At 66.6% G+C, this 111,186-nt stretch carries 112 protein-coding genes, 2 tRNA genes and 1 pseudogene (2 of these 115 running past the window's edge); 76 read left to right on the top strand and 39 right to left on the bottom strand.

Going from position 1 to position 111,186, the window contains the following annotated elements:
- Together F813_RS0104765 and F813_RS0104760 are read left to right on the top strand one after the other, a co-directional pair.
- Positions 1–967, top strand: partial view of an NAD+ synthase gene (locus tag F813_RS0104765; protein WP_017925766.1) — the 3' portion only. The gene continues 728 nt to the left of window position 1, outside the view; 967 of the gene's 1,695 nt are visible here — the last part of the coding sequence; its start codon lies off the left edge, out of view; the stop codon is at positions 965–967.
- A gap of 249 nt (positions 968–1,216) precedes the next feature.
- On the top strand, positions 1,217–1,555 hold the full coding sequence (locus tag F813_RS0104760; RefSeq protein WP_012983402.1) for a P-II family nitrogen regulator: 339 nt from the start codon (positions 1,217–1,219) through the stop codon (positions 1,553–1,555).
- Positions 1,556–1,701: 146 nt separating this feature from the next.
- On the opposite strand, the gene F813_RS0104755 is transcribed toward F813_RS0104760, so the two are convergent.
- Complete coding sequence (locus tag F813_RS0104755; protein WP_012983401.1) at positions 1,702–2,541, bottom strand: outer membrane protein assembly factor BamD; 840 nt, start codon at positions 2,539–2,541, stop codon at positions 1,702–1,704.
- A 106-nt stretch (positions 2,542–2,647) separates the two neighbouring features.
- Between F813_RS0104755 and rluD the strand changes: the two genes are divergently transcribed.
- From rluD to F813_RS0104720, 7 genes are all read left to right on the top strand, one after another.
- Positions 2,648–3,607 carry a 23S rRNA pseudouridine(1911/1915/1917) synthase RluD gene (gene rluD, locus F813_RS0104750; RefSeq protein WP_012983400.1) on the top strand — a complete coding sequence of 320 codons (960 nt, stop codon included), beginning with the start codon at positions 2,648–2,650 and terminating at the stop codon, positions 3,605–3,607.
- Entirely contained in the window at positions 3,597–4,415 is an 819-nt protein-coding gene (pgeF, locus tag F813_RS0104745; protein WP_017925765.1) for a peptidoglycan editing factor PgeF, read from the top strand. The genes rluD and pgeF overlap by 11 nt, the downstream gene beginning before the upstream one ends.
- Before the next feature lie 96 nt (positions 4,416–4,511).
- A complete protein-coding gene (gene clpB / locus F813_RS0104740) occupies positions 4,512–7,094 on the top strand; it encodes an ATP-dependent chaperone ClpB (RefSeq protein ID WP_017925764.1) in 2,583 nt (860 codons plus the stop codon).
- A 199-nt stretch (positions 7,095–7,293) separates the two neighbouring features.
- Positions 7,294–8,562 carry a triacylglycerol lipase gene (locus F813_RS0104735; protein WP_017925763.1) on the top strand — a complete coding sequence of 423 codons (1,269 nt, stop codon included), beginning with the start codon at positions 7,294–7,296 and terminating at the stop codon, positions 8,560–8,562.
- A 102-nt stretch (positions 8,563–8,664) separates the two neighbouring features.
- Positions 8,665–9,828, top strand: a complete 1,164-nt coding sequence (locus tag F813_RS0104730; RefSeq protein WP_017925762.1) for a putative zinc-binding metallopeptidase — start codon at positions 8,665–8,667, stop codon at positions 9,826–9,828.
- Positions 9,829–9,855: 27 nt separating this feature from the next.
- Positions 9,856–11,532, top strand: a complete 1,677-nt coding sequence (locus tag F813_RS0104725) for a BCCT family transporter (protein WP_017925761.1) — start codon at positions 9,856–9,858, stop codon at positions 11,530–11,532.
- Between the two features lie 112 nt (positions 11,533–11,644).
- Positions 11,645–11,932 carry a hypothetical protein gene (locus F813_RS0104720; protein WP_017925760.1) on the top strand — a complete coding sequence of 96 codons (288 nt, stop codon included), beginning with the start codon at positions 11,645–11,647 and terminating at the stop codon, positions 11,930–11,932.
- 50 nt (positions 11,933–11,982) lie between these two features.
- Here the strand turns inward: F813_RS0104720 and F813_RS0104715 are convergent, their stop codons facing one another.
- The 6 genes from F813_RS0104715 to F813_RS0104690 all read right to left on the bottom strand — a co-directional run bounded on the left by F813_RS0104715 (position 11,983) and on the right by F813_RS0104690 (position 15,376).
- Positions 11,983–12,561, bottom strand: a complete 579-nt coding sequence (locus tag F813_RS0104715) for a TM2 domain-containing protein (protein WP_017925759.1) — start codon at positions 12,559–12,561, stop codon at positions 11,983–11,985.
- Positions 12,562–12,644: 83 nt separating this feature from the next.
- Entirely contained in the window at positions 12,645–13,643 is a 999-nt protein-coding gene (locus tag F813_RS0104710) for an NAD(P)H-dependent glycerol-3-phosphate dehydrogenase (RefSeq protein ID WP_017925758.1), read from the bottom strand.
- Between the two features lie 16 nt (positions 13,644–13,659).
- The gene (gene secB, locus F813_RS0104705; protein WP_017925757.1) at positions 13,660–14,196 is read right to left on the bottom strand and encodes a protein-export chaperone SecB; all 537 of its coding nucleotides are present in this window, start codon (positions 14,194–14,196) and stop codon (positions 13,660–13,662) included.
- A gap of 109 nt (positions 14,197–14,305) precedes the next feature.
- Positions 14,306–14,584: a glutaredoxin domain-containing protein gene (locus F813_RS0104700; RefSeq protein WP_017925756.1), complete on the bottom strand. Its 279-nt coding sequence runs from the start codon at positions 14,582–14,584 to the stop codon at positions 14,306–14,308.
- Positions 14,584–15,012: a rhodanese-like domain-containing protein gene (locus F813_RS0104695; RefSeq protein ID WP_017925755.1), complete on the bottom strand. Its 429-nt coding sequence runs from the start codon at positions 15,010–15,012 to the stop codon at positions 14,584–14,586. Before F813_RS0104695 ends, F813_RS0104700 begins: the two co-directional genes overlap by 1 nt.
- A gap of 28 nt (positions 15,013–15,040) precedes the next feature.
- The gene (locus F813_RS0104690) at positions 15,041–15,376 is read right to left on the bottom strand and encodes a helix-turn-helix transcriptional regulator (RefSeq protein ID WP_017925754.1); all 336 of its coding nucleotides are present in this window, start codon (positions 15,374–15,376) and stop codon (positions 15,041–15,043) included.
- 77 nt (positions 15,377–15,453) lie between these two features.
- Here F813_RS0104690 and F813_RS0104685 point away from each other — a divergent pair, with 77 nt between their 5' ends.
- The 6 genes from F813_RS0104685 to ruvA all read left to right on the top strand — a co-directional run bounded on the left by F813_RS0104685 (position 15,454) and on the right by ruvA (position 20,687).
- On the top strand, positions 15,454–16,653 hold the full coding sequence (locus tag F813_RS0104685; protein WP_038059969.1) for a murein hydrolase activator EnvC: 1,200 nt from the start codon (positions 15,454–15,456) through the stop codon (positions 16,651–16,653).
- A 141-nt stretch (positions 16,654–16,794) separates the two neighbouring features.
- On the top strand, positions 16,795–18,081 hold the full coding sequence (locus tag F813_RS0104680) for a S41 family peptidase (protein WP_017925752.1): 1,287 nt from the start codon (positions 16,795–16,797) through the stop codon (positions 18,079–18,081).
- 14 nt (positions 18,082–18,095) lie between these two features.
- A complete protein-coding gene (locus F813_RS0104675) occupies positions 18,096–18,650 on the top strand; it encodes a DJ-1 family glyoxalase III (protein ID WP_017925751.1) in 555 nt (184 codons plus the stop codon).
- A gap of 160 nt (positions 18,651–18,810) precedes the next feature.
- Entirely contained in the window at positions 18,811–19,548 is a 738-nt protein-coding gene (locus F813_RS0104670) for a YebC/PmpR family DNA-binding transcriptional regulator (protein ID WP_012983384.1), read from the top strand.
- 21 nt (positions 19,549–19,569) lie between these two features.
- Positions 19,570–20,085, top strand: coding sequence for a crossover junction endodeoxyribonuclease RuvC (gene ruvC / locus F813_RS0104665; protein WP_017925750.1), 516 nt, complete (start codon positions 19,570–19,572; stop codon positions 20,083–20,085).
- Positions 20,082–20,687: a Holliday junction branch migration protein RuvA gene (ruvA, locus tag F813_RS0104660; RefSeq protein WP_017925749.1), complete on the top strand. Its 606-nt coding sequence runs from the start codon at positions 20,082–20,084 to the stop codon at positions 20,685–20,687. Before ruvC ends, ruvA begins: the two co-directional genes overlap by 4 nt.
- Positions 20,688–20,738: 51 nt before the next feature.
- Here the strand turns inward: ruvA and F813_RS0104655 are convergent, their stop codons facing one another.
- On the bottom strand, positions 20,739–21,179 hold the full coding sequence (locus tag F813_RS0104655) for a DUF3617 family protein (protein WP_012983381.1): 441 nt from the start codon (positions 21,177–21,179) through the stop codon (positions 20,739–20,741).
- 119 nt (positions 21,180–21,298) lie between these two features.
- Between F813_RS0104655 and F813_RS0104650 the strand changes: the two genes are divergently transcribed.
- Positions 21,299–22,258, top strand: coding sequence for a matrixin family metalloprotease (locus F813_RS0104650; RefSeq protein WP_017925748.1), 960 nt, complete (start codon positions 21,299–21,301; stop codon positions 22,256–22,258).
- Between the two features lie 34 nt (positions 22,259–22,292).
- Here the strand turns inward: F813_RS0104650 and F813_RS0104645 are convergent, their stop codons facing one another.
- The 9 genes and pseudogenes from F813_RS0104645 to rplU all read right to left on the bottom strand — a co-directional run bounded on the left by F813_RS0104645 (position 22,293) and on the right by rplU (position 29,737).
- The gene (locus F813_RS0104645) at positions 22,293–23,591 is read right to left on the bottom strand and encodes an OmpP1/FadL family transporter (protein WP_017925747.1); all 1,299 of its coding nucleotides are present in this window, start codon (positions 23,589–23,591) and stop codon (positions 22,293–22,295) included.
- A 165-nt stretch (positions 23,592–23,756) separates the two neighbouring features.
- A complete protein-coding gene (locus F813_RS0104640) occupies positions 23,757–23,945 on the bottom strand; it encodes a DUF3185 family protein (RefSeq protein ID WP_017925746.1) in 189 nt (62 codons plus the stop codon).
- A 24-nt stretch (positions 23,946–23,969) separates the two neighbouring features.
- Positions 23,970–24,227, bottom strand: coding sequence for a GlsB/YeaQ/YmgE family stress response membrane protein (locus F813_RS0104635; protein ID WP_012983377.1), 258 nt, complete (start codon positions 24,225–24,227; stop codon positions 23,970–23,972).
- Positions 24,228–24,290: 63 nt separating this feature from the next.
- Positions 24,291–26,366 (bottom strand): annotated as a pseudogene (gene recG, locus F813_RS0104630) (ATP-dependent DNA helicase RecG); the annotation flags it as partial.
- A 7-nt stretch (positions 26,367–26,373) separates the two neighbouring features.
- Positions 26,374–26,763 (bottom strand): RidA family protein, encoded by a 390-nt coding sequence (locus tag F813_RS0104625; protein ID WP_017925744.1) that lies wholly within the window; start codon positions 26,761–26,763, stop codon positions 26,374–26,376.
- 85 nt (positions 26,764–26,848) lie between these two features.
- On the bottom strand, positions 26,849–27,979 hold the full coding sequence (proB, locus tag F813_RS0104620) for a glutamate 5-kinase (protein WP_017925743.1): 1,131 nt from the start codon (positions 27,977–27,979) through the stop codon (positions 26,849–26,851).
- On the bottom strand, positions 27,976–29,043 hold the full coding sequence (cgtA, locus tag F813_RS0104615; RefSeq protein ID WP_017925742.1) for an Obg family GTPase CgtA: 1,068 nt from the start codon (positions 29,041–29,043) through the stop codon (positions 27,976–27,978). The genes proB and cgtA overlap by 4 nt, the downstream gene beginning before the upstream one ends.
- An 88-nt stretch (positions 29,044–29,131) precedes the next feature.
- The gene (gene rpmA, locus F813_RS0104610; protein WP_017925741.1) at positions 29,132–29,392 is read right to left on the bottom strand and encodes a 50S ribosomal protein L27; all 261 of its coding nucleotides are present in this window, start codon (positions 29,390–29,392) and stop codon (positions 29,132–29,134) included.
- A gap of 33 nt (positions 29,393–29,425) precedes the next feature.
- On the bottom strand, positions 29,426–29,737 hold the full coding sequence (gene rplU / locus F813_RS0104605; RefSeq protein WP_012983371.1) for a 50S ribosomal protein L21: 312 nt from the start codon (positions 29,735–29,737) through the stop codon (positions 29,426–29,428).
- Between the two features lie 202 nt (positions 29,738–29,939).
- Between rplU and ispB the strand changes: the two genes are divergently transcribed.
- The 5 genes from ispB to spoT all read left to right on the top strand — a co-directional run bounded on the left by ispB (position 29,940) and on the right by spoT (position 34,333).
- Entirely contained in the window at positions 29,940–30,908 is a 969-nt protein-coding gene (gene ispB / locus F813_RS0104600; protein ID WP_017925740.1) for an octaprenyl diphosphate synthase, read from the top strand.
- A 116-nt stretch (positions 30,909–31,024) separates the two neighbouring features.
- Positions 31,025–31,101: transfer RNA gene (locus F813_RS0104595), tRNA-Pro, on the top strand.
- 85 nt (positions 31,102–31,186) lie between these two features.
- Positions 31,187–31,837, top strand: coding sequence for a guanylate kinase (gmk, locus tag F813_RS0104590; RefSeq protein ID WP_017925739.1), 651 nt, complete (start codon positions 31,187–31,189; stop codon positions 31,835–31,837).
- Between the two features lie 34 nt (positions 31,838–31,871).
- The gene (rpoZ, locus tag F813_RS0104585) at positions 31,872–32,147 is read left to right on the top strand and encodes a DNA-directed RNA polymerase subunit omega (RefSeq protein ID WP_017925738.1); all 276 of its coding nucleotides are present in this window, start codon (positions 31,872–31,874) and stop codon (positions 32,145–32,147) included.
- A 14-nt stretch (positions 32,148–32,161) separates the two neighbouring features.
- Entirely contained in the window at positions 32,162–34,333 is a 2,172-nt protein-coding gene (gene spoT / locus F813_RS0104580) for a bifunctional GTP diphosphokinase/guanosine-3',5'-bis pyrophosphate 3'-pyrophosphohydrolase (RefSeq protein ID WP_017925737.1), read from the top strand.
- 353 nt (positions 34,334–34,686) lie between these two features.
- On the opposite strand, the gene mutM is transcribed toward spoT, so the two are convergent.
- The 3 genes from mutM to F813_RS0104565 are packed head-to-tail and all read right to left on the bottom strand — an operon-like array spanning position 34,687 to position 37,657.
- Positions 34,687–35,502 carry a bifunctional DNA-formamidopyrimidine glycosylase/DNA-(apurinic or apyrimidinic site) lyase gene (gene mutM, locus F813_RS0104575; RefSeq protein WP_017925736.1) on the bottom strand — a complete coding sequence of 272 codons (816 nt, stop codon included), beginning with the start codon at positions 35,500–35,502 and terminating at the stop codon, positions 34,687–34,689.
- A complete protein-coding gene (locus tag F813_RS0104570) occupies positions 35,495–36,439 on the bottom strand; it encodes a hypothetical protein (RefSeq protein ID WP_017925735.1) in 945 nt (314 codons plus the stop codon). The genes mutM and F813_RS0104570 overlap by 8 nt, the downstream gene beginning before the upstream one ends.
- A 3-nt stretch (positions 36,440–36,442) precedes the next feature.
- Positions 36,443–37,657, bottom strand: coding sequence for an EAL and HDOD domain-containing protein (locus tag F813_RS0104565; protein ID WP_017925734.1), 1,215 nt, complete (start codon positions 37,655–37,657; stop codon positions 36,443–36,445).
- 74 nt (positions 37,658–37,731) lie between these two features.
- On the opposite strand from F813_RS0104565, the gene F813_RS0104560 reads away from it, so the two are divergent.
- Complete coding sequence (locus tag F813_RS0104560; protein WP_026148143.1) at positions 37,732–37,941, top strand: hypothetical protein; 210 nt, start codon at positions 37,732–37,734, stop codon at positions 37,939–37,941.
- A gap of 117 nt (positions 37,942–38,058) precedes the next feature.
- Here F813_RS0104560 and rpmG read toward each other — a convergent pair whose 3' ends face one another.
- The 3 genes from rpmG to F813_RS0104545 all read right to left on the bottom strand — a co-directional run bounded on the left by rpmG (position 38,059) and on the right by F813_RS0104545 (position 40,287).
- Entirely contained in the window at positions 38,059–38,229 is a 171-nt protein-coding gene (gene rpmG, locus F813_RS0104555) for a 50S ribosomal protein L33 (RefSeq protein ID WP_012983362.1), read from the bottom strand.
- A 10-nt stretch (positions 38,230–38,239) separates the two neighbouring features.
- Positions 38,240–38,476: a 50S ribosomal protein L28 gene (rpmB, locus tag F813_RS0104550; RefSeq protein ID WP_012983361.1), complete on the bottom strand. Its 237-nt coding sequence runs from the start codon at positions 38,474–38,476 to the stop codon at positions 38,240–38,242.
- A 74-nt stretch (positions 38,477–38,550) separates the two neighbouring features.
- Positions 38,551–40,287: a bifunctional diguanylate cyclase/phosphodiesterase gene (locus tag F813_RS0104545; protein ID WP_017925731.1), complete on the bottom strand. Its 1,737-nt coding sequence runs from the start codon at positions 40,285–40,287 to the stop codon at positions 38,551–38,553.
- Positions 40,288–40,469: 182 nt separating this feature from the next.
- On the opposite strand from F813_RS0104545, the gene F813_RS0104540 reads away from it, so the two are divergent.
- The 10 genes from F813_RS0104540 to pmbA all read left to right on the top strand — a co-directional run bounded on the left by F813_RS0104540 (position 40,470) and on the right by pmbA (position 53,581).
- Positions 40,470–41,429 (top strand): LysR family transcriptional regulator, encoded by a 960-nt coding sequence (locus F813_RS0104540; protein ID WP_017925730.1) that lies wholly within the window; start codon positions 40,470–40,472, stop codon positions 41,427–41,429.
- The gene (locus tag F813_RS0104535) at positions 41,426–42,169 is read left to right on the top strand and encodes a type 1 glutamine amidotransferase (RefSeq protein ID WP_017925729.1); all 744 of its coding nucleotides are present in this window, start codon (positions 41,426–41,428) and stop codon (positions 42,167–42,169) included. The genes F813_RS0104540 and F813_RS0104535 overlap by 4 nt, the downstream gene beginning before the upstream one ends.
- Positions 42,170–42,183: 14 nt before the next feature.
- Entirely contained in the window at positions 42,184–42,660 is a 477-nt protein-coding gene (locus F813_RS0104530) for a hypothetical protein (protein WP_017925728.1), read from the top strand.
- Positions 42,657–43,775 carry an AI-2E family transporter gene (locus F813_RS0104525; RefSeq protein WP_012983356.1) on the top strand — a complete coding sequence of 373 codons (1,119 nt, stop codon included), beginning with the start codon at positions 42,657–42,659 and terminating at the stop codon, positions 43,773–43,775. Before F813_RS0104530 ends, F813_RS0104525 begins: the two co-directional genes overlap by 4 nt.
- 81 nt (positions 43,776–43,856) lie before the next feature.
- A complete protein-coding gene (gene rng / locus F813_RS0104520; RefSeq protein WP_017925727.1) occupies positions 43,857–45,383 on the top strand; it encodes a ribonuclease G in 1,527 nt (508 codons plus the stop codon).
- A 135-nt stretch (positions 45,384–45,518) separates the two neighbouring features.
- The gene (locus F813_RS0104515; RefSeq protein ID WP_017925726.1) at positions 45,519–49,418 is read left to right on the top strand and encodes a YhdP family protein; all 3,900 of its coding nucleotides are present in this window, start codon (positions 45,519–45,521) and stop codon (positions 49,416–49,418) included.
- A gap of 11 nt (positions 49,419–49,429) precedes the next feature.
- Positions 49,430–50,260, top strand: a complete 831-nt coding sequence (locus tag F813_RS0104510; protein ID WP_038038394.1) for a carbon-nitrogen hydrolase family protein — start codon at positions 49,430–49,432, stop codon at positions 50,258–50,260.
- A 108-nt stretch (positions 50,261–50,368) separates the two neighbouring features.
- The gene (gene tldD / locus F813_RS0104505; protein ID WP_017925724.1) at positions 50,369–51,811 is read left to right on the top strand and encodes a metalloprotease TldD; all 1,443 of its coding nucleotides are present in this window, start codon (positions 50,369–50,371) and stop codon (positions 51,809–51,811) included.
- A 46-nt stretch (positions 51,812–51,857) separates the two neighbouring features.
- A complete protein-coding gene (locus F813_RS0104500; RefSeq protein WP_012983351.1) occupies positions 51,858–52,121 on the top strand; it encodes a hypothetical protein in 264 nt (87 codons plus the stop codon).
- A gap of 86 nt (positions 52,122–52,207) precedes the next feature.
- Positions 52,208–53,581, top strand: coding sequence for a metalloprotease PmbA (gene pmbA / locus F813_RS0104495; protein ID WP_017925723.1), 1,374 nt, complete (start codon positions 52,208–52,210; stop codon positions 53,579–53,581).
- Positions 53,582–53,600: 19 nt separating this feature from the next.
- Here pmbA and F813_RS0104490 read toward each other — a convergent pair whose 3' ends face one another.
- Genes F813_RS0104490 through F813_RS0104455 form a run of 8 tightly spaced genes read right to left on the bottom strand, consistent with a single transcriptional unit; the run spans position 53,601 to position 62,036 of the window.
- Positions 53,601–54,428: a symmetrical bis(5'-nucleosyl)-tetraphosphatase gene (locus tag F813_RS0104490; protein WP_017925722.1), complete on the bottom strand. Its 828-nt coding sequence runs from the start codon at positions 54,426–54,428 to the stop codon at positions 53,601–53,603.
- Positions 54,429–54,438: 10 nt separating this feature from the next.
- Positions 54,439–54,831, bottom strand: coding sequence for a Co2+/Mg2+ efflux protein ApaG (apaG, locus tag F813_RS0104485; protein WP_012983348.1), 393 nt, complete (start codon positions 54,829–54,831; stop codon positions 54,439–54,441).
- Complete coding sequence (locus F813_RS0104480; protein WP_017925721.1) at positions 54,828–55,814, bottom strand: ROK family protein; 987 nt, start codon at positions 55,812–55,814, stop codon at positions 54,828–54,830. The genes apaG and F813_RS0104480 overlap by 4 nt, the downstream gene beginning before the upstream one ends.
- A 40-nt stretch (positions 55,815–55,854) precedes the next feature.
- Positions 55,855–56,646, bottom strand: a complete 792-nt coding sequence (gene rsmA, locus F813_RS0104475) for a 16S rRNA (adenine(1518)-N(6)/adenine(1519)-N(6))-dimethyltransferase RsmA (protein WP_017925720.1) — start codon at positions 56,644–56,646, stop codon at positions 55,855–55,857.
- A gap of 8 nt (positions 56,647–56,654) precedes the next feature.
- On the bottom strand, positions 56,655–57,719 hold the full coding sequence (gene pdxA / locus F813_RS0104470; RefSeq protein ID WP_017925719.1) for a 4-hydroxythreonine-4-phosphate dehydrogenase PdxA: 1,065 nt from the start codon (positions 57,717–57,719) through the stop codon (positions 56,655–56,657).
- Positions 57,685–59,112 carry a peptidylprolyl isomerase gene (locus tag F813_RS0104465; protein WP_017925718.1) on the bottom strand — a complete coding sequence of 476 codons (1,428 nt, stop codon included), beginning with the start codon at positions 59,110–59,112 and terminating at the stop codon, positions 57,685–57,687. The genes pdxA and F813_RS0104465 overlap by 35 nt, the downstream gene beginning before the upstream one ends.
- The gene (locus F813_RS0104460) at positions 59,096–61,351 is read right to left on the bottom strand and encodes an LPS-assembly protein LptD (protein WP_026148142.1); all 2,256 of its coding nucleotides are present in this window, start codon (positions 61,349–61,351) and stop codon (positions 59,096–59,098) included. Before F813_RS0104460 ends, F813_RS0104465 begins: the two co-directional genes overlap by 17 nt.
- Positions 61,352–61,388: 37 nt before the next feature.
- The gene (locus F813_RS0104455; protein ID WP_017925716.1) at positions 61,389–62,036 is read right to left on the bottom strand and encodes an adenylate kinase; all 648 of its coding nucleotides are present in this window, start codon (positions 62,034–62,036) and stop codon (positions 61,389–61,391) included.
- 262 nt (positions 62,037–62,298) lie between these two features.
- Between F813_RS0104455 and ppa the strand changes: the two genes are divergently transcribed.
- The 9 genes from ppa to lipB all read left to right on the top strand — a co-directional run bounded on the left by ppa (position 62,299) and on the right by lipB (position 71,140).
- Positions 62,299–62,835, top strand: coding sequence for an inorganic diphosphatase (gene ppa / locus F813_RS0104450; RefSeq protein ID WP_012983341.1), 537 nt, complete (start codon positions 62,299–62,301; stop codon positions 62,833–62,835).
- 104 nt (positions 62,836–62,939) lie between these two features.
- A complete protein-coding gene (mrdA, locus tag F813_RS0104445) occupies positions 62,940–64,820 on the top strand; it encodes a penicillin-binding protein 2 (RefSeq protein WP_017925715.1) in 1,881 nt (626 codons plus the stop codon).
- Positions 64,817–65,935 (top strand): rod shape-determining protein RodA, encoded by a 1,119-nt coding sequence (rodA, locus tag F813_RS0104440; protein ID WP_017925714.1) that lies wholly within the window; start codon positions 64,817–64,819, stop codon positions 65,933–65,935. The genes mrdA and rodA overlap by 4 nt, the downstream gene beginning before the upstream one ends.
- The gene (gene mltB / locus F813_RS0104435; protein WP_012983338.1) at positions 65,932–66,957 is read left to right on the top strand and encodes a lytic murein transglycosylase B; all 1,026 of its coding nucleotides are present in this window, start codon (positions 65,932–65,934) and stop codon (positions 66,955–66,957) included. Before rodA ends, mltB begins: the two co-directional genes overlap by 4 nt.
- A complete protein-coding gene (locus F813_RS0104430; RefSeq protein ID WP_168021578.1) occupies positions 66,914–67,918 on the top strand; it encodes a septal ring lytic transglycosylase RlpA family protein in 1,005 nt (334 codons plus the stop codon). The genes mltB and F813_RS0104430 overlap by 44 nt, the downstream gene beginning before the upstream one ends.
- 104 nt (positions 67,919–68,022) lie before the next feature.
- Entirely contained in the window at positions 68,023–69,270 is a 1,248-nt protein-coding gene (locus F813_RS0104425; RefSeq protein WP_017925712.1) for a D-alanyl-D-alanine carboxypeptidase family protein, read from the top strand.
- A 12-nt stretch (positions 69,271–69,282) separates the two neighbouring features.
- Entirely contained in the window at positions 69,283–70,167 is an 885-nt protein-coding gene (locus F813_RS0104420; protein WP_017925711.1) for a D-amino acid aminotransferase, read from the top strand.
- Positions 70,164–70,433 (top strand): YbeD family protein, encoded by a 270-nt coding sequence (locus tag F813_RS0104415; RefSeq protein WP_017925710.1) that lies wholly within the window; start codon positions 70,164–70,166, stop codon positions 70,431–70,433. Before F813_RS0104420 ends, F813_RS0104415 begins: the two co-directional genes overlap by 4 nt.
- Entirely contained in the window at positions 70,430–71,140 is a 711-nt protein-coding gene (gene lipB, locus F813_RS0104410; RefSeq protein WP_017925709.1) for a lipoyl(octanoyl) transferase LipB, read from the top strand. The genes F813_RS0104415 and lipB overlap by 4 nt, the downstream gene beginning before the upstream one ends.
- Before the next feature lie 892 nt (positions 71,141–72,032).
- Here lipB and lipA read toward each other — a convergent pair.
- From lipA to F813_RS0104380, 6 genes are all read right to left on the bottom strand, one after another.
- Entirely contained in the window at positions 72,033–72,989 is a 957-nt protein-coding gene (gene lipA, locus F813_RS0104405; RefSeq protein WP_012983332.1) for a lipoyl synthase, read from the bottom strand.
- A gap of 64 nt (positions 72,990–73,053) precedes the next feature.
- Positions 73,054–74,253 carry an HDOD domain-containing protein gene (locus F813_RS0104400; protein WP_017925708.1) on the bottom strand — a complete coding sequence of 400 codons (1,200 nt, stop codon included), beginning with the start codon at positions 74,251–74,253 and terminating at the stop codon, positions 73,054–73,056.
- Positions 74,254–74,261: 8 nt separating this feature from the next.
- Positions 74,262–75,473, bottom strand: a complete 1,212-nt coding sequence (locus tag F813_RS0104395; protein ID WP_026148140.1) for an HDOD domain-containing protein — start codon at positions 75,471–75,473, stop codon at positions 74,262–74,264.
- Positions 75,474–75,568: 95 nt separating this feature from the next.
- Entirely contained in the window at positions 75,569–76,153 is a 585-nt protein-coding gene (locus F813_RS0104390; protein WP_017925706.1) for a hypothetical protein, read from the bottom strand.
- Positions 76,150–76,554 carry a hypothetical protein gene (locus F813_RS0104385; protein WP_017925705.1) on the bottom strand — a complete coding sequence of 135 codons (405 nt, stop codon included), beginning with the start codon at positions 76,552–76,554 and terminating at the stop codon, positions 76,150–76,152. The genes F813_RS0104390 and F813_RS0104385 overlap by 4 nt, the downstream gene beginning before the upstream one ends.
- A 6-nt stretch (positions 76,555–76,560) precedes the next feature.
- Complete coding sequence (locus F813_RS0104380; RefSeq protein ID WP_017925704.1) at positions 76,561–76,800, bottom strand: BolA family protein; 240 nt, start codon at positions 76,798–76,800, stop codon at positions 76,561–76,563.
- Between the two features lie 232 nt (positions 76,801–77,032).
- Between F813_RS0104380 and F813_RS0104375 the strand changes: the two genes are divergently transcribed.
- From F813_RS0104375 to F813_RS0104365, 3 genes are all read left to right on the top strand, one after another.
- On the top strand, positions 77,033–77,785 hold the full coding sequence (locus F813_RS0104375) for an MBL fold metallo-hydrolase (protein WP_012983326.1): 753 nt from the start codon (positions 77,033–77,035) through the stop codon (positions 77,783–77,785).
- A gap of 96 nt (positions 77,786–77,881) precedes the next feature.
- A complete protein-coding gene (gene mazG, locus F813_RS0104370; RefSeq protein WP_012983325.1) occupies positions 77,882–78,709 on the top strand; it encodes a nucleoside triphosphate pyrophosphohydrolase in 828 nt (275 codons plus the stop codon).
- Positions 78,706–79,434, top strand: a complete 729-nt coding sequence (locus F813_RS0104365) for a ferredoxin--NADP reductase (protein ID WP_012983324.1) — start codon at positions 78,706–78,708, stop codon at positions 79,432–79,434. Before mazG ends, F813_RS0104365 begins: the two co-directional genes overlap by 4 nt.
- A gap of 142 nt (positions 79,435–79,576) precedes the next feature.
- On the opposite strand, the gene nadB is transcribed toward F813_RS0104365, so the two are convergent.
- On the bottom strand, positions 79,577–81,217 hold the full coding sequence (gene nadB / locus F813_RS0104360; RefSeq protein ID WP_017925701.1) for an L-aspartate oxidase: 1,641 nt from the start codon (positions 81,215–81,217) through the stop codon (positions 79,577–79,579).
- Between the two features lie 144 nt (positions 81,218–81,361).
- On the opposite strand from nadB, the gene rpoE reads away from it, so the two are divergent.
- The 18 genes from rpoE (at position 81,362) to F813_RS0104270 (ending at position 97,812) form a co-directional block, all read left to right on the top strand.
- Entirely contained in the window at positions 81,362–81,943 is a 582-nt protein-coding gene (rpoE, locus tag F813_RS0104355) for an RNA polymerase sigma factor RpoE (RefSeq protein ID WP_012983322.1), read from the top strand.
- 11 nt (positions 81,944–81,954) lie between these two features.
- Positions 81,955–82,524, top strand: coding sequence for a sigma-E factor negative regulatory protein (locus F813_RS0104350; RefSeq protein WP_017925700.1), 570 nt, complete (start codon positions 81,955–81,957; stop codon positions 82,522–82,524).
- 6 nt (positions 82,525–82,530) lie between these two features.
- The gene (locus F813_RS0104345) at positions 82,531–83,514 is read left to right on the top strand and encodes a MucB/RseB C-terminal domain-containing protein (protein WP_012983320.1); all 984 of its coding nucleotides are present in this window, start codon (positions 82,531–82,533) and stop codon (positions 83,512–83,514) included.
- A 5-nt stretch (positions 83,515–83,519) separates the two neighbouring features.
- The gene (locus F813_RS0104340) at positions 83,520–84,005 is read left to right on the top strand and encodes a SoxR reducing system RseC family protein (protein WP_017925699.1); all 486 of its coding nucleotides are present in this window, start codon (positions 83,520–83,522) and stop codon (positions 84,003–84,005) included.
- Positions 84,006–84,093: 88 nt separating this feature from the next.
- The gene (locus F813_RS0104335; protein WP_017925698.1) at positions 84,094–85,503 is read left to right on the top strand and encodes a DegQ family serine endoprotease; all 1,410 of its coding nucleotides are present in this window, start codon (positions 84,094–84,096) and stop codon (positions 85,501–85,503) included.
- Positions 85,504–85,552: 49 nt separating this feature from the next.
- Entirely contained in the window at positions 85,553–85,792 is a 240-nt protein-coding gene (locus F813_RS0104330) for a glutaredoxin family protein (RefSeq protein ID WP_026148139.1), read from the top strand.
- A complete protein-coding gene (gene lepA, locus F813_RS0104325) occupies positions 85,789–87,594 on the top strand; it encodes a translation elongation factor 4 (protein WP_012983316.1) in 1,806 nt (601 codons plus the stop codon). Before F813_RS0104330 ends, lepA begins: the two co-directional genes overlap by 4 nt.
- A gap of 51 nt (positions 87,595–87,645) precedes the next feature.
- Positions 87,646–88,416 carry a signal peptidase I gene (gene lepB / locus F813_RS0104320; protein WP_017925697.1) on the top strand — a complete coding sequence of 257 codons (771 nt, stop codon included), beginning with the start codon at positions 87,646–87,648 and terminating at the stop codon, positions 88,414–88,416.
- Between the two features lie 59 nt (positions 88,417–88,475).
- The gene (locus tag F813_RS0104315; protein WP_017925696.1) at positions 88,476–88,832 is read left to right on the top strand and encodes a DUF4845 domain-containing protein; all 357 of its coding nucleotides are present in this window, start codon (positions 88,476–88,478) and stop codon (positions 88,830–88,832) included.
- Positions 88,833–88,847: 15 nt separating this feature from the next.
- On the top strand, positions 88,848–89,552 hold the full coding sequence (gene rnc / locus F813_RS0104310; protein ID WP_017925695.1) for a ribonuclease III: 705 nt from the start codon (positions 88,848–88,850) through the stop codon (positions 89,550–89,552).
- A 5-nt stretch (positions 89,553–89,557) separates the two neighbouring features.
- Positions 89,558–90,469, top strand: coding sequence for a GTPase Era (era, locus tag F813_RS0104305; RefSeq protein WP_012983312.1), 912 nt, complete (start codon positions 89,558–89,560; stop codon positions 90,467–90,469).
- Positions 90,470–90,485: 16 nt separating this feature from the next.
- On the top strand, positions 90,486–91,145 hold the full coding sequence (locus F813_RS0104300) for a DNA repair protein RecO (RefSeq protein ID WP_017925694.1): 660 nt from the start codon (positions 90,486–90,488) through the stop codon (positions 91,143–91,145).
- 56 nt (positions 91,146–91,201) lie between these two features.
- Positions 91,202–91,969 carry a pyridoxine 5'-phosphate synthase gene (locus F813_RS0104295; protein WP_017925693.1) on the top strand — a complete coding sequence of 256 codons (768 nt, stop codon included), beginning with the start codon at positions 91,202–91,204 and terminating at the stop codon, positions 91,967–91,969.
- Positions 91,970–91,976: 7 nt separating this feature from the next.
- Complete coding sequence (gene acpS, locus F813_RS0104290; RefSeq protein WP_017925692.1) at positions 91,977–92,360, top strand: holo-ACP synthase; 384 nt, start codon at positions 91,977–91,979, stop codon at positions 92,358–92,360.
- Positions 92,361–92,781: 421 nt separating this feature from the next.
- The gene (gene hflK, locus F813_RS0104285; RefSeq protein ID WP_012983308.1) at positions 92,782–94,002 is read left to right on the top strand and encodes an FtsH protease activity modulator HflK; all 1,221 of its coding nucleotides are present in this window, start codon (positions 92,782–92,784) and stop codon (positions 94,000–94,002) included.
- Complete coding sequence (hflC, locus tag F813_RS0104280) at positions 94,002–94,886, top strand: protease modulator HflC (protein ID WP_012983307.1); 885 nt, start codon at positions 94,002–94,004, stop codon at positions 94,884–94,886. The genes hflK and hflC overlap by 1 nt, the downstream gene beginning before the upstream one ends.
- Positions 94,887–95,327: 441 nt before the next feature.
- Complete coding sequence (locus F813_RS0104275; RefSeq protein ID WP_012983306.1) at positions 95,328–96,512, top strand: ATP phosphoribosyltransferase regulatory subunit; 1,185 nt, start codon at positions 95,328–95,330, stop codon at positions 96,510–96,512.
- A gap of 4 nt (positions 96,513–96,516) precedes the next feature.
- The gene (locus F813_RS0104270; protein WP_012983305.1) at positions 96,517–97,812 is read left to right on the top strand and encodes an adenylosuccinate synthase; all 1,296 of its coding nucleotides are present in this window, start codon (positions 96,517–96,519) and stop codon (positions 97,810–97,812) included.
- 138 nt (positions 97,813–97,950) lie between these two features.
- On the opposite strand, the gene F813_RS0104265 is transcribed toward F813_RS0104270, so the two are convergent.
- A tRNA-Leu gene (locus F813_RS0104265) sits at positions 97,951–98,037 on the bottom strand.
- Positions 98,038–98,277: 240 nt separating this feature from the next.
- Between F813_RS0104265 and rnr the strand changes: the two genes are divergently transcribed.
- The 14 genes from rnr to F813_RS0104190 all read left to right on the top strand — a co-directional run.
- A complete protein-coding gene (gene rnr / locus F813_RS0104260) occupies positions 98,278–100,767 on the top strand; it encodes a ribonuclease R (RefSeq protein WP_017925690.1) in 2,490 nt (829 codons plus the stop codon).
- An 11-nt stretch (positions 100,768–100,778) separates the two neighbouring features.
- A complete protein-coding gene (gene rlmB / locus F813_RS0104255) occupies positions 100,779–101,534 on the top strand; it encodes a 23S rRNA (guanosine(2251)-2'-O)-methyltransferase RlmB (protein WP_017925689.1) in 756 nt (251 codons plus the stop codon).
- A 502-nt stretch (positions 101,535–102,036) separates the two neighbouring features.
- On the top strand, positions 102,037–102,477 hold the full coding sequence (locus F813_RS0104250) for a cytochrome c (protein ID WP_148216254.1): 441 nt from the start codon (positions 102,037–102,039) through the stop codon (positions 102,475–102,477).
- Positions 102,478–102,638: 161 nt separating this feature from the next.
- Positions 102,639–103,043, top strand: coding sequence for a 30S ribosomal protein S6 (gene rpsF, locus F813_RS0104245; protein ID WP_012983301.1), 405 nt, complete (start codon positions 102,639–102,641; stop codon positions 103,041–103,043).
- A gap of 42 nt (positions 103,044–103,085) precedes the next feature.
- Entirely contained in the window at positions 103,086–103,310 is a 225-nt protein-coding gene (rpsR, locus tag F813_RS0104240; protein ID WP_012983300.1) for a 30S ribosomal protein S18, read from the top strand.
- Between the two features lie 31 nt (positions 103,311–103,341).
- Complete coding sequence (locus F813_RS0104235) at positions 103,342–104,292, top strand: DUF2232 domain-containing protein (RefSeq protein ID WP_012983299.1); 951 nt, start codon at positions 103,342–103,344, stop codon at positions 104,290–104,292.
- Positions 104,293–104,360: 68 nt separating this feature from the next.
- On the top strand, positions 104,361–104,810 hold the full coding sequence (rplI, locus tag F813_RS0104230) for a 50S ribosomal protein L9 (RefSeq protein ID WP_012983298.1): 450 nt from the start codon (positions 104,361–104,363) through the stop codon (positions 104,808–104,810).
- Positions 104,811–104,898: 88 nt separating this feature from the next.
- Positions 104,899–106,257, top strand: coding sequence for a replicative DNA helicase (dnaB, locus tag F813_RS0104225; protein ID WP_017925687.1), 1,359 nt, complete (start codon positions 104,899–104,901; stop codon positions 106,255–106,257).
- 70 nt (positions 106,258–106,327) lie between these two features.
- Positions 106,328–107,437 (top strand): alanine racemase, encoded by a 1,110-nt coding sequence (gene alr / locus F813_RS0104220; RefSeq protein ID WP_017925686.1) that lies wholly within the window; start codon positions 106,328–106,330, stop codon positions 107,435–107,437.
- 52 nt (positions 107,438–107,489) lie between these two features.
- A complete protein-coding gene (locus F813_RS0104215) occupies positions 107,490–108,680 on the top strand; it encodes an O-succinylhomoserine sulfhydrylase (RefSeq protein WP_017925685.1) in 1,191 nt (396 codons plus the stop codon).
- Between the two features lie 30 nt (positions 108,681–108,710).
- On the top strand, positions 108,711–110,183 hold the full coding sequence (gene cls, locus F813_RS0104210) for a cardiolipin synthase (protein WP_017925684.1): 1,473 nt from the start codon (positions 108,711–108,713) through the stop codon (positions 110,181–110,183).
- Positions 110,184–110,274: 91 nt separating this feature from the next.
- Positions 110,275–110,631, top strand: coding sequence for a hypothetical protein (locus F813_RS14410; RefSeq protein ID WP_196793817.1), 357 nt, complete (start codon positions 110,275–110,277; stop codon positions 110,629–110,631).
- Between the two features lie 108 nt (positions 110,632–110,739).
- The gene (locus tag F813_RS14590) at positions 110,740–110,871 is read left to right on the top strand and encodes a hypothetical protein (protein ID WP_017925682.1); all 132 of its coding nucleotides are present in this window, start codon (positions 110,740–110,742) and stop codon (positions 110,869–110,871) included.
- A gap of 11 nt (positions 110,872–110,882) precedes the next feature.
- A protein-coding gene (locus F813_RS0104190) for a heavy metal translocating P-type ATPase (protein WP_017925681.1) crosses the window boundary here: on the top strand, positions 110,883–111,186 show its 5' portion. It continues 2,219 nt past the right edge of the window; the window shows 304 of its 2,523 coding nt (coding positions 1–304); its start codon is at positions 110,883–110,885; its stop codon lies off the right edge, out of view.

Below are 111,186 nucleotides of genomic sequence, written 5' to 3'. Positions count from 1 at the left end.
GGCTCGGCGCGGTCCGTCGGGGATCGAGCTGCGCCCACGGCCCGAGACCATGCATCTGTCCGCCTGCGGTATCCGCCCGACGCTCACCGACCCCGGCCCGGAGCCGGACGAGGCGGATGCCCGCGATCTCTACCAGGCGCTGATGATCGGTATCCGCGACTACGTCTCCAAGAACGGTTTTCCCGGCGTCCTGCTGGGTCTGTCCGGCGGGATCGACTCGGGACTGACCGCCGCGTTGGCGGTGGATGCCCTGGGGCCGGCCGCCGTGACCGCGGTGATGATGCCGTATCGCTACACCGCGTCCATGAGTATCGAGGATGCCGAGGCGCAGGCGCGGCTGCTGGGCATCGAGTACCACGAGATCGCGATCGAGCCGATGGTGCAAGGCTTCCTCGAGGGGCTGTCACCGGCGTTCGCCGATATGCCCGCCCACGCGGGGGACGTGACCGAGGAGAATCTGCAGTCGCGCGCTCGCGGGGTGCTGCTGATGGCGTTGTCGAACCGCAGCGGCAAGCTGCTCCTGGCGACCGGCAACAAGTCCGAGATGGCCGTGGGGTACTCCACGCTGTACGGCGACATGAACGGGGGGTTTGCCCCGCTCAAGGACGTCTCCAAGCAGTGGGTGTACCGCCTGGCCCGCTGGCGCAACACGCGCGGCGCGGCGATCCCCGAGCGCGTGATCGAGCGCCCGCCGAGTGCCGAGCTGGCCCCCGGCCAGCAGGATTCCGATTCGCTGCCGCCCTACGAGGTGCTTGATGCGATCCTCGAGGCATTCGTCGAACAGGAGCGCTCGGTGGAGGAGATCGTGGCCGATGGCTTTGATCATGCCACTGTGGAGCGCATCGCGCGGCTGGTTTTCCGGGCCGAGTACAAGCGACGTCAGGCCCCGCCCGGCGTGCGTGTCAGCCGGCGGGCCTTCGGCCGCGACCGGCGCTACCCGATCACCTCCGGCTACCGCCCGGACTGAGTGCTCCGCAGATCGCGGCGTCGGACCCGGTCATTGCGAGGAGCGTAGCAACGAAGCAATCGGGCCGGGCAAACGCAGCGCTGGATGCAAACGACGCGGGTTCAGGAAACCGATTGCCACGTCGCCTTCGGCTCCTCGCAATGACGGGATGGTGAATCGGCCCGCCATGACGGCGCCGTGGCGGCGGTTTGGTACACTTTCGGATGCAAGACGAGCGCCCGCGCGGCGGGCACAACCAAAGGGATTCGCATGAAGAAGATCGAGGCGATCATCAAGCCGTTCAAGCTGGAGGATGTCCGCGAGGCCCTGACCGAGATGGGTATTGCCGGCATGACCGCGACCGAGGTCCAGGGCTTTGGTCGGCAGAAGGGCCATACCGAGCTTTATCGGGGTGCGGAATACGTGGTCGACTTCCTGCCCAAGGTGAAGCTGGAACTGGTGGTGGACGACGACCGCGTGGACGCCTGCATCGACGCGATCGTGAAGGCCTCGCGCACCGGCAAAATCGGGGACGGCAAGATCTTTGTTTCCGATATGGCCCGCGTGGTGCGCATCCGTACTGGCGAAGAGGGCAGCGAGGCGCTGTAACTAACCCCAGGGGCTCGTCGCAGGCGGGCTGAGCAACGCACCCGCCGCGGACACTACGGGTTCAGGAAGCCGCGGTTGCCACGTCGCCTGCGGTTCCTCGCAATGACAGCTTTTTCGCGCGGCCGGGGAGCAGGCATGCTCCCCGGTCAGTTCGTGAAGAACGGCAGGCGGTCGAACACGCGCCACAGGCCGCCGCGCGGCTCGCGCATCTCGATCGGCTCGCCGGCGCGTACGGCGACAGCCGCGTCGGGGTAGTTCAGCTCCAGGACCTGCATGGTCGCGTCGGCATAGTCCTCGAGCCCCAGCTCGGTGTAGGCGCGCCACAGCACACCCAGGGCCTGCGGCTGGACCTCGGCACCGGGATAGGTGGCCAGCACGTGGCGCGCGCGCTCGGCGCCCGCCACCCAGGCGGTGCGCTCCATGTAGAACTCGGCCACGCGCAGTTCGTAGGCGGCCAGCGCGTTGCGGATGTAGACCATCCGCAGGTAGGAGTCCTGCGCGTAGCGACTGTCCGGGAACTCTCGAATCAGGCGGTCGAAATCCTGGAAGGCCTGCTCGAAGGGCTCGGGGTCCATCTCCGCCGGGTCACGCGGGAACAGGTTGGCAAGGAAGCCCTGCTGGCGGTTGAAATTGATCAGCCCGCGCAGGTAGTAGGCATAATCCAGATTCGGGTGGCGCGGGTTGAGCTGGATGAAGCGGTCCACCGCGGCGATGGCGGCCTCCGGCTCGCGGGCCTTGTAATAGGCATACGGGATTTCGATCTGCGCCTGCTGGGCGTAGCGGCCGAACGGATAGCGGGCCTCGAGTTTCTCGTAGTATTCAACGGCCTGGTCGTAATTGCCCTCGTTCAGCGCGTTCTTGGCCTCGCCGTAGAGCTGGCTGGCCGACCAGCCAAGAGTCGGGTCTTCGCGGCCGGCGCAACCGGCGATCATGAGCGCCAGGAGCAGTACGGCCAGCAGACGCAGCAGGTTCGGGGCAGAAATCACGATGGGGCCTCGCAGATGAACCAATGTTCGCGGATTCTACAACATCACACCTGATGGCGGTGCCTGGCCGTTCGCAGGTTCGGGACAATCGAGACGAGTATCGCCAATGAACGAACCGCGATCCGCGGAACTCCCCGAGGAAGAGGCCGGCCAGCGGCTGGATGCCGCGCTGGCGCGGCTGTTCCCGGAGTATTCGCGCAGCCAGCTGACCCAGTGGCTGAAGGAAGGGGCCTTGACCGTGAACGGTGGCCAGCCGAAACCGCGCACGCCGGTGCAGGGCGGCGAGCATGTCGTGCTGGAGCCCCCGGAGGCCCCGGTCCTGGAGGCCGAGCCCGAGCCCATTGCGCTGGATATCGTCCATGAGGACCCCGCCGTACTGGTGATCAACAAGCCGGCCGGGCTGGTGGTGCATCCGGCGGCGGGGCATCGTGCCGGCACCCTGGTGAATGCCTTGCTGCACCATGACCCGAACCTCTCGCAGCTGCCGCGCGCCGGCGTGGTGCACCGGCTGGACAAGGACACCACCGGGCTGATGGTGGTGGCGCGTACGCCGCAGGCGCAGACCGCGCTGGTGCGCCAGTTGCAGCAGCGTACGGTGCACCGCGAGTACCGGGCGCTGGTACAGGGTCGCGTGATCAGCGGTGCCACGATCGAAGAGCCGATCGGCCGCCATCCGGTGGATCGCAAGCGTCAGGCGGTCACGGGGGGTGGCAAGCCGGCGGTGACCCACTACCGGGTGGCGGAGCGTTTCCCGGCGCATACCCTGCTGAACGTGCGTCTGGAGACCGGGCGAACCCACCAGATCCGCGTGCACATGGCGCATATCCGGCACCCGATCGTGGGTGATCCCGCCTATGGGGGGCGCCCGCGCCCGGTGCGCGGCATGGGCGAGGCGGCGAAGGCGGCGCTCGCGGCTTTTCGCCGCCAGGCACTGCATGCGGCGCGGTTGGAATTCGAGCATCCTGACAGTGGCGAAGTGCTCGCCTTCGAGGCCCCCGTGCCCGAGGATTTCGAGGCCCTGCTCGCCGCCCTGCGTACCGACCGGGAGGCTGACCATGACCGCTGAACTGATCCCCACGCTCGCGCCGGATTTCGGCGACCTTCCGTCGGGTGTCTGGGCGGTACAGAGCACCCGCGAGGGGGGCGTGAGTACGGGCCCCTGGCACTCGCTGAATCTCGCCCTGCATACCGGCGATGACCCCGAACATGTCGCCGAGAACCGCTACCGCCTGGAACACAGCCTGGGGATCGCGGAGCCCGTTGCCTGGCCGCGGCAGGTCCACGGCACGCGCGTGATTCGGGCCGAGGACCTGCTGGAGGCCCGGGAGCAGGACGAGGTGCCCGAAGCCGATGCAGTGTTCACCGACGTCCCTGGTGTGGTCTGTGCCGTGCAGACGGCGGACTGCCTGCCCGTCGTGCTGGCGACCGACGATGGCGAGGCAGTGGCCGTCGCGCATGCTGGCTGGCGCGGGCTGGCCGACGGGGTGCTGGAGGCGGCCGTCGAGGCCTTGCGCATTACGCGTCCGGAGGCGGAGATCCGCGCCTGGATGGGCGCGGCGATCGGGCCGGAGGCCTTCGAGGTCGGGCCGGAGGTACGCGATACCTTCCTCGATCACGATGTCGAGGCCGCGCCCGCGTTCCGCCCCGGACCGAACGGGCATTTCCACGCGGACATCTACGCGCTGGCCCGGCACCGCCTGGAGCGGGTCGATGTCGTGCATGTGGCAGGCGGCGGGCGCTGCACCTATTCGGAGGCCGGGCGGTTCTACTCCTACCGCCGGGACGGCGAGACCGGGCGCATGGGCACGCTGGTCTGGATCGGCGAGCCGGACGATGACCGTGGCATGGCAGGAGAATCCTCGTTTCCCTGGTAGAACCGGTATTCGGCGTTGCCAGCTTGAAGCTGCGAGCATTGCCCCCATCGTTCGTGTCAGTTCACCAAGATTTGACCGAGGGGTTTCCCAATGCGAATGGATCGCCTGACCACCAAGTTCCAGTCCGCGATCGCCGATGCGCAGTCACTTGCCGTTGGCCGCGACCACCAGTTCATCGAACCGTCCCACCTGTTGCTGGCGTTGCTGGACCAGGATGGCGGTACCGTGCGCCATGTGCTCGACCGCGCGGGCGTCAACGTGCGCCAGCTGCGTTCGGCACTGGGCGAGGCGTTGGACCGCATGCCTCGCGTCGAGGGCGCGGCCGGCGAGGTCCATGTCTCCAATGACCTGGGCCGTCTGCTGAATGTCTGCGACAAGCTGGCCCAGCAGAACAAGGATCAGTACATCTCTAGCGAGCTGTTCCTGCTTGCCGCCGTCGACGAGAAGGGTGGCGTGGGCGAGATGCTGCGCCAGGCCGGCGCCAACAAGGACGCGCTGGACAAGGCCATACATGACATCCGCGGTGGCAACCAGGTGGACAACCCGGACGCAGAGGAGAGCCGCCAGGCGCTGGAGAAATACACCACCGACCTGACCGAGCGCGCCGAGCAGGGCAAGCTGGACCCGGTGATCGGGCGTGACGAGGAGATTCGCCGCTCGATCCAGGTGCTGCAGCGCCGCACCAAGAACAACCCGGTGCTGATCGGCGAGCCCGGCGTCGGCAAGACCGCGATCGTCGAGGGCCTGGCCCAGCGCATTATCAACGGCGAGGTGCCCGAGGGGCTCAAGGACAAGCGCGTGCTCGCGCTGGACCTGGGGGCGCTGCTGGCCGGGGCCAAATACCGCGGCGATTTCGAGGAACGGCTGAAGTCCGTGCTCAAGGAGCTCTCGCAGGAAGAGGGTCGCGTGATCCTGTTCATCGACGAGATCCACACCCTGGTGGGTGCCGGCAAGGCCGAGGGTGCGATGGATGCGGGCAACATGCTCAAGCCCGCGCTGGCACGGGGCGAGCTGCACTGCATCGGCGCGACCACGCTGGATGAATACCGCCAGAACATCGAAAAGGACGCCGCGCTGGAGCGCCGCTTTCAGAAGGTACTGGTGGATGAGCCTACCCTGGAGGACACGATCGCCATCCTGCGCGGGCTCAAGGAACGCTACGAGGTCCATCACGGGATCGAAATTACTGACCCGGCCATCGTGGCCGCCGCGCAGCTCTCGCAGCGCTACATTACCGACCGGCAACTGCCGGACAAGGCGATCGACCTGATCGACGAGGCGGCCAGCCGCATCAAGATGGAGATCGACTCCAAGCCCGAATCCATGGATCGCCTGGAACGCCGCCTGATCCAGCTGAAGATCGAGCGCGAGGCGCTGAAGAAGGAATCCGACGACGCCTCGAAAAAGCGCCTCGACACGCTGGAGGACGAGATCAAGCGCCTGGAGCGCGAGTACTCCGATCTGGAAGAGGTGTGGAAATCCGAGAAGGCCTCGGTCTCCGGCGCCGCGCAGCTGAAAGAAGAGCTTGAACGCGCGCGAATGGAGCTGGAGACGGCCCGCCGCGCCGGGGATCTCTCGCGCATGTCGGAGCTGCAGTATGGCCGTATTCCGGACCTGGAAAAGTCCCTGGCCATGGCCCACGAGATGGAGAGCCAGGAGACCAAGCTGCTGCGTACCAAGGTGACCGACGAAGAGGTCGCCGAGGTCGTCTCGCGCTGGACCGGCATCCCGGTCTCCAAGATGCTGGAGGGCGAAAAGGACAAGCTGCTGCGCATGGAGGAGGCGATCGGCGCCCGCGTGGTCGGCCAGTCCGAGGCGGTCAATGCGGTGGCCAATGCCATCCGCCGCTCGCGAGCGGGCCTGTCGGACCCGAATCGCCCGAACGGCTCGTTCCTGTTCCTCGGTCCGACCGGTGTGGGCAAGACCGAGCTGACCAAGGCGCTGGCCAGTTTCCTGTTCGATACGGAAGAGGCCATGGTGCGCATCGATATGTCGGAGTTCATGGAGAAACACTCCGTGGCGCGGCTGATCGGGGCGCCCCCGGGCTACATCGGCTACGAGGAAGGCGGCTACCTGACCGAGGCCGTGCGCCGCAAGCCGTACTCCGTAATCCTGCTGGACGAGGTCGAAAAGGCACACCCGGATGTCTTCAACGTGCTGCTGCAGGTTCTGGACGACGGCCGCTTGACCGATGGTCATGGCCGTACCGTGGACTTCCGCAACACGGTGATTGTGATGACCTCCAACCTTGGCTCGCAGCAGATCCAGGAGATGGCCGGCGAGGAGAACTACGACGCGATGAAGGCCGCGGTGATGGAGATCGTCGGGCAGCACTTCCGCCCCGAGTTCATCAACCGCGTGGACGACGTGGTCGTGTTCCACCCGCTGGAACGCGAGCAGATCCGCGCGATCGCCGACATCCAGTTGCAGTACCTGCGCAAGCGGTTGGAGGAGCGCGACCTGTCGATCACCATCACCGACGCCGCGCTGGATCACCTGGGCGCGGCCGGGTTCGACCCGGTGTACGGCGCGCGTCCGCTCAAGCGGGCGATCCAGACCCAGCTGGAAAACCCGCTGGCACAGTCGCTGCTGGCCGGCGAATTCGGCCCTGGCGACACCATCGAGGTGGACATGGCCGACGGGCATCTGGCCTTCACCCGCGCCGCGGCGGCCGCCTGACCCGGGCCGCTTCTGTCCATGATCGCAAGGCCCGCTGCGTGCGGGCCTTTTTTGTGGGAAGTCCGTGGCGTTCCGGTCACGGTGATACCGGGTGGCAGCAGGCGATCGGGCGCGTGCGCCGCTATCCTGAGAGGAACAGGTGGGCGGCGAGACGCACGAGCCGCTTGTTGGACTGATCCGGGTGGGCAGGAAGGCGGACATGGACGGAGCAAGGATTGCCGCGCTGGTGCTGGCGGCGGGGTGGCTGACGGGCTGCGGGTTGTGGGATGCGCGTGGACAAATGCAGATGATGGGCCAGGCCTGCACGATTTCCGGCACCGTAGTGGCGGATGACGCGGTCCCGGGGCCGTATGTGGTCGCGGTATTCCGCGCGCCGATGGAGGAGGGCGCGGTTCCGGAACCGGTGGACCATGTCGTGAGTGCCGGTGGCGGCGAGTGGTTCTTTGGCTTGGCGCCGGGGCGTTACCAGGTCCTGGCCTTTGCCGACCCCGAACGTGACGGCCAGCACGAGGCGGGGGCGCCGGTATACCTGGCGAACCAGGGCGGCATGCTGGACTGCCCTGCGGGCACGCGCTTGGGCAATATGGAGATCCAGATCGAGGGTGAAGGGGTCGCGGGGCATGCGATCGCGCTGCCCGTCATGCGCGGTGCCGGTCCGGATGGCAGTCCCATCAGCGTTGGGGGGGTCACGGCGTTCGGGGAAGTGACCACGCTGGATGATCCGCGTTTCGACGACGATGTCGCGCGCGGGAGCCAGTGGCGGCCGGTGGATTTCATGCTGGCTGGTTATGCCGGGATCTATTTCCTGGAGCCCTACGACCCCGACCGCATCCCGGTGCTGTTCGTGCATGGGATGAATGGCTCCCCGCGGGGGTTCGCCGAACTCATCGACCAACTCGATCGCGAGCGCTACCAGCCCTGGCTGTATTACTACCCGTCCGGGCTCCCCCTGCAGTCCATCGCCGCACACCTGGCCCAGACTCTGGAAGAAATCGAGTTGCGCTATGAAGTGGAGTCGCTGCCGGTCGTTGCGCACAGTATGGGCGGCCTGGTGGCAAAGGGCTTTCTGCATGAGCGCGCACGTCGCGCGTCGCCGGCCCATATCCCGCGAATGATTGCGCTGTCTACGCCCTGGCATGGGCATGCGGCTGCGCAGTCGGGGGTGGATCGCTCGCCGGTGGTGATCCCGGTCTGGCGCGACATGGTGCCTGGCAGCGAGTACCAGCGCCGGTTGTTCGAGTCGGAGCTGTCGGGTGAGACCGAGCTGCACTTGCTGTTCAGCTTTCGCCGTCCGGATAGCGGGGGGCGTGCGGGTACGGATGGCGTGGTCACCCTGGCGACCATGCTGTATCCCCCGATTCAGGAACTAGCGAGCAGCGTCTACGGCGTGGACACCACGCATGCGGGGATTCTCACGCATCCGATGGCGCTGGAGCGGGTGCAGATGCTGCTCGAGTCTGGCTCCTGACAGGGCCATCGGGGTGGGCATGTACGCGACGCATGCAGCGGTTTTGGCGTAGGCTGAAAGGCGCGCCGCGAATCGCGGTGGTGCGCTTTTCGGGAGGTCGCAATGCAGCTGTTCGAGTGTGAAAGCTGCGGTAGTGTCATTTACTTCGACAACACCTACTGCAATCGCTGTGGCTATCGCCTGGGCTTTCTGCCCGACCGTCTTGAGCTGTCGGCGCTGGAGATGGCCGGGGATGCGCTTTACTCCTCCGGGGAGCCGATCCCGGGCGGGCTGTGGCGTGTCGCGGGCGAACCTGATGGGCCGCTTTATCGCCAGTGCCGCCACTACGCGGTGGACGCGGTCTGTAACTGGATGGTGCGCCACGATGACCCGGAGGGCTATTGCCGCGCGTGCCGGCTGAACCGCACCATCCCGGACCTGAGCGTGCCCGGCAATGCGCGTCTGTGGGAGCGGCTGGAGACGGAAAAGCGACGCCTGGTCTATAGCCTGCTGCGTCTGGGGTTACCCGTTGTGTCCAAGCAGACGGACTCCGCCGGCGTGGCGTTCGATTTTCTTGCCGACCCGAACCCCGCGTTCTACGAGGGAGGCGGCGTGGTGACCGGGCATGCGAACGGCGTGATCACACTCAACATCGCGGAGGCGGACCCGGCCGTGCGCGAGAGCATGCGCGAGGCCATGGCCGAGCCCTACCGCACCATCCTCGGCCACTTTCGTCATGAATCGGCGCATTACTACTGGGATCGGCTGATCCGTGGTACGCGCTGGCACGAGTACTTCCGTGGCCGCTTCGGCGATGAACGCATCGACTACGACGAGGCGTTGCGACGCCATTACGAGGATGGGCCGCCCAGCGACTGGCAGAACCATTTCGTGTCCGCCTATGCGAGCTCCCATCCCTGGGAGGACTGGGCCGAGACCTGGGCGCATTACCTGCATATCGTCGACGCCCTCGATACGGCGGCGGCCTATGGCATGGATGTCGCGCCCAGTGTTGGAGAGGCGGCGAGGCTCGGGCCGCAGGGCGGGCAGTCGCATTTCGACGCCTACGCTACCGACGATCCGGATGCCCTGGTCGCGCACTGGCTGCCGCTGGCCGCAGCCCTGAACAGCCTGAACCGCAGTATGGGGCATGCCCATGTCTATCCATTCGTATTGACACCGGAGGCGATCTCGAAGCTGGGTTTCGTGCATCGGGTCATCCAGGATTTTCGTACCGGTAACCGTTCCGCAGGCGAGCGGGAACTGCTGCACACGCATCGCGTCTGAGGGCCGGACACTTCAGGGAGGAAGCGGATGTACAACGTCGCGACCCGAGGACCGTTCAAGGGGTTGAACCCGCGCGTGGCCCCGGTTGCATTGCTGCTGGTGGTGCTGATTGCACTGTTTGCGATCTACCGCACCGAACAGCTCGAACGGGTCGTCTTTGATGCCCGCGCCTTTCTGACACCCTTTCTCGAGTGGTACTACGTGGTTGCGATGGCCCTGTTCCTGGTCATCGTGATCTGGCTGGGGGTCGGGCGCTATAAAAACGTGCGCCTGGGGCGCGATGACGAGGTACCGGAATTCACTACGGTGTCGTGGCTGGCGATGCTGTTCGCCGCCGGCATGGGTGTGGGCCTCCTGTTCTGGGCGGTGGCCGAGCCGCTCAGCCACTACGGGGGCAACCCGTTCCTGCTGGACAATGGCGAGACGGCCGAGGCCGCCGACATGTCCATGGTGCTGACCTATTTTCACTGGGGCCTGAACGCCTGGGCGGTGTTCGCCCTGCTGGCGCTGATCCTCGCCTATTTCGGTTTTCGCAGGGGACAACCGCTGGCACTTCGTTCCGCGCTGCATCCCCTGATCGGGAAGTACAGCCATGGCTGGCCCGGCGACATTGTCGATCTGCTGGCCATCCTGGCCACGGTGTTCGGGATCGCGACCACCCTGGGTCTGGGTATTCAGCAACTGGACACCGGGCTGGTGCATACCCTGGGGATTTCCGGCGGCGAAAACGGGCAGCTGTTCCTGGCGGCACTGCTGACGGTGATCGCGATTGTTTCGGTCATTACCGGCGTCCAGGTCGGTGTGCAGCGGGTCTCGCAGGCCAATATGTGGTTGAGCGTGGCGCTGATGGGCCTGCTGCTGATCTGGGGGCCGACCCAGTATCTGCTGGCGCTGTTCGTGCAGTCTTCCGGCAGCTACCTGCAGAACCTGCTGGGGCTGTCGCTGTACACCCACGCCCATCAGGAGGACGCCTGGCACTCCGACTGGACGGTGTTCTACTGGGGCTGGTGGCTGGCCTGGGCCCCGTTTGTCGGGTTGTTCATTGCGCGCATCTCGCGCGGGCGCACGCTGCGTGAATTCGTCCTGGGCGTGTTGCTGGTGCCCACGGTGATTACCTTCTTCTGGCTGTCCATGCTGGGTGGTACCGCCCTGTACGCGGAGGTCAACGGGGTCGCGGATATTGCCGACAAGGTCTCCGAGGACCTGACCATGGCCACCTTTGCGACGATGGATACGCTGGAGCCCTGGCTGGTGGCCAAGGTCGGGGGCGGGCTGATCACCATCCTGATTGCGACCTACCTGCTGACCTCCGCCAACGCCGGGATCGTCGTGATCAATACCCTGCTGGCCCACGGTTCTACAGAGCACCGCAAGCGGCATCTGACCATCTGGGGTGCGCTGATCGGACTGATCACTGCGGTGCTGCTACTGGCGGGTGGACTCGAGGTCCTGCAAAGCGCGGTGATCCTGGCGGCCCTGCCGTTTTCGCTGGTGATCCTGATGATGATCGTCGGGCTGATCCGGGGGCTGGAGCAGGAGCGGTGGGCACCGCGTCCGGGCGAGAGGACGATTCTGCCCAGCGAGCCCTGGCAGGTGCCGGCAGATCGCATTAGTGAGGATTATGACACCGAGGACGATGCCCCCGAATCCGGCCCGGACGACGACAATCCGGAAGACCGGGAGCCACCGCAGCGGCCGTGGTGAGGATCGGGCGCTTCGCCGGTCGTGGCGGAAAGTCCCGCCGGCTTTGCGTTCACTTTTGGACGCGGCGGCCTTGCCTTAGCCTGTGCACACATTCGATAACCGAGAGAGCACCATGAGCGACGATACCCTGCAGCTGTCCGGCGACCTGATCCAGAAGATTCAGGATGTGCTGGTCGAGACCGATCCCAAGGCCCAGCAGCCCATCGTGGCCGTGCAGTATCTGAGCGCGATCACCGGTTTTCTGGTGGCGCAGATGCCGGAATCGGTGAACGAGCGCAAGGAGTATCTGAAACAGCTCTCGCAGTTCACCGAGTCGGTGTTCGTGGATATGGAGAGCCGCAAGCAGGCGGCCCCGCCGCCGCAGGAGGCCAGTGGCGTCTGGCGCCCGGGCGACAACTGAAGTCCGGTTGCCCGCCTGTGTGCGGGAATGAAGCGCCGGGCTGGCGGAGGTCAGTCGTCCCCGGCGTCGTCCTTCTTGCGTGAACGCATCTGGCGCAGCATCGCTTCCTGCTCATTGAAGCTCGGCATGCGCCGCTTGCCGCCCACGTCGCGGTCACGATCGTTCGCTCCGGCGGGGCCGGGGTGCCCGGCGCGCTCGCCTTCCTTGATCGACTGGTATTCGGTCAGTTCGCGCTGGGCATCCTCGTCGCTGGTGTAGCGGCCGCGATAGTCCTGCGGCGGCTTGTGGCCCTTGCGCAGGAACACCTGCTTGCGCAGTTCCTTGTTGTAGTCTGTCACGCGGCGGTCGATCCAGATCAGATCAAACGCCGCCCAAGCGGCCATGGCACCCGCCGGGATCAGCCACCACCAGCCAGCCATAAGCCAGGCCGTGATCAGAAGTGCCGCGCTCAGGCCGATGTAGCCCGCGCCCCCCAGGGGCTCACGCAAATAGAAGCGGTGCAGTCCCAGCGGAAACAGGACCCAGGCGATGTAGGCGGGCGGGCGCGTGCGCATCTCGGCCGCGAGTTTTGCGTTGATCGCCTGCAGGCCGCCGCCTTCGAGATCCAGTTCCTTCCACGCCTTGCGCATGGATGCCTCCCAGCTGTGAACAATCGTCCGTGCACCGTAACGGACCGTCCCGGCAGGTGCGATTGTTCGGGTTCGGCTCGGGGTTACCCGGCCGGGTTCTCGTGGGTGGGGTCGCGCTCCAGGAGGCGGCGCGCGGCCTCGCGTACCGGGCGGTCCTGGTAGAGCACCGCGTGGACCTCCGCGCAGATGGGCATGTCCACCGACAGCGTCCTGGCGCGGGCGTTGATCTGCCGCGCGGTCTCCACCCCCTCGACCGACTGGCCGATACGGGCGCGAGCCGTCTCCAGGTCGTAGCCCTGCCCCAGCAGGCGGCCCAGGCGGCGGTTGCGCGACTGGTCATCGGTACAGGTGAGGATCAGGTCACCAAGCCCGGACAGCCCGGTCAGGGTGCCCGGCTGGGCACCAACCGCCTCGCCCAGGCGCTGCATCTCGGCCAGGCCGCGGGTCATCAGTGCCGCACGAGCGTTGGCGCCGTAGCCGGCGCCGTCGGCGATCCCGGTCGCGACGGCCAGCACGTTTTTCAGTGCGCCACCGAGCTCCACGCCGATCACGTCGGGATTGCGATAGATGCGCAGGGCCTCGCCATGCAGGGCCCCGGCCAGCCGGTCCAGGCTGCGCTCGCTCTGCGAGGCCGCTGTCAACGCGGTGGGTTGGCCACGGGCCACCTCTGCGGCGAAGGAAGGCCCGGAGATCAGCGCGGGCGGGAAGACGGCGCCCAGTTCTTCCTCGGCGATCTCGTGCAGCCAGGCCCCGCTGGAGGTCTCGAGCCCCTTGGTGGCCCAGGCGACCGTCTGCCCTTCGCGCAGGCGCGGCTGCATCCAGCGCAGGGTCGCGCGAAAGGCTCCGGACGGCACCGCGATCAGCACCAGGTCTACATCGTGGATCACACCGGGGTCGGCGCTGATGGAGAGATTGTCCGGGAAGGGGATGCCGGGCAGGTAGCGGGCGTTCTCGCGCTCGCGACGCAGCCGCTCGGCGACCTCGTCCTTGCGGACCCAGAGCACGACGTCCTGGTGCAGACGCGCGGCATGGATCGCCAGCGCGGTGCCCCAGGAGCCGCCACCCAGGAGTGCGATGCGCACGGGTGCGAGTCTCGGGTCAGGCCTGGGAGGTCGACTCCGGCGCGGCCGCCTGCGAGTCGCCGGATGCCTTTTTCTGGTCTTCCAGGTGTTGCTGGTACAGCGCCTCGAAGTTGACCGGCTGCAGCAGCAACTGCGGGAAGCCGCCCTTGAGTACCAGGTCCGCGACCGTTTCGCGGGCGAACGGGAACAGCAGATTCGGGCAGTAGGAGCCCAGCAGCTGGTTGAGCTGGTCGCGGGGGAAGCCGCGGACGATGAAGACCCCGGCCTGGTTGATTTCGACCAGGTACGCGGTCTTGCCGTTGGACTCGGTCGTCACGGTCAGTTTCAGCTCGACCTCGAACACGCCTTCTTCTTCGCGGATCGGGCGGGCGTTGGTGTTCAGCTGAATGTTGGTGTCGCCCTTCCACTCGTTCAGAAAGATCTCGGGGGCATCCGGCGACTCGAACGAGATGTCCTTGATGAACACCTTCTGGATGGAGAAGCCGGGGTTGTCCTGGGAGTTGCCCTGCGCGCCCGCGCCGTTACCGCTGGTGTTGGAGGTTTCTTCAGCCATGATCTTGTTCCGAGTCGTGGGGAATGGGATTTGTGTGCGGGAATCGTAAAGGAATGTGGCGCCGGATAGGAGTCACGAGGCGGGTGAGTTTTCCCGTCGTCCTGGAGGTTCAGGCGTCGCTGGCGCGCGCAATGCCGACCGCTTCGGCCATGCGGTGCAGTTCACCGGAGCGATCCAGCGCCTGCAACTCGTCGTATCCGCCGATATGGGTGTCACCCAGGAAGATCTGCGGCACCGAGCTACGGCCGGCCCGTTGTTCCATCTCCGCGCGCGCCCCGGATTCGCGATCGACCGGGTGGTCGTCGAACGGGTAGCCGTGGTGGATCAGCAGCCGTCGGGCCAGCAGGCAGAACGGGCAGCGGACTGTGCCATAGACCTCGAAGCGCATTACTTCTTTTTGATTGGCATGCCCGCGGATTGCCAGGCCTGGATGCCGCCCTGGAGATTCACGACATCCTGGAAGCCAGCGGCGGTCAGCTGCGAGGCCGCCATCGCGGAGCGGTTACCGCTGCGGCAGTACACCACCACGGGCTTGTCCTTGTACTTGGCGATGTCGTCCATGCGCTTTTGCAGGCTGCCCACCGGGATGTGCTTGGCCCCACCAATGCGGCCGGAGGCGATCTCGTTATCCTCGCGCACGTCCAGCACCAGGCTGTCGTCCTGATTGATCACGCGCACAGCCTCGTTCGGCGAAAGGGTGCGGTACTTGCGGGTCAGGCGGCGGAACTCGGTGAACAGGATCATCCCGACAACCGCCAGCAGGGCCCCGGTCAGGATCGGGTGATTGGACAGAAATTCAGGGAGTCGTTCGAGCATTCAGGTCGCCGCGTCGGTCAGGGGGATGTCAGGAGCTGCAGAAAACGTCCTGCATCATACCGATCAGGCGCAGCGTGCGGGAGTCCCCCACTCGGTAGTAGACACGGTTCGCATCCTTGCGGGTCGCCAGGATGCCCTTGTCGCGCAGGATGCCCAGGTGTTGCGAAATGTTGCTCTGCGAGGTCCCGACCTGATCGACGATTTCCTGTACGCTGATCTCGCGATCGCCGAGAATGCAGAGGATCTTGAGCCGCAGGGGGTGGGACATCGCCTTGAGCGAGCGCGAGGCCCGTTCGATGTCCTCGTCCTGCGACATCAGTTCTTCTTCGACCATCTTTTCTTCTTCGACCGCTTCGTTGCTCACGGCATGCCTCTTTATTGTTTTGCGAAACAGCAAGCCCGTAACCGGGTGAGAATATAAGTACCTAAACGTACCCCGATATGCGAATTTGCGCAATCTTGACTTCCCGATACCCCTTACTGCTTGTTCTGGTGGCGTTTTTGCTGGCACCCGCGGGCAGCTTGTTGGCGTTTGAACCGGAGGCCGAGCTGGAGGAAACGCTGGAGGCGATCCGCGACCTGGAGCGCAGCCAGGAGGAGCGCCAGGCGGCGCTCGAACGCCTGGAGGATGAGCTCGAGCGCGCGGCGCGGGGCAGCAGCGAGTCGCGGCGCGAACTGCGTGAACTGGAGGCACGGCGCGAGCGACAGGCCGGGGTGATCGCCGAGCACGAGGCGCGCGTTGAACAGGAGGAGGAGCGGCTACGCGAGGAACGCGTGCAGGCGGGGCGCTTGCTGCGTGACCAGTGGCAGCGCGACCGGCATCCGGGGCGAGTGCCGGGCACCGGGGGGGAGGGTGAGCTGAGCCGGTTGCACCCGGAGATTGCCGCGCGGCTGCGTGAGGCGCGGGCCGAGGCGTTGTCGGCCCTGGGCGAACAACTGGCGGTGTTGCGGGCCGCCCGCGATGATCTGGAACGCGAGCAGGCGGTGCTGGCCGAGCAGGAGGCAGAGTTGCGCGAGGTCGTGGCGGATCTCGAACGCGAGGAGGAACGGCAGCGTCTGGCGATGGCCGAGCTGGAACGCGCGATCGAGGACGAGGCGCTGGAGCTGGCACGGTTGGAGCGCAATGCCGAGACCCTGGAGGACCTGATTCGCGAGGTGGAACGCGATGCGGCGGAACGCGAAGAGCGTGCCGCGCGGGGCGATCCTCCACCCGAGCGTGCGCCGGTTCGTTCCGACGTCGACTTTGCCGACCTCCAGGGCGAGTTGCCCAGGCCCGCGGACGGCTCGGTCGTCCGGCGTTTCAACGAGCCGCGCGGCAGTCGTCTGCAGTCACGCTGGCGCGGGACCGTGCTGGAGGTCGACAACGGCGAGTCGGTGCATGCCGTCCATTTTGGTCGTGTGGTCTACGCTGACTGGATGCAGGGCTACGGTTTTCTGGTCATCCTCGATCACGGGAACGGCTATCTGACCCTTTACAGCAACCTGGAGGAGATCCTGGTCGCCGAGGGTGAAGAGGTCGAGGGCGGCACGCGCATGGCCCTGGCCGGCGCCGGGCGCGAGGCCATCGCGCCGGGGCTCTATTTCGAGATCCGGCGAAATGGCGATCCGTTGAACCCTGAGGATTGGTGGCTATCTCAATGACGAGCATCACGAAAAAAACGTGACCGTGTTTGAAGGATTTGTCGGGCGAAAACAGCAGACGCAGTCGGGCGTTCAGGCATGGGTCAGATTCCCGGTGCTACCATCGACCCGGTAAATACCTCCGTTTCTAGAGGATCGGTAATGAAGAAGTCGTGTCGCACTGGGTACGCCCTGGTGGTGGGTTTGGTGGTCGGTGTCATGCTTAGCGTGTCGGTGGCGGTGTATGCCGATCGCGAGAATGGCGCACAGAATGCCTTGCCGGTGGAGGACCTGCAGCGGTTTACCGAGGTGTATATGCGCATCAAGCGCAATTACGTCACCGAGGTGGACGGCAAGGAGCTGCTGGATAACGCCATCCAGGGGATGCTCTCCGGGCTGGATCCGCATTCGGCCTACCTGGACGAACAGGACTTCGAGGACATGCAGGTCGGCACCTCCGGCGAGTTCGGCGGTCTGGGGATCGAGGTCGGTATGGAGGATGGCTTCGTCAAGGTCATTGCCCCGATCGATGGCACCCCGGCGAGCAAGGCCGGCATCCAGGCGGGTGACCTGATCATTCGCCTGGACGGTGAATCGGTGCAGGGCATGACGCTGTCCGATGCCGTCTCCAAGATGCGCGGCGAGAAGGGCTCCGACATTACTCTGACCATCGTCCGCGAGGGCGAGGACCAGCCGAAGGAGATCACGCTGACGCGCGACCGTATTCAGGTCCAGAGCGTGCGTTCCGAGATCCTCGAAGACGGGTATGGCTACCTGCGTATCAGCAACTTCCAGCAGCGCACCGCGCGTGACGTTGTGCGAGCCGTCGAAGAGCTGAAGGAAGAGGGCGATCTGCGCGGCCTGGTGCTGGATCTGCGCAACAATCCGGGCGGCATCCTGAATGGTGCGGTCGGTGTGTCCGATGCTTTCCTGGAGGAAGGGCTGATCGTTTATACCGAAGGTCGGTTGGAGGACTCTCAGTTCCGCTATCAGGCCTCGCCGGGTGATGTGCTCGGCGGTGCCCCGATGGTGGTACTGGTGAACCGGGGTTCGGCCTCGGCCTCCGAGATCGTGGCCGGCGCCCTGCAGGATCACAAGCGCGCGGTGGTCATGGGCCAGAACACCTTTGGCAAGGGTTCGGTGCAGACAATCCTGCCGCTGACCGAGAACACCGGTATCAAGCTGACCACGGCGCGTTACTTCACGCCGGATGGGCGCAACATCGAGGAAGAGGGAGTAGCACCCGACATCCGGCTGGAAAACCTGACGGTCACGCGTGCCGAAGGCGAGGATGAGCGTGACGCCCAGGCGCGTATGCAGCGCGAGCTGCAGGGCGAGGACGTGCCGGAAGACGATGACGACAATGGCGAGAGCCTGGCCGAGCGTGATTACGGTCTGAGCGAGGCCCTGAATCTGCTCAAAGGGCTGAACATCTACAGTCAGCGCTGATTGGGGGTGCGGCCATGACGGAGGAAACACCACGTGTCCTGGTGCCGCTGGCGGCCGGGGCCGAGGAGCTGGAGGCCGTCACCATCATCGACCTGTTGCGCCGCGCGCGCTTCGAGGTCACGGTCGCGGGGCTCGAACAGGGCCCCGTGCGCTGTTCCCGCGGGACGGTGATCCAGCCGGACACCACGCTGGATGCCATTCAGGACGATGCCTTCGACCTGATCGTGTTGCCCGGTGGTCTGCCGGGGGCCGATCACCTGCGCGACAACCCGCATGTACAGGCGATGCTGCGGGCACAGGCCGAGCGCGACGGCTGGCTGGGTGCGATCTGTGCCGGGCCCAAGGCGCTGGCACAGGCGGGGGTGCTGGAAGGTCGTCGGGTGACCTCGTTTACCGGGGCGCTGGACGAATCGGGCATCCCCTCTACCGGGGGACTGGTCGAGGTTGACGGGCGCATCATCACCGGCCGCGGTCCGGGCGCGGCGATGGACTTTGCCCTGACCCTGATCGAGCAACTGGCCGGGCGCGAGGCCCGCGAGGCCGTCGAGGGACCGTTGCTGCGTCCTTAGAAAGACAGACCTTTCCTGCTCCCGTGCAAGCCCTGCGCGGTTCCATCCAGCGTCACTTCGCATCCTGGCATGAACCCGACAGCCCCAGTCGATTAGACTGTGCGGGTCTCGCGGTCGCCTGGCCGCGCCCAACGAACCCAACCCAAGGAGTCGTGACCGAATGGCAGGCCACAGCAAGTGGGCGAACATCCAGCATCGCAAGAACGCCCAGGACGCCAAGCGCGGCAAACTCTTTACCAAGCTGATCCGCGAGATCACCGTCGCTGCCCGGCAGGGCGGGTCCGACCCCGAGACCAATCCGCGCCTGCGCCTGGCGATCGACAAGGCGCTCGGCGCCAACATGACGCGGGATACCATCGAGCGCGCGGCCAAGCGCGGCGCTGGCGAGACCGACGGGGCCGCGATGGAGGAGATCCGCTACGAGGGCTATGGCCCGGGCGGCGCGGCGATCCTGGTCGACTGCATGACCGACAATCGCAACCGGACCGTGGCCGAGGTGCGTCACGCCTTCTCCAAGATGGGTGGCAACCTGGGGACCGATGGCTCGGTGGCCTACCTGTTCCAGAACAAGGGCGTGATTCGTTTTGCGCCGGGGCTGGACGACGAGACGGTCATGGAGGCCGCGCTAGAGGGTGGGGCCGAGGACGTGCAGGTCGAGGACGACGGCGCGATCGAGGTGATTACCGAGCCCGATACCTATCAGGACGTGCGCCAGGCGCTGCTGGACCGAGGGCTGGAGCCGGAGAGCTCGGAGGTCACCTGGCGCCCGGAGACCCTGTCGCCACTGGATGCGGAGACCGCCGAATCCGTGCTGAAACTCCTGGAGATGCTGGACGACCTGGATGACGTGCAGAACGTCTTTACCAACGCCGACTTCCCGGAAGGCGTGGGGCAGTAGCGCGAGTTCCTGGACAAGCGAATGCGCATCCTTGGTATCGACCCCGGCTCGCGGATCACTGGCTTTGCGGTGATCGAGTACGCCAAGGGCCAGGGCCGTTCCCGCGGCCATGGCGTGATCCGGCCCAGATCCAAGGGGTTTCCCGAACGCCTGGGCGAGATCTTCACCGGCGTGGTCGAGGTGATCGGTGAACTCAAGCCCGACGTGCTGGCGATCGAAACGGTATTCGTCGCGCGCAATGCGCAGTCGGCGATCAAGCTGGGGCACGCCCGGGGGGCCGCCATCTGCGCGGCGACTCAGGCCGGGCTCCCGGTACATGAATATGCCCCGCGTGCGATCAAGATGGCCGTGGTCGGCGTGGGCAGCGCGGACAAGGAGCAGGTCCAGCACATGATGCAGCAATTGTTACGTCTGACCGAACCGGCCAGCAGCGATGCCGCCGATGCCCTGGCCGTCGCGCTGTGCCATGCCCATACCGCCCAGCACCAGGCGCGTCTGGCAGGCGCCGCCTCGGCCGTGATTGGGGGGCGCCCGTGATTGCCCGGCTGGAGGGGACGCTGATCAGCCGCGAGGTGAATGGCGTGGTGATCGATGCGGGGGGTGTGGGCTACGAGGTCGAGGTCCCGCTCTCCACGCTGGCGGCCCTGCCGGAGCCGGGCGAGACCGTGGTCCTGACCACGCACCTCGTGGTACGTGAGGATGCGCACCAGCTGTTCGGGTTCATGCACAAGCGCGACCGCGATCTGTTCCGGCGCCTGATCCGAGTCAACGGGATCGGGGCCAAACTCGCGCTCGCGATGCTCTCGACCTATGCAGGTGACGAACTCGCCGGCCTGATCAGCGGCGGTGACGTGACCGGGCTGGCCAAGGTCCCGGGGATCGGCAAGCGCACGGCTGAACGCGTGGTGCTGGAGCTGGGCGAGCGCCTGGCCGAGATGGGATTCGCGGCTGCGCCGGGGGGTGCCGACGCAGGGGCCGATATCCCGGGTGCCGCGATGGACGGCGAGGCCCTGGCAGCGCTCGAGTCATTGGGTTATCCACGCGCCAGCGCGGAGAAGATGGTCGCCGCCGTGCGCGATCAGGCCGACTCGGTGGAGTCGCTCGTGCGTCTCGCACTGCGTGCGACCGTAAGGCGTTGAGTACCCGGCCCGGTATTACCGGGGCCGGGCCGATATGGCAAAAAACAGCTCCTAGCAGTCGCCGATGCGCTGGCCTTCAACGGTGATGCGCACGGACATGGGGCCCATCGGCGAGTCGATCTCGCTGCGCATTTCACCCTCGGCGCGATCTCCCATGAATTGCATCGAGCCCTGCATGTCCATGCTGGTGCCGTCGGGATCGGTGCAGGTCATGGTGTAGTCCACGCCGTCCGCGCGCATGTCCATGCTGTCCACACTACAGCCCTCGGGCGCCTCGATCATCTCCTCGCCGCGCGCGAGGTCGTCCTCGGTCACGCACTCGGTGTAGGTCTCGGTCTGCTCCGGCATCTGGTGTGCGCCTTCCATGGTGGTGGTGTTGGTGTACTCCCACTCGCCCGGCTGAATGTTCGGTGTTTCGGCCTGGGCCACCAGTGGCAGGAACGCGAACGGGATGGCGGCCAGCAGGCCGTAAAGGCTGAAACGAGGCATCATGATGGGGCTCTCCCTGCGAAATGTGTGCGGTTCATGGTGCCTCGGCGTCTGCAGGGGAGCAAATTGGCGAATGCCGCAGATCGGTGGCATGTTGCGCTTGGGGATCTCGGAGGGGATGCATGGCCATACCGTTATGGGTGCTGGGCGGTGCGGGTGCCGTGGTGCTGGGCGGGGCCGTGTTGCTGGATGGCGATCCGCGCGATTTCCTGGCGGGCGGGGGGCATCCGGCCGCGCCCGGCTGTGCGATTCCGGTGGAGATGCATCTGGGCGAGATCGACCCGCGCTTCGAGCTGGAGCCCGACGAAGTGCGCCGCGCACTCGATGCCGCGGTGGCGATGTGGGAGACCCATACCGAAGAACGGCTGTTCACCGCGCGCGACGGCGAGGGAATGGCCGTGCGGCTGGTGTTCGACGAACGTCAGGCCGGCGCCATGGCACGGGAGCGCTCGCGCGCGCAGCTGGATCGGGCGCAAGAGGATATCGACGATGCCCGCGAGCGCCTGGAACGCCATCGCTCGGCGCTGAATGCCGACGTCGAGCTGTACGAACGCCGCGTGCGCGGGTTCGACGAGCGGCGCCGCGCGCATGAAGACCGGGTCGCCGACTGGAACGCGGGTCGGGTGGAGCACAGTGCACAGGCCCGCGAGCGTCTGGAGCAGGGGGCGCGAGAGCTGCGCGAGGAGCACGATCGACTGGAGGAACGCCGCCGCGGGCTGGAGGATCGCCGGGCGGATCTGAACGCGGCCGGGCGCGAGCTGGAACGCGAGATCGCCGCCTTCAATGAACAGGTCGACCAGTACAACCGGGCAGCGGCCATGGGCAGCGGTTTCGACATGGCGATCTACCAGCAACAGGGCAACCGTCGCAGCATCACGGTCTACAAGGCGAGCGACTTTGACGAGTTGCGCCTGACGCTGGCACACGAGCTCGGCCATGCCCTGGGGATCGGGCACGTCGATGATCCCGCCGCGGTCATGCACGCGGAGCTGGGCCCGGCGAACGCGGGTCGCGAGGACCTGGCCCCGGCGGATCGAGCGGCCCTAGTGGAGTCGTGCGGAGTAGAACTGGTGACGCCGTGAAGGGCCGGGGCGTGATCCCTCGCCCCGGGAGGCATCAGAAGCGGTAGCGCAACCCGGCCGACAGGACGTGCACATCGCCGCGCGTGCGCCCGCGAGTCTCGGTGCTCACCCCGACTTCCGCAAATTCCGATTCGAGCTCGATCGACTCGCTGCCGACGTCGATATAGGCATAGCCGAAGTCGAAGCTGAAGCGATCGCTGGCGCGGTAGCTGGCGCCGACCGTGTACCAGATGCGATCGCCATCCGGTGTGCGCGTGCTGCGAAAGCCGTCGCGGGTTGGCGTGCGGTCGTACTGAATGCCGGCGCGCAGCGTCCACTGCGGGTTGGCCTGATACTCGGCGCCCAGCGCGATGGCATAGCTGTCGCGATAGTTCTGCTCCACCGTCTGGATGGAACCACCAGCGCTGCGTACATCGATCTCGTCGAAGTTCGACCAGCGAAACCAGGTGTACTGAACAAGCCCGGTCCAGCGCGCATCGAACTCGTGCGACAGGGCGACGCTCGCGACATCCGGCAGTTTGAGCCGGGCCTGGGCGGACATCGTCGTACTCTCGCCCAGCCCCTGCGGTGGGGTAACCGTCGCCGTGCCACGCAGGGTCTGGCTGACCCCGTGGCGGTAGTGCAGGCCCAGCCGGGTCGCGTCGGTCAGGTCGGCCTGCAGGCCCAGGTTGAAACCGACATCCCAGCTGTCACCCTCGAGCTTGAATTCGCCATCGGTGTCCGGATCGGGGCCCGTGGGCGAGGGGACGGCGCTGCGCAGCGTCGCGTTCGCGTAATGGAGGTCCAGACCACCGCCGATGGAAACGCGTTCGCTCAACTCGAAGGCCATCGACGGGTGCAGGTTGATCACCTTCAGGTCGGTATCGGTGGAGTCGTAGCGCCCGAAGAAATCGTCGTCGTAGTCGTTGGCCAGGCCATAGGGTGCGGTCAGCCCCACGCCCAGCCACAGGCGCTCGCCGTAGCGCTCGGCCCAGTAGAGATTCGGGACGGGGGTCGGATCGTATGGGTTGCCGCCGTTACCACCGTCGGTGGCCTGCTCGCCGAAGGCGCCAGTGGCCGACGAGCCCCGGTCGCTCATGCGTGTGCGCGGCATCAGCAGGTGCACGTTGGCCTGAAACTCGCCGCTTTCCAGGCGCGTCATGCCGGCAGGGTTGAAGTAGATGGTGCTGGCATCATTGGCCGCGGCGGCCTCGCCGGCGTAGGCCCGGCCAAGGCCCGTGACGCCCTGTTCCTGGATGTAGAACCCCGCCGCGAGCAGGGTGGTCGGCGCGGCGAACATGGCGCCGGCGACGGCGACACAGAGCGCCAGTCGGCGCGTGGAATGGTGCGTCATGCGGTCCCCCTGGTCTTGTTATGGGCGGGGCAGGGCCTGCCCCCCCGTCCCGGGGTGACCGCCTGCTCCCGGATCGGACCCTACCGGGTCGTACGATATGCGCCAACCTTTTTGCCGTGTCCGAGCATGACAAGTGTCATGCTCGGAGGGGTGACTGCGGGGGGATCAGACCAGGAGCGCCAGCCCCACGACCGCGGCGGTGACGCCCCCGATCAGCAGGGCAAGCGTGCGCTGGGTGAAGCGGCCCAGGAACAGGCGCGCCGCCCGTTCACGCAGAGCAAAACTGTCCTGCAGGCCGACGATGGCCGCGATCAGGCCGCCGACCAGCAGGACAATGCCGAGGATCTGGATCATCGCGTCTCCCTCCATGCGGTTCGTTTACCACTTGCGTGGTGCGATCAGCCGCAGCAGCGCCAGCAGCAGGATGGCTCCAACCGTGGCGGCCACCAGGGTCCCGATCAGGCCGGCCGTCGGCACCCCAAGCTGGGTAAACAGCCAGCCGCCCAGCACTGCCCCGATCACCCCGATCACGATATTCAGCAGGATGCCCTGGCCTGCGCCGTGGACCAGCAACCCCGCGAGCCAGCCGGCGATGCCGCCGATCAGCAGCAGCAATAACAGTGATTCAACGGGCATTGAGTGCTCCTTTGCTCTCTTGTCTGATGGATGATGGGAGCGGGCGTTCCGTGCGGCCCTGATTCAGCCGACGGTGGCGTAGCGCGTGGCGCTGCCCAGCCAGCGTTCGATCAGGGCCGCCGCGCGTGGCGGGTCCTCGCGCATGCGCAGGGCCAGCTCTGTGGCCTCCTCCAGCAGGTCCTGATCGCGCGACCAGTCGGCCACACGGAAGCTGCGGTCGCCCGTCTGGCGCGTGCCCAGCAGCTCGCCGGGGCCGCGCAACCGGAGGTCCACCTCCGCGATCTCGAAGCCGTCGTCGGTCCGGCGCATCGCCTCCAGGCGCTCGCGGGCGGTTTCGCCCAGCGGCGGGCGGTAAAGCAGCACGCAGGCAGAGGCGGTGTTGCCGCGCCCGACACGGCCACGCAACTGGTGCAGCTGTGACAGCCCCATGCGTTCGGCGTTCTCGATGATCATCAGGCTCGCATTGGGGACATCCACGCCGACCTCGATTACCGTGGTCGCGACCAGCAGATCGAGCGCGCCGGCACGAAAGCGTTCCATCACCGTATCGCGCTCGGGCCCCTTCATGCGCCCGTGGGCCAGCCCGATACTCAGCTCCGGCAGCGCCTCGCGAAGGCGCTCGGCGGTCGCCTCCGCGGACTCCGCCTCCAGTTGTTCCGATTCCTCCACCAGCGGGCAGACCCAGTAGGCCTGGGTGCCGGAGCCGCAGGCGGCACGGATGCGCTCGATCACTTCGTCACGACGCTCGTGGCTGATCAGTGCGGTGCGCACGGGTGTGCGCCCCGGCGGACGCTCGTCGATGACCGAGCTGTCCAGGTCGGCGTACAGGGCCATGGCCAGCGTGCGCGGGATCGGGGTCGCGGTCATGATCAACTGATGCGGCATCTGGCCATTGCCCTTGTCGCGCAGGGCCATGCGCTGATGCACGCCAAAGCGGTGCTGCTCGTCGATGATCGCCAGTCCCAGGCGGTGGAAGCGGACCTCTTCCTGGAACAAGGCGTGGGTGCCGATCGCGACCTGGCGATGGCCACTGGCCAGTTCCGAAAGCAACTGACCCCGCTCGCTGGCGCCCTGGCGTCCGCCCAGCCATGCCACCGAAACGCCCAGCGGTTCCAGCCACTGGGCGAGATTGCGCCCGTGCTGCCGGGCGAGCAGCTCGGTGGGGGCCATGAATGCGACCTGATGGCCGGCCTCCACTGCCGCGAGGGCGGCCGCAACCGCGACCAGGGTCTTGCCGGAGCCGACGTCGCCCTGCACCAGCCGGTTCATCGGGGTCGGGCGGGCCAGGTCCTCGCGCACCTCGTGGATCACGCGGTCCTGTGCGCTGGTGGGTGCGAACGGGAGCTGGTCGCGCAGTTGTCGCCACAGCGCGCCCTCGGGACGGATGACCGGCGCGCGGCGCGTATCCTGCGGGGTGCGGTTTTGTTCCATGCGGGCGAGCTGGTGGGCGGTCAGCTCCTCCAGTGCCAGGCGGGTGCGCGCGGGCCCGCGCTGCTCGGCGGTGTCCAGTGCATCCAGGACCTCGGCCCGTGCCGGGGGGTGGTGCAGCTGCTGCAGGGCCGTGTGCAGCCCGGGTAGCTGGCGCTGGTTCAGTTCCGGGAGCAGGTCGGGCAGCTGTTCGGTGGTCGGCAGGGCCTCGGTGATCAGCTGACGCAGGAGCTTCTGCGAGATGCCCTCGGTCGTCGGATAGATCGGGGTGAGGTGGGTTTCCAGCACGGGTGGTTTCGTGCCTACCACCTGGAGTTCCGGGTGCACGCACTCCATCGCGCCGGGCATGCCGCGCGGTTCGCCGAAGGCGCGAATGCGCGTACCCGGGCTCAGGCGGCGCTGCTGGCCGCTGCCGAAATGGAAGAACCGCAGCAGGATGGACGCGCCGTCCTCTTCCAGCGTGACCACCAGCATGCGGCGGCGGCGATGGACGACCTCGGCGTGGGTGACCCGGCCCTCGAACAGGGCGGACAGTCCCGGGCGCAGGGCGCGGATCGGGGTCAGCCGGGTACGGTCCTCGAAACGCAGTGGCAGGTGCAGGAGGAGGTCCCGGGCCTGTTCCAGGCCCAGACGGGCCAGGCGCTCGGCCACCGCGGGGCCGACACCCTTGAACCCCGTCAGCGGCGTCTGCAGGTCCACCGCGGTCGCCGCGCGCGGATCAGCCGCGCGGGCACCAGGCGATGGCGTCCATCTCCACCTGCGCGCCCTTGGGCAGGGCGGCCGCGCCGATCGCGGCGCGGGCCGGATACGGCTCGGCGAAGACCTCGCTCATGATCTTGTTGACCAGCGGGAAGTGGGTCAGGTCGATCAGGAAGATGTTCAGCTTGGCGATGTCGGAGAAATCCGCATTGGCGGCCTCCAGCACGGCCTTCAGGTTGTCGAACACACGGCGAATCTGGTCTTCGATGCCGCCGTCGACCAGTTCCATCGTGGCCGGGTCCAGAGGGATCTGGCCGGACAGGTACAGGGTGTCGCCGGCGCGCACGGCCTGGGAGTAGGGGCCGATCGCGGCCGGGGCGTTTTCGGTCTGGATGATTTCGCGCGACATGCGGGCTCCTTGGCTCGGGTCGGTGATTCGGGATGCGGGCACCTTACCGCATTCGTTGAGCGGTGGGATCGCCGGGACAATGCATCTACAGGAGAACGAGATTGTCGCGGTGAATGAGCTCGGGTTCCAGAAGGTAGCCGAGCTCCGCCTCGATATGGTCCGCGCGCAGGCCGCGGATGCGTTCCACCTCGCTGGAGGCGTAGTTGGTCAGTCCGCGTGCGAACGGGCGGCCGTCCGGGTCGACGCAGGTCACGACCTCGCCGCGCCGAAAGTCGCCGCGCAGGCCCACCACGCCCACCGGCAGCAGGCTGCGGCCCGACTCGCGCAACACGCGTGCGGCGCCGGCATCCAGCAGGAGCTCGCCGCGCGAATGCAGCTGGTCGGCCAGCCAGCGCTTGCGCGCGGCCAGCGGCTCGCGGTCGGGCTTGAGCCAGGTGCCCAGGCGCTCGTTCTTCAGTACGCGGCCGATCACCTGGGCCTCGCGCCCGGAGGCGATCACGGTATGCGTGCCGGAGCGTGCGGCGCGCTCCGCGGCCTTGAGCTTGGTGGCCATGCCGCCGCGCCCCAGGCGTCCGAAATCGGCGGCCACGAAGCGGTGCAGTTCGGTATCCGTGGCGCGGCCCTCGTGGATCAGCTGCGCGTCGGCGTGCTGGCGCGGATCGCGGTCGAACAGGCCGTCCTGGTCGGTCAGGATCAGTAGCAGGTCGGCGACCACGAGGTTGGCAACCAGGGCCGCCAGGGTGTCGTTGTCCCCCAGCCGGATCTCCTCGTAGGCGACCGTGTCGTTCTCGTTCACCACGGGGATGGTCCCCATCTCCAGCAGGGCCTGCATGGTCGAGCGGGCGTTCAGGTAGCGCGAGCGATCGGCGAGGTCGTCATGCGTCAGCAGGACCTGTGCCGCGTGCAGGCCGTGGCTTGCGAACTCCCGCTCGTAGGCCTGCACCAGACCCATCTGCCCCACGGCCGCGGCGGCCTGCAGGCGATGCAGCTGGTGCGGGCGCTCGCTCATCCCGAGTCGGCGCATGCCCTCGGCCACGGCGCCACTGGAGACCAGGATGACCTCCAGCCCTTTGCGCCGCAGCGCGGCGATCTGGTGCGCCCAGGATTCCAGCGCCGGACGGTCCAGGCCCGCGCCATCGGCGGTGATCAGCGCCGAGCCGATCTTGACCACCACGCGGCGGATGGCCGGGAGCTGGCGCAGGGCGCGGGTGTTCACGCGTGGTCCTCCCCGGCCCCGCCGGTCACCGTGGGGGTTGTCTCGGGCTTCTGGTTCGCCGCTTCGACGTGGCGCATGACGGCCTGCATCAGTGCGTCGACCCCGTCGCCGGTGGCGGCGGAGATGGTGAACACCGGGCGCTCGTTGCCCGCCACGTCGCGCACCCGCGCAATCAGGGCCTCGAGGGCCTCGGCGTCCAGCAGCTCTTTCTTGTTCAGCACGATCCAGCGCGGGCGACCGGCCAGTTCATCGCTGTGGCGTTCGAGCTCGCCGAGCGCGGTCTGCATGTCCGCGACCGGGTCGGCCTCGGGGTCGGGTGGGGCCACATCGACCACATGCAGCAGCAGGCGCGTGCGCGCCAGGTGCTTGAGAAAGCGGGTACCCAGCCCGGCGCCCTCGGCCGCGCCCTCGATCAGGCCGGGTATGTCGGCCATCACGAAGCTCTGGTTCGGTCCGATGCGCACCACACCCAGTTGCGGGATCAGGGTGGTGAACGGGTAATCCGCGATCTTCGGGCGCGCGGCCGAGGCGCGCGCGAGCAGGGTGGACTTGCCGGCATTCGGCAGGCCCAGGAGTCCCACGTCGGCCAGTACCATCAGTTCCAGCGCCAGCTTTCGCAGCTCGCCCGGCGTGCCGGGCTTGCTCTGGCGTGGCGCCTGGTTGGTGGAGGACTTGTAGCGGGTATTGCCGAGCCCGTGGAAGCCGCCCTGGGCGACCAGCAGGCGCTCGCCGTCGCGGGTGATATCGCCCAGGACCTCGTCGGTATCGGCGTCACGGACCTGGGTGCCGACCGGGACGGGAATCTCCAGATCCTCGCCGGAGGCACCGGTGCGCTGGCGCCCCATGCCGTTCTCGCCACGCTGGGCGTCGAAGCGGCGCTGGTAGCGGAAGTCGGCCAGGGTGTTGAGCCCCTCGTCGCCGACCAGCCACACAGAGCCGCCATCGCCCCCGTCACCGCCGTCCGGCCCACCGAACGGGATGAACTTCTCGCGGCGAAAGCTCACGCAGCCGTTCCCGCCGTCGCCGGCCTTCACGGTAATGGTTGCCTCGTCGATGAACTTCATGCCGCTTCTTCCTGGTACCCGTCTTTGATTTGCGCAATAAAAAAGCCCCGTGGAACGGGGCTTTTGGCGCTACCGGTGGCGTGTCCGCTTACTGCTGCGGCTGCACGCTCACAAAGCGCCGGTTGTTCGGGCCACCGACCTTGAACACGACTTCGCCGTCGACCTTCGCGAACAGCGTGTGGTCCTTGCCACAACCCACGTTCTCGCCGGGATGATACTGCGTCCCGCGCTGACGGACGAGGATGTTGCCGGCGCGCACGACCTGGCCGCCAAAGCGCTTTACGCCCAGGCGTTTGCTCTCGGAATCGCGCCCGTTGCGGGTACTCCCGCCTGCCTTTTTATGTGCCATGGATTCGTTCTCCTGAAAAAGTGCGCCTGCGCGTCAGCCGGCGATGCCGGTGATGCGCACGGTGGTGTAGTGCTGGCGGTGCCCCATCTGCTTTTGCGAATGCTTGCGGCGCCGGAATTTCATGATGTGGACCTTCTTGGCGCGGCCGTGGTCCTCGACCTTGGCGGTCACCTTGCCACCGTCGACCAGCGGGGCCCCGACGCGAACATCGTCGCCCGAACCGACCATCAGCACCTGGTCGAACTCGACCTCGGAGCCGGCTTCGGCCTCAAGCTTTTCGATGCGGATCACGTCACCTTCGGCGACGCGGTACTGTTTACCACCTGTTGCGATGATCGCGTACATTTCCCTGGGACTCCGTTGCGATACCTGTGTGGACCGGCCTGTAAAGTCTGGAACCAAAGACCGGTCTCGCGAAAGGGCGGAAATGCTAGCAGCGAGTCGCCTTCGGGTCAATGCCCGACGGTGGTGCGCGCTTGACACCCCACCGGGGCCTTCCTAGCATGCCAGCGCCTACCAACTTCCTCATACTGGCGCGCCTACCCGCATGTCCATCAACGCAATCCGAGAGCTGGCTGCAGACGACATGCAGGCGGTCGACCAGTGCATCCGTGACCGGCTCAGTTCGCCGGTGGTGCTGATCAACCAGCTGGGCCACTACATTATCCACTCTGGGGGCAAGCGCCTGCGGCCCTTGCTGGCGACCCTGTCGGCGCGCGCCTGCGCGGTCGAGGGCGAGGAGCCGGTGGTGCTGGCCGCGGTGGTGGAGTTTATCCACACCGCGACCCTGCTGCATGACGATGTGGTCGATGCCTCCGAGATGCGCCGGGGCAACGAGACCGCGAACCACATCTTCGGTAACGAAGCCGCGGTGCTGGTCGGCGATTTTCTCTACTCGCGCGCGTTCGAGATGATGGTCGAGGTGGGCTCGATGCGGGTGATGGAGATCCTGGCTCATGCGACCAACGTGATCGCCGAGGGCGAGGTGATGCAGTTGATGAACTGCCATGACGCCGACGTCGACGAGGCACGCTACATGAACGTGATCCAGTCGAAGACGGCCAAGCTTTTCGAGGCCGCCTGCCAGCTGGGCGCCATCCTTGGCGAGCGTCCGCGGGCCGAGGAAGAGTCGCTCGCCCACTATGGCATGCATCTGGGTACTGCCTTCCAGCTGATCGACGATGTGCTCGACTATTCCTCCGACGATGCCGTGACCGGCAAGCGCATGGGCGATGACCTCGCCGAGGGCAAGCCGACCCTGCCGCTGATCCAGGCGATCCGGGTCGGTACGCCGGAGCAGCAGACCGTGGTGCGTCAGGCGATCGAGGACGGCGGGCGTGAGCAGGTGGAGGCGGTCCTCGACATCGTCCACGCCACCGGGGCCCTGGACTACGCCCGCGAACGCGCGGCCGCAGAGACCGAGGCGGCGATTGCCGCGGTGTCCGTGCTCCCCGAGTCGCCACACCGCCAGGCCCTGATCGACCTCGCGCGTTTCGCCGTCGGCCGCGATCACTGACCCGTTCACATCGGCGGTTTGGGGCCATTTGCCGGTGACGTCGATGGGATCGAAGGTTCGGCTGGCACAGGGCATGGACACGCCCGTAGTGGCTCGGCATAATAGCGGGCTCGGTTCGGAGTGTAGCTCAGCTTGGTAGAGCACTGCCTTCGGGAGGCAGGGGTCGAAGGTTCGAATCCTTTCACTCCGACCAACTCTATTTCCCTGGTGTGCCGGGTCGTTTCTGGCCGGCAGCCAGCCGATGATTCCATTCCTGTTCTGCTCCTGCGGACGCGTTCATGACCGCCACTTCCCAGGCCGTTCGCGGCACCCTCTATATCGTTTCCGCGCCATCGGGCGCAGGCAAGACCAGCCTGGTTGCCGCTTTGTTGGAGCGGGTGGAACAGGTCGAGGTCTCGGTCTCGCATACGACGCGCAAGCCGCGCGCCGGCGAGGTGAACGGCGAGCACTATCACTTCGTCTCGGCCGAGGAGTTCCTCGGCATGATCGAGGATGGCCAACTGCTGGAACACGCGAAGGTGTTCGACAACTTCTACGGTACCGCGCGCGCCAGCGTTGAGGAACGCCTGGATGCCGGCATGGACGTGATCCTGGAGATTGACTGGCAGGGCGCGCGCCAGGTGCGCGCGGCCGTGCCGGATGCACATTCGATCTTCATCCTGCCGCCGTCGCGCGACGAGCTGGAACGGCGCCTGCGCGGACGCGGGCAGGACAGTGAAGAGGTGATCCAGCGCCGCCTGCGCGACGCGGAGTCCGATTGCACGCATTTCCGCGAATATGACTACACGGTCGTCAACTCGGATTTCGAGCGGGCGGTCAATGACCTGGCCAGCATCTTCCGCTCCAACCGTCTGCGCACGGTGGAGCAGGAGATTCGTTCCGCATCGACGATACGGAATCTGTTGGCGAGTACGCCGGGCACGGCGTAACATGCAGTATTAACGACTCATAACCGGAGTACCCATGGCACGCGTCACCGTCGAGGACTGCCTCGAAAAAGTGGACAATCGCTTCGAACTGGTGCTGATGGCGGCCCGCCGGGCCCGTCACATCGCCCACGGCAAGGAGCCCCGTGTATCCGAGGACAACGACAAGCCCACGGTCATCGCCCTGCGCGAGATCGCCGAAGGGCTGGTCGGCACCGAGGTGTTCGACGAGCACGATGAACGGCCCCAGAACCAGATGCTGGACTTCAGCACGATCCGCCATCTGGAGCAGCTGGAAGCCGACGAACGCTAGGGAAACACTGACTCATGGCCGCTGGGCAGCCAGCCGTGCCCGGGGCCGCATCGCCGGTTCCCGGTGACTCGACCCGATTCCTGATCAGCGATCTGTGTTCCGAGCTCGAGTCTTACCTCGAGCCGGACGAAGTCGAGGAGGTCTATCGCGCCTATCTGCTGGGCGCGGAGGCCCACGAAGGTCAGACCCGCAAGACCGGCGAGCCGTACATCTACCACCCCCTGGCCGTGGCCCGGACCATGGCCGAGATGCGGATGGACCACAAGGCCATCTGTGCCGCGATCCTCCATGACGTCATGGAGGATACCGCCACCAGCAAGGATCGCATCCACGCCGAGTTCGGCGAGGAAGTGGCCGAGCTGGTCGATGGCGTCTCCAAGCTCACCCACCTGCAGTTCCAGTCCAAGGCCGAGGCGCAGGCGGAGAATTTCCGCAAGATGATGCTGGCGATCACCCGCGATATCCGGGTGATCCTGATCAAGCTGGCCGACCGCCTGCACAACATGCGCACCCTGGGCGTGATGCGCCCGGACAAGCGCCGCCGCATCGCCAAGGAAACCCTGGAGATCTACGCGCCGATCGCCCAGCGCCTGGGGATGAACGCGATCCGCCGCGAGCTGGAGCAGCTCGGCTTTTCCGCCAAGCACCCCTGGCGGGCCGCGGTTCTGGAACGCGCCGTGCAGCGGGCCGGGGGCAACCGGCGTGAGCCGATGAAGAACATCGAGCAGGCGATCTGCTCGCGCATGGAGGCGGCCGGGATTGTCGGGCGTATTTCCGGTCGCGAAAAGAGCCTGTACAGCATCTATCGCAAGATGCGCGACAAGCACCACTCGTTCGAGGAGGTGTTCGACGTCTTCGCGATCCGCATCATCGTCGACGATGTCGACACCTGCTATCGCTCGCTGGGTGTGGTGCACAACCTCTACAAGCCGGTGCCGGGGCGCTTCAAGGACTACATCGCGATCCCCAAGTCGAACGGCTACCAGTCGCTGCATACCATCCTGTTCGGCCCGCAGGCCATCCCGATCGAGGTGCAGATCCGCTCCACCGAGATGGATCGCGTGGCCGAGAGCGGGATCGCCGCGCACTGGCAGTACAAGGCCGGGGGCGAGTCCGCGCGCACCGCGCAGAGCCGGGCCCGCGAGTGGCTGAAGGATGTACTGGAGATCCAGAACAGCGTCGGCAACTCCATCGAGTTCCTGGAAAACGTAAAGGTCGATCTGTTCCCGGACGAGGTCTACACCTTCACCCCCGAGGGCGACATCCTGGTTCTACCGCGCGATGCGACACCGATCGATTTTGCCTACGCGGTGCACTCCGACGTCGGCAACCGCTGCGTGGCGGCGAAGATCGATCGCCAGCTGGCACCGCTTTCGGTGCGCCTGCAAAGCGGACAGACGGTGGAGATCGTCACCGCCCCCGGCGCGCGCCCCAACCCGGCCTGGCTGTCCTTCGTTGTCACTGGCAAGGCCCGGTCCGGCATCCGGCATTGCCTGAAGTCGATGCAGTCGGACGAGGCCCGTGCCCTTGGCGAACGCCTGCTGGAGAAGGCCCTGAGCGCGCTGGACACCTCCCTCAAGCAGATCTCGCCGGCGCGCCTGGATCAGCTGCTCGACGCGATGCAGCTACAGGACCTGGACAGCCTGCTGGTGGATATCGGGCTGGGCAACCGCATGGCCTCGCTGGTCGCACGCCAGATGGTGGGCAAGGAGAGCGCGGAGGCCGACAACACCACCCAGACCACGCTGGCGGTCAAGGGTACCGAGGGTCTGGTGCTGAACTATGCCCGCTGTTGCCACCCGATCCCCGGCGACCCGATTATCGGCCAGCTGAGCGCGGGTCGTGGCCTTGTGGTGCACCGGGAGAGCTGTCGTAACGTGCTGCACGAGAGCCGCGACCGGGCGGACAAGACAATCGCGCTCGAATGGTCACACGAGCCGGAACTGCAGTTCACCGCGGCGGTGCGCACCCGCACCGCCAACCGGCGCGGTGCACTGGCGGACATGGCGGCCGTGATCGCCGATCACGGCTCGAATATCGAGCACATCTCGTTCAACGAGCAGGACGGCCACTCCACCGCGATGACTTTCCTGCTGACCGTCAGCGATCGCCAGCACCTGGCCCAGATCATGCGCGGCCTGCGGCGCCTGCCGGATGTGCTGCGTATCGCGCGTCAGCGCGGCTAGCTAGGGAGACGCTGATTGAATCGCGCGTCCGCGCTCGAGTCGCTTTTGCGTGCGAACAAGGCGCGGTGACTGTCGTGCAGTCATTCTGCACAAAGGAGCCGCAACGTCGTTCCCACGCCCGTTTCTGATAACAACGGGCGGCCGAGCCCCTGCTTTGAATGGCTTGTGGGGTTGGTGCCCCCTGTTCCCCGATCCTGCGTTGCGCCCCGAATCAATCAAGAACGGGCGGGTAGAACCACGACCCGCTGCACGACGCGCCTTGTCTCGGAAAACAGGGGGCACCAACGCGGACGTGCGATTCAATCAGCGTCTCCCTAGCGTTTCCCGGGCGTTGTCCGTACGTGCGCGGCTCGCTACCGCTGGCAGGTCGGGCAGTACGCCGAGGCGCGCTGCCCGATGCGTCGATTGCGCAGCGGTGTCGCACACTCCAGGCACGGCTCTCCGGCGCGTCCGTAGACCCGCAGTGACTGGCGAAAATACCCGTGGGTCCCGTCCTCGCGCAGGAAGTCGCGCAGGGTCGTGCCGCCTTGTTCGATCGCCGCGCCCAGCACGGTGCGGATGAATCCGGCCAGTCGTTCGTATTCCGCCCGGGTCACGCGCCCGGCGGCCCGCCCCGGACGGATTCCGGCCAGGAACAGCGCCTCGGTCGCATAGATGTTGCCCACGCCGACCACGATATCCTGATCCATGATGAAGGCCTTGACCGGGCCGCGTCGCCCGCGACTGCGGCGGAACAGGTAGTCGCCGTCAAATATGGCATCCAGGGGTTCCGGCCCCAGGGCGGCCAGCAGGGAGTGTGTCTCGCCGGTCTCCGGCAGCGGCAGGCAGCACCCGAAGCGGCGCGGATCATGAAAGCGCACCTGCGAGCGATTCGTCAGATGCAGGATCAGGTGGTCGTGTGTGCGCAGCGGGACATCAGGTGTGCAGTGGCGTAGCGAGCCGGACATCCCGAGATGAAGGAGCGCACCACCACGATCTGTGGTCAGCAGCAGGTATTTGGCGCGGCGCGTCAATGCGGTAATACGGGCCCCGGCCAGACGCTCGGGCAGATATTCCGGTACCGGCCAGCGCAGGCGTCCGTTGCGTACCTCGAGCCGGTTGATGGTCTGGCCCTCTAACAAGGGCGCCAAGCCTCGCCGGGTGGTCTCGACCTCGGGGAGCTCAGGCATGTACGCCCTCGATCTCGAGCAGCAGTTCTGGCCGGCAGATGTCGCCTCGGGCCCACTGGATGACGGGGCCCGGCTTCATCGCCTTGTAGTGCTCGGCGATCACCCCCGCGACGGCGGCGCGATCTTTGGGGCGCCGCAGGTAGACCCGCAACCACGAAGGGCCGGGGAGTTCGCGCCCCGCCGTGTCATGCAGGGCCTGGAGGTTGGTCACCGTCTCGCGCGCCTGGGCCACCACATCGTCGGGATGGCGGCTTTCATGACCGACGATACTGGCCGTGCCGGAGACCATCAGCATGGGTCCGGTCGCGGTCAGCAGCAGCGTGGCGCGGGCAAAGGCCGGGCTTCTCGGGCTGTAGCGTTCCGGGTAGTGGTAGGCACTAACCTGGCGCGGATTCTCGATCGCACGGGTAGGGGCGCGTGTGGCGATCAGGTAGACCAACAGGCCCGGTTGCCGGGTGCCGATCGCGGTGGCCGCGGGCATGCTGCCCAGCGGGACCTCGAGCGTCTCCAGCGCCTCGGCGCGCCCGATACAGAAGGCCTGGTAGCGTTCCTGGCCCTGTTCGTCACCGTGGATGTCGGAGAAATAGTTCCAGATGCGTGCTGGGTGTTCGAAGCCGTGTTGCCGGCAGGCGTTCAGGAGTTGACGGTAGGCCTGCTCGGTTTGTTCGCGCAGGGGACGGTCCGGGCCCTGCCAGGCGGCGAACAGGACGTCGTCGAACTCGAGCAGATACAGGGGGCCGGCGCTGGTGGCGCGCGCCGGGCCGTCTCCCCACCAATGCTCAATATAGAGATCCGGAGGCAGCGCCTCAAGGCCCGGGACGACCTCAATCCAACCGCCCCCGGCATGGACGCCCGCGCTTGCGTCCAGCCGCACGTGGAGGCCGTCCGGGAGCGTCGTCCCGGGCGAGACGAGCCGGTTGTGCAGGTGGGGTGCCATCAGTCAGGTCCTGGACAGCGCGTCGAATATGTCCTCGGTCCAGCGTACCGATTCCAGGTAGAGCCGGCTGGCAACCTGTGGCGCCACCGGGGATTCTCCGACGGGGGGCGGGTTTGCCGGCCCCTCGAACGCCTCGATGGTCTCCAGCCAGGGGGCGAGCGGGCCTTTGTGCTCGATCAGCGCCTCTTCCACCTCCGGCGCCAGGTGCAGTTCGTTCAGGATGCGCCGCAGCGGGATGCCCAGTACGCGGTCCAGTCCGGAGAGCATCCCCAGAGAGAAGTGGCACTCGCACTCCGGGGCTGTCAGGTTGCACGCCCGGGCGAGCAGCATCCCCATGCGGGCGCGGATCATGACCTGTTCGACCGCGGCCGAGGGTCCGGCCGCATTGTGGAGTACCAGCAACATCCCGATGCGGCGGATTCGCCCCTGCCCCAGACGATCGAGCGCCGAAGCCAGATCGTCCGTGGGCTGTTCGGCGCGGTACGCGGGGCTGTTGGCGATGCGCAGGATCTGGCTAGCCAGATCGGGTTCGGCGCCAATGAGGCGTTCCAGTTCCGATGGTTCAGGGTGGGGATCGTGCAGGGTCTTCAGCAGCTTCAGCAGGGCGACTTCCAGGCTCTCCAGACGCTGGCCTTCGATTACGTGGGGGTGCGACAGGTGGTAGCCCTGGAAGTAGCGAAAACCCAGTTGCTGGCAGTGGTGGTAGCACTCGGCGGTTTCGACCTTCTCTGCCAGCAGCTCCACGCCGAACGTGCGCAGCGTCTCGACCTCGCGTGCCAGCGCCTCGGTGGAAAGCGCCAGTACATCGAGTTTGACGATGTCCGCCAGCGCCACCAACGGCGAGTGGTGGACCTGAAACTGGTAGTCATCCAGGGCGATGCGAAAACCGCGCTGCTTCAGCCTTTGCACCGCGGCGACGACCTCGGAATCGATCTCGATATCCTCGAGGATCTCCAGGACCACCTGATCGGGGGGCAGGCCGGTGATGATGTCGTCGTCGAGAAAGGACCGTGTCAGATTGACGAAGGCCAGGTGCGGACCGACCAGATGGGGCAGGCCGATATCCACGAACGCGCTTCGCAGCAGGTCCGAGGTGGCTTCGTCGCCATTGGTCACCGAGGCTTCGCTACGGTGTCCGGCGCGAAAGAGGAGTTCGAAACCGACCAGGCGCTCGTGCGCATCGAAGATGGGTTGCCGGCCGACAAAAATAGGGTGCATGCTTGCGCTTTGCCAGTTGATGAAAGAGGCGGCCCGATCTGCGTGTGGCCGGCCCGGGAGAGAGCGTACACATCATGGAGTCCATTGATGCGCCGTTTGGTGAGGTCGTGGAGTTGCGGCAGATCCTGCACGACTCGGGGATCCCTCTCCTGAGGGTCATTATCCGCGATGGCGGCCGCTACACCAAGATAGAACTGGACCCGTCTACTGCCCATCAGTGGGGCCGCATGATGGTGCGCTGGGCCGAGACGGCGACACAACAGGGGACTGCCGGGGAAGGATAGGGCTCCGAGTGAGTGGTGTCCGTGATGGTGCGCCCACTCAAGGCTGCTGGCAATAAAAAAGCCCGGCCAGGCCGGGCTTTTAGATCTGCCACCAGACGCTCTGGCGCCGGGCAATGACTACTTGATCTTGGCTTCCTTGTACATCACGTGCTTGCGGATGACCGGATCAAACTTCTTGATCTCCATCTTTTCGGGCATGTTCCGCTTGTTCTTCGACGTGGTGTAGAAGTGGCCGGTGCCGGCGGAGGACACCAGGCGGATCTTGTCGCGTGCGCTTTTCGCTGCCATGGAGAGCTCCTTACACCTTTTCGCCGCGGGCGCGGCAGTCCGCGAGCACCGCATCGATGCCCAGCTTGTCGATGATCCGCATGCCCTTGCTGCTCACGCGCAGCCGCACGAAGCGGTTCTCGCTCTCCACCCAGAAGCGGTGGGTGTGCAGATTGGGCAGGAAACGCCGCCGCGTCTTGCGGTGGGCGTGGGATACGTTGTTACCGGTCGCCGGTCGTTTGCCGGTCACCTGACATACTCGAGCCATCTCGGGGACTCCGGAAATTGGGTCTAGCAAAAGACGGCGGATCTTAGCCCAACCGGCGGCCGGGCGCAAGATCATCACGGAGCGTCCTGCTCCAGTGCGCACTCGCGTCGCAACGAGGGCTCGACCGTCTGATGGCGTGCCCATTGCAATGTCTCGCTGAAGGGCATGGGGCGGGCGACCCCGAAGCCCTGGACGGCGTCGCAGCACAGTTCGCGCAGCATGTCGAGGGTCTGGCTGTCTTCCGCGCCTTCGGCGACCACCTTCAGGCCAAGGTCGTGCGCGAGGCCCACGGCCGCGCGGGTGATCTGCTCGTCCACTCGCTGCGTGGCCATGTGGGACACGAAGGTTTGATCGACCTTGAGGGTCGTGATCGGGAGCCGCCTCAGGTAGGCAAGAGAGGAATATCCAGTGCCGAAGTCGTCGATGGAGAGCGCGAGCCCGCGCTCCGTCAGACGCCGCAGGGCCTCGATGACTTGATCGGGATCGGCCATCAGGGCCGTTTCGGTGAATTCGAGCTCCAGTGCGCAGGCCGGGAGGCCGGCGGCTTCGATACGTTCGATAATGGTTTGTGCAAAGTCGGGATCGAGGAAATTGCGCGCCGAGACATTGATGCTGACCGGGGCCTGGATGCCTTGTTCGCGCAGCACCAGGAGGTCGGCGATCGCCAGGTCCAGTACCTTGAGTGTCAGGGCATGAATGAGCCCCGTTCGTTCGGCTTGTGCAATGAACCGATCCGGCGGTACCTGTCCCCGGTGCGGGTGTTGCCAGCGCAACAGGGCCTCGAAGCCGCACAGTTCGCCACGCTGCAGGGTCACCTTGGGCTGGTAGTGCAACTGGATTTGGTCGCCCTCCAGGGCGCTTTGCAGCTCGCCCAGCAGCTCCACGGTCTGGCGGCCGGCGTCGTTGCTGCGCCGGTCGTAGGTGCGGTAGCGCCGGCCCGACTGACTGGCCTCGTGCATCGCCATCCAGGCCTTGGTCAGTAGGCTTTGCGGGTCGTCCTGTTCGTGGAACGGAAACGAGGACACCCCGGCATGGGCCCCGACGTAGACCGGCAGCCCGAGTACCTCGAACGGCGCCTGCAACTCCTCCACGGCCTCCTGTGTGGTGGCCAGGCACTCCTGGCGGCTGCGGTGAGGCAGCAGCAAGGCGAAGTGATCGTCGTGGATATGGTAGACGAGGGTGTCCGGGCTCCCGGCGACGGCCTGCAGGCGTTCGGCAATCCCCATCAACAGAGGTCTCTCCGCGGCGAAGCCCAGGGCGCTGATCGTGTCCGCATAGTTATCCATTTGCAGGCTGATCACGAATACCCGGGTCGCGGGCTGCTCCGAGCCCTCCGCCTGGGCCATCAAATGGCGGATATGCTGTTCCAATGACTCGCGGTTGGGCAGGCCGGTCACAGGGTTGTGGTAGGCCTGATCGAGCAGCCGCGCCGCGTGCTGGCGCAGCTGGGAGAACAGCCAGCCGCTGAATCCCCCCAACACCAGATAGATCCCGGCACGGGTCACCCAGTTGAGGGTCGGCTGGGCGATCCCCTCGTCCACGTTCAGGGGCATGAACGGCCCCAGCAGTAGCCCGGCCAGCAGGCCGAAGGCCAGCCCGCCCCACAGTCCCATCAGGGCGGCGCCCAGCAGTACCGGGATCAGGATGAAGTTGAGATAGGCGGTGCTGGTGCCGCCGGTCTGATAGACCAGTAGTGTAACGCCGGCCATCAGGATCAGGACCAGTCCCACGCCGGTCAGGCGCCAGGCGCCGGTCACACCCAGCCAGGATTCTGGACGCCAGGGTCGGTCAAACTCCGAAAGCCGCTCCATGCGCGTTCCTTGGTGGAATGAGTTTTGTCAGCTTGTCCCTCTTTATAGATCGATTCCCGCGAGACTGGTGAGTTCATTCCCCGGTCACTGGCTGGTGCCAGTCGTTCATGGGTGTGCCTCTGGCTGTCCCCCTTGCGAGTGGCTTGGTAGCATGCCGAATCGTACGGGTTGCGGAGTGGGGCATGGCCGATCGACGCTTGCAGGTCTTTCTTACGGTGGCGCGCCTTTTGTCCTTCACCAGGGCGGCCGAGGTCCTGCACATGACCCAGCCGGCGGTGACCTTCCAGGTGCGCCAGCTGGAGGAGCAGCTGGAGACGCGGCTGTTCGACCGTAATCACAATCGGGTGACCCTGACCGAGGCCGGGCGTCTGGTGCAGCGCTATGCCGAGCGCATCTTCGATACCTATGGCGAACTCGAGGCCGCGCTGCGCGAGCTGAAGGGGGCCGACGGCGGGGCGATCGTGATCGGTGCGAGCATGACGGTGGCCGAGTACATGCTGCCGGCCTTGCTCGGGGCCTTCCGGCGGGCACACCCGGATATCGGTATCCGGCTGCGTGTTGGCAACACCGAAAATGTCGTCGCGATGGTTGAAGAGGGTAGTGTCGATCTGGGGATCGTCGAGGCGCCGGTGAACCATCGCACCCTGCTGGTGCAGCCCTGCACGGTGGACCAGTTGCGCCTGATCGTGCCGCCGGAACACGAACTGGCCAGCCGCAAGAGTGTGCGGGTCGCGGAGTTTGTCGAGCAGCCATTCATATGCCGCGAGGAGGGTTCCGGGACCCGCGAGGTCATCATGGAGTACCTTGGGCGGTCCGGTTACGACCGCAATACCCTGCGCGGGTGTATGGAACTCGGCAGCCCGGAGGCCATCAAGGGCGCCGTGGCGGCAGGCATGGGCGTGTCGGTACTGTCCGAGGCCGTGGTCGCCAAGGAACTGACGCTGGGCGAGCTGGCGGCGATCCCGCTGGACCCGCCGCTGGAACGCCCGATCTCGCTGGTGCATGCGCGCCAGCAGTTCCGCGTGCCGACGCTGGAGGTGCTGATGCAGTTCCTGCGCGGCTACTGCACGGGCCTGGGGCCCGGCGCGGCCGAGGGTGACCCCGCGAATACAGAATCCAATCGAATAGAAGACGCGACATGAAGAATTACTGCGTAGTGCAGCATAGTTATTCCGAGTTTCTCGGCCTGATCGAGTCGCAGCTCGAGAAGCGCGATATCGGCTTTTCCTATTACCGGCCGTTTGTCGGGCAGGACCTCCCCGGGTCGGCGGCCCAGTTCGATGGTCTGTGGCTGTTGGGGGGCGCCTGGCCGACCGCCGACCATGAAGAAAACCCGCAGGTCCCCGACGAGCTGGCCCTGATCGATATCTTCCGCCGGTCGCAGCGCCCGGTGGTCGGGCTGGGCATGGGCGGGCTGCTGGTGGCCGAACAGGCCGGTGGCACCGCGCATGAGGACCCGATGTACCGGGCCCGTTTCGTGACCGCGCACAAGACCGCGGCCGGCGAGGGGGACGATCTGGCCGAGGCCCTGGACGGGCGCCGCGTACTGCAGCTGGTCAACGGCCGCGTGGATCTGCCGGAGGGGCTGGAGCCAGTCCTGGTGGACGACGACGGTGACTGGCTGGCGATCCGGCCGGACAAGTTGACCTACGGGCTTTTGTTCCGGCCGGAAATGAAGCCGGGCATGCTCGAAGACATCATCATGGAGGCCAAGCACAATCCGCCGCCGAACATGGGCGAGTTGCTGGGCGAGGCGCGCATGGAGTGGGGTGACATGCAGAAGGTCACCGAGGACGTGATCGTTGCCCTGGTCAAGGAGCTCGGCCTGATGCAGGAGCGGCGCAAGATGCCCGTGTTCAGCCTGAAGATCGAGAACGAATAGGCATGCTCCCTCCGATGGGCAGTCCGGGCGGACTGGGCGGGGGCGACGTCGCCTCCGCCCTGGCCCGTGGCAAGAAGAAAAAGGACGATCCGGCGCGCGAGCTGGCCGAGATCGCGTCACGCCTGTCGCCCGAGGATCAGGCCAGCCTGCTGAAGTTCGCGCGTTTCCTCGAGCAGGAGTCGCCGGCCCCGGCACCGGAACCGGTGCCCGAGCCGGAGCCGATCCCGCGCCCGGAGCAGGAGTCGGTGGTCAAGGCGATGCGCCGGCTGTCGGCGACCTATCACATGCTGGATCGCTCCAAGCTGCTCAACGAGACCTCGGCGCTGATGGCTCAGCATGTCATGCAGGGGCGTCCGGCGGTGGAGGTGATCGACGAGCTGGAGGTCGTGTTCCAGACCCACTACGAAAAGGTGGTGGCCGAGGACCCGACGCGTCAGGACACGGACGCCCGGGCGAAGGGTGACTCGACGAAAGGGGACGCGACGCGATGATCGACGTCCTGCGCGAGTGGTACCGACGGCATTTCACTGATCCCCAGGTGGTGATCCTGGCGTTCCTGCTGCTGGCGGGATTCCTGATCATCGTATTCGCCGGGCGCATTCTCGCCCCGCTGCTCGCCTCGCTGATCATTGCCTATCTGCTGGAGGGAGCAGTGCAGAAGCTGATACGTCTGCATGTTCCGCGCCTGCTGGCGGTGACGATCGTGCTGCTCGTCTTCCTGGCGCTTACAGTCGCCGCGCTGTTTAGTGTCGTGCCGCTGATGTCCGCTCAGGTCACACAACTGGTCCGCGAACTGCCGGGCATGATCCGCGAGGGGCAGGCCTTGCTCCTGCAGCTTCCCGAGCGCTACCCGCAGCTGATCACCGACGAGCAGGTGCGCGAGTTGATGGGCGCCATCCAGGCCGAGGCCACCATGCTCGGACAGCGGGTGGTTTCGTTCTCGCTGGCTGGCGCCCGGCACCTGGTGGACGTCGTGATCTACCTGATCGTGGTGCCGCTGATGGTCTTCTTCATGCTGAAGGACCGCGACCTGATCCTCGACTGGGTGCGCAGCTTCATGCCGCGCGACTCGCACCTGGCCAGCGAGGTGTGGCGCGAGGTCAACGTGAAGATCGCCAGCTACGTGCGCGGCAAGTTCATCGAGATCCTGATCGTCTGGGCGGTGAGCTTCCTGACCTTCAACTGGTTCGGGCTGGAGTATGCCGTGCTGCTGTCGTTCATGGTCGGCATTTCGGTGATCATCCCGTATATCGGGGCCGCTGTGGTGACGATCCCGGTGGCCGCGGTGGCCTACTTCCAGTTCGGGTTGTCCAGCGAGTTTGCGTGGCTGCTGATCGCCTACGGGGTGATCCAGTTCCTGGACGGCAATGTGCTCGTTCCGCTGCTGTTTTCCGAGGTCGTCAATCTGCACCCGGTCGCGATCATCGCGGCGGTATTCGTGTTCGGTGGCATCTGGGGGCTGTGGGGGGTGTTCTTTGCGATCCCGCTGGCGACCCTGGTGCATGCGGTGATCAAGTCCTGGCCGCGCACCGACAAGCTCGAGGCCAGGCGCGAGGCGGAGCAGCAGGCCGCAACGCCCGAGCCCGCCGAAGCCGACTCCAAGTAGCCCCGCCGGGCCGGCGTCCCGCGTCCGCGCGGGAGATCGGCGTGGCCTGCACATTCACAACAACAAGAAGAAAAACCCAGCATGACCGGTACCGAAATCCTGATGAACGTCACTCCCCAGGAAAGCCGCGTGGCCCTGGTCGACAACGGCGTTCTGACCGAACTGCATCTGGAACGAACCCGTCGGCGCGGCATCGTCGGCAATATCTACAAGGGTCGTGTCGTGCGCGTGCTCCCGGGCATGGATGCGGCCTTCGTGGACATCGGCCTGGATCGGACGGCCTTCCTGCATGCCTCCGACGTGGCACCGGTGGAGCGTGAAGAGCTTAATGGCCCAGGGTCGAGCAATGGGTCGGGCAATGGGTCGGGAAACGGCGGCGGCAATGGTTCCGGCCGTGCCGAGACCATCCGCGAGTTGCTGCGCGAAGGCCAGGATGTGCTGGTGCAGGTGATCAAGGACCCGCTGGGCTCCAAGGGTGCCCGGCTGACGACTTACATCACCGTGCCGTCCCGCCATCTGGTACTGATGCCGAATCAGAGCAATGTCGGCGTATCCACGCGCATCGAGGACGAGGGCTCGCGCAGCCGTCTGCGCGAGAAGGTGGAGGCCCTGCGCGACGAGATCGCCCCGCAGCATGGTTTCATTGTGCGCACCGCGGCGGAGCTGGTGGACGACGAGGCCCTGGAAAACGACACGGCCTTCCTTAAAAAGGTCTGGGACAGCATCCAGATCGCCGCTGCCGAGGCCAGCGCGGGGGAGGAGGTCTACGCCGACCTGCCGCTGGTGCTGCGCATCCTGCGTGACATGGTCGGGGTCGAGATCGAGCGCATCCGCATCGATTCGCGCGAGACCTATCAGAAGGTCTGCGAGTTCGTCGCACAGTACCTCCCGGAGCTGGTGGGGCGGATCGAGCATTACCCCGGCGAGCGCCCGATCTTCGATCTGTTCAATGTCGAGGAGGAGATCCAGCGGGCGCTGGAGCGCAAGGTCGAGCTGAAGTCCGGGGGCTACCTGATCTTCGACCAGACCGAGGCGATGACCACGGTGGATATCAACACCGGCGGCTTCGTCGGGCATCGCAAGCTGGAAGAGACAATCTTCAAGACCAATCTCGAGGCGGCCCAGGCGATCGGGCGCCAGCTGCGCCTGCGCAATCTCGGCGGAATCATCATCATCGATTTCATCGACATGCAGGACGACGAGCACAAGCGCCAGGTGATCCGCGCGCTGGAGAAGGCGCTCGAGCGCGATCACGTGAAGACGCAGATCTGCGATGTCTCGCCACTGGGGCTGGTGGAGATGACGCGCAAGCGCACGCGCGAGAGTCTGGAACACCAGCTCTGCGAACCGTGTCCAACCTGTGCGGGGCGCGGCTATCTGAAGTCGGCCGAGACCGTTTGCTACGAGCTGTTTCGCGAGATCCTGCGCGAAGTACGACAGTACGACGCGCGCGAACTGCGTGTGCTCGCCTCGCAGAACGTGATCGACCTGCTGCTGGATGAGGAATCGGCCAGCCTGGCGGAGCTGCAGAGCTTTGTCGGTATCCCGATCCGTTTCCAGGTGGAGACGCTATATACCCAGGAGCAATTCGACGTGGTTTTCGTCTAGGGACACGCAGGGGAGACGAGCCCCCCGGCCAGCAACGGAGGAGGAAACGGACGGCGTGACAGCGATGCACGGGCCCAGACTGCGCGCGGGTCCCGGCACACCGGGCCGGCGGTGTTGCGGCCGGGCGGGACTGAAATGAGAGCCCTGTCACACTCCGTTCGTATCGTTGTTGGCGTCCTCCTGCTGCTGATTGCGGTGACCGCGGTTGCCTTGCTCGCCCTGCGCCTGACGGTAGCCCACTGGGACGGGCTGGACGAGTGGGTGGAGACCACTGCCAGCGCGCAGCTGGGCTATCCCGTTCGCACGGACGAGATCGATCTGGGCTGGTCCGGCTGGTCGCCGGCGCTGGTTGCCCGGGGCGTGAGTGTTGATTTGTCTGGCGAGGAACCGCTGCATCTCGAACGTCTTCGCCTGTCACTCAGCGCCGGTGCGACGCTGCGAAGTCGTTTTCCGTCGATGCAGGTCGAAGTGTTCGGCACCGAGGTCCGGGTTGTCCGCGAGGCCGATGGCGCGATTCATGTGCACGGCTACGACGTGGGGCTGGGCGATGGCGCCTTGCTGGAGGTCCCGGTGGAGCGCTGGCCGGATCTCGAAGCGAGTGAGGTGCGCATTACCTGGGAGGACCGCGGGGCGGGGCTGGAGTCGGTCCTGGATGTGCGCCGACTGGCCGTGCGGACGGATGCCCGGAGCCGGCTGCGCGTTTTTCTCGATGGCGCCATGCAGGGGGCGGCCGACGGTGATTTCGTCCTGGGGGTGGAGGTGCCGGATGCGACCGCCCGCGATGCACGTTTCTTCCTCGATACCCAACCGGTGGCACTGGGCGCCTGGTCTCCCTGGCTGGTGCGCCTGGGCTGGGAGCCGCCTCCCGGCACGACCGCCCTGCGTCTTTGGGGCGAGATCGACGATGGCCGCGTGGTCGCGCTGCGCGGCGAGCACGACACCCAGCTGGACGGAGCCGGGGGCGAGCCGGGGGGCGCCTTTGGTCATCGCTTCGACTGGCGGGTGCGCGGTGCCGCCCATGAATCCAACTGGACCGCGACGCGCCCGGGGTCAGGCGATCTGCGCCTGCGCTATACGCTCGGGGGGGAACCCGAGGCGGTGATTGTCGAGGCGCTGGAACTCGCGGCGCGGGACCTGGAGGTGGAACCCTATGCACCTCTGCTGTTCCTGGTGGAGCAGCGCGCGCCCGAGCTCGCCGACCCCCTGCGCGAGGTGCGCCCGCGCGGACGGCTCGGCGATGCCTGGGTGCGGGCACGGCATGACGGGGAACGTCTGGAGCCGGTAGAGGGGCTGGCGCAATTGCGCGATCTGCAATGGCATGCGGGCGATTACGGGCCGGGCGTGCAGGGGGTCGACGGGGAGGTCTCCTGGCGCGAGGGCGGGCTGGAGCTCGACCTCGACAGCCGCAATGTGCGCTTCGAGATGCCCACCCTGTTTGACGACCCCCTGTGGATCGAGACGGTGCGCGGGCGGCTGCGGGCCGAGCGCAACGAGGCCGGTGACTGGCGCATCGCCGGGGAGGGGCTCGATGTCGCGAACGAGCACGCGGCCGCCCGTGGCCGTATGCGGCTGTTGTTCGACGGGCACGAGTCGGGCCCGCGCGTGGACCTGGCGCTGGATATCCTGCGCGCCGACGGCGACTACACCCAGCGTTATCTGCCCATTCATTTGTTGCCGTCCAATACTTACCAGTGGCTAGCGGAGAGCATCCAGACGGGGGTCTCCGACGGGGGCGGTATGGTCTATCGCGGCCGTGGCCGCGACTTCCCGTTTACGAATCAGTCGGGTGTGTTCGACCTGTGGGCGGATATCGAGGAAGGTCTGCTCGATTACGAGCCCGGCTGGCCGGTAGCGGAGGACCTGCGCGGGCGGTTGTTGTTCCACAACGCGAGTTTCCGCGCGACCGATGTCTCGGGGCGCATCCTCGATACGGCGGTCCACGGCACCGAGGTATGGATCGACGACATGATGGACACCCCGGTCCTGGAGATCGAAGGGACGGCCGATGGCACCGCACAGGACCTGATGCTGTATCTGCGTCAGGCCGGGTTGCTGGAAGATGCCGCCGAGATTCGCGATGCGGCAACACTGGAGGGTTCCACGCGTCTGGCCCTGGGCATTACCCTGCCGCTCGACGAGGACCGCCTGCAGGATGTCCGTGTGCAGGGACGGCTGGATCTGCTGCATACCCGGGCCGAGGTCGCGGGCTGGCCCACCGGATTCGAGTCCGTGGAAGGGGCGGTGCATTTTGATACCCACGACCGGATATGGGCCGATGACGTGCAGGCACGGGTCCATGGGGAGTGGATCAATGTCAGCGCCGACTGGCCGCTGAACGGCGAAGAGGCCACGATTCGCGCCCATGGTCCCCAGCCGCTGGAACCGTGGCTGGAGGAGATACCCGCCCTGCAGCCGTATCTGGAGGGGCGCGCGACCTGGGATGCAACCCTGAGGCTGGGGGATGCCATCGATGGCGTACGTCTCGACCTGAGCTCGGATCTGGTCGGCGTCGGGATCGACTGGCCCAGCCCGATTGGCAAGGATCCCGATGAGCGGCGCCCACTGGAGGTAACGCTCCCGTTCGGGCACAGCCGTGCGGGCATCGGGCATGTGCAGCTGGGCGAGACGTTGCGGGCCCACCTGCGCCTGAGTCCAAGTCAGGCACCGGACGACCCGGCTGCACGCGGAGTGGATCCACAGACCGCTGCGGCCGGAACGGACGTACAGGCCATGGCGCTGGAGATTGGCATTCCGGCCGCAACCCTGCTCTCGCTTCCTGGCGAGGGCCTCTCGGTACGGGCACGCTTGCCGGAACTGGACGTCCAGCCCTGGCTGGAGGCGCTGGCCGAGGCGCCCTGGGCGCGGGATGTGGACCTGGGCGATGTGGAAGCCGCCGATGGCAGTGGCGGCCTGAGTCTGCAGCGGATCGAGCTGGACGTGCGCGATCGTATCCGTTGGGGCGAGCTGGAGATTCCAGGTACGCGTCTGCAGGGGCAGCGGCGCGAGGATGGCTGGGACCTGGAGGCCCAGTCGGCCTGGTTGTCGGGAAACGCCACCTGGCGTGCGTCCGGCGATGGGCGCGACCGCTGGCAGGCGCGCCTGCGTCATTTGATCCTTGAGGACATGGAATTTGATGGCGAGCCGGACAGCGATACGACCGTTCGGGCTGTCGAGGGAGGAGGGCCGGAGGACCCGCGGGAGTGGCCGGGGGTGGACCTGATCCTCGACCGGTTGCAAGTGGGCGAGTATCGCCTGGCCGATGTGCACCTGGCGCTGGGTCCGGTGAATCAGGGGCTGCGGGTGGACAGCCTGCGGGCTCGCGGACCGGACGGTGATCTGCAGGTCCACGGGAGCGGCCATTGGCATGTCCTCGCCGACGGGCGGCCCGATACCCGTCTGGACATCCGCCTCTCGGGGGATGACTGGGGAGGGGCCCTGTCATCGGCACGGCTCTCCCGCGCACTGGTGGGGGGCGAGGGCGAGGGTCGACTGGACCTGTCCTGGCCTGGTCCGCTGTATGCACCGCGCCTGGCGCTGCTCGCCGGGACGATGGAGCTGGAACTCGAAGATGGCCGCTTGGCGGATGTCGAGCCGGGCGCGGGGCGCCTGCTGGGGCTGGTGAGTCTGGATGTGTTGCCGCGACGTCTGCGGCTCGATTTCCGCGACGTGTTCACGGAAGGACTGTCGTTCGATCGGCTGGAGGCGACGGCGACGCTGCAAGATGGCAATCTGCACGTCCCCGATCTGGAGATGCGGGGCCCGTCCGCTCGCGTACGCCTGAGTGGCCGCACCGGCCTGGTCGCGCGCGATTACGATCACCACATTGTGGTGGTACCGAGTCTGCGTACCGCGCTGCCGATCGTCGGGGCCCTGGTCGGCGGTCCGGTAACCGGGGTGGTGGTACTGTTGGCGGAACGAGTGCTGGGGATTGGGGATCAAATCGAAGAGGCTGCTCGCGTGGAATATCGCGTGACCGGTCCGTGGGACGACCCGGCGGTGCAGACCCTGGTTCAGCCCGCCACAGACAACGACTAGCGGATGTATCGATGACACAGGTAGCGGCAATACAGATGGCCTCCGGGCCTCAGCCCCAGGCAAACCTGCTGGAGGCCAAGCGCCTGCTGCAGGAGGCCGCGGACAAGGGGGCCCGCCTGGCGGTGCTCCCGGAGAACTTCGCGTTCATGGGGATGCAGGAGTCCGACATCCTGGGCATCGCCGAGGTCGCCGACGGGGCGGGGCCGCTGCAGGCCTTCCTGGCCGAGCAGGCCCGCCGCCTGGGGTTGTGGATTGTCGGTGGCACCGTGCCGCTACAGACCGAGGACGGGGGACGCGTGCGCTCCGCCTGCCTGGTGTTCGACGACCAGGGCCAGCAGGTCGCACGTTACGACAAGATTCACCTGTTCGACGTACAGCTACCGGACAGCAGCGAGGCCTACACCGAATCGAAAGTATTCGAACGGGGCGACGAGGTGGTGGTCGTGGATACCCCGGTGGGACGCATGGGGCTCGCGATCTGCTATGACCTGCGCTTCCCGGAGCTGTTTCGGGCCCTGCTGGATCAGGGTGCCGACTGGGTCGCGCTGCCGGCGGCGTTCACCGCACAGACCGGTCAGGCTCACTGGGATGTCCTGCTGCGCGCAAGAGCGATCGAGAACCAGTGCTATATGCTCTCGTCGGCCCAGGGCGGATTCCACGTGAATGGTCGCGAGACCCATGGGCACAGCGCCCTGGTTGACCCCTGGGGCCGGGTCGTGAATCAGCTGCAGCGCAACCCGGGCGTGCTGCTGGCCGATCTGGATCATGCTCAGGTCGAGCGCATCCGCACGGTGTTCCCCACCATCGAACATCGGCGTCTGGCCTGTCCGGGGACGGTCTAGTCCGAACGTCGGCGGCAGGCATAACCGCGTGGCGCACGGGCTTGAAAGCCCGGCGCGGGCCCCAAGCTCCATACTGGATATAACGTATTCTTGAACCCCGAGGATTCCATGATCGACAGCCTTGCCCAACAAACCCTGCTCGACCCGGCCGGCCTGGGCGACCATGAGCTGACCACCCTGCTGGGCACAACCTTTGGCCGCGGCGTGGACGGGGGCGACTGCTACTTCCAGTTTGCCTGCCAGGAGGGCTGGTCGCTGGAGGACGGCATCGTCAAGTCGGCCAGCTTCAATATCGAGCGCGGGGTGGGCATACGCGTGGTGCGCGGCGAACAGACCGGGTTTGCCTATTCCGACGACATCGCGATGCCGGCACTCCTGGATGCGGCCCGGACCGCCCGCAGCATCGCCGATGCGGGCCAGAGCGGGCGGGTCGCGGTCGCGAGTCGCATGCCCACGCGTCCGGCGCTGTATGCCCCCGAGAATCCGATGGACTCGCTGGACGAGCAGTCCAAGATCGACCTGCTCAAGGAAGTGGACGCCGCGGCTCGTGCCGCCGACCCGCGCGTGACCCAGGTGATGTGCTCCCTCGCCGGGGTACACGAGGTGGTCCTCGTGCTGAACGCCCGTGGCGAGCTGACCACGGATGTGCGCCCGCTGGTCCGCCTGAGTGTTCAGGTGATCGCCCAGCAGGGCGATCGTCGCGAATCCGGCACCTCCGGGGGCGGTGGCCGCTTCGGTTATCGCTACTTCCTCGAGAACGATCGCGCGGCCGGCTACGCCCGCGAGGCGGTGCGCCAGGCCCTGGTGAACCTGGAGGCGCGCGATGCGCCGGCCGGTACGATGAAGGTCGTGCTGGGGCCCGGCTGGCCCGGTGTGCTGCTGCACGAGGCGATTGGCCACGGCCTGGAGGGCGATTTCAACCGCAAGGGGACCTCGGCCTTCTCCGGGCGTATCGGCGAGCGGGTGGCCGCAAAGGGCATCACCATCGTTGACGACGGCACGCTGGAAGGGCGTCGCGGTTCGCTGAATGTGGACGACGAGGGCACTGCGACGCAGCAGACCGTGCTGATCGAGGACGGCATCCTGCGCGGCTACATGCAGGACGAGATGAACGCCCGGCTGACGGGCGTCCAGTCGACCGGCAACGGCCGGCGCGAGTCCTACGCCCATCTGCCGATGCCGCGCATGACCAATACCTACATGCTGGCGGGCGAGGCCGACCCGGAGGAGATCCTCGCCTCGGTGGAGGACGGCCTGTATGCGGTCAACTTCGGCGGCGGGCAGGTGGACATCACGTCCGGCAAGTTTGTCTTCTCCGCCTCCGAGGCCTATCGCGTCGAAAAGGGCAAGGTGACCTATCCGGTCAAGGGCGCGACCCTGATCGGCAACGGCCCGGACGTGCTGAACCGCGTCTCGATGGTGGGCAATGACATGCGCCTGGACCCCGGCGTGGGGACCTGTGGCAAGGAAGGGCAAGGCGTGCCGGTAGGCGTGGGGCAGCCCACCCTGCGTATCGACGGCATGACCGTGGGGGGCACCCAGGCGGCCTGACGCCGGCCCGGAGTGCCCGCGGACGAGCAGCGACAAGGAGGCTTAGATGAAGCTGGATTTTCTGGATCAGGAACACTCCCTGCCGGAGGGTCATGGCCACGACAAGATCGTGCAGTGGCATGTCTTCCGCGACCGCGAACGGGCCGAGCATTTCGCCGATCACGTCGAGCTGGGCGAGGGCCAGGAACTGGTCGGTGGCTGGACCCGTGACAGCGTCGGCAAGCTCTACTGGGTCGGCGTGCACGTCGAGGACCTGGAGCGCTGGGGCAACGTTGGCGCCGTGCACAAGCACACGGGACGCCCCTCCTGAAGTCTCGCGGGGCATTACGCACCAAGGCGGGCCGGAATGAACCCGGCCCGCCGATCCTGTTGATCTGAACGCAAACGGACGTCTGTATGAGCACATCCCCCGAACGCATGGCGCCGGATCTCGAGATCCAGGCCCTGTCCCATTCCGCCGACTCCCTGCAGGATCGCGTCCAGCGGACCCTGGACGCGGCCCGTGCGCAGGGGGCTTCGGATGTGCAGGCGGTGGTCAGCCACAGCGTCGGGCTGGAACTCTCCGTGCGCAAGGGCGAGATCGAGACGCTGGAATACGAGCGCGACCAGAGTCTGTCGCTGATTGCCTATTTCGGCCAGTCGAAGGGGGCCGCCTCGACCACCGATTTCGGCGAGCAGGCCCTGCTGGATACGGTCGAAGCCGCCTGCCGCATCGCACGCTACACCGAGCCGGACCCCCATGCCGGGATGCCCGATCCCGCGCTCAAGGCCGGGGAGTGGGATGACCTGGACCTGGATCACCCCTGGGACTGCGATGCAGAACAGGCGACCGAACTCGCGCGTGCGATCGAGGCCGCGGGCTTTGCCGCCGATTCGCGGATCGAGAATTCCGAAGGCGCGAGCGTCAGCACCCGCCGTGCGATCGCTTTTCTCGGCGACTCGCAGGGCTTCATGGGCGGGTATCGCAGCACGCGTCACTCGATGTCCTGTGCCCTGGTGGCGCGCGACGATGCCGGCATGCAGCGTGATTATGCCTACACCGTGGCCCGCCACGCGGCGGACCTCGACGCCTGTGAGGCCATCGGGCGTCAGGCCGCCGAGCGCACCGTGCGGCGACTGGGCGGGCGCAAACTCTCCACGCGCAGCTGCCCGGTGCTGTTTGCCCCGGAGATGGCGCGCACGCTGATCGGAAGCTTTACCCGCGCGATCTCCGGCCCCGCACAGTATCGCCACAGCTCGTTCCTGCTGAATGCGGTCGGGGAGTCCGTGTTCCCCGACTGGATGCAGATCGAGGAACGCCCGCTGACACCGCGCGCGCTCGGCAGTGCCCCGTTCGACGGCGAGGGCGTGCGCACGCGCAACCGGCCCCTGGTGGCTGACGGCGTACTGCAAAGCTACACCCTGGACAGCTATGCCGCCCGGCGCCTGGGGCTGGAGAGCACCGGCAACGCAGGCGGCGCGCGCAACGTGACCGTGAAGCCGGGCGAGCGGGACTTTGCCGCCCTGCTGGCCGAGATGGGCACGGGCTTTCTGGTGACCGAACTGATCGGCCAGGGCGTGAATGCGGTCACCGGCGACTACTCGCGGGGGGCCGCCGGCTTCTGGGTGGAGAATGGCGAGATCCAGTACCCCGTGGAAGAGATCACCATCGCCGGCAATCTCAAGGATATCTACCGGCGCATCGTCGCGGTGGGGACCGACGTGGACCGCCGGGGCAATATCCACACCGGCTCGATCCTGGTCGAATCGATGACCGTCGCCGGCGAATGAGCTCCTGGGAGCCTTCTTCCTAGCCGCACGCTGCCCGCCAGGTGCGTATCTGATAGGGGTCGCGGGTCTCGTCGAGGCGCGCGATCGTCATCTCTCGGCCCCAGACACAGCCGCTGTCCAGTGACAGCCAGTCGGGTCCTCGGCGGTGTCCGAGGGCGGCCCAGTGACCGAATACCAGGGACAAGCCTCTGCTCGGGCGGCCCGGCCAGGCAAACCACGGCGTCAGGGTGTCCGGGGCGTCTTCCGGTGGCCCGTTTCCCGCGAATTCCAGACCGCCATCGGGCATCAGGTAGCGCATGCGGGTAAAGGCGTTGATCGTGTAGCGCAGGCGATCATACCCGGCCAGCTCCGGGTCCCAGTGGGTGGGCTCGTCGCCGTACATCACCTCGAACAGGGCATGGCGTCGCGCGGGGTCGCGCAGCTCGGCCTCCACCCGCCGGGCTTCGGTCTGCGCGGTTTCGAGATCCCAGTCGGGCGGGATGCCGGCATGCACCAGGGTCCAGCCTGCCGCGGGATCGGTGTGCAACAGGGGGCGCTGTGCCAGCCACTCCAGCAGCTCGGCGGCATCCGGGGCGTCCAGCACGGGGCGCAGGGTGTCCTTGTTGCCGGGGGTGCGTACACCCTCGGCGGTGGCCAGCAGATGCAGGTCGTGATTGCCGAGCACGGTAGTCGCGGCATCGCCCAGGGCGCGTACGTAGCGCAGGCAGCCAAGCGAGGCCGGCCCGCGGTTGACCAGGTCGCCCACCAGCCACAGGTGGTCCGTGGTGGGGTCGAAACGGACCTGCTCCAGCAGGTGTTTTAGCGGATCCAGGCAGCCCTGGAGGTCGCCGACGGCGTAAAGGGCCATAGCGACTGGCCTAGTGCAGCGTGCGGGGTACGGACAGGGTGAAGGGCGGGATCGGCGCCTCGAAGGTGTTGCCGCGTTCGTCCTGCATGCCGTAGCTGCCCTCCATGGTGCCGACCGGCGTCTCGATCACCGTCCCGCTGGTGTACTCGAAGCTGTCGCCGGGCTCGATACGCGGCTGCTCGCCCACTACACCTTCGCCGCGCACCTCCTGCGTCTGGTCGCGGCCATCGCGGATGATCCAGTGGCGGTTCAGCAGTTGCACGGTCAGCGCACCGGAGTTGCGGATCGTGATGTGGTAGGCGAACACGTAGCGGTCGTCATCGGGCTCCGACTGGTCCTCGACATAGGCCGTGGCGACTTCGATCTCGATGGCGTGTTCTTCGGTTTCGCGGGGCGAATTCATTCGGTTGCAGCTCCTGTCTGGAACCAGGCGCTGACGGCAGCGCCCAGCAGGCCGGGTTCAGGGTGCATGATAAGGGACACGGGCAGTCGCTCAAGCAAGTGGGTCATCGGTGGGCGATTATGCAGGGCCCGCAGAAATGCCGTGTCCTGGAAGTAATCGGCCCAGCGCGGGGCGATCCCGCCGGCCAGGTACAGCCCGCCGGTGGGCAGGGCGGTCAGGGCCATGTCGGCCAGTTGTCCCGCATAGATCGTCACGAAACGCTGGACCACCGCGAGGGCTACCGCGTGCCCGGCATCGGCCAGGTCACTGATGGCGGCGGCCGGATCGGCAGCGGCCAGGGCCCGCGCTAGCGCGGCATCGTCCCGGCGTGTCAGCTCGAAGCGTGCGATGCGCGCAATGCCGCGACCGCTGAGCAGGTGCTCGCGGGTACAAAGCCCTTCCTCGGCGCTGACGAACGCCGCGAGCGCCGCCTCGTCTGCATCGGCAGGGGAAAAACGTGCATGCCCCCCTTCGCCGGGATGGATGGCGGGTTGGTGGGGCGGGCCGACCAGGCAGGTCCCGAGCCCGGTCCCGGCCCCGACCACCAGGCGCAAACCCTCCGGATCGGCCGCTCCGTCCTGCAGGGTGATCCGGTCTCCGGGTTCCAGGGCATCGAGACAGGCACCGACAGCGGCGAAATCGTTGATCAGGGCGACCGGGATGCCCAGTGTCTGCTCGAGTGCGCGCGCATCCAGTTCGGGCCAGTCGAGATTGGTCGCGCGGGCCCGACCGCCCTGAACGGGGCCAGCCAGGGCCAGACCGGCAGCCGCCAGCGGCTCGGCCGGCCCGACCTCTTTGCGCCAGCCCCCGAGGATGTGGTCCAGGTCCGGAAAGTCGCGGCTGGGGTAGCGGCGGATGTCGTGCAGTGACCAGTGACCGCCACTGCGGCGGGCCCGTGCGACCCGGGTACGGGTCCCTCCGATGTCGGCCACGATGAAGTCCATGGGGTCATGATAGCGGATCGCTGGCCGTTGGCGGGGCCGGTCAGCTTGACGCGACCAGTCGCGCCAGGGCCGCGAATCCGTGAACATCCACGGTCTCCGGGCGGGCGCCGGGGTCGAGTTGCGCGGCCTCGATTCGGGCGGCATCCACCAGTCCGGAAAGCCCCCGCCGCAGCGTCTTGCGGCGGCTGGAGAAGGCTTGGTTCACAACCTTTGCAAACACCGGATACAGCGCGCTGTCCACCAGCGGCGCCTCCAGTGGCGTGATGCGCACGACCGCGGAGTGGACCTTGGGCGGCGGGTGGAAGGCACCGGGGGGGACCCCGAACAGCGACTGGGCCCGGGCGCGCGCCGCGAGCATGACCGTCAGCCGGCCATAGGTCTTGCTGCCGGGGACGGCGGTCATGCGCTCGACCACCTCGCGCTGCAGGAGGAAATGCATGTCGCGGACGGCCTCCATCTGGTCGAGCAGGTGGAACAGCAGGGGGGTCGAGATGTTGTAGGGCAGGTTGCCCACGACCCGCCAGCCACCCTCCGGTGGCGGGCCAAGGCTGGCCAGGTCCAGATCCAGGGCGTCGCCCACATGGAGCTCCAGTCGCTCCGGGGCAAAGGCGGCGCGCAGGCCGGCCACCAGGTCACGGTCGATCTCCACCGCGACCAGACGATTCAGGCGTTCCAGCAGGGCGCCGGTCAGGGCCCCCCGGCCGGGGCCGATCTCCAGCACCGGGTCGTCGGGGCGCGGGGCGATCGCGCCGACGATGCGTGCGAGCAAGGCCTGATCATGCAGGAAGTTCTGGCCGAACCGCTTGCGGATCGGCGGCAGCGCGCTACCCATTTGCGGCGTCACCCATGGACGTGCGCGGCCTGTGCCTGAAGGCGATGGCGGGCCAGTTCCCGGGCCAGGCCCTCGGCTGCGAGGAAGCTGCCGACCTCCGCGCGACCACTGCCGGCCAGGTCGAGGGCCGTGCCGTGGTCGACCGAGGTGCGCACGAAGGGCAGCCCCAGGGTCACATTGACCGCATGTCCGAATCCCGCGTGCTTGAGCACCGGGAGTCCCTGGTCGTGATACATCGCCAGTACCGCGTCGAACTCGGCGAGTGCGCGCGGGGTGAATGCGGTATCCGCGGGCAGCGGCCCGCGCAGGTCCAGGCCCTCGGCGCGCAGGCGGTCGAGCGTCGGGGTGATGACCTCGATCTCCTCGAGCCCCAGCACGCCGTCTTCGCCGGCGTGCGGGTTCAGCCCGCACACGCCGATGCGCGGGCGTTCGATCCCGAAGTCCTCGGCGAGGTCGTGGTGCAGTACGCGGGTGACCGCCTCGATGCGCTCCGGTGTGATTGCGTCGGGGACGTCGCGCAGGGACAGGTGCGTAGTCACCAGTGCGACCCGCAGGGATTCGGTCGCCAGCATCATCACGGGCATGGGCGCGCCGGCGCGTTCGGCCAGCCACTCGGTATGACCACTGAAGGGGATGCCGGCACGGTTGATCACGCCCTTGTGCACCGGGCCGGTGACCATCGCGTCGAAGGTGCCATCGAGACAGCCATCGGCGGCGGCGGCGAGCATCGCCAGCACGCCTTCGGCGTGCCGGGCGTCGAGGGTGCCCGTTTGCACGGGGCCGCCGGCTGGGACCGCGATGATCTCCAGGGTCCCGCGCGGTGTAGCGGTGCGCGGTCGTGCGGGGTCGAAGGGGATCAGGTGGATCGACTGGCCCAGTTGCCGCGCCCGTTGCTCGATGACATCCGGATCGCCGATGGCGACGCGCTGGGCGCCACCGCCAGGCTCGTGGGCCAGGGCAATCAGCAGATCCGGCCCGATCCCGGCCGGCTCGCCAGCGGTCAGTGCCAGACGCGGGATTGCACCCGGCGTCCGGGCGTCAGGAGCCGAAGCCGTCAACGCGGTACTCGACATAGGCCTCGTCGCGCAGACGCCGCATCCACAGCTCGATCTCTTCTTCGCGCTTGCGGTTTTGCAGGATCTCGCGGGCACGGGCTCGGATCTGCTCGCGCGAGGTGTCGACCTCGCGGTGGTCGAGGACCTCGATGATGTGCCAGCCAAACTGGCTCTCCACCGGCTCGCTGATCTCGCCCGGCTGCAGGGCGTTCATCGCCTCTTCGAACTCCGGCACCAGCTCGCCGGGGCTGATCCAGCCGAGCTGGCCGCCCTGGGCGGCGGAGCCGGGGTCGTCGGAGTTCGCGCGTGCCAGGGCCTCGAAGTCGCTGCCCTCGCGGATGCGGTTATACAGGGACTCGGCCTGGCGGCGGGCCTCTTCGTCGCTGCGGACCTGGTCGGGGCTGATCAGGATGTGGCGTACCTGCGTCTGCCGGACTCGGGTCTGGTCGCCCCCTTCGCGGTCCACGAGCTTCATGATGTGGAAGCCGTTCGGCGAGCGCAGCACGTCACTGATCTCGCCGGTGCGCATCAGCACAGCCTCGCGGGCGAATACGGAGGGGATCTCGCCGGCGGTGCGCCAGCCGAGATCGCCGCCCTCCAGGGCATCCGGGGCGTCGGATTCGGAGATTGCCACGCTGGCAAAGTCCTCGCCCTCGCGCACCCGCTGGCGCAGTTCGCGGGCCTTCTCGCGGGCGGTGGCGATCTGGCCGGAGTCCGCGCCGCGCGGCAGGGAGACCTGGATATGCGAGATACGATAGCGCACGCCGCGGTCAATGGCGCCGCTCTCGGAGGCGATCAGGTCCGCGATCTCCTGGTCGCTGACGCGAATCTGATTGTCGACCTGGCGGCGCTGCAACTGGTTGACGGTCAGTTCGTTGCGGATCTGCTCGCGGAAGGCGTTGAAGTCGACACCGTCCTGCAGCAGGGCCTGACGCAGCTGCGGCAGGGTCATCCGGTTCTCGCGGGCGATGTTCTCCATTGCCCGGTTCAGGGTCATCTCGTCGATGTTGATGCCGACCCGCTGGGCCTCCTGCAGCTGAACGCGCTCGACGATCAGGCGTTCCATGACCTGTCGTGCAAGGGTGTCGCGATCCGGCGGGCGAGTGCCGCGTTCCATCATCTGCTGGGCGACCAGGTTCATGCGCTCGACCAGTTCGCGCTGGGTCACCACGTCGTCGCCGACCACGACCAGGATGCGGTCGGTGAACTGATCGCCCTCCGGCGGCGTGATGGGCGCGGCAGGGGCGCCGGCCTCGGAGGCGGCGCCCGGGGTCACCGGGGCCTCGACGGCGTCCTCGGGTTGTTCGCTGCCGGGGACCTGGGCCTGCGCGGACAGGCCGAGGCTCAAGAGCACGGCGCCCAGTAGCGGGAGCCAGAAGGCCCGGCGGTGGTGGTCAGGGGAGTGCGTCATATCCGGCTATACCCTCGCTCAAAAGCGAATCCACGCCGGAGTCGAAGCGTCCGAGCCCGTCCAGCGTGAGTTGGAAATAAATCGAGTTGTCGTAGGTCTCGTCGAAGTCGTAGGCGCGGCGGGCGACCACTCGGATGCCATAGCAGCAACTACGATACTGAAGGCCGGCCAGAAGTTCGAGATCACGTTCCTCCTGCAGGCTGTAATTCCAGCGCCCGATCGCATCAATGCGCGGGGTCACCGGCCACAGCACGGAGACATCGGTCTGGTCGATGGAGCGGGCGCCCGCCTCGCGTTGACGATAGCCGACATTGATGCGGGCCCGCGCGCCCGGGCTGTAGCTGACCGACAGCGCTGTGAGGGTGGTCTCGCCTTCGTCCTGGTTGTACAGGATGGAGCCGCGACCGCTCCAGGCATCGCCGATGCGCACGCGACCCTCCAGGGCGAGATCCGAACGCGATTCGGTCAGCGGGTCGCCTTGCGGGTCGCGGCGGACCTCGCGGTCCTCGAAGTAGCGGATCTGGCCCGCCGACAGGCTCATCCGCTCCTGGCCGGTCTGCTCGTCGAAGATGCGCGTGGTCAGCGCGGTGGTCAGCTGGTGGGTGTCGCCGACGCGGTCGGCGCCGACGAAACGATCCAGGCTGAACAGGTTGTCGAAGCTGAAGTCCGCCTCGCCGGTGTCGAAGATCGGGATATCGGTCTGGTCGACGAACGGGACATAGCCGTAGAAGATCCGGGGTTCCAGCGTCTGCAGACGACGCCCGTCCTGGATCGGGCGCTCGAAGACCAGCCCGGTGTCGACCGAGGCGCGCGGCACGGTGCGGCTGATCGACTCGGGGCCCGGGCGACCGCGGCGGTCCAGCTCGTAGTGGGTGTAGCGCACTCCGGCGCTGGGCTCGAAGAAGAAGCCGCCGGTATCGTAGCGCCACGAGGCCGTGGGGTTGAGGTCGAAGCGCGTGCCCAGGGGTTCCAGCGAGTCGCTCTCGCTACGCTCGAAGCGCACCAGTTCCGTGTCCAGGTCCCACGCCAGCCCGCGACCCAGGTATTCGCCGGCCTCCAGGGTGATCTGCGGCAGGCGCTGGTAGGGCTCGCGCTGGGCGCGCAGCTCGGGGTCGATGACCTGGTAGTCCTCGATCCGGGTGCGCAGGCGGTAGGCCGGCTGGTTGTAGGTCAGATCCGCCTGTCGACGCAGATAGGGCGTGCTGCCGGAGTAGCGGTCCGCGCCACCGAAGTCGCGGAAATACTCGCTGTCGGAGGCATCGGCGGCGTCCAGGCGAAAGCGCAGGTCCGAGGTCAGGCGGCTCTGGTGAAACCACTGCACGTAGTGCCGGTCGTCGCCGAATACGCGATCGCTCGGCAGGTAGCGGATATCGGCCACGCCCTCGTGGCGGGGCTGCAGATAACGGAACTCGGTGCCGAGCTTGACCCCGCGGTCCGACATGACGCGCGGGGTGAAAGTCGCGTCGTAATTCGGCGCGATGTTCCAGTACCAGGGCGTGCTGATATCGACCCCGTGTCGTGAGCTGACCCCGGCACTGGGCAGCAGGAAGCCGCTCTGGCGCCGGTCGTCCAGCGGGAAGTGGATATACGGCGTGTAGGCGATGGGCACGCCCTTGAAGTCGATGCGGGCGTTGCGGGCAACGCCGATCCCGCGCTCGCGGTCCAGCTCCAGATCGCGCGTGCGCAGCCACCAGCTGTCGTTGTTGATCGGACAGGTGGTGTACTCGGCGTCCTCGAATTCGTGCAGGTGAGGCGCGAGCTGGATGCCCACCCCGGCGCTTCCGCGGGCCGGCACGGACTGCACCAGGTAGTCGATGCGCCGGAACTCCCCGGTCTCCTCGTCCAGACGGTATTCGCCGCCGTCGGTGTGCAGCAGAAGGTCGCCGTCGAACAATCGGGTGTCGCCCTCGGTGCGTGCGAGGCCCGTGGCCCGGTCGTATTCAAGAAACTCGGTGTCCAGGCGGCGCCCTTGTTCGAAGAGCTGGACGTTGCCGCGGGCGCTGATCATCTCCCCCTCGCGGCGTACGTAATCGGCGTCGATATCGGTGATCTCGGCCGCGAGCTCGCGCATCTCGGGCCACTCCATGCCGGGGGCGAATTCGCAGCCCGGGGGGCGCTCCAGCCGCTCGAGTTCGGCCTGCGCCGTCGTGGCGGCGACGCCGAGCACGCAGGCAATGATGGCTCGCACTGTGGCCCGTCGGTGCAGTGGGCGTGCGTGGCCGGCTGGCGAGGGCGTCATGCGGGATTCAGCTTGAGGAAACACGGATCATGCTGGATCAGTGTTTCCCTAGCAGCTGGCGGATTTCGTCGAAGATCAAGGCGATGTCGCGGGTGCCATTCACGTGCTTGAGCAGGTCGCGGCGGGCGTAGTATTCGATCAGCGGCTGGGTCTGTTCCTCGTAGACCTTCAGGCGATTGATGACTGTTTTTTCGGTGTCATCGGCGCGGTGGACGAGTTCGCCGCCGCACAGATCACAAACCCCTTCCCGCTGAGGCGGGAAGGTATGGGAGTTGAATACCGCGCCGCAGTCGCCGCAGGAGACGCGCCCGGTCAGTCGCTGTTTCAGCTCCTCGAACGGCACATCGATCTGGATCGCCTGATCCAGTGGTGCCCCGAGTTCCTCGAGCATGGTGTCCAGGGTCTCGGCCTGGGCGACGTTGCGTGGAAAGCCGTCGAGGATAAAGCCCTTTTGTGCGTCCGGCTCCTGCAGCCGGTCGCGGATCAGTCCCAGGACCAGGTCGTCCGGTACGAGCTGGCCTGCGTTCATCGCGCTTTCGACCTGCTTCCCCAGGTCGGTCTGGGCGGCCATTGCGGCGCGCAGCAGGTCGCCGGTGGAGATCTGCGGGATGCCGAAGGTGGCGACCATCTTCTTGGCCTGGGTGCCCTTGCCGGACCCCGGGGCGCCCATCAGGACGATACGCATGGCTGACTCCTGCTGCCGGGTGCGGCGCCGAACCGCAGCACAAGCCGGGTACGAGGCGGCACGGTAAATGGCCATCGTGAAAGGGTTGCGGCGGTGCGGCGCAAACCGTTTCCCGAGCGCGGTCTTATACCGCCTGAGGGTGATCGGCCGCAACCGCTCACTACAGCCCGTGGCTCCCTGGCCTGACGGTGACGGGTGCCATTGCGGGGGCTCTCCCCTGTATAATCCCCCGCTCTTCAAAACAATCGGAATATAACCAAGCATGGACCTCAACCAGATCGAAGCCGGCAAGGATCTCCCCAACGACATCAACGTGGTAATCGAGATCCCCACCCAGGGCCAGCCCGTCAAGTACGAGATGGACAAGGACAGCGGGGCTCTGGTGGTCGATCGCTTTATGGCGGTCGCGATGTTCTATCCGTGCAACTACGGATTCATCCCGAATACGGAGTCGGAAGACAATGACCCGGTGGACGTGCTGGTGATCACCCCGGTGCCGCTGCTGCCGGGTTCGGTCGTGCGCTCGCGCCCGATTGGTATGCTGAAGATGACCGACGAGGCCGGTGTGGATGCGAAGATCCTCGCGGTTCCGGTGAGCAAACTGTGCACGCAGTCCGGGCGGTTCCAGGGGCCGGAAGATGTGCCGAAGGAGCTCCTGGATTCGATCAAGCACTTCTTCGAGCGCTACAAGGAGCTGGAGAAGGGCAAGTGGGTCAAGGTCGAAGGCTGGGTCGGCGCCGAAGAGGCCAAGGCGGAGATTGTTGCCAGCTACAAGCGTTACCAGAAGAGCAAGATCTGAGCCGGTAGCGGCCCGGCGTCAGCACGTGGCGTGGATCGTCCCCGCATCCCCGGGGCCGGGGTTCGCCGCGTGCGCGGCGTTCGTTGTTGTGGCGGTCCGCTGAAATGGCCGGGCGCGATGACTACGGACAGGAACAACAGGACCAGCAGCGGTTCGTCGTCCGTATTCTGCTGGCGCTGCTCCTGCTTGCCGCCGTTCTGCTCCTGATTGGCTGGCGCCTGTCGGGCCTTCAGGTCGGCGCGCATACCCATTTCACCACGCTGTCGGAGAATAATCGGCTGCGGGTGGAGCCGATTGCGCCCAGTCGCGGCGTGATCCGGGATCGCAATGGCCAGTTGCTGGCGGGCAACCGTGCCTCCTACCAGCTGGAGGTGACAGTCGAGCAGGCCGGCAATCTGGACGACCTCCTGGAGCGGCTGCACGACTTTGTCGATCTCTCCGACGCGGATATCGAACGTTTCCGCCGCGGCGTGCGTCAGCGCCGACCCTTCCAGCCGGTGCTGCTCAAGGCGGGCCTGGACGACACCACGGTGGCCAGGATCGCGGTCTCGCGGCACGAGTTGCCGGGCGTGGAGATCGAGGCCCGGCCGATGCGCTTCTATCCGCTCGGCGACAAGTTCTCGCATGTGGTCGGGTACGTGGGCCGGATCAACGAGCAGGACCTGGCGCGGGTGGACCGGCGTGCCTATGCCGGCAGCTCGCATATTGGCAAGATCGGCATTGAGCGCTACTACGAGGATTTGCTGCATGGCCGCCCGGGTTACCGCCAGGTAGAGGTCAATGCCCAGGGGCGGGTGATTCGCGAGCTGTCGGTAACGCCACCGGAGGCCGGTACCGACATTACCCTCACCATTGACGCGGACCTGCAGCGTGCCGCTTACCGGTCGCTGGCGGGCCGGCGGGGGGCGATTGTCGCGCTGGATCCGAACAACGGCGAGGTGCTGGCGCTGGTCAGTGCCCCGGGATTCGACCCCGAGATGTTCGTGCACGGCATCTCCCAGGCCGCCTTTTCCGATCTGCAATCCGACCCCGCGCGGCCGTTGTTCAATCGCGCCCTGACCGGACAGTATCCGCCGGGTTCCACGGTCAAGCCCCTGGTAGGGCTGGCCGCGCTGGACGAGGGGATTACCACTGCGGATCGACGGATGTTCGCCCGTGGCTATTTTCAGATCCCCGGCCATGAGCGCCGCTATCGTGACTGGCGCCGGGAAGGGCATGGCTGGGTCGACATGTCGCGCGCCATCGCCGTGTCTTCCGACGTCTATTTCTACGACATTGCCCATACGATGGGGATCGACCGCATGGTACCGATGCTGGGGGCATTCGGGCTTGGGCAGCGCGTCGGTATCGATGCCACGGGCGAGCGCGCGGGCATCCTCCCCAGCCGCGACTGGAAGCGGGCCACACATGATCAGGTCTGGTTCCCCGGCGAGACCCTGATCACCGCGATTGGCCAGGGCTACATGCTGTCAACGCCGTTGCAGATGGCCGACTTCACGGCGACCCTGGCCGGGCGCGGGCAGCGTATCCAGCCTCGTCTGCTGCAATCGATGGATAATGGCAACGGCGAACTCGAACGGTTGCTGCCGCAGCCTCGCGAGCCGGTGCAGGCGGCCCCGGAGCACTGGGACACGATTCACGAGTCGCTGATCGAGGCCGTGCATGCGCGCCACGGCACCGCCTGGGGGTCGATTGGCAGCCGCCCGCCGACGAATTACCGCATCGCGGGCAAGACCGGCACTTCGCAGGTCTTCGGGCTGGGCCAGGACGAGGAGTACGACGAGGACGAGTTGCCCCGGCATCTGTGGGATCACGCCCTGTTTGTCGGCTATGCACCCGCGGATGACCCACAGATCGCGGTGGCGGTGCTGGTCGAGCACGGCGGCTCGGGCGGTCGCGTGGCGGCCCCGGTGGCCCGCGAGGTGATGGACGCCTTCCTGAAAGGTGACGCCGGAATGACACTTGACGTGCCGGAGGACGAATGATCAGCGTGACGGGTCGCGAGATGCCGCTAGGGCAGTGGGTGCTGGGGCGCCTGCGTCTGGATGGCGTGCTGCTGGTGTTGATCGGCATCCTGCTGCTGGTGGGTCTGGCGGTCCTGTTCAGTGCCTCCGGCGAGAGCATGATTGCCCTTGAGCGGCAGACCATGCGCATCGGACTCGGCGTGGCCGCGATGGTGCTGGTCGCGCAGATCCCGGTGCGTACCCTGCGGTCCCTGGCACCATGGCTGTTTGTGGCCGGTGTCGCGCTACTGTTGGCGGTCATGGTTGCCGGCGAGGTGGGCAAGGGGGCGCGGCGCTGGCTGGATCTCGGCTTCATGCGCTTCCAGCCCTCCGAGATCATGAAGCTGGCGGTGCCGATGATGGTCGCCTGGTACCTGTCCACTCGCAACGACCGCCCGCATTTCCGCGACCTGCTGGTGACGGTGCCACTGATCCTGGTTCCAGTGTTTCTGATCATGCGCCAGCCGGACTTGGGGACTGCGATGCTGGTGGGTGCGGCCGGTTTCCTGGTGATCTTCCTGGCGGGGCTGAGCTGGCGCTGGTTTGTCGGGCTGGGGCTGGCCGCGGCCGCTGCGATCCCGGCATTATGGCTGCAGATGCATGACTACCAGCGCCAGCGGGTGCTGACCCTGTTCAATCCGGAGTCGGACCCGCTGGGGACCGGTTATCACATCATTCAGTCCAAGATTGCGATCGGCTCCGGCGGGCTGTACGGCAAGGGCTGGCTGAACGGCACGCAGTCGCAGCTCGACTTTCTGCCCGAGCGTTCCACGGATTTCATTTTTGCGGTATACGCCGAGGAATTCGGGTTTATCGGTGTCGCACTCCTGTTGTTGCTGTATTTTGCGATCGTGGCGCGCGGGCTGTGGATCTCGGCCCTGGCCCAGGATCGTTTCGCCCGTTTGCTGGGCGGCAGCCTGGCGCTGACTTTCGCCGTCTACATGGTGGTCAATATCGCCATGGTGACAGGGCTTCTGCCCGTGGTCGGTGTGCCGCTTCCGCTGGTGAGCTACGGCGGTACATCATTGGTGACGCTTATGGTCGCCTTCGGTATTCTCATGAGCATCGCGTCGCAAAAGCGCCTGGTGAATCGATGACCCTGAATCTGCGCCCTCTGGGCACCCTTCGTTCCCTCCTCCTGCAGGCCGGGTTGATCCTGTCACTGGGGGCCTGCTCTCTGTCGAACGTCTCGGGGTCCGAGTTTCGCGCTGGCGACCCGCCCTACCTGGAGCGCGAGGAGGTGCAGGCCTTTATCGACGAACAGGTCGAGGCGGGTATGGATCGTGACGAACTGGAGGGCCTGTTCGCCGAGGCCGACCCCCAGCAGCGGATCCTCGACCTGATCTCGGCGCCCGCCGAGGCGCGTCCCTGGAAGGACTATCGCCCGATTTTCGTGAACGAGCTGCGCATCGAGCGTGGCGAGCGCTTCATGGAAGAGCAGGCCGAGACGCTGGCCCGTGCCGAGGAAACCTTTGGCGTCGAACAGGAAATGATTACCGCCATCATCGGTGTGGAGACCAACTACGGGCGCAACACCGGGGGCTTCCGCGTGTTCGATGCGCTGGTCACGCTGGGCTTTGACTACCCGCCGCGTGCGGATTTCTTCCGCAGTGAACTGGGCCAGTTCCTGACCCTGGTGCAGGAGGAGGGCCTGGATGTCCGCGAGACTCGGGGCTCCTACGCCGGGGCCATGGGACGCGGACAGTTTATCTCCTCGAGCTATCGCCACTATGCAGTGGACTTCGACGGCGATGGCCGCCGCGATCTGCTCAATTCGTGGCCGGATGCCATCGGCAGTGTGGCCAACTACTTCCGCGAGCACGGCTGGCAGACCGGCGAGCCGGTGGTGGCGCGGGCGCGGGTCGAGGGCGATGCCCACGAGGAACTGATCAGCCGCAATTTCCAGGCGCGCTTTGACCTCGACGAGCTTGCCGAGCACGGTATTTATCCCGACGAGTCCGTGGCCGAGGACGGGAAGTACTCGTTTATTCGTCTCGAGGGCGAGGACGGCTACGAGTACTATCTTGGTTACCCCAATTTCTATGTGATCACCCGTTATAACCGGAGCCCGCTGTATGCGATGGCCGTCCACCAGCTGGCCGAGGCCTTTGCCCAGTAACCGGTGCCGCCCTGGCGCGGTCGTCGCCGCGCCGGCGGTGTTGTTCGCGCTGGCGCTGGCGGGGTGCTCGTCGACCCCCGACCGCGAGGCAGACCCGGACCGCCCGCTGGGCGATGCGGCCTATGACGCCTACCCGGACCCGGAGGATGTCCCGCAGGATCTGGCCCTGATCCCCGACGCGGTGCCGACCGACGAGCCCCCGAGTCGCTACGGGAACCCGCCCGAGTACGAGGTCTTCGGGCAGCGTTACCGTACCCTGCGCACCAGCACCGGGTTCGAGGAAGAGGGCCTGGCCTCCTGGTACGGAACCAAGTTCCACGGCCGGCGCACCTCCAGCGGGGAACCCTACGACATGTATGCGATGACGGCAGCCCACAAGACACTGCCGCTGCCGACCTATGTCGAGGTCGTGAACCTGGAGAACGACCGCCGCGTGATTGTGAGGGTCAACGATCGCGGGCCCTTTGTGGACGAGCGCATCATCGACCTCTCCTATGCCGCGGCGCATCGGTTGGACATGACCGACGCCGGTGTGGCCCCGGTGCGCATTCGTGCCGTGGGGCCGGAAGACGTCGATTCGCCGCGTGTGGCCGAATCGCGCCCGCCAGTGCCGGAACCCATCGAGCTGGCCGAGGCCAGACAGGGGGGCGGCAGCAGCCCCGTTGCGGCATCCTCTGATGACGCGCGCGCTGCTACCGCAGCGAATGCCCCAGAGGCCGCCGCGAACAATGGCCGCTGGGTGCAGGTCGGGGCGTTTTCCGAACGCCGAACGGCGGAGGAGATCCAGCGCGATCTGGAGGCCCTCGGATTCGAGTCGGTCGAGATCTCGACGCTGGAACGCGACGAGCAGGCGGATCTGCATCGGGTGCGCATCGGCCCGCTGGAAGAGGTCGAGCTGCAGGAGGCGACCGAGCGCCTGCAGGAGGCCGCCCATGTCGACTACCGCATCGTCGACGACTGACGCCCACTATCGCTCAGTTTTTGGTCCGACGGGCCCGTTTGCATTCATGTGCGCGGGCCCGGTCTGCTATCGTTAGCCATCTCTACAGGAGGCCTCGAATCACCATGATCCCCCCGCTTCATTCTGTCGCCCGCCGCGCCCTGATGACCCTCTCCCTGGCGGTGTGCGTTGCCGCCATGCCGGCGATGGCGGACGAACCCCTGCCGGTTCCGGGCAGTGGTGGGGCGATGCCGAGCGGGATCCCCAGCCCGCCCTCTGACGTGACGGCGAAAAGCTATGCGTTGATGGACTTCGATTCCGGTCTGATGCTGGCCTCGCGCGAGGCGGATGTTGACCGCGAGCCGGCCAGCCTGACCAAGTTGATGACGGCCTACGTCGTGTTTGGCGAAATCCGCGACGGGCGGCTGGGGCTCGAGGATACGGTCACGATCAGCGAGCGGGCCTGGCGCACGGGCATGCGGGGCGCGTCGCGCATGTTCATCGAGGTTGGCGACGAGGTGAAGGTCGAGGACCTGCTGCGCGGGATGATCATCCAGTCCGGGAACGATGCCTCCACCGCGCTGGCCGAGGCCGTGGCCGGTTCCGAAGGGGCGTTCGTCGACATGATGAACAGCCAGGCGCGTGAACTCGGGATGATGAACTCGTATTTCACCAACTCGCACGGGCTGCCGTCCGACGAGCCGCAGTCGACCTCCGCTCAGGATATGGCGCTGCTGGCGCGGGCGCTGATTCGGGAGTTCCCCGACCTTTACGGCTATTACAGCGAGCGCTCGTTCGAGTTCAACGATATCTCGCAGAGCAATCGGAACATGCTCCTGTGGCGTGACGCCGGTTTCGATGGCCTGAAGACCGGCTGGACCTCATCGGCGGGATACAACCTGGTCTCGTCGGCGAAGCGCAGCGACCGCCGGCTGATCGCCGTGGTGCTGGGGATCGAGGCCTCCAATCACCAGGAGGGCGGCACGCGCCGGGCTAACGAGTCTCAGGCCCTGGTCAACTGGGGCATGCGCTTTACCGAGCCGCAGCGCCTGTTCGAGGCCGGTACGCAACTGGGCAGCCCGCGCGTCTATCGTGGTGCGGATAGCGAGGTGTCCGTCGGGCTTGCCGAGGACTTCTGGGTGATCGTGCCCCCGGGTCGTGGTGACAACATCGAGGCCACAATGGAGCTGAACCAGCCGCTGGAAGCGCCCCTGGCCGCAGGGGCCGCGGTGGGCGAGGTGCAGGCTCGCCTGAATGGCGAGTTGATCGGGCAGCAGCCGGTCGTCGCCCTTGAAGAGGTGGAGGAGGGCGGACTGATGCGGCGCCTGTGGGATGGTGCTGCCCTGTCGTTGCGCTCGGTCTGGCCGTTCTGATTCGGAGCGAGTGTGAGCGTTGCGTATTTCAATGGTGAGTTCATGCCGCTCGAATCCGTGCGGATCTCCCCGCTGGATCGCGGGTTTCTGTTCGGGGACTCGGTCTACGAGGTGATTCCCAGCTACGCCGGCCAGTTGTTTCTGCTGACGGAACACCTGGAGCGACTGCAGCGCTCGCTGGACGCCATCCGCCTCGAATCGCCGCTGTCGCTCGACCAGTGGCGGGCTATGCTGGAAGAGCTCGTCCGGCGCAACGAGGGGGATGAGCCCATCGATCTCGGCCTGTACCTGCAGGTCACGCGCGGGGTTGCCCCGCGCGACCACGCCTTTCCCGCCGTCGGACCGCCCACGGTCTTTGCGATGGCGAATCCGATCGCGCCCCTGCCGGACACGACCCGCCAGGCCGGGGTCGCGGCAGTGACGGGGCCCGATACGCGCTGGTCGCGCTGCGACATCAAGGCCACTACGTTGCTGGCCAACGTGCTCGCGCGTCAGGAGGCGCGTGAACAGGATGCGGTCGAGGCCATCCTGCTGCGGGACGGACAGGTGACGGAGGGTGCGGCCAGCAATGTGTTCGCTCTGGTGGACGGCACGCTGGTGACACCACCGCTGGCAGCATCGCTGCTCCCGGGGGTAACAAGGGACCTGGTCCTGCGCCTGGCTGCTCAGTGTGGTCTCGATGTCGTGGAGCGCGATCTGTCCGAGTCCGAGTTGCGTGCGGCCGACGAGATCTGGCTGACCAGTTCCACCAAGGAGGCCCTGCCGGTTTGTCGGCTCGACGGCCATCCGGTCGGAGCCGGGGTCCCGGGGCCGGCCTGGAAGGCCATTCATGCCGCGTATCAGCAGGCAAAGTGCGACACTCACCCGTCCCGGACGGCGGTCGAGGGGTGCGCATGACAGACGAACGCGAAAGTCTGATCGAGTTTCCCTGTCGTTTTCCGATCAAGGTCATGGGGGACTCGCACCCGGAACTCCTGGAGGCCGTGGAGGCTTGCGTGGCCGAGCATGTGCCGGACCCGGACGATGCCGTGATCCAGCAGCGCGCGTCCAGCGGCGGGCGCTTCGTCGGCATTACCATCACCTTCACCGCGACCAGTCAGGCCCAGCTCGACGACCTCTACCGGGCCCTGGGACGCTGCGACCGGGTCCGCATGATCCTGTGATTGCCCCGATCGTACCCGGGCCCGCGGTCCGTTTTCTGGGTACACAGCCCTATGTGCCTGTCTGGCAGGCCATGCAGCTTCAGGCCCGGGAGCGGAATGCGGCCCGGGCAGACGAGTTCTGGTGCGTCGAACATCCCCCTGTTTTTACCCAGGGACGTAATGGCCGCGCCGAGCATCTTCTGGATCCCGGTGCGACGCCGGTTGTGGCGATCGATCGCGGCGGGCAGGTGACCTGGCACGGCCCCGGGCAGTTGGTCGTCTACACGCTGGTGGATCTGCCGCGCCTGGGCATCGGGGTTCGGCGCCTGGTCGAGGGCCTGGAGCAGGCGGTGATGGATACGCTCGCGCAATGGGGCATCCGCGCGCAGCGGCGGGAGAAGGCGCCGGGGGTGTATGTCGACGGGGCCAAGATTGCGGCGCTGGGTCTGCGCATCCGGCACGGGCGCAGCATCCACGGGCTGGCGCTGAACATCGCCCCAGACCTGGCGCCGTTTCAGCGCATGAACCCTTGCGGCTATTCAGGCCTCGCTGCGACCTCCATGCAGCATCTTCTCGGCTCGTTGGATGCCACCCGCGTCCGCGAGCAGCTGCTCGCCCACCTGACCGCGCAGTTGTTTCCCGCCGAGGTGGCGAGCATCCGGCATGAACCCTCTTTGCCGCCTGAGCTCGTCCGTATTCTGGCGCTGGGGCGTTGTCCCACGTCCTGAGGCTGGGCCTGGTTCGTCCTCTGGAGTTTACGGTGGCTTCGGCCGACTGCCTGCCTGCGCTGTCTCGCCAGCGCGCCGCGCCCGTTGTTGATCAACAACTGGCTTTCTTGCTTGCCCAAGAAAGTACCCGTCGAGGCGCACCCGGATTCCGCCCGGGGACCTTGCTCCAGGGTCCTCGGGCCGGCGGCGCTGAAACTCGCTGCGCCTTTGGCTCCGCTCAGACAGTCAGCGCCCCCGTTTCTATTTTGAATCGTCCGTCCCGAGGACCCTTCCGCAAGGGGCTTCATACGGGGGGGATGAAGGTCAAAACAAAAGTATCCCCATGCCTGCAGCCAACTCCAACGCCGTAGGGTGCGGTTGAGCGCAGCGAAACGCACCGTTCCGACGTCGGGGCAACCCTGATGCGATTCGCTACGCTCATCGGCATCCTACCCACCCCTTGGCGCCCGCTCGCGGGCGCGGCACGCCATGGCCGAAGGCCGAGCGTGCCTAAAATGTCGGAAGATCCAGCCTCCATCCATGTGCTACGTCGCTGGGACAGCCGTTGTTTGGACCTTCACCCCCGTTGTCGTCGCGCCGAGTGGAGAGGGTTTTCGCGGGAAGAGAGGCGCTGACTGTCTGAGCGGAGCCGAAGGCGTAGCGAGTTTCAGCGCCGCCCGCGAAAACCCTCGGAGCGAGGGAAACCCCGGCCCGCATAGCGGGCCGGGGTCGCGGCAGTCGGGCGTGTTTCTTGGTTACTTCTTTGCACGAGCAAAGAAGTAACTCGGGGCGCGCTGCCGAGACAGCGCTTGGCAGGCGGCCGGACGAAGCCACCGCAAACACCGGATGCCGAATCAGGCCTAACTCTCAGGACGTGGGACGACGCCCCAGTGGCAGAGTACGGCAGGGCGGGTCAGGCGGTTTCGAGGCCCTGGGCCTGGAGGTCGGCGTGGTAGGACGAGCGGACCATGGGCCCGCTGGCCACCTGCTTGAAGCCCATTTCGCGCGCGGCTTCGCCAAGATCGTCGAACTCCTCCGGGGCCAGGAAACGCGTGACCGGCAGGTGGTGGCGCGAGGGCTGCAGGTACTGGCCCAGGGTCAGCATGTCGCAGCCGTGTTCACGAAGGTCCGCCAGGACCTCCAGCAGTTCCTCGCGGGTCTCGCCCAGCCCGAGCATCAGGCCGGACTTGGTCGGCACCCCGGGGTGCTGTTCGCGGAAGCGCTTCAGTAGTTCCAGTGACCACTGATAGTCGGCGCCGGGACGCGCCTCGCGGTAAAGCCGCGGGATCGTCTCGAGGTTGTGGTTGAAGACGTCCGGCGGGGCCTGGTGCATGATCTCCAGCGCCCGGTCCATGCGGCCGCGGAAGTCGGGCACCAGGATCTCGATCTTCGTGGTCGGATTCAGGGTGCGGACCTCGCGGATGCAGTCCACGAAGTGGCCGGCGCCACCGTCACGCAGGTCGTCGCGATCCACCGAGGTGATGACCACGTACTTCAGGCCCAGCGCCTGGATGGTCTCCGCCAGGTGGCGAGGCTCGTCCGGGTCCAGGGCCTCGGGGCGGCCATGCGCGACGTCGCAGAACGGGCAGCGGCGGGTGCAGATGTCACCCATGATCATGAAGGTGGCGGTGCCGTGGGCGAAGCATTCGCCGAGGTTCGGGCAGCTCGCCTCTTCGCAGACGGTGTGTAGCTTCTGGTCGCGCAGGATGCGCTTGATGCGCTGCACCTCGGGCCGGGCCTGGCTCTGGGCACGGATCCACTTCGGTTTGCGCTGCGGCTGCTCGGTCGGGCGGATCTTGACCGGGATGCGCGCGACCTTGTCGGCGGCGCGTTGTTTTTCGCCAGGTTGGGGGCGGGTTCGAGTATCCATATGTCTTCCCTGAGTGGGTTGCGGTCGCCCCGCCAGTGCCGGGGCGATAGCAGCGCGATCGGGGTCAGGCGACCTCGCGGATCAGCGCATCGATTTCGCGGCGGGCCGTGTCGATTGCAGGCAGCTGCCCGTCGTTGTCGAGCACGAAGCCGAATCGGGTCACGGCGTTTAACTCGGCGAGTGGCGTGCGGTCCACCAGGGCATCGTCGCCGTCGCGCGTGCAGGCGCTGCGAGCGATGCGCACGATGTCCGTCAGCGGTGCTGCCGTGGCCGTTTCCGGACCGCCGGATTCGCGAATGGCCTCCATGATATCGGATGCCAGACCCCATTGTTGGGCAACCAGTTCGCCGATCAGGCCTTCCAGGCGATAGAGGATGCGTTCGATGTCCTCGGCACTGCGGTCGGGGTGGCTGCGGGCGACCTCGCCGATGATGGGCAATGCGCCGACGCGATGCAGCAGGCCGGCCAGCAGGGCCTTTTGGGGATCGACTGCCTCGCTCTGGTCAGCCAGCACGCAGCTGATGGCCGCGATTCGGGCCGAACGGCGCCACAGGCGTTCCAGCAGGCCGTGGTAAGGGCTGCCGCGCTGGATGAAGACCTGGTGCGCGGCGAGCGCCATCACCAGTTGGCGGGTCCGTTCCAGGCCGAGGCGGGAGACCGCATCGGCCAGCCGCGAGACCTCGCGCTGACTCCCCATTGCCGGGCTGTTGGCCACCGACAGCAGGCGCGCGGCGACACTGGGGTCTTCCTCGATGATGCGGGTGACCCGCTCGATATCGACGTCCGGGTCTTTCAGCGCCGCCTGCAGGTGCAGCGCCACTTCCGGCAACTGCGGCAGTTGCAGTTCGCCGGAGAAGGCGCGGGTGTAGATGCCGGTGAACAGCTCCCCTTCGAGGTCGGACAGCTCGATCTCGCTGACTTCCACGCCTTCGCGTGCACCGTCGATCAGGTTCTCGTAAACCTTTCGGTCGAACAGGGCGATACGCCCGCTACTCGCCGCGATCGCGTGGCTGTGGTAGTCGCGTTCATTGAACAGCGGGTTCAGGGATTCCGGGCTGCCGCCCTTGAGGATGACCGACTGGCCGTCGTCAGACAGGATTACCCGGCCTTCAAGTAGAAAGATCAGATGGCGCCATTCGTCACGCGCATGCAGTTTCAGACCGGGCTTGATATCCAGGGTGCTGGCGTGCTGGAGGAGTTTGTGGTGCGCGCGCTCGCCGAGGTCGGCGAACGGGACCAGTTGTGGAAGACGTTCCTCGAGCACCAGCGCCTCTACATATCAAAGAGTTTTTGCAATTCCGCCAGGTCGGCGGATCGGGCCTCCAGGAATGCGATCGGTTCCCCGGGGGCGGGGGCATCGATGCCCAGGAGTTCGAAAGCCTTGACCTCGGACGGGGGCGGCAGTTCTTTGCCCTCGGCCTGCAGCGCGGCGTACTGGGCGACCAGCGCGATACTGGCATAGTCGGGCTCCGCCGGCCGGTAGCTCCAGTCGCTGCTGTGTTCTGCGACGTTGACCAGGTCTCCGCCCAGGTCCCAGTAGTTGATAACCAGCACGCCGGCCAGATTGCGCAGGCGGCGAACCAGACGGGCGACACGCTCGGGCTCCGGGTGATCCTCGCGGACCTCGATGAACTGGATGATCGGGACGGCCCCGATGCCGGCCACCAGGCCGGCGAGCAACGCGCGCTCACGGTCCAGCAGCTTCAGGGAGTCGGCCACCAGATAGGCATAGGCCGATTGCAGTACCCCGTGTTGCCAGACCGCCTCCATGGCTTCGCGCGTGGTGGCGTGGCGCGCCTTGAAGGCCTGCCGCATGGCCATGTTCATGGCCAGCATGCGGGTATTGCGAAAGCCCAGACGCGTCACCGCGTCACGTACCGACTGGATCTGTTGCGCGCCGCGGAACAGGGGGCTGTTCGTGGCGTGCAACAGGGCCCCGGCGATGGTCCCGTCGCGCTGAATGACATCGGTCAGCTTGTCGATGTCCGCGTCTGGATCCTTGGTCAGCTCCTGGATGCGCAGGGCGACCTCGGGCATGGTTGGCAGCTCCAGACGATTGCTGGTGATCAGGTCGTACAGCTCGCCGAAAAAGGCACCTTCCGTATCATCCAGCTCGGTGTCGTGCATCACCAGCGAGGCACTGTGGGCCTGCTCCAGCGCCCCTGTGGGCACCTCCAGCATGCGGCAGGCCTTTTCGGTGATGATGAAATCGTGCTGGCCGGCCCCGCCGTCGAACATCTGCAGCGGCGGCTCGCCGTCGCCATCGCCCATGGTGATGCGCGAAGGGGTGCCGCCGCTGACGCGTACCAGTTGCCCGCTCAGCAGGAACAGGTGCCGGTCCGCGACGTCCTGCGGACGCAGGCGCTTGCCGGCGGGCAGCTCCGGGCTGGCGCATGCCTGGGCCAGTTCCGCACGGGCGGACTCCGACAGGTGCGCGGTGAGGTCCATTTCCTGGAGCAGACTGTCGATGGTCGTCGTGTCCATGAGCGATTCCGTTGCCTGTGTTTCGATCATTCCCTGGTCCGGGCGGGGCGCCAGTGGGTTCGTGTCTCCCCGGGTCGCTGTGCCCGGCCGCGCAATCACCGCAGTGGATCTTGCCGGGTATTTTGCGGGGGAGTCGCGTCTTGTGACGTGGATCTCAGTGTAGCATCCCGTGCTGGTTCAAGGCCCCCGCGACAGGCGAAGGAGGGGCGTTCGTGCGAGTCGACCAGGCCTTCGGCACGCAGGAAGGCCCGCGCATCGTCGGCGTCCTCGTCAAACCAGCGTGCGGTCGATCCCAGGCGGAAGCTGTAGCCCCAGGCGTCCATGTCCCGCATCAGGCGCTCGCGACCCACTCCGGGCAGGGCATCGGCGAGCAGGATCTGCAGATAGCACACCCCGCATTCCTCCAGATCATCGCCGCCGGCATTGGTGTGCAGAGTCGCGCGGCGCTCGGGTTCCATGCAGATCAGGTGTGCGGCCTCGTGCAGAGCCGAGTGCAGCGGGGTGTCCGGGCGCACATGCACGGCCAGCCCGATGATCCCGGCCTCGGGCTCGCCCCACCAGGTCCCGGGCAGCGTGGCACCGGGCGGATGCATCACCAGTTCCAGCCCGTAGCGTTCGAGCAGCTCCCGCAGCGGGGTCTCGATGGCGGGATCGCCGCATTCAAGAACGCTTGGGCTCATGGGTCAGAGTTGCCGGGCAGGGCCTGGGTGTGGGCGCGGCTGCGGCGCGGGCATTCCTCCGGGTGCTCGCGGCACCAGGCATCCACCCGTTCGGCAAGGTCGTCCTGAAAGCACAGGAGGTAGAAGCGGGCCTGCTCGCGGTTGGCGATGGCCGGTCGCCCGAGGGCGTCGACCACGCCGGTGCGCAATGCGGCGATGATTGCGTTGGCGGCCTTTTTCTGCGGCCAGGCGGTGATTTGTTCCCACGCCGCGGGGCTGAAATACAGCCGGAGCAGGTCCGGGCGCGTGGTCAGCAGCATGCGCGTTACATTACGCAGGGTCGTCTCGGCCTCGCCCCAGTCGTGAACCAGGCCGCCCTCCAGCAGGCGTTCAATCTCCTCGCGGCCCTTGGGCGAGAGCATTGCGTGCTAGGCGCCCGCGGCTTCTTCCGGCGTCAGGGCGCGGATGGACAGCGCATGGACCTCGCCGGAGTCGATCTGGTCGCGCACCGTCGCGTAGACGGTCTGGTGCTTCTTGACCTTGTTCATCCCGGCGAACTGCGGGCTGACGACCAGGGCCTCGAACTTGCCCTCGCCCCCGGTCACTTCGACCTTCTCGGCCTCCGGCAGGCCGGCGCGGATGAGTTCGGCCACTTGATTGGCTTCCATGGTGAGTCCTTGATGTCGATGTGTATGTCGGCAGAGGCCGCATGATAGCCAGTGGCGTGTCACGACAGAAGGGCGGGGCGGGCCGGGCGCGGGAACTCGTGGTCGCCGTGAGGTTCCGAATCGGAACAATGGCGCACGCCGCATGTGCCCGGTTGGTGCGTGAACCGGCCGCCGGTTAGCATCGAGCCATGTACCCCAATGGACCGGCCCTTGTGGCCACGGAGGACACCGCATGATTTTCAAGCAGCTGTTCGAGGATGAATCGTCCACCTACACCTATCTGCTGAGCTGCCCGGATACGGGCAAGACCGCGCTGATCGATCCGGTCATCGAGACCGTGGACCGCGACCTGCGTGTGTTGCAGGAGATGGGGCTGAGCCTCGACTACGCGATCGAGACGCACATCCACGCCGACCACATCACCGGCGGCAAGATGCTGCGCGAGCGGACGGGCTGCCAGCTGGCCGGCCCGGCGCTGGACGAGCTGCCCTGCCGTGACGTCGACCTGCGCGAGGGCGAGCCCTTCCAGGTGGGGAATCTGGTGATTAACCCGCTGTTTACGCCAGGGCATACCGATACCCATCACGCCTATCTGATGGATCACGTCGGCCTGAAGATGCTGTTCTCGGGTGATGCTTTGCTGATCGAGGCCTGCGGCCGCACCGATTTTCAGTCGGGTGACGCCAAGACCCTGTACCGGTCGATCCACGACAAGTTCTTTACCCTGCCAGACGAGACGCTGGTGTATCCGTGCCACGACTACGAGGAGCGTCAGATCACCACCATCGGGCAGGAGAAGATGCGCAACCCGCGCCTGGGCAAGAACAAGCCCGAGGCCGAGTTCATCAAGATCATGGAGGAGATGGACCTGCCGTATCCGAAGAAGATCGACTGGGCGCTGCCCGGCAACGAGGGCTGCGGGATCTGTCCGGACAACCTGCCGGACGAGAAAAAGCGCCTCTGCGAGCCGGATCAGCAGGGCTGACCGAGGGTGGCGGGGCCGATTGCACGGCCCTGACACTGGCATCGGGGTGTGGTGGGCGGTTTTGCCTGCCCACCGGACCCCTTAGACTCCACCCTCATGAGGAATACCAACCCCGTGGAGCGCCTGCGCGCGATCATGGCGCGCCTGCGTGATCCCGAGCAGGGCTGTGCCTGGGACCGGGCGCAGACGGCCCAGACCATCGTGCCCCACACACTCGAGGAGGCCTTCGAGCTGGCCGACGCGATCGCTCGCGACGATGGCCGCGAGGCGGCCAGTCGCGAGCTGCGCGACGAACTGGGCGATCTTCTCTTTCAGGTGGTCTTTCAGGCACGGATCGCGGAGGAGGCGGGGCGCTTTGACCTCGATGACATCGCCCGTGCGATCGGCGACAAGCTGGTGCGGCGCCACCCGCATGTATTCGCCGATGCCGAATACTCGGATGATGCCGCCCGCGAGGCGGCCTGGGAGTCGGCCAAGGCCGAGGAGCGCGCCGCGCGCGACCACCACAGTGCGATGGACGATATCCCGCTGGCGATGCCGGCCCTGGCCCGTGCCGCCAAGACCCAGCGCCGCGCGGCCCGGCTGGGCTTCGACTGGGACGACCCGGCCCCGGTGCTGGAGAAGATCCACGAGGAACTGGACGAGGTCCGCGAGGAGTTGGCCGGCGACGCCGATCCCGAGCGCGTGGCCGAGGAGATCGGCGATCTGCTGTTTGCCGTGACCAACTGGGCGCGCCACCTGGGGGTGGAACCGGAGGGCGCGCTGCGCGGGACCACGCGCAAGTTCGAGGCGCGCTTTCGTACCATGGAGGCCCTGGCCCGCGCGCATGGGCAGGCCCTTGAACAAATGGATTTCGACGCCCAGGAGGCCCTTTACCAGGAGGCCCGGCGGCGTGAACGCGACACCAACACGGACCTCGAATGACACACGCTGTTGAACTGCCCGAACACTTTATGCCGGCCCGGATCGAGGTCATCGAACAGGTCACACCGCTGATCAAGGTCTTTACCCTGTCGGCTGACCCGGCGCGCTTTTCCAGCAAGGCCGGGCAGTGGCTGGACCTGGTGATCCCGCAGCCCGCTGGCAAGCCCTTTGTCGGGGGGTATTCGGTGGTCTCCGCGCCGCGTGATGACGGGCGGCTGCAGCTCGCGATCAAGTATGCCGATCACCATCACGCCACGCATTACCTGCACACCACCGCGCGCGAGGGGGATACGGTCTATATCACCCCCGGCCAGGGCAGCTTCTTCTTCGAGCCGGGTATGGCACGGAACGTCGTGCTGCTGGGCGCGGGGATTGGGGTCACGCCGCTGTTCAGCATCCTGCGCGCGGTCAATGACGGCATGCCGGACGTCTACGCCCATCTTGTCTACAGCGTCGCCCACCAGGACGAGATGCTGTTCCCCGACGAACTGGCGCACCTGGCCAAGGCCGAGAACATCGACGTAACGCTGACCGTGACGCGCGAGGCCGAGGACTGGCTGGGCCACACCGGGCGCATCAGCCACGAGCTCCTCGAGTCCCTGAACCTGCCGCGCGACGCCCTGTTCTACTTCTGTGGTTCGCGCGAGTTCATCGAGGACATGGCCACGCTGCTGGCCGAGTGGGGAATCCCCGAGGCCCAGCTCAAGTACGAGAAGTGGTGGTAGCGCCGTAGCGCTTGCCTCCATCATTGCGAGGAGCCGCAGGCGACGCGGCAACCGCCCGAAGCTGGACGTCGCTTTGGGGTTCGCTGGCTTGCGGATACCGCTTGCTTCGTCGCGAGGCTCCTCGCAATGACGGGCGAGCAGGTTACGGCCGGCGGCGGTCGCCGGGGCGCAGGGCGTTGTCCGGGGCCAGGATCGTCGGCTGGCCGTCCAGGGCCGGGTCGGTCTCGGGGTAGTCGCGAATAAAGTGCAGCCCGCGGCTTTCCTTGCGGGACAGGGCGCTGGTCACGATGATCTCCGCGACCATGGCCAGGTTGCGCAGCTCGAGCAGGTCCGGCGAGATGCGGAAGTGGCTGTAATACTCGTGGATCTCTTCCTGCAGGATGCGGATGCGGCGCTCGGCGCGGTGCAGGCGCTCGCGGGTGCGGACAATGCCGACGTAGTCCCACATCAGGCGGCGCAGTTCGTCCCAGTCGTGGGCGACCACGACCTCTTCCTCGGATTCCGTGACCCGTGACTCGTCCCAGGCGGGTGGTACCGCGAGCTGCTCCGGCGCGGGCAGATCGGTCTGTGACAGGATGTGCTCGGCGGCGGCGCGGGCGTAGACCAGGCACTCCAGCAGCGAGTTGCTGGCCATGCGGTTGGCCCCGTGCAGACCGGTGTAGGAGACCTCGCCGGCCGCGTACAGGCCCGGCAGATCGGTCTGGCCAAAGTGGTTCACCATCACCCCGCCACAGGTGTAGTGCGCGGCCGGCACCACCGGCAGCGGTTCGCGAGTCATGTCGAAGCCGAACTCCAGGCAGCGCTCGTGGATCGTCGGGAAGTGTTCGCGGATGAACTCTGCTGGCTTGTGACTGATGTCCAGGTTCACGTGATCCAGGCCGAGGCGTTTCATCTCGTGGTCGACCGCGCGCGCGACGATGTCGCGCGGGGCCAGTTCCGCGCGCTCGTCGAAGCGCGGCATGAAGCGCTCGCCGTCGGGGAGTAACAGCAGTCCACCCTCGCCACGTACCGCCTCGGAGATCAGGAACGATTTGGCGCGCGGGTGGAACAGGCAGGTTGGGTGGAACTGCATGAACTCCATGTTCGCGATGCGGCAGCCGGCCCGCCAGGCCATTGCGATCCCGTCGCCGGTGGCGCCATCGGGGTTGGAGCTGTACAGATAGACCTTGCTCGCGCCGCCGGTCGCCAGGATCACGGTTGGGGCGAGGATGGTCTCCACTTCGCGGGTCTTGGCGTCCTGCACATAGGCGCCGATCACGCGCCGGGTGCCATCCACGGGCTGGGTGATCAGGTCCACTGCCACGTGGCGCTCGAAGACCTCGATGCTGGCCTGCCCGGAGGCGCTCTTCACGAGGGCGTCCTCAATCGCGCGGCCGGTCGCATCGGCCGCATGGGCGACGCGCCGGGCGCTGTGCCCCCCCTCGCGCGTCAGGTGCAGCCGGCTGCGCCCCTCCAGGGCCTCGCGCGTGAACGGCACGCCGAGGTTCAGCAGCCACTGGATCGCCTCGGGGCCGGCGGCCACGGTGCGGCGTACGGCGTCCGGATCGCACAGGCCGGCCCCCGCATCCAGGGTGTCGGCGATATGGGCATCGAACGAGTCGGCGCGGTCGAGAACAGCGGAGATGCCGCCCTGGGCATAGCGGGTCGAGCCTTCGTCCACCGGGCCCTTGCTGATCACGGTTACGCGGCGATGGGGGGCCAGATGCAGGGTGGCGGAGAGCCCCGCCGCGCCACTCCCGATGACCAGTACGTCGGCCAGGCGAGGTTGTTGTACTGTTCCCATGGCTCAGGTAACGTGCTGCGCTTGTTGCCCGAGCAAATCGTGGCCCTTTCGCAACAGTGTTGTGCGGAAAGCGAACTTAATGCGAGTCAGGCGGTCCATGCATCATAGATTACCGGAGACCGGTGCCCTGGCGGGAGCCCCCGCATGAGCGAGAAGGCTTCCGACGAGGCCCTGGTCAAACGCGTACAAAACGGCGACAAGGCGGCTTTCGACATCCTGGTGCTGAAGTATCAGCACAAGATCATCAATCTGGTCGGGCGCTATGTGCATGATCAGGCTGCAGCCCTGGATGTGTCCCAGGAGGCCTTTATCAAGGCGTACCGGGGGCTGGCGAACTTTCGCGGCGAGAGTGCGTTCTACACCTGGCTCTACCGTATCGCCATCAATACGGCCAAGAACTACCTGGTTTCCCAGGGACGGCGGCGGCCGGAGGCCGAAGTCGACGCACAGGACGCGGAACAGATGAGCGGTGATTCCGCTCTCAAGGACAATGCAACCCCGGAGGGGGAGCTCTTGTCCGAGGAGATAGAAGGCGCGGTGCAGCGCACCATCGAGAAACTGCCCGACGACCTTCGCATGGCGATTATGCTGCGCGAAATCGAGGGACTGAGTTACGAAGAAATCGCGCAGACGATGGGATGTCCGATCGGTACCGTACGGTCGCGCATCTTCAGGGCCCGCGAGGCCATCGACCGGACCTTGCGTCCTTTGTTAGACGAAGAATGACGAGAAGCACCATGAAAGAACAAGTCACCAAGAATGAACGTCTATCCGCCCTCGTAGACGGAGAAACGGATGACTTCGAGACGCGGCGCCTGATCGACGAACTGGTCAAGTCCGAAGAGGACCGCAACCAGTGGGAACGCTATCACGTGATCGGCGACAGTCTCCGCGGCGGGCTGCGCAACACCGCCCCCGCACATTTCATGGATGATATCCGCACGGCCCTGGCGGACGAACCCGTCCTGCAGGGCGTACCCCGACGCGAGTCGCCGCGCTGGCTGAAGCCCGTCGCCGGCACCGGAGTGGCCGCGGCCGTGGCGATGGTCACGCTGGTTGGCATGCAGATGCTGGGGGATCAACCCGGTCAGGATGCGACCCCGGTGGCCGTGGAAAGCGGTACCCCGGCGGCTACGGGTGATGTGCAGACGGCCAGCTCCCGCGCCGGTGCCGATGACTCGGCACAGACAGAGGGTGGCGACTCCCTGGATCCGCGGTTTGCCCGCTACCTCGAGAACCATGCCGAACTGACCGGTCCGGGCTCCTCGGCCCTGGGACGCGTACGCTACTCGGTCAGCGACGAGTAATACGTCATGTGGCGTGGGCTGCCGCTCGTTCTGGCCGCAACCGCGCTCTGCCTTCCGGCACAGGTCCTCGCGGACGAGGCCTCGCCGTCGGAATGGCTCGAGCGCATGACGACAAGCCTGCATGCGGAGAGTTACCAGGGCACCTTCGTGTTGCAGCGCGATGACCGCATCGACACCATTCGCGTGGTGCATGTCGCCGAGGATGGTGGCTACCGCGAACGTCTGGAGACCCTGACGGGCGCCGAACGCGAGATCCTGCGATCGGTGGACCGACTGAGCGCTATCAAGGGCGCGCGCGGCGCGTCGGGCGATGGTGCGCAGTCGCCGCTGGGGCCTGCCGGTGCGCCCGTTTCCCTGCTGCAAGAACACGACCTCTATTCCCTGGACATCCAGGGCCTGGACCGCGTGGCCGGTTATCCCTGCACCCTGATTCTGGCGCGCGCGCGGGATGCTCTGCGCTACAGCCATCGCTACTGTCTCCATATGGACAGCGCCCTGCCGCTCCTGAGCGAGCTGTACGACCCCAAGGGCAAGCTGCTGGAGCGGCTTGCCTTCACCGATCTGGAGTTGAGCGGCGAGATCGCCGAGAGCGAACTCGAGCCGACGACCGATCAGGCCGAGCACATCGAGGTGCGCGCCGATCGCGGCCACAAGAAGCCCCAGTGGGACGACGACAACGGCCTGGGTGGCTGGAAGTTTGGCGAACTCCCCCCTGGCTTTCAGGCAGTCGCCGCCACGGAGCGCTCGCTGGGTAATGGGGACGAGATCTCGCGCCACTTCGTGCTGAGTGATGGTCTGGCGTCGGTGTCGGTCTACGTCGAGCCGGCGGATGGCGAGAAGAGTTTCGAGGGTACGACCCGTGCCGGCGCCACGCATGCCGCGGCGCGGGTGATGGCCGGGCATCAAGTCACGGCGGTCGGCGATGTGCCCCATGTTACGGTCCAGCAGGTGCTGGACGCGGTCTATTACCAGGGCGCCGCGGGCGACTAAGACCCGTGGGACACTGGATCGAGGAACAGGGTGTCGTGCTCTCGGCCGAGGCGCACAGCGCGCGCGTGCGCATCGAGCGCCAGTCCACCTGCGGAAGCTGTTCGGCCCGCACCGGCTGCGGTAGCGGTGTGCTGTCCGAGGTGCTGGGGCGAAAGGCTGTGGAGGTGACCATCGGCCATCCGGGTCAACTCCGTGCCGGCGATCGCGTGGTCATCGGGATTCGCGATCAGGCTCTGGTTTCGGGGGCCCTGGCGATGTACTTGCTGCCCCTGCTGGGCCTGGTTGCCGTGCCGGGGCTGCTGATGCTGGCCTGGCCGCTGCTGGGCGAGGGCTGGCTGATGCTGGCCGGTGCGGCGGGTTTTGTGCTGGGGCTCGGCGGGGTGCGGTACTGGATGCGTCACCGCGCACCGGATCTGGCGCCGGTATTTCTGCGGCGCGAGCCTGATGCGGGGGTGGTGCGGGCGCAGGGCCGTCCGCGTCCGATCGAATAATGCAGGCAATCGCCGGGAACTTGTCCCGGTACGAATTTTCTAGAGCATGAACGCACGAGCAAGAGCGGCTTCAATCATGACGCGACCGATGCAATGGGCCCTGCTGGGGCTGATCCTGTTTGCCTTCTCCCTGCCGGCCTCGGCGCGCATGCTGCCGGACTTTGTCCCGCTGGCGGAGGAGCACAGCCCCGCGGTGGTCAATATCTCCACCACGCGTGAGCGCGAGGGTGGTCAGACGGGCGGACACCCCGATTTCGAGGGTTCTCCGTTCGAGGACCTGTTCGAACGCTTCTTCGGTTCGCCCCCGGGCGGTGAGGGGGGGCAGGGACGGATGCCCGAGCGCAGCTCGCTGGGGTCCGGCTTTATCTACACCGAGGACGGTTACATCATCACGGCGAACCACGTCGTGGAGGGGGCTTCCGAGGTCGTCGTGCATCTCTCCGACCGGCGTGTGTTCGATGCCGAAGTGGTCGGCAAGGACCCGCAAAGCGACGTGGCTTTGCTGAAGATCGATGCCGATGATCTGCCGACGCTGGAGCTGGGCTCCTCGGACGACCTCAAGGTCGGCGAGTGGGTGCTCGCGATCGGCTCGCCGTTTGGCTTTGACCACTCCGTGACGGCCGGGATCGTCAGCGCCAAGGGGCGCAATCTCCCGACCGAGAACTACGTCCCGTTCATCCAGACCGATGTCGCGATCAACCCCGGGAATTCGGGTGGCCCGCTGCTGAATCTGGACGGCAAGGTCGTGGGGATTAATGCCCAGATCTACAGCCGCACCGGTGGCTTCATGGGGCTGTCGTTCGCCGTCCCGATCGAGATGGTCGAGGATGTCGTCAAGCAGCTGCGCGAGCACGGCGAGGTCACGCGAGGCTGGCTGGGCGTGCTGATCCAGGAGGTGACGCGTGATCTGGCTGAGTCGTTTGGTATGGACAAGCCCAGCGGCGCCCTGGTCGCCCGCGTGCAGTCGGACAGCCCGGCCGAGAAGGCCGGCTTCGAGACGGGGGATGTGATCCTCAAGTTCAATGGGATCGAGGTCCCGAACTCCTCCGCCCTGCCGCCGATCGTGGGACGCACACCGGTCGGCACCGAGGCCGAGGTGGAGATCCGTCGCGGCGAGGAGACCAGGACCCTGATGGTCGAGATCGAACGCCTGCCGGACGATATCGCGGCGGAGCGCGGTGGTCCCCAGCCGGAGCAGGGAGAGCGTGCCGAGCCGCAAAGCCTGCTCGGGATGCATCTGGAGCCGCTGGACGCGGCCCAGGCCGAGGAGCTGGGTCTCGACGGCGGGCTCGTGGTTACGGAGGTGACCGGCAACCCGGCGCGTTCCTCCGGCATTCGTCCGGGCGACGTGATCGTGCAGTTCGGTCGCCACTCGGTGGATTCGCTGGACGCGCTGGAAGAGCAGATCGAGGCCGCCGGTAGTGGGCGCACGGTGCCGGTCCTGATTCACCGCGACGGCAACCCGACGTTTATCGCCTTGCGTATCCCGTCCGAATGATGGTCGTGGCCTGGCCCGGGCGCTGTGCGCCCGGGCGGCGGCGATCATGATGCCAACCCTGACGCTGTATCACCGCGAGGGCTGCGGGCTTTGCGAGCAGATGCTCGCGGAGCTTTCGGCCCTCAAAAGTCGTTATACTTTCGCCCTCGAGGTCGTCGACATCGACGAGGACCCGGGCCTGCGCGCGCGTTTCAACGCGAAGGTCCCGGTGCTTGCGGTCGACGACGACATTCTTTGCTGCCATTTCCTCGACCGAAAGGCACTGCTGGACCGACTGGCCCCTGCATGACCGAAACTCGCCTCACCCGCAATTTTTCCATCATCGCGCACATCGACCACGGCAAGTCCACGCTGGCCGACCGCCTGATCCAGGGCTGCCACGGCCTGACCGAACGCGAGATGTCCGAGCAGGTGCTGGACTCGATGGACCTGGAGCGCGAGCGCGGAATCACCATCAAGGCGCAAAGCGTCTCGTTGTTCTACGACGCCCAGGACGGCCAGCGCTATCAGCTGAATTTCATCGATACCCCGGGGCATGTGGACTTTTCCTACGAGGTGTCGCGTTCGCTGTATGCCTGCGAGGGCGCGCTGCTGGTCGTCGATGCCTCCCAGGGTGTGGAGGCGCAGAGCGTGGCCAACTGCTATACCGCGATCGACCAGGGGCTCGAGGTCGTCCCGGTGCTCAACAAGATCGACCTGCCGGCGGCCGAGCCGGACCGCGTGGCGGCAGAGATCGAGGACGTGATCGGCATCGAGGCCACCGACGCCGTGCGGGTCTCGGCCAAGACCGGCGAGGGCATCGCCGAGCTGCTCGAGGAGATCGTGCGTCGAATCCCGCCGCCGGAGGGGGACGCCGAGGCCTCGCCCAAGGCCCTGGTGATCGACTCCTGGTACGACAACTACCTGGGCGTGGTGGCGCTGGTGCGGGTGAAGGCCGGGCGCTTTTATGCGGGGCAGAAGATCAAGGCGATGTCGGTCGGGCGTGCCCACGAGGTCAGCCGAGTCGGGGTATTCACGCCCAAGCCGGTGGACCGCGAGACCCTGGAGGTGGGCGAGGTCGGCTATCTGATCGCGACTATCAAGGACATTTCCGGGGCCAAGGTGGGCGACACCTTCACCGACTTCAACAACCCGGCCTCGGAACCGGTGCCGGGCTTCCAGGAGGTCCAGCCGCGGGTGTTCGCCGGACTGTTCCCGGTCAGCGCGGATGACTTCAACGACCTGCGCGATGCGCTGGACAAGCTGCGCCTGAACGATGCCGCGCTGTCCTTCGAGCCGGAGACCTCGCAGGCGCTGGGCTTTGGCTTTCGCTGCGGCTTCCTCGGCATGCTGCACATGGAGATCGTGCAGGAGCGCCTGGAGCGCGAGTACGACCTCGACCTGATTACCACCGCGCCCACGGTGGTCTACGAGGTGGAAAAGAGCGACGGCGAGGTGGTGATGGTGCACAACCCATCCGGGCTGCCGCCGAGCAACGAGATCGCCGAGATCCGCGAGCCGATTATCGAGGCGAACATCCTCGTGCCGCAGGACTACGTCGGCGCGGTGATCACCCTGTGCATCGAAAAGCGCGGGGTGCAGACCAAGATGCAGTACCTGGGGCGTCAGGTGCAGCTGTCCTACGAGCTGCCGATGTCCGAGGTGATGCTGGATTTCTTCGACCGGCTGAAGTCCGCAACCCGTGGCTACGCCTCGTTCGACTACCAGCCGCGGCGCTTCCAGGCGGCGCCACTGGTGCGCGTGGATATCCTGATCAACGGCGAGCGGGTGGATGCCCTGTCCGGGATCGTGCATCGTGACCATGCGGAGTCGCGCGGTCGCGAGCTGACCGAGCGCATGGCCAAGATCATCCCGCGGCAGATGTACGAGGTGGCGATCCAGGCGGCGATCGGCTCGAAGATTATCGCGCGCTCCACGGTCAAGGCGATGCGCAAGAACGTGCTGGCCAAGTGCTACGGCGGCGACGTCTCGCGCAAGCGCAAGCTGCTGGAGAAGCAGAAGGCGGGCAAGAAACGCATGAAGTCGATTGGCAAGGTCGATGTGCCGCAGGAGGCCTTCCTGGCAGTACTGTCGGTCGGCGACGACAAATAACGCGCCCGGGTCGGAGCGGGCACGCCGCAAGGCGGTGATCGAGGACAATACATGGCGAATCTGGAACTGATCCTGGTACTGGCCACGGCCGCAACGGGCCTGATCTGGCTGGGCTGGGTGCTCCTGCGGCGGCGGCTGAGCCCCGAGCGCCAGGCGCGCATGCCGTGGTTCGTGGACTATTCGCGCTCGTTCTTTCCGGTGCTGCTGATCGTACTGGTGCTGCGGTCGTTCGTGGCCGAGCCGTTCCGTATCCCGTCGGGCTCCATGATGCCGACCCTTCTGGTGGGCGACTTCATCATGGTGAACAAGTTCTCCTACGGGATCCGCCTGCCGGTTACGCGTACGAAGGTCCTGGACATGGGCGCGCCCGAGCGTGGCGAGGTCGTGGTGTTCAAGTACCCGCGCAACCCGCAAGAGGACTACATCAAGCGGGTGATCGGGCTGCCGGGCGATACCATCGAGTTCCGCGATCGCGTGCTCTACGTCAACGGCGAGGCACAATCGGCCGAGCGCGTGGGGACCTTCGAGGGCGAGGGGTCCGGGGAAATGATGTCCGGCGCCTCGCTGTACGAGGAGACCCTCGACGGGCGCACCTACACGACGCTGATGCGCGAGGAACGCCCAAGCCTGGATGGCTCGGTGACGGTCCCCGACGGTCACTACTTCATGGTCGGCGACAATCGCGACAACTCGAACGACAGCCGGACCTGGGGTTTTGTCTCCGAGGACCTGCTGGTGGGGCGTGCCCTCTTTATCTGGCTGCATTGGGATTACAATGAAGGGCACAGGGACTTTTCCCGGATTGGCCAGGCAATTCGTTAGGTCCATTTCGCGGGCGCAGGCAACCAGGGGATAGGGCGATGCGGCATTCCAGACATTCCATGCGCGGGGCGGGTGCCCTGACGGTGATGGCGTTGATCCTGCTGGCGCTGCTGGTCGGGACCTTCGTGATCAAGATGGGCACTCAGTACACCCAGTACCTGACCGTGCGCTCGATCATGCAGGATGTCGCGACCCAGCCCGGTGCGGCCGAGAAAAGCGAGCGCGAGCTGTGGCGCGAGATGAACCGCCGGTTCCAGATCAACTCGGTGTACGACGGGATCGAGGAGGACGACTTCTCGGTGACCGAGGAGGGCGATCGCCGGCAGATGCATCTGGAATACGAAGTCCGCCGCGAGTTCCTGGGGAACGTGGATGTGGTCGCGCGTTTTTCCCGTAGCGAAACCCTGGCGCCCTAGAGAAACACTGTGGGATTGTCGGAACGTAACCTTCAACGATCGAGTCGCGATTTTCGCGAGCTGCTGCCGGAGGCAGTGCGCGAGGGCGATGGCGTTCGCCAGGCCCTGACCCATCGCAGTGCCGGCGGGCGCAACAACGAGCGCCTGGAGTTTCTGGGCGATGCGGTCCTGGGCCTGGTTATCGCCGATGCCCTGTACGAGCAGCTGCCGGACGCGCCAGAGGGGGATCTCACGCGTCTGCGCGCGGCGCTGGTCAACCGCGAGTCGCTGGCGACCCTGGCGCGCGAGTCGGGACTGGAAGGCACGCTCAATCTCGGCCAGGGCGAACGCAAGAGCGGCGGCCAGCGGCGCGATTCCATCCTCGCCGACGCAGTCGAGGCTCTGATTGGGGTGACGTACCGCGAGGCGGGTATGCAGGCTGCACGCGACTTCACCCTCGCACTCTATGCCGAGCGCCTGGGGAATCTCCCCTCCGCCGAGTCCCTGAAGGACCCGAAGACCCGGTTGCAGGAACAGCTGCAGGGCCGCAATGCGGAATTGCCTGTTTACGAAGTGCTGGAGGTGGTCGGTCCCGATCATCAGCGTCGCTTTACCGTCTCCGTGCACCTGCCTACCCAGGGCTGGGGTCAGCAGGGCGAGGGCTCCTCTCGGCGCCGCGCGGAGCAGGCCGCGGCCGAGGCTGCGCTGCAGCGGTTGCAGCAGCAGGCCCAGGAGCAGTGAGCGACATGGACAGCGCCCCCGAGTCCGGAACGCGGTGCGGTTTGGTCGCGCTGGTTGGCCGTCCGAATGTCGGCAAGACCACGCTGATGAACCGCCTGGTGGGCGAGAAGCTGGCAGCCACTACGCGGCGTCCCCACACCACGCGCAATCGCATCCTCGGCATCGTGACCGAGGGCGACGACCAGATCGTGCTGATGGACACCCCGGGGATCGATACCGAGCGCACGCGCCTGGTAAACCGGGTACTGAACCGCACGGCCAGTCAGGCCCTGGCCGACGCGGACCTGGTGTGTTTCCTGGTGGAGGCGGGACGCTTCGGTGAGGGCGACGAGCGCATCGAACAGCTGATTCGCCAGTCCGAACGGCCGGCCCTGCTGGTGATCAACAAGGTCGATCGGGCGCGGGAAAAAGAAGAACTGCTGCCGTTTATCGCGGGGCGGATGGAGGCAATGCCGTATGCAGGTGTCGTCCCGCTGTCGGCGAAGACAGGCTCCAACGTCGCGGGCCTGATCGACGAAATCCGGGCGCACCTGCCCGCGGGACCCTTCCTCTACGACCCCGAGCAGCTGTCCGATCGCCCGGAGCGCTTCCGCGCCGAGGAGATGATCCGCGAATCCCTGCTCGAGAGCCTCGGACAGGAGGTCCCGTACTCGGTGGCGGTGCGCGTGGAACAATGGGCTGACGAGCCGCGGACGACGCACATCGATGCGGTGATCATGGTCGAGCGCGACAGCCAGAAGGGCATCGTGATCGGCAAGGGTGGGCAGCGTCTGAAGCGGATCGGGCAGGCGGCGCGTCTGCAGCTTGAAGAACTGCTGGGGCGCAAGGTCATGCTGCGCCTGACGGTGCGCGTCGAGGCCGACTGGACCCGGAACCCGCGCGCCCTGCGCGAGCTGGGCATCGAAGAACCCCGGTGAAGGCCCTGCGGCGCGCATGAGTGGCGCGGCGACGGCGGTCACCCAGGGTGTAGTGCTGCATGCGCGTGCACTGCGCGAAAACAGCCGTGTGCTGGAACTGCTGACGGGCGAGGCCGGGCGGGTGGCGGCGGTGGTACGTGGCAAGGCGGGGTCGGTACAGCCCTTTGTGCTGCTGGATCTGGCCTGGCGCGGTCGTGGCGAGCTTCCTACGCTTCAGGTGGCGGAGCAGCAGAGGGTCTTCCCGTTGACCGGGCGGGCGCTGGTTTGTGGTTTGTACCTGAACGAACTGGTATTGCGCCTCTATCCGCGCGAGGCCCCCATCCCCGAGGCGCTGCCGGCCCTGCTGACGGCCTACGCGCGGCTGGCGGCCCGGGAGCGGGCAGACGTAGTGTTGCGCCGCGCCGAGTGGGCGTTGCTGCTGCCGATCGACTCCGGGCTCGAGCATGTCGATGCCGCCGAGCTTGAACCGGCGGTCTGGTATCGGTACGAGCCCGAGATGGGGCTGGAGCCCACGGCACCGGGGCGCGCGGGCGCCATCGCCGGGGAGGCCCTGGTGGCGCTGGCTTCGGGGCAGTCGGTCCCCGATAATTATGCCCGCCCGGCGCGTGACTTCATGCGCGCCCTGATTGACCATCACCTGGCCGGTCGCGCGCTGCGCACGCGAGCGCTGCTGTAGCCCCGGCCCTGACACGCATCCAAGCCCATACAAGCCCATATAAGGCCACTCGTACCATGTCGTATCCCGCACCGCTCAAGCTGGGGGTCAACCTCGACCACATCGCCACGATCCGCCAGGCGCGCCACACCCCGTATCCCGACCTGATGCAGGCGGTGCGCCTGGCCGAAGCCAGCGGCGCGGACTCGATCACCCTGCATCTGCGCGAGGACCGCCGGCATATCCAGGACGACGATGTTTTCGGCATCAAGCCGAAACTCACGGTCCCGATGAATCTCGAGATGGCCGCCACCGAGGGCATGCAGGCCATCGCATTGAAGCTGCTCCCGGAGGCCTGCTGCATCGTGCCGGAAAAGCGCGAGGAGCTGACTACCGAGGGTGGCCTGGATGCGGCCGGACAGCTCGAGCGGCTGCGCGATTTTGTGGCTCCGCTGACCACGGCCGGGATCGAGGTCTCGCTGTTCGTGGAGCCGGATGTGCGCCAGCTGGAGGCAGCGGTCAAGATCGGCGCCCCGGTGGTGGAGCTGCATACAGGCGCCTACGCCAATGCCCGTGATGCGGCCGAGCGCGAACGCTTGCTGGCCGGGATCAACGAGGCCGCCGCTGCCGGTCAGGCCATGGGGCTGGTGATCAACGCCGGTCATGGGCTCGATTACGACAATGTGCGTCCGATCGCTGCGAATCCGGTCTTTCACGAGCTGAATATCGGCCACTCCATCGTGGCCCGGGCACTGTTTACGGGATTGTCGGAGGCGGTCAGCCACATGCGCGGGCTGATGGACGCCGCCCGCGCAGGCCTGCCCGTCGGCCAGTACCCGGTGTGATCGCCAGATGATCCTCGGGATTGGTACCGACCTCGTCCAGGTGGCGCGCATGCAGGGCATGTGGGAGCGCCACGGCCGGCGCCTGACCGAGCGTATCCTGCATCCGGTGGAGCAAGCCGAGCTGCCGCCGGAGCACCCGGCGGGCTTCCTCGCCCGGCGCTTTGCGGCCAAGGAGGCCCTCGCCAAGGCGCTGGGCTGCGGAGTCGGGGCCGACATGGGGCTGGCCGAGGCCGGGGTGACCCATGATGCCCGCGGGCGCCCCGAATTCGTGCTGGAAGGCCGCACGCGGGCAACCGCCGAACGCCTTGGTGTGGTCGCCATTCACCTCAGCATCAGCGACGAGCGCGAGTATGCCCAGGCCTTTGTCGTCCTCGAGGGAAACACTGGTTAACGTACACACTCGCGTTGGCACCCCAGGTTCCCCGGTCCTGCGTTGCACCGCTTGCGGGTAGAACCACTACCCGCTGCGCGGCGTACCTTGTCTCGGAAAACCTGGGGTGCCAACCCCGCAGGCCATTGTGAGCGGGGGCTCGGCTGCCCGTTGTTGCTCAAAAACGGGCGCGGGAACGGCGTTGCGGCTCACTTGTGCACAATGAGTGCACGGCAGTCACCGCACTTTGTTCACACGCAAAAGCTTTGAGGCAGCGAGCGTGTGCATTGATCCGTGTTTCCCTGGGGCGACGAGTAACCCGTATTTCCCTCCGGACGTGGTTGCCCGGGTGGGGCCGGCTCCCTAGAATGTGGCCCCTTATGCCCATCCGTGTCAGTTGAACGGATGGTGCCAGCCCTGAGCGAGTGACGGAGTCCAGTCCATGCCCTGGAACGAACCGGGAAATAGTAACCGCGACCCCTGGAGTGGGGGCGGCGGTGGCCAGCGCGGCGGTGGTAGCGGTGGCGGCGGGGGCAACCAGCCCCCCGATCTGGAAGAAATGATGCGCAAGCTGTCGCGCCAGCTGAACGGAATCTTCGGTGGTGGTGGCGACAGTGGTTCTGGCGGTTCCTCCGGCGGTGGCATGGGCCGTGGTACCCAGGCCCTGGTCAGCCTCGGGCTGATTATCGCGCTGGTGGTATGGCTGGCTTCCGGCTTTCACATCATCTCCGAGGGCGAGCGTGGTGTAGTGCTGCGCTTTGGCGCCTTCCAGGAAGTGAAGAATCCGGGTCCCGGCTGGCACTTGCCGTATCCGATTGAGCGGATCGAGATTGTCAACGTCGACAACGTGCGAACCATCGAGCACCGCGCGCTGATGCTGACCGGCGACGAAAACATCATCGATATCGATATCGCGGTGCAGTACCGCATCCTCGATCTGGTCGATTTTCTCTTCAACGTGCGCAACCCCGATATTACCGTGGACCATGTGATGGAATCGGCGATTCGCGAACGTGTCGGACGGTCCAATCTGGACTTCATCCTCGGGGAAGGGCGTGGGGAAATCGCATCCTCGGCACGTGTGGTCATGCAGGAAAGCCTGGATTCCTATGGGGCCGGGGTAACGGTCACCGCCGTGTCCATGCAGCAGGCCCAGCCGCCTGAACCGGTCCAGGAGGCCTTTGCCGACGCGATCCGTGCCCGCGAAGACGAGGTCCGCTTCCGCAACGAGGCCGAGGCCTACGCCAATGGCGTGATCCCGCGGGCACGTGGTCAGGCGGCCCGTATCATCGAAGAAGCCGAGGCCTATCGTGATCAGGTCATTGCGCGGGCCGACGGTGATGCCTCCCGCTTCGATCAGTTGCTGGTCGAATACCAGCAGTACCCGGAAGTGACCCGCGACCGTCTGTATCTGGAGGCCGTCGAGGCGGTGCTCGAGGATTCGCGCAAGGTCATGCTCGACGTGGGCAGCAGCAACAACTTGATGATGCTGCCGCTGGATCAGCTGTTCCGTGGTACCGGTACCCGTTCCAACTCGGGTGATACGCCGACCCCGCAACCCATCGATACCAGCCGCGGTGGCCTGGGTGCCACTACTGGGTCAGGTGTCAATCGACTGGGTAGCCGTGATCCGGCGGCCCAGCGCTCGCGGGAGGTGCGCTAATGCTACGCATAGCCGGTATCGCCGTTGTTGTCATCGGGATCGTGGTGGCGCTTTCGACCTACACCGTCGACGAGCGCGAGCGCGTGATCAAGTTCGCCCTGGGCGAGATCCGTCAGGTCGACCCCGAGCCCGGTCTGCACTTCAAGTTTCCGCTGATCCAGAACGTCGAGAAATTCGATGCCCGGATCATGACGCTGAACATCCCGCCGGATCGGTTCCTGACCTCCGAGGCGAAGAACATCATCGTCGACTTCTACGCCAAGTGGCGGATCGACGACGTCGGCCAGTTCTACCGCTCGACCCGCGGTGACGAACGTCTGGCCGAGGAACGCCTCGCCCAGATCCTGCGCGACGGCATGCGTAACGAGTTCGCCCGCTACGAACTGCAGGAAGTCGTGGCCGGCGAGCGGCTCGAGATCCTGGGTGCGGTGCGTCAGACGGCGCTCGAGACGGCGCTGGAGCTGGGGATCAACCTGGTCGACGTTCGCGTGCGCCGGATGGACCTGCCGGACGAGGTCTCCGAGTCGGTGTACGAGCGTATGCGCGCCGAGCGTCAGCGCGTGGCGCAGGACTTCCGGGCCCGTGGTCAGGAGGAGGCCGAACGTATTCGCTCGCGTGCTGATCGTGACCGGACGGTCATCCTCGCGAACGCCTACCGTGACTCCGAGGAGATCCGGGGTGCCGGTGATGCCCGCGCCACCGAGACGCTGGGCCGTTCGTTCGGTGAAGATGAAGAGTTCTTCCGCTTCTACCGGAGCCTGATCGCCTACCGCAACAGCATGAGCGGCGAGAAGAGCACCTTCATCCTGGAGCCGAACTCGGAGTTCTTCCAGTTCTTCAACGCGCCGGGCGGGGAGCGGCCGGCGCCGCTGCCGACCCAGTAACACCGGGGCCGGGTGCCATCGCAGGTGCCCGGTGCGCGGTGACCGTTTGACTCGGGCCCGGTCTTCCGGGCCCGAGTCATGCCGGGACCCGGTGCGCATCGGGTGATACATGGGAAACACTGATCAATGTACACACTCGCGTGGGTACCCCGGGTTTCCCGAGACCAGGCGCCTCTGGCAGCGGGTAGTGGTTCTACCCTCCCGTTTTTGATGGCTTGGTCGCAACGCAGGATCGGGGAGCCTGGGGCACCAACCCCGCAACCCATTGGATGCAAGGGATCGGCCGACCATTGTGATCAAAAACGGGCGCGGAAATGGCGTTGCGGCTCCCTTGTGCAGGATGCTGCAAGGCGGTCACCGCGCCTTGTTCGCACACGAAAGCGACGAGGCAGCGAGTGTGGACATTGACCCGTGTTTCCCTAGGATAAAGGCAGGGACGAGATGACCGAGATCAACCGCTGGCTACTGCCGGATGGCCTCGACGAGGCGCTGCCGGACGCCGCCCGGCGTCTGGAGGGGCTGCGCCGTCGGGTGCTGGACCAGTTCGATACCTGGGGCTATGACCTGGTCATGCCGCCGCTGGCGGAATACCTGGAGTCCTTGCTGGTGGGTGCGGGCCATGCGCTGGATTTGCAGACCTTCAAGCTGACCGACCAGATGAACGGTCGCCTGATGGGGGTGCGCGCGGATCTGACCCCGCAGGTGGCACGCATCGATGCGCATCGCCTGAAGGTCGAGGGGCCCAACCGCCTCTGCTATGTCGGGAGTACGCTGCGTACGCGTGCGGACGAGTGGTCCGGGTCGCGCAGTCCCCTGCAGGCCGGGGCCGAGCTGTTTGGGCATGACGGTCTGGATTCCGACCTCGAAATCATCCGCCTGATGCTCGCCACACTGGAGATCTGCGGGGTTTACCAGCCCAGCATGGACCTGGGTCATGTCGGCATCTATCGCGCGCTGGCGCGCGAGGCTGGTCTGGACAATGCCCGCGAAGAGGCCTTCTTCGATCAGTTGCAGCGCAAGAGCGTCCCCGAGATCGAGGAGACCCTCAAGGCATGGGGGGCGGAAGGCATGGATGCGGCCGTTTGCCGGCGATTGCGCGCACTGGTGGATCTCAATGGGGACGCCGGCGTCATTGCCGCCGCCCGCGAGGCCCTGGCCGGTGCGCCGTCCGAGGTGGGGGCGGCCCTGGATCACCTGCAGGCGGTGGCGGAGCGTCTGGAGGCGACACAACCGAATGTGGACCTCCACGTTGATCTCGGCGAATTGCGCGGTTATGCCTATCACACGGGCCTGGTGTTCGCGGTGTTCGTGCCAGGCTCGGGGCAGGCGATTGCACGCGGCGGGCGCTACAACGATATTGGTCGCGTCTTTGGCCGCGCGCGCGCCGCGACCGGCTTCAGTACCGACCTGCGCGAGTTGCTGCGCCGTGCCGAGGTGGCGCCGCCGGTACCGCGTCGAACGGTGCGTGCGCCGGCCTCGGGCGATGTGGCCATGGAGGCCGCGATCGCCGACCTGCGTGCCCGCGGCAATCGCGTGGTGCGCGATCTGGAAGGGCAAACCAATGAACCCCCCGCTGATGCGCGTCTCGAGCTGCGCGACGGGGCCTGGACGGTAGTGGAGTACTGAGCCGATGGGACGTTTCGTAGTCGTACTGGGCAGTCAGTGGGGTGACGAGGGCAAGGGCAAGATCGTCGACCGCCTGACCGAGGACGCCGCCGCTGTGGTCCGTTTTCAGGGTGGGCACAATGCCGGGCATACCCTGGTGATTGATGGCGAGAAGACCGTGCTGCACCTGATTCCTTCGGGGATCCTGCGCGAAGGTGTGGAATGCATGATTGGCAACGGGGTGGTGCTGTCGCCCGAGGCGCTGATTACCGAGATGGAAGAGCTGGAGGCCAAGGGCGTTCCGGTCGCGGATCGTCTGCGCCTGTCGGACGCCTGCCAGCTGATCCTGCCCTACCACGTCGCGCTGGACCATGCGCGCGAAAAGGCGCGCGGCAAGGCCGCGATCGGGACCACCGGGCGCGGGATCGGCCCCGCCTACGAGGACAAGGTCGCCCGTCGTGGCCTGCGCCTGGACGACCTGTTCCACCGCGAGCGCCTGGCCGCCAAGCTGGGCGAGGTGATGGACTATCACAACTTCGCCCTGAAGCACTACTTCAAGGCCCCGACGATCGACCAGCAGGAGGTTCTGGAGCAGTGCCTGGCGCACGCCGAGCGCCTGCAGCCGATGGTCGCGGATGTCGCCGGACGGCTGCACGAGCTGCGTGCCCAGGGCCGGGACGTGATGTTCGAGGGCGCGCAGGGCACCCTGCTGGATATCGACCACGGGACCTATCCGTTCGTTACCTCGTCCAACACGACCGCCGGCGGGGCCTCGACGGGCTCCGGCGTCGGTCCGCGCGATATCGACTACGTGCTGGGGATCACCAAGGCCTATACCACCCGTGTCGGAGCCGGCCCGTTCCCGACTGAGCTGTTCGACAACATGGGCGAGCACCTGGCCACCCGGGGCAACGAGTTCGGCTCCACCACCGGGCGCGCCCGGCGCTGCGGCTGGTTCGATGCGGTCGCGCTCAAGCGGGCGGTCGCGATCAACAGCATCAGCGGTCTGTGCATGACCAAGCTGGATGTGCTGGACGGGCTGGAGAGCGTGCAGATCTGTGTCGGCTATGACTGTGGCGGCAAACGCCACGAGGTGCCGCCGTCCGGGGCCGAGGCCTATGCGGCCTGCAAGCCGATCTACGAGGAGATGCCGGGCTGGCAGGAATCCACCGTCGGGATTCGCGAGTACGACAAGCTGCCTGCCGCGGCGCGGGCCTATCTGGAGCGTCTGTCCGACGTGGTGGGTGTCCCGATCGACATGATCTCCACCGGGCCCGACCGCGACGAAACGCTGGTCCTGCGCGATCCGTTCGACGGCTGATTCCAGGCAGACCCTGAGCGGGCGGTGTGGGTTGCAACCCGTGTCGCCCGCGCGGGCACGCGTATATCCGCCGATACACGGTGATCCGTGCGGAGGATGGGCGGGTGTTGTCGTCTCGGGGATGGAGAAGCAGGTAAATGGTGCCGAGGAGAGGACTTGAACCTCCACGAGCTTTCGCTCACTAGCACCTGAAGCTAGCGCGTCTACCAATTCCGCCACCTCGGCACGAGGTCGGATCGCCGGTACGAGACCGGGTCCTGCGCTTCAGGAGCGCGCAATATAGTGCGCGACCAGGAGCCTGTCAACGCCGGTGCGAGACTCCCGAGTCATGGGTGCGAACGTGATACCGGGTTCGCGTGTCCCCCGGGCGTTTCCGCGCAGCGAATCTTTACATGCCGCATAATAGGTAGCTTGTGTCGCCAGCCTGTTGTTGGTGGCCACCGAATCATCCAACGAGTTGTTTGAATGCCAAGAAAAAGAAGCAAGGCGCCGGCCGATCCCAATTTCGAGCGCGAGGCGCAGAAGTACGACAATCCCATCCCCAGCCGCGAGTTCATCCTCGGGCTCCTGCAGGAAGCCGACAACCCCCTGTCCTATGACGAGATTGCCGAGCGTCTGGAAATTTCCGACGACGACCGTCTCGAGGCCCTGCGCCGTCGCCTGAAGGCGATGGAGCGCGACGGCCAGGCGCTGTGCAACCGGCGCGGCGCCTATCTGCCGGTCAACCAGGAAGACCTGATCCGCGGACGCGTCATTGGGCACCCGGACGGCTTCGGCTTTCTGGTGCCGGACGAACAGGACGACGATCTGTTTCTCTCGCCGCGCCAGATGCGTGGTGTGTTCCATGGCGACCGCGTGCTGGCGCGGGTCATGGGCGTGGATCGTCGCGGCCGCCGCGAGGGCGGCATCGTCGAGGTCCTCGAGCACAACACGACCCAGGTGGTCGGGCGCCTGCGCATCGAGGACGGGGTGGGCATCCTGACCCCGGACAACAAGCGCATCACCCACGACATCCTGGTGCCGCCCGATGGCCTGGGCGAGGCCGGGGACGACCAGATCGTGGTCGTGCGCATCCGCGAGTCCGCGTCGCGCACGGCACGCCTGCGCGGGGACGTGATCGAGGTGCTGGGTGAGCACATGGCGCCCGGCATGGAGATCGATATCGCGATTCGTGCCCATGGTCTGCCGCACGAGTGGCCGGAGGAGGTCGCCGCCGCGGCCGACGAGCTGGGCGCCGAGGTCAGCGAGAAGGCCAAGAAGGGCCGCCTGGACCTGCGCGCACAGCCGTTTGTGACCATCGATGGCGACGACGCGCGGGACTTTGATGACGCGCTGTATTGCGAGCGCGACGGCAAGGGCTGGCGTCTGTGGGTCGCCATTGCGGACGTGTCTCACTATGTTGAGCGGGAGGCGGCGCTGGACCGCGAGGCACGTACGCGCGGTACCTCGGTGTACTTCCCGAACAACGTGATCCCGATGCTGCCGGAGGTGCTATCCAACGGCCTGTGTTCGCTGAACCCGAACGTGGACCGGCTGAGTATGGTCTGCGAGATGGAGATCGGCGCGCGTGGCGCACTGAAGAGCTACCGCTTCCACGAGGGCCTGATCCGCTCGCATGCCCGCCTGATCTACGAGGACGTCGCGGCGATGCTCGACGGCGATACGCCGCTTCGCGAACAAAACGCCCACGTGATGCCGCACCTGGAGGTCCTGCACGAGGTCTTCAAGGCGCTGCATGCCGCGCGCAACCGTCGCGGCGCGATCGACTTTGATACCACCGAGACGAAGATCATCTTTGGCGAGGATCGGAAGATCGAAAAGATCGTGCCGACCGAGCGCAACGACGCGCATCGCATGGTCGAGGAATGCATGATCATGGCCAACGTGGCGGCCGCGCGCTTCCTCAAGAAGCACAAGGTGCCGGCGCTTTACCGTATCCATGACCAGCCGCCGACCGACAAGGTTGACGACCTGCGCGACTTCCTCAATGGGGTGGGCCTGACGCTCGGCGGCGGCAGTGAACCGAGCCCCCGTGACTACACCGAGGTGCTGAAGGCGGCGAAAAAGCGCCCCGACCAGCAGCTGATTCAGACCGTGCTGCTGCGATCCCTGAGCCAGGCGGTGTATGCCCCCGAACTGGACGGCCACTTCGGGCTGGCGCTGGATGACTACGCCCACTTCACCTCGCCGATCCGGCGCTACCCGGATCTGCTGGTGCATCGTGGCATCCGCCATGTGCTGCGCAAGGGCAGCAACAAGGCCTTCCCGTACTCGCACAACGACATGGAATCCCTCGGCGAGCACTGCTCCATGGCGGAACGCCGTGCGGATGACGCCACACGTGACGCGGTCGCCTGGCTCAAGGCCGAATACATGCAGGACAAGGTCGGCGAGACCTTTGACGGCGTGGTCTCCGGAGTGACCGGATTCGGGCTGTTCGTCGAGATCAAGGATGTCTATATCGAGGGCCTGGTGCACGTGACCGCCCTCGATAACGATTTCTATCACTTCGAGCCGTCGCGCCACACGCTGACCGGCGAGCGCGGCGGACGCGTATTCCGCATCGGCGACGAGGTGCGCGTGCAGGTCGTGCGCGTCAGCCTGGACGATCGCAAGATCGATCTGGCGCTGGCCGAAGAGTCGACAGTCGAGCCCGCGCCGAAGAAGAAGGGTGGGCGTGGCCGCAAGCGCAAGGACGCCGAGTCCGTGCAGCCGGCGCCTGAGACCGCGCCCGAGCAGGGCCAGGACGACGCCCCGCCGAAAAAGAAGCGCCGCCGCCGTGGTGGCCGCGGTCGTGGCAAGTCGGCGGACTCCGCACCTCAGGCCCCGGCTACGGAGGCTCCGGCCCCAGCCAACGACGCTGCAGAAGCGGCGCCCGGCGACGATGGCGAGCCTGGTAGCAAGTCCGGCCGTCGCCGCCGTGGTCGTCGGCGCCGTTCATCCAGTCCCTCCTAGGGGTACAGGCGATGGGCAAGGGCGGCAAGGGGCCTCGCGGCGAATCCTTCGGCGGGATCCACGCGGTCGCCGCCGTGCTGCAGCATGCCCCGGAGCGCGTGCGCCTGTTGCAGCTGGCGAGCGGCACCCTGGAGCCGGCGCTGGCGCAGTTGCTGGAGCAGGCCCAGGCGCGCGGGATATCGGTCGAGCGGGCGGGGCGCGACAAGCTCGACCAGCACCACCCCGGGTTTCAGCATCAGGGTGTGATCGTGCATTGCGCCCCGCGCCCGGTTGTCGAGGAAAAGGCGCTGGTCCAGCGCGTACGCAACGGGCTGGACCTCGTGCTGGTGCTGGACGGGGTCACCGATCCGCACAACCTGGGTGCCTGCCTGCGCACCGCAGACGCGGCCGGTGCCGGTGCCATCGTGACACCCCGACACCACAGCGCGGCGCTCACGCCGGCGGCGATCAAGGTCGCCTCGGGGGCGGCGGAAACCGTGCCGGTGGTCGCAGTCGGCAACCTCGCGCGGACCCTGGCGGCATTGAAGGATGCCGGCATGTGGACCGTGGGTCTGGATGGTGCCGCGCACCAGGACCTCTATGCGGTGGATCTGCGGCCGCCGACCGCGATCGTGATGGGGGCCGAGGGGGAGGGCATGCGGCGCCTGACTCGCGAGGCTTGCGATCATCTCGCGAGGATCCCGATGGGCGGCACGGTGGAGAGCCTTAACGTCTCGGTGGCGACCGGCATCACACTGTTCGAGGCCCGGCGCCAGCGGCGCGCCTGATACGCTGCAGGCATGTACGCGCGAACCCGTCCAGTGCAGTGGTGGCTGCTGTTATCCCTGCTGGTGCTGGCGCTGACCATTCCCGCCATGCAGTCGGCGCCTGCGGTCGATAGTGACCCGTCCGGGGCGTGTGCGGACATGCATTGCGATCACGGCACGGAGACGGCCGAATGCCTCGGTCATGGCTGCTGCATGGCCCCTCCGTGCGCTACCCCCTCCAGCGTTTCCGGCCCATATATGACCGCCGGAGAGCCCACGCTTCTGCGCGCGAGAACACCCCGCGGGCCTCCCAATCCTCCGCCGAAAACCTGAGCGTTTCGCATCGACGGTGCCCGATCCGGCATCTGTTTTCGTTTTCGACTGAGAGGGATTGAACATGCCAATGAAAAACCACACCGTGCTCCGCTCCCTGACGGGCACCGGTCACAACGCGGATATGCTCGGCGGGGATCGTCTTCACCCTGCGTCTGAACGCCAGGGCAGGGTGGGGCGAACCACTACCATGACCCGGTCCGTCCTGGCTGCTGCGATCGTTGGGTTGAGCCTGGTCCTCGCGGGCTGTGGTGATGAGACCCCGGATACGACGGAGCAGGAGCGGGCGCCCTATCCAATCCAGGGCGTCAATGTCGAGCTGCTGGGCGATCCGCAGCTCGGGCGCGAGCGTTTTCAGCAAAGCTGCGCGGAGTGCCACGGCTCCGATGCACGGGGTACGGAACAGGGACCGGCGCTGGTGCATCGGATCTACGAGCCATCGCATCACGCTGACGTTACGTTTTTTATGGCCGTGGAGCGCGGGGTGGTCGCGCACCACTGGGACTTCGGCGACATGCCCCCGGTTCCCGGTCTCGACTACCAGGATGTGGCCGATATTGTCGCGTGGGTGCGGCACGAGCAGCGCGACGACGGCATCATCCCCGACGACGAGTGGCCGGTGGACGACTGAAACCGCAGGCCGGGTCCCGCGCCGCTGCCCGGCGGTGGCGGGCTTGTTGCCGGGGCCCAGTTCGTTTAAGGTATCGCGCCTTTCCGTCTGCCGGTAATCCGGCGGACGGAATCCTTGCCTCACCGCGATGACGGGAGGCTGATACCCGCAAGGAGTCGAAAATGCGTCATTACGAAGTTGTGTTCCTGGTCCACCCGGACCAGAGCGAGCAGGTCCCGGCGATGATCGAGCGCTACAAGGGCCTGGTCGAAGGTCACGAGGGCAAGATCCACCGTCTGGAAGACTGGGGCCGTCGTCAGCTGGCCTACCCGATCCAGAAGCTGGTCAAGGCCCACTACGTGCTGATGAACATCGAGGCCTCGGAAGAGGCGCTGGAAGAACTGGTCAGTGCCTTCCGGTTCAACGATGCCGTGCTGCGCCACCTGGCCATGCGCATGGAAGAGGCCGTCACCGAGACCTCCCCGCTGGCCAAGGGCCAGGAAGAGGAAGGTGCCAAGGGCCGTCGCCGCGAGCGTGACGACGAAGGTGGCCAGGCCGCCTCCGACGACTCGGCCTCCGCCGAGTAAGTCCCGCCTGCCCGTTGACCGAATTTTTGAAGGAGATCTGACATGGCCCGTTTTCCGCGTCGTCGCAAGTACTGCAAGTTCACCGCCGAAGGCATCGATTACATCGATTACAAGGACCTGAACCTGCTGAAGGGTTTTGTAACCGAGACTGGCAAGATCGTGCCGAGCCGTGTGACCGGTACCAGCGCGAAGTATCAGCGCCAGCTGGCCACGGCCGTGAAGCGCGCGCGCTACCTCGCGCTGTTGCCGTACAGCGACAACCACTGATCCGCGCTCCGGTTCGCCCGGACGCACGGCCTTGCGTGTACTGGCCGAATTCGTGATGAAAAGCCGGGGCCGCGCCGTGGGCGCGGTCTCCGGCTTTGGCGTTGCGGGGCTCTTCCTGCCGCCGATCGCGATCGTCAGCAGTGCCCTGATTGCACTGGTCGGCCTGCGTGTCGGCCTGGGGCAGGCCCTGCTCGTCGCCGCGTTGTCGGCGCTGGTGCTCGGGGCCGCGATGTTCGTGCTGATCCCGGAGGCCCCGCCGATGGCAGGCGTGGCCGCGGGGTTTGTGCAGTGGGCGCCGGTGGTATTGCTGGCCGAGGTCCTGCGCCGCACGGTGTCCTGGCGCATGACACTGAAGGCCGGTGCGATGGTCGCCGGGCTCGGCGTGCTGGCGGTGCATGCCCTGGTCCCGGATCTGCAGACGGCCTGGTCCGAGGCGGGCATGGCCCTGCTGGGACCGCTGGTCGAGGGTACGGATACCGGGGCTCAGGAGCTGGAAGCCGCATTGCGCCGGGCCGCGCCCTATCTGACTGGGCTGTTTGCCGGGATCGTGCTGCTGAGCCTCACGCTGAGTTTGCTGATCGGGCGCTACTGGCAGGCACTTCTGTACAACCCGGGGGCGTTCGGCGAGGAGTTCCGGGCGCTCCAGTTCGGACGGGCGATGAGTGGCGTCACCGTCGGGCTGGGGCTGATCGGGCATCTGGGCCCGGTTCCGCTGGCGACCGAGCTGGCGTTCATTCTGGGGGTGCTGTTCTTCCTCCAGGGGATTGCACTGGTGCATGCGCTGACGCATCACCAGGGCATGAGCAGCTTCTGGCTGGTGGGCATGTACGTGCTGATGGCGCTGGCCCTGCCGCAGATGTTCCTGTTGCTGGCGACGATCGGGGTGATCGATGCCTGGGCGGACATCCGTTCGCGCCTTGGCGCGCTGGGCGGGCGCAAGGGTCCGGGTGATGACGGCCCGGACGGTGACAACAATTCGTGAGACCGGTCGGCGACCGGTGTAGAATGCCTCGTTTTTGGGGCTGACCCAACGTTACAGGAATACCGAAGATGGAAGTCATTCTGCTGGAAAAGATCGATAACCTGGGTGGTCTGGGTGACCGCGTGACCGTGCGCTCCGGCTTCGCCCGCAACTACCTGCTGCCGCAGGGCAAGGCGAAGTTCGCCACCGCGGAGAACATTGCCGAGTTCGAGGCCCGCCGTGCCGAGCTGGAAAAGGCCGCCGCCGAAGCACTGGCCGCTGCCGAGGCGCGCAAGGCGCAGCTGGAAGGCACCGTGCTGGAGATCACCGCCAAGTCCGGTGGCGAGGGCAAGCTGTTCGGCTCCATCGGCCCCGCCGATATCGCCGATGCGCTGACCGCCAAGGGCACCGAGGTGGAGAAGAAGGAAGTGCGCATGCCGGAAGGCCCGCTGCGTACCACGGGCGAGTTCGAGATCGGTCTGCACCTGCATACGGACGTGGATGTCGACATCCACGTCGTGGTCATCGGCGAGGAGTGATCCTCCGCATGTCGGGAGAGTGGCCACAGGTCGCTGACGCCCGGCAGGCTGGCCGGTTCACAAGGTGCCTCCGGGCATGAATCGGCCAATGACGCCGAATCCGCGCATCCCCCCGCATTCCGAGGAGGCCGAGCAGTCGGTCCTCGGCGGGCTGATGCTGGACAACGCCGCCTGGGATCGGGTGGCGGACCGCATTACCGATGAAGACTTCTACCGCCACGACCACCGCCTGATCTTTCGGGCGGTGGCCGCCTTGGCCGAACGCAACGCCCCGTTCGACATGGTGACCGTGTCGGAACAGCTCGAGCGCACCTCCGAGCTGGAAGACGCGGGCGGCATGGCCTATCTGGGCCGCCTGGCGGCCGAGACGCCCAGTGCCGCGAATATCGTGGCCTATGCGGACATCGTCCGCGAGCGTTCCATCCTGCGCTCGCTGATCTCGGTGGGGACCGAGATCGCCGACTCGGCCTTCGTGCCCGAGGGTCGGGAATCCAAGGAACTGCTGGACCAGGCCGAGCAGAAGGTGTTCCGCATCGCCGAGCAGGGGGCGCGCGGGGCCCGGGGTTTCCGCGGCATGAAGCCCCTGCTGACCGCCGCGGTCGAACAGATCGAGTACCTCTACGAGACGCAAAATCCGATCACCGGCGTGGCGACGGGGTATCAGGACCTGGATGCCCTGACGTCTGGGCTGAACCCCGGCGATCTGGTGATCGTCGCGGGCCGCCCATCGATGGGCAAGACCTCGTTCGCGATGAACATCGCCGAATATGTCGCGATGAAGAACGCCGAACCGGTCGCGATCTTTTCGATGGAGATGCCCGGCGAACAGCTGGCGATGCGTCTGTTGTCCTCCATGGGCCGGATTAACCAGCAGAAGCTGCGTTCCGGCCGCCTGGAGGACGGCGACTGGCCACGCCTGACCAGCGCTGTGCAGATGCTCTCCGAGGCCCCGCTGTTTATTGACGACACCCCGGCACTGTCACCCACCGAGCTGCGTGCCCGTACGCGCCGACTGATGCGCGAGCACAAGGGGCTCAAGCTGATCGTGGTCGACTACCTGCAGCTGATGCAGTCGCCAGGCAGCAGCGAGAACCGCGCCAATGAAATCTCGGACATCTCGCGATCGTTGAAGGCCCTGGCGAAGGAGCTGAGCGTACCGATGATCGCGCTGTCGCAGCTCAACCGCTCGCTGGAGCAGCGCCCGAACAAGCGTCCGGTGATGTCCGACCTGCGCGAGTCCGGGGCCATCGAACAGGACGCCGACATTATTGCCTTCGTCTACCGCGACGAGGTCTATAACGAGGAGTCCCCCGACAAGGGCACGGCCGAGATCATTATCGCCAAGCAGCGTAATGGCCCCATCGGGACTGTGCGCCTGACCTTCCGCGGGCAGTTCACTCGCTTCGAGAACTACGCCCCCGACGTCTACGGCGGGATCGAGCAATAGGGGGATACCCAGCCATGTACACACTTGCGTTGGCACCCCATCTTTCTCGATACCAGGCCAGAGGCGACGCGTGAGACGCGCGGCCAGCATCCAGCTCCACCCCGAGGCCCTGCGGCACAACCTGGCCGTGGCGCGGCGCCTCGCACCCGGTGTTCCCATGTGGTCGGTGATCAAGGCGGAAGGCTACGGCCACGGTCTGCTGTGGGCGGCCGAGGCACTCGCCAGCGACAGCGACGGGCTGGCTGTTTCCCAGGTCGGTGAGGCGCGAGCCCTGCGCGCTGCCGGTTTCGACGGCGCGTTGCTGGTGCTGCAGGGGCCGCGGGATCTCTCCGAGGTCCATGCCTGCACAGAGTTCGACCTGCAGCCCGTGCTGCACGACGCGGCACAACTCGACCATCTCGAGACCGCCAGCGTCACGCTCCCCATCGTCTGGATCAAACTGAATACCGGGATGAACCGCCTGGGCTTCGTGCCGGCGGAGGCGACCACGGTCGCCAGGCGACTGCAGGTTGCCGGCCACGGGCAGAGCGGACTGCACTGGATGACCCACATGGCCTGTGCCGACGATCCGGAGCATCCACAAAATGCCCGCCAGTTGGACCGTTTCGCGACGACGGTGGCGGAATTTCCGGGACGCCGCAGCGTGGCCAATTCGGCGGCCCTGTTTGCCGGCTGGGGTCGGGGCGGGGCGTCCGAGGCGCTCGGTGAATACTGGGGCCGCCCAGGTATCATGCTCTACGGCGCGCATCCGGCCTCGGTACCCGCCGAGCACCTGCCGGAGGGTCCGGACAGCGACCTGCGCCCGGCGATGACCGTGCAGGCCCCGATCATCGCCACCCAGCCGCTCGAACCCGGCAGTACCGTCGGTTATGGGGCGATCTGGGCCGCCGATGCGCCCGGCCGGGCCGGGATTGTGGCGATGGGGTATGCCGACGGGTACCCGCGCCATGCCCCGTCGGGCACACCGGTGCGGGTGAAGGGAGCGCTTTGCCCGCTGATCGGGCGCGTTTCCATGGACATGCTGGCGGTGGATCTCTCCGGGGTGCCCGATGTGCAGGTCGGGGACCGCGTGACCCTGTGGGGCAAGGGTCTTCCCGTGGAACGCGTCGCGCGCGCGGCGGGGACGATCAGCTACGAGCTGCTGACCCGCGTGGCCGACCGGCTGCAGCCCGGAAACTGAGCGCTGCGCCGGGTACACTGTCGGGTCTGCAATCCGTGCCTCGAGAGACCCGATGACCGACTTCGACCCCAGCGAATACGACCCGCAGACCGTCGCTATCCGGCACGGTTACCAGCGCACGCCCGAGGGCGAGCACTCCGAGGCGATCTTCCCGACCTCGAGCTTCGTGTTCGGTTCGGCCGCCGAGGCAGCGGCGCGTTTCGGCGGCGAGAGCCCGGGCAACATCTACTCGCGCTTCACCAACCCCACCGTGCGCACCTTCCAGGACCGACTGGCCGCGCTGGAGGGGGGCGAGGCCTGTGTCGCCACCGCCTCCGGGATGTCGGCGATCCTGGCGACCATGATGGGCCTGCTGAAGGCCGGCGATCACGTGGTCTGCTCGCGTTCGGTGTTCGGCACCACCACGGTCCTGTTCAATAACTACCTCGGGCGCTTCGGCGTGGAGGTGAGTTACGTCGAACTGTCGAACCTCGAGGCCTGGGAGGCCGCTACACAGCCGAATACCCGGCTGTATTTCTGCGAGACGCCGTCCAACCCGCTGGGCGAGGTGGTGGACATTGCCGCGCTGGCGGAGGTCGCGCATCGCCATGACGCGCTGCTGGCGGTGGACAACTGCTTCTGCACCCCGATCCTGCAGCGTCCGCTGGATCTGGGCGCCGATATCATCATCCACTCGGCGACCAAGTTCCTCGACGGCCAGGGGCGTTGCCTGGGCGGCGCGGTGGTGGGCGACGCCGAGCGTGTTGGCAAGGACGTCTACGGCTTCCTGCGCACCGCCGGCCCGACCCTGTCGCCGTTCAACGCCTGGGTGTTCCTGAAAGGGCTGGAGACCCTGGCCCTGCGTATGCGCGCCCACAGCGAGAACGCCCTGGCCCTGGCGCAGTGGCTGCAGGCCCACCCGAAGGTCACCGCCGTGCATTACCCGGGGCTCGAATCCCACCCGCAGCACGCGATCGCGAAGCGCCAGCAAAGCGGCTTCGGCGGCGTGCTGAGCTTCGAGGTCGCCGGCGGGCGCGAGGCCGCCTGGTCGGTGATCGACGCTACAAGGTTCCTGTCGATTACCGCGAATCTGGGCGATACCAAGAGCACCATCACCCATCCGGCCACCACCACCCACGGTCGCGTGGACCCGGACAAGCGCGAGGCCCAGGGCATTACCGAGGCCCTGGTGCGGGTCGCGGTGGGGCTGGAGGCGGTCGCCGACATCCAGCGCGATCTGGCCCGCGGGCTCGACGCGCTCTGACGCGACCGGCCGGCGATTGCCCCGGACGCCATGTCCAGCCCCCTCGGTAATGATGCCGCGTCCCGATCCCGCCGGCGTCCGCGCTGGCGGGTCCTGCTGACCGTTGTCATCGGGTTTCACCTGCTGGGGTTCCTGTCTTCGCTGGATGCGCTGATGTCCACCCGGACGCCGCAGGGCGCGGTGGCCTGGATCGTGTCGCTCAACACCGTCCCCTATGTGGCCGTTCCGGCCTACTGGGTGTTCGGCGCCAGCGAGTTTCGCGGCTATGTGGTCGCGCGCCGCGACGAGGACTCCGCTCTGGCGCGGGCCCTGCAGCCGAAGACCGAGGAATTGTGGTCTCACCAGTACATTGCCGCGGCACCAAGCAAGCACCTGGACGGGGTACAGCAACTCGCCCGCTGGCCGTTTCTCCACGGCAATGAGGTCGAGTTGCTGGTAGATGGCGAGGCGACCTTCGACAGTATCTTCGAGGGGATCGAGCAGGCCGAGCGCTATCTGCTGGTGCAGTTCTATATCGTGCGCGACGACGAACTCGGGCGCGATCTGCAGCGGCGGCTGGTGGAACGCGCCCAGGATGGGGTCGAGGTCTATTTCCTGTACGACGAGATCGGCAGCTACCGCTTGCCCGGGAGCTACCTGGACACCCTGCGCGAGGCGGGCGTCCATGTACAGCACTTTCACTCCACCCGCGGGCGCGGCAATCGCTTCCAGCTGAATTTCCGCAACCACCGCAAGATCGTGGTGGCCGATGGCGAACAGGGCTGGGTCGGCGGACTGAACGTGGGGGACGAGTACCTCGGGCGGGACCCGAAGATCGGGCCCTGGCGCGACACCCACCTGCGCATCGAGGGGCCGTCCGCCCTGGCCCTGCAGTCGGTGTTCCTGGAGGACTGGCACTGGGCCACCGAGGCCATCCCGGAGCTGGAGTGGAAGCCGGCGACGATGGCGGACGATGGCGTCCCGGTGCTGATACTCCCCTCCGGTCCGGCCGACGAATTCGAGACCGCCAGCCTGATGATGCAGCAGGCAATCCATGCGGCGGAGCGGCGCATCTGGATCGCCAGCCCGTACTTCGTGCCGGACGAGGGCGTACAGGGCATGCTCAAGCTGGCCGCGCTCAGCGGCGTCGATGTGCGCGTGCTGATCCCCGAGGTCACCGACAACCCGCTGACCACGCATGCGGCCTATGCCTTCCTCGGACCGCTGCTGGATGCCGGGGTGCGCGTCTACCGCTATCAGGAGGGCTTCCTGCACGGCAAGGCCTTCGTGGTGGACGACATGGGCGCGGCCGTGGGTACGGTCAACCTGGACAACCGTTCGTTCCGGCTGAATTTCGAGGTCACCGCACTGGTGATGGATGAGGGCTTCGCCCGCGAGACGGCGCGCATGTTCGAGGCCGACTTCGCCCGCTCGCGCGAGATGTCCCGGCAGGACGTGGACGACCTGCCGCTGTGGCGCCGCGTGGCCGCGCGTGCCGCCTACCTGCTGGCGCCGGTGCTGTAATGTTGTTGTGCTTCCCTGCTTGATCTATCTCTTGTGACCGGTCCGCGACGCTGCTAGACTTGTAAAAAGAATGCTCTTTCGAGGCCTGCCCGTGTCGCGAGCCCTGTCCCATCTGCTGACTCTGCTGATTGCCGCCGCGCTGTTGCTGGCGCCGATCGCCGGTGCGGGCATGATGCATGGGGATCACGGGGCGGCAATCGCCACGCCGGGCCACTGTCCGGATCAAGGCGCCACCTCGCCCTCGGAACCCCTGCCTTTGGACCCCGCGGTTCAGGCGGACTTCTCGGGCTGCGAGATGCCGTGCGCGGTTTGCGGTATCTGCGGGGCCTCCGCCTTGCCTTCCTCCGTGACCAAGCCGGTCACTGCATCGCTGTCCCGCCCCGTTCCGGGGGCCGTGGCCATGGGTCCCGGCGCCCGTTCGGGCCCGGATCTGCGTCCCCCTCTCTGAGTCCTCCCTGGCCGGGCGTCCGCCCGGCCCCGGGCGATTGCGGATCGCCCCCTCGATACGCGAAACCGCGTATCGCCGTTGAATTTAAGTCCTTGGGAGGACTCCATCATGATGAATGAACAAGGTTTTGGCTGGCTGGGCGGTATGGGTCTGGGCGGAGGCCTGATCGGGCTTCTGGTCCTGGTACTGCTGATCCTCGCGATCGCCGCGTTGATCAAGTATTTGTTCGGTGGCCGGTAAGGAGTCACGCGATGACGACGTCAGAAACGAAGCCGGCGACCGCCCGCGAGGCGGTGGTCATCGTCCCCGGCATGGGGTCGGACCACTGCGGGGGCATCGTGCGCTCGGCGCTGGAAAAGACCCCGGGGGTGACCTCGGTGGGGACCAATATCGCCCGGCACCGGGTGACGGTGGGGTATGACCCCGACCAGGTCGACCCGCAGGGGCTGCGCGCCGCGGTGGAGGGCGCCGGCTACGACGTCGCACAGGTCGAGAGCGAGGCCGGGGGTTCCGGTTCGGTGCGGCTGGTGGTGCCGGGCATGGGTTCGGATCACT

Source organism: Thioalkalivibrio sp. HL-Eb18 (genome assembly GCF_000364985.1).
Taxonomy (GTDB): Bacteria; Pseudomonadota; Gammaproteobacteria; order Ectothiorhodospirales; family Ectothiorhodospiraceae; genus Thioalkalivibrio.
Note: the sequence above shows the minus strand (reverse complement) of the source record. Positions and strands in the feature narration are given on the sequence as shown.

What these genes read in the sequence shown, in the direction of transcription:
- F813_RS0104375 (WP_012983326.1), top strand. Translation starts at nt 77,033, where the DNA reads ATGATTTTCAAGCAGCTGTTCGAGGATGAATCGTCCACCTACACCTAT.
- F813_RS0104390 (WP_017925706.1), bottom strand. Translation starts at nt 76,153, where the DNA reads ATGAGCCCAAGCGTTCTTGAATGCGGCGATCCCGCCATCGAGACCCCG.
- mltB (WP_012983338.1), top strand. Translation starts at nt 65,932, where the DNA reads ATGACCCTGAATCTGCGCCCTCTGGGCACCCTTCGTTCCCTCCTCCTG.
- F813_RS14590 (WP_017925682.1), top strand. Translation starts at nt 110,740, where the DNA reads ATGATGAATGAACAAGGTTTTGGCTGGCTGGGCGGTATGGGTCTGGGC.
- F813_RS0104480 (WP_017925721.1), bottom strand. Translation starts at nt 55,814, where the DNA reads ATGGACTTCATCGTGGCCGACATCGGAGGGACCCGTACCCGGGTCGCA.
- spoT (WP_017925737.1), top strand. Translation starts at nt 32,162, where the DNA reads ATGGCCGCTGGGCAGCCAGCCGTGCCCGGGGCCGCATCGCCGGTTCCC.
- F813_RS0104330 (WP_026148139.1), top strand. Translation starts at nt 85,553, where the DNA reads ATGCCAACCCTGACGCTGTATCACCGCGAGGGCTGCGGGCTTTGCGAG.
- cgtA (WP_017925742.1), bottom strand. Translation starts at nt 29,043, where the DNA reads ATGAAGTTCATCGACGAGGCAACCATTACCGTGAAGGCCGGCGACGGC.
- F813_RS0104720 (WP_017925760.1), top strand. Translation starts at nt 11,645, where the DNA reads ATGAGCGACGATACCCTGCAGCTGTCCGGCGACCTGATCCAGAAGATT.
- F813_RS0104460 (WP_026148142.1), bottom strand. Translation starts at nt 61,351, where the DNA reads ATGACGCCCTCGCCAGCCGGCCACGCACGCCCACTGCACCGACGGGCC.
- F813_RS0104275 (WP_012983306.1), top strand. Translation starts at nt 95,328, where the DNA reads ATGACCGAGATCAACCGCTGGCTACTGCCGGATGGCCTCGACGAGGCG.
- tldD (WP_017925724.1), top strand. Translation starts at nt 50,369, where the DNA reads ATGATCGACAGCCTTGCCCAACAAACCCTGCTCGACCCGGCCGGCCTG.
- rpmG (WP_012983362.1), bottom strand. Translation starts at nt 38,229, where the DNA reads ATGGCAGCGAAAAGCGCACGCGACAAGATCCGCCTGGTGTCCTCCGCC.
- F813_RS0104635 (WP_012983377.1), bottom strand. Translation starts at nt 24,227, where the DNA reads ATGCCCGTTGAATCACTGTTATTGCTGCTGCTGATCGGCGGCATCGCC.
- F813_RS0104640 (WP_017925746.1), bottom strand. Translation starts at nt 23,945, where the DNA reads ATGATCCAGATCCTCGGCATTGTCCTGCTGGTCGGCGGCCTGATCGCG.
- F813_RS0104545 (WP_017925731.1), bottom strand. Translation starts at nt 40,287, where the DNA reads ATGGAGCGGCTTTCGGAGTTTGACCGACCCTGGCGTCCAGAATCCTGG.
- lepA (WP_012983316.1), top strand. Translation starts at nt 85,789, where the DNA reads ATGACCGAAACTCGCCTCACCCGCAATTTTTCCATCATCGCGCACATC.
- F813_RS0104350 (WP_017925700.1), top strand. Translation starts at nt 81,955, where the DNA reads ATGAAAGAACAAGTCACCAAGAATGAACGTCTATCCGCCCTCGTAGAC.
- F813_RS0104510 (WP_038038394.1), top strand. Translation starts at nt 49,430, where the DNA reads ATGACACAGGTAGCGGCAATACAGATGGCCTCCGGGCCTCAGCCCCAG.
- F813_RS0104725 (WP_017925761.1), top strand. Translation starts at nt 9,856, where the DNA reads ATGTACAACGTCGCGACCCGAGGACCGTTCAAGGGGTTGAACCCGCGC.
- F813_RS0104645 (WP_017925747.1), bottom strand. Translation starts at nt 23,591, where the DNA reads ATGACGCACCATTCCACGCGCCGACTGGCGCTCTGTGTCGCCGTCGCC.
- F813_RS0104560 (WP_026148143.1), top strand. Translation starts at nt 37,732, where the DNA reads ATGGAGTCCATTGATGCGCCGTTTGGTGAGGTCGTGGAGTTGCGGCAG.
- F813_RS0104380 (WP_017925704.1), bottom strand. Translation starts at nt 76,800, where the DNA reads ATGGAAGCCAATCAAGTGGCCGAACTCATCCGCGCCGGCCTGCCGGAG.
- F813_RS0104270 (WP_012983305.1), top strand. Translation starts at nt 96,517, where the DNA reads ATGGGACGTTTCGTAGTCGTACTGGGCAGTCAGTGGGGTGACGAGGGC.
- F813_RS0104715 (WP_017925759.1), bottom strand. Translation starts at nt 12,561, where the DNA reads ATGCGCAAGGCGTGGAAGGAACTGGATCTCGAAGGCGGCGGCCTGCAG.
- F813_RS0104430 (WP_168021578.1), top strand. Translation starts at nt 66,914, where the DNA reads ATGCGATGGCCGTCCACCAGCTGGCCGAGGCCTTTGCCCAGTAACCGG.
- F813_RS0104570 (WP_017925735.1), bottom strand. Translation starts at nt 36,439, where the DNA reads ATGGCACCCCACCTGCACAACCGGCTCGTCTCGCCCGGGACGACGCTC.
- rng (WP_017925727.1), top strand. Translation starts at nt 43,857, where the DNA reads ATGACCGGTACCGAAATCCTGATGAACGTCACTCCCCAGGAAAGCCGC.
- F813_RS0104735 (WP_017925763.1), top strand. Translation starts at nt 7,294, where the DNA reads ATGGACGGAGCAAGGATTGCCGCGCTGGTGCTGGCGGCGGGGTGGCTG.
- rodA (WP_017925714.1), top strand. Translation starts at nt 64,817, where the DNA reads ATGATCAGCGTGACGGGTCGCGAGATGCCGCTAGGGCAGTGGGTGCTG.
- ppa (WP_012983341.1), top strand. Translation starts at nt 62,299, where the DNA reads ATGGACCTCAACCAGATCGAAGCCGGCAAGGATCTCCCCAACGACATC.
- era (WP_012983312.1), top strand. Translation starts at nt 89,558, where the DNA reads ATGGACAGCGCCCCCGAGTCCGGAACGCGGTGCGGTTTGGTCGCGCTG.
- rlmB (WP_017925689.1), top strand. Translation starts at nt 100,779, where the DNA reads ATGGGCAAGGGCGGCAAGGGGCCTCGCGGCGAATCCTTCGGCGGGATC.
- F813_RS0104675 (WP_017925751.1), top strand. Translation starts at nt 18,096, where the DNA reads ATGACGGAGGAAACACCACGTGTCCTGGTGCCGCTGGCGGCCGGGGCC.
- F813_RS0104455 (WP_017925716.1), bottom strand. Translation starts at nt 62,036, where the DNA reads ATGCGTATCGTCCTGATGGGCGCCCCGGGGTCCGGCAAGGGCACCCAG.
- lipA (WP_012983332.1), bottom strand. Translation starts at nt 72,989, where the DNA reads ATGGATACTCGAACCCGCCCCCAACCTGGCGAAAAACAACGCGCCGCC.
- F813_RS0104465 (WP_017925718.1), bottom strand. Translation starts at nt 59,112, where the DNA reads ATGACGCACTCCCCTGACCACCACCGCCGGGCCTTCTGGCTCCCGCTA.
- rpsR (WP_012983300.1), top strand. Translation starts at nt 103,086, where the DNA reads ATGGCCCGTTTTCCGCGTCGTCGCAAGTACTGCAAGTTCACCGCCGAA.
- hflK (WP_012983308.1), top strand. Translation starts at nt 92,782, where the DNA reads ATGCCCTGGAACGAACCGGGAAATAGTAACCGCGACCCCTGGAGTGGG.
- secB (WP_017925757.1), bottom strand. Translation starts at nt 14,196, where the DNA reads ATGGCTGAAGAAACCTCCAACACCAGCGGTAACGGCGCGGGCGCGCAG.
- apaG (WP_012983348.1), bottom strand. Translation starts at nt 54,831, where the DNA reads ATGAATTCGCCCCGCGAAACCGAAGAACACGCCATCGAGATCGAAGTC.
- F813_RS0104525 (WP_012983356.1), top strand. Translation starts at nt 42,657, where the DNA reads ATGATCGACGTCCTGCGCGAGTGGTACCGACGGCATTTCACTGATCCC.
- clpB (WP_017925764.1), top strand. Translation starts at nt 4,512, where the DNA reads ATGGATCGCCTGACCACCAAGTTCCAGTCCGCGATCGCCGATGCGCAG.
- rnr (WP_017925690.1), top strand. Translation starts at nt 98,278, where the DNA reads ATGCCAAGAAAAAGAAGCAAGGCGCCGGCCGATCCCAATTTCGAGCGC.
- rluD (WP_012983400.1), top strand. Translation starts at nt 2,648, where the DNA reads ATGAACGAACCGCGATCCGCGGAACTCCCCGAGGAAGAGGCCGGCCAG.
- nadB (WP_017925701.1), bottom strand. Translation starts at nt 81,217, where the DNA reads ATGGGAACAGTACAACAACCTCGCCTGGCCGACGTACTGGTCATCGGG.
- pmbA (WP_017925723.1), top strand. Translation starts at nt 52,208, where the DNA reads ATGAGCACATCCCCCGAACGCATGGCGCCGGATCTCGAGATCCAGGCC.
- F813_RS0104540 (WP_017925730.1), top strand. Translation starts at nt 40,470, where the DNA reads ATGGCCGATCGACGCTTGCAGGTCTTTCTTACGGTGGCGCGCCTTTTG.
- hflC (WP_012983307.1), top strand. Translation starts at nt 94,002, where the DNA reads ATGCTACGCATAGCCGGTATCGCCGTTGTTGTCATCGGGATCGTGGTG.
- ispB (WP_017925740.1), top strand. Translation starts at nt 29,940, where the DNA reads ATGTCCATCAACGCAATCCGAGAGCTGGCTGCAGACGACATGCAGGCG.
- acpS (WP_017925692.1), top strand. Translation starts at nt 91,977, where the DNA reads ATGATCCTCGGGATTGGTACCGACCTCGTCCAGGTGGCGCGCATGCAG.
- F813_RS0104385 (WP_017925705.1), bottom strand. Translation starts at nt 76,554, where the DNA reads ATGCTCTCGCCCAAGGGCCGCGAGGAGATTGAACGCCTGCTGGAGGGC.
- mazG (WP_012983325.1), top strand. Translation starts at nt 77,882, where the DNA reads ATGAGGAATACCAACCCCGTGGAGCGCCTGCGCGCGATCATGGCGCGC.
- F813_RS0104655 (WP_012983381.1), bottom strand. Translation starts at nt 21,179, where the DNA reads ATGATGCCTCGTTTCAGCCTTTACGGCCTGCTGGCCGCCATCCCGTTC.
- F813_RS0104300 (WP_017925694.1), top strand. Translation starts at nt 90,486, where the DNA reads ATGAGTGGCGCGGCGACGGCGGTCACCCAGGGTGTAGTGCTGCATGCG.
- pdxA (WP_017925719.1), bottom strand. Translation starts at nt 57,719, where the DNA reads ATGTCGAGTACCGCGTTGACGGCTTCGGCTCCTGACGCCCGGACGCCG.
- F813_RS0104345 (WP_012983320.1), top strand. Translation starts at nt 82,531, where the DNA reads ATGTGGCGTGGGCTGCCGCTCGTTCTGGCCGCAACCGCGCTCTGCCTT.
- rplI (WP_012983298.1), top strand. Translation starts at nt 104,361, where the DNA reads ATGGAAGTCATTCTGCTGGAAAAGATCGATAACCTGGGTGGTCTGGGT.
- F813_RS0104315 (WP_017925696.1), top strand. Translation starts at nt 88,476, where the DNA reads ATGCGCGGGGCGGGTGCCCTGACGGTGATGGCGTTGATCCTGCTGGCG.
- F813_RS0104670 (WP_012983384.1), top strand. Translation starts at nt 18,811, where the DNA reads ATGGCAGGCCACAGCAAGTGGGCGAACATCCAGCATCGCAAGAACGCC.
- rpmA (WP_017925741.1), bottom strand. Translation starts at nt 29,392, where the DNA reads ATGGCACATAAAAAGGCAGGCGGGAGTACCCGCAACGGGCGCGATTCC.
- cls (WP_017925684.1), top strand. Translation starts at nt 108,711, where the DNA reads ATGTCCAGCCCCCTCGGTAATGATGCCGCGTCCCGATCCCGCCGGCGT.
- F813_RS0104490 (WP_017925722.1), bottom strand. Translation starts at nt 54,428, where the DNA reads ATGGCCCTTTACGCCGTCGGCGACCTCCAGGGCTGCCTGGATCCGCTA.
- F813_RS0104700 (WP_017925756.1), bottom strand. Translation starts at nt 14,584, where the DNA reads ATGCGCTTCGAGGTCTATGGCACAGTCCGCTGCCCGTTCTGCCTGCTG.
- F813_RS0104335 (WP_017925698.1), top strand. Translation starts at nt 84,094, where the DNA reads ATGCAATGGGCCCTGCTGGGGCTGATCCTGTTTGCCTTCTCCCTGCCG.
- F813_RS0104565 (WP_017925734.1), bottom strand. Translation starts at nt 37,657, where the DNA reads ATGCACCCTATTTTTGTCGGCCGGCAACCCATCTTCGATGCGCACGAG.
- F813_RS0104685 (WP_038059969.1), top strand. Translation starts at nt 15,454, where the DNA reads ATGCGAATTTGCGCAATCTTGACTTCCCGATACCCCTTACTGCTTGTT.
- mrdA (WP_017925715.1), top strand. Translation starts at nt 62,940, where the DNA reads ATGGCCGGGCGCGATGACTACGGACAGGAACAACAGGACCAGCAGCGG.
- F813_RS0104215 (WP_017925685.1), top strand. Translation starts at nt 107,490, where the DNA reads ATGACCGACTTCGACCCCAGCGAATACGACCCGCAGACCGTCGCTATC.
- F813_RS0104395 (WP_026148140.1), bottom strand. Translation starts at nt 75,473, where the DNA reads ATGGACACGACGACCATCGACAGTCTGCTCCAGGAAATGGACCTCACC.
- F813_RS0104500 (WP_012983351.1), top strand. Translation starts at nt 51,858, where the DNA reads ATGAAGCTGGATTTTCTGGATCAGGAACACTCCCTGCCGGAGGGTCAT.
- F813_RS0104515 (WP_017925726.1), top strand. Translation starts at nt 45,519, where the DNA reads ATGAGAGCCCTGTCACACTCCGTTCGTATCGTTGTTGGCGTCCTCCTG.
- lepB (WP_017925697.1), top strand. Translation starts at nt 87,646, where the DNA reads ATGGCGAATCTGGAACTGATCCTGGTACTGGCCACGGCCGCAACGGGC.
- dnaB (WP_017925687.1), top strand. Translation starts at nt 104,899, where the DNA reads ATGACGCCGAATCCGCGCATCCCCCCGCATTCCGAGGAGGCCGAGCAG.
- F813_RS0104425 (WP_017925712.1), top strand. Translation starts at nt 68,023, where the DNA reads ATGATCCCCCCGCTTCATTCTGTCGCCCGCCGCGCCCTGATGACCCTC.
- rsmA (WP_017925720.1), bottom strand. Translation starts at nt 56,646, where the DNA reads ATGGGTAGCGCGCTGCCGCCGATCCGCAAGCGGTTCGGCCAGAACTTC.
- F813_RS0104650 (WP_017925748.1), top strand. Translation starts at nt 21,299, where the DNA reads ATGGCCATACCGTTATGGGTGCTGGGCGGTGCGGGTGCCGTGGTGCTG.
- pgeF (WP_017925765.1), top strand. Translation starts at nt 3,597, where the DNA reads ATGACCGCTGAACTGATCCCCACGCTCGCGCCGGATTTCGGCGACCTT.
- F813_RS0104680 (WP_017925752.1), top strand. Translation starts at nt 16,795, where the DNA reads ATGAAGAAGTCGTGTCGCACTGGGTACGCCCTGGTGGTGGGTTTGGTG.
- F813_RS0104415 (WP_017925710.1), top strand. Translation starts at nt 70,164, where the DNA reads ATGACAGACGAACGCGAAAGTCTGATCGAGTTTCCCTGTCGTTTTCCG.
- F813_RS0104760 (WP_012983402.1), top strand. Translation starts at nt 1,217, where the DNA reads ATGAAGAAGATCGAGGCGATCATCAAGCCGTTCAAGCTGGAGGATGTC.
- gmk (WP_017925739.1), top strand. Translation starts at nt 31,187, where the DNA reads ATGACCGCCACTTCCCAGGCCGTTCGCGGCACCCTCTATATCGTTTCC.
- F813_RS0104365 (WP_012983324.1), top strand. Translation starts at nt 78,706, where the DNA reads ATGACACACGCTGTTGAACTGCCCGAACACTTTATGCCGGCCCGGATC.
- rplU (WP_012983371.1), bottom strand. Translation starts at nt 29,737, where the DNA reads ATGTACGCGATCATCGCAACAGGTGGTAAACAGTACCGCGTCGCCGAA.
- rpoE (WP_012983322.1), top strand. Translation starts at nt 81,362, where the DNA reads ATGAGCGAGAAGGCTTCCGACGAGGCCCTGGTCAAACGCGTACAAAAC.
- mutM (WP_017925736.1), bottom strand. Translation starts at nt 35,502, where the DNA reads ATGCCTGAGCTCCCCGAGGTCGAGACCACCCGGCGAGGCTTGGCGCCC.
- rpsF (WP_012983301.1), top strand. Translation starts at nt 102,639, where the DNA reads ATGCGTCATTACGAAGTTGTGTTCCTGGTCCACCCGGACCAGAGCGAG.
- F813_RS0104535 (WP_017925729.1), top strand. Translation starts at nt 41,426, where the DNA reads ATGAAGAATTACTGCGTAGTGCAGCATAGTTATTCCGAGTTTCTCGGC.
- F813_RS0104625 (WP_017925744.1), bottom strand. Translation starts at nt 26,763, where the DNA reads ATGTCGCGCGAAATCATCCAGACCGAAAACGCCCCGGCCGCGATCGGC.
- F813_RS0104530 (WP_017925728.1), top strand. Translation starts at nt 42,184, where the DNA reads ATGGGCAGTCCGGGCGGACTGGGCGGGGGCGACGTCGCCTCCGCCCTG.
- ruvC (WP_017925750.1), top strand. Translation starts at nt 19,570, where the DNA reads ATGCGCATCCTTGGTATCGACCCCGGCTCGCGGATCACTGGCTTTGCG.
- F813_RS0104295 (WP_017925693.1), top strand. Translation starts at nt 91,202, where the DNA reads ATGTCGTATCCCGCACCGCTCAAGCTGGGGGTCAACCTCGACCACATC.
- F813_RS0104695 (WP_017925755.1), bottom strand. Translation starts at nt 15,012, where the DNA reads ATGCTCGAACGACTCCCTGAATTTCTGTCCAATCACCCGATCCTGACC.
- F813_RS0104250 (WP_148216254.1), top strand. Translation starts at nt 102,037, where the DNA reads ATGACCCGGTCCGTCCTGGCTGCTGCGATCGTTGGGTTGAGCCTGGTC.
- rpmB (WP_012983361.1), bottom strand. Translation starts at nt 38,476, where the DNA reads ATGGCTCGAGTATGTCAGGTGACCGGCAAACGACCGGCGACCGGTAAC.
- F813_RS0104730 (WP_017925762.1), top strand. Translation starts at nt 8,665, where the DNA reads ATGCAGCTGTTCGAGTGTGAAAGCTGCGGTAGTGTCATTTACTTCGAC.
- rpoZ (WP_017925738.1), top strand. Translation starts at nt 31,872, where the DNA reads ATGGCACGCGTCACCGTCGAGGACTGCCTCGAAAAAGTGGACAATCGC.